Raw genomic sequence first — 94,418 nt, 5'->3', positions numbered from 1 at the left:
CGCCGATGATGGGGCTGAAGGTGCTGACGCGGGTGTCGATACCGGTGTTCGTGGCGCCGGTGAAGAAGCAGGCGCAGAGCCGGGTGGAGGGCATCGCGTTGAAGGAGTCGACGTTCCACTTCCGGGTACACAACCCGGGGACGGTGAACTTCTTCGTGAAGCAGGCGCGGGTGAGGGGGTTGGACGGGCAGGGCCGGAGGTTGGTGGAGGAGGTGCAGGCGGGTTGGTACGTACTGCCCGGGGGCTCGCAATCGTTCGCGGTGGTGGCACCCGCGGACGCGTGCGGAAGGATTCGGGCGGTGGAGGTGCAGCTGGAGACGGACCGGGGCGTGATGCTCCAGTCGGCGAAGGTGTCCGGAGCCGGCGCCTGCAAGGACATCGCCTCCCAGCCATGAACCTCGTGTCCTGCTCGAAGGGAAAGGCGAGCTGGCGGCTGGCGCTCGCGCTGTCCGTCCTGGGGGGCGCGGTGGACGCGTTGGCGGAAGCGCCGCCCGCGGGTTCGGAGTCACCCCCCCAGCCTCCTGCGCTCATCCCCATCGTGGTGTCGTTCGTCCTGAACGGCATGCCCCAGGGAGACGTCTTCCCGTTGGTGCGGGACACCGACGTGTTGATGCCGGCCTCCGACCTCGTGGAGTCCGGCATCGACCTGGCCCGCTTGTCGGCGCGGATGGAGACGATCGACGGGCAGACCTACGTCTCGCTCGAGTCGCTGCAGCCGATGGGCACGTTCCGGCTCGACGCGGACACCGCCACGCTGAGCTGCGAACTGCCCGCCACCGTCTTCGGTGAGACGCGCGTCGACCTGGGCGTGCATCCGCCGCCGGGGTACGTCGTGAAGGGGAGCCCGAGCGGCTTCCTCAACTACGCGGTCCACGCGCGCAACCTCGACTTCACGATGTTCGGCGAAGCGGGGGCGTCGGTGGGGCGCGGGCTGTTGACGACGCAGATGCGGTGGCATCCCGGCACCCAGCCGCTGCGGGGCTTGAGCCAGCTCACCGTCGACTTCCCGGAGCACATGGTGCGCGCCATCGCCGGCGAGTCCTCCGCGTTCGGGGGCGTGCTGGGCGGTGGCGCGGTGGTGGCCGGGGTGCACCTGCTCCGCTCGTTCGACCTCAATCCCTACTTCATCCAGAGCCCCGTGCGGGAGTTCGCGGGGGATGTCACCACGCCCTCCACGCTGGAGGTCTACGTCAACAACCAGTTGGTCAGACGCACGGACCTGCCTCCGGGGCCGTTCCGCCTGGAGAACCTCACCGTGCCCCGGGGCGAGGGGACGACGCGCTACGTGGTGCGTGACGCCTTCGGCCGGGTTCGCGAGGTGCAGGGCTCGTACTACCTGGGCGGCCAGTTGCTGGCGCCCGGCCTGCTCGACTACCGCGCGTCGCTGGGCGTCGAGCGGACGCATCTGGGGGCCCGCAGCTTCAGCTACGGGGACCCGATGCTCCTGGCCAGCGCCCGCATGGGGTGGAAGGCCTGGCTCACTCCAGGCGTCCGCCTGGAGGTCTCTCCCGCGCTCGTCAGCGCCGGCGCCTCGCAGCTCATGCAGCTTCCGCTCGGGGAGGTGGAGCTGTCCCAGGGCCTCAGCCGAGGAGAGAAGCGGGGCGGCGGAGCGCTGGGCGCCGTCTACGGCCTCCAGGGGCGTTGGGTGGGCGGCACGCTGTTCGGCCGGTGGATGAGCGCGCACTACGGCAACATCGGCCTCTACCCGCACGAGGACCGCCCGAGGCTCGAGACGGGCGGCTCGCTCTACGTCGCGGTGGGCAGCCGCGTCAGCCTGGGGGGACAGGTGGTCGTGTCCCGGTGGAGGGATCGCGAGCACAGCACCTGGTTGTCCGCGACGACCACCGCGCGCCTCAGCGACCGGGCGACGCTGTCGTTCACGGCCAACCACGGCCTGCTGTCCGACGGGAGCTCGTCGCTGGACGGCATGCTCTACCTGAACGCCGTGCTCGACGGGCGGACCATCGCCTCGGTGGGACACGCGCGCGGCAGCAACAAGCCCCTCACCAACGTCGACGTGGCGCGCGGTGTGCCGCTGGATGGGGGCTGGGGGTTCCAGGTCCAGGGCCAGGCGGGCGGGGCCGCGTACGCGCGGGGCCGCGTCGACTACGACACGGACATCGGTCGCTACGCGGGCGGCGCGGAGTGGCAGGACGGGCGGGTGGTGGGCGCGGCGGAGGTGGCGGGTGGACTGGTCGCCATCGGAGGGCGCGTGCACGCCACGCGCGTCGTCGACAACGGCTTCGCATTGGTTCGCGTGGACGGGGTGAAGGGCGTGGGGGTCCACCTCAACAACCACCTCGTCGGGCGCACGGACTCCCAGGGGGAATACGTGGTGACGCGACTCCAGGCCTACAACGCCAACCGGCTCTCCCTGTCGGATGGGGAGCTGCCGCTCGACGTGTACCTGCCGACCACGGAGCAACTGGTGACACCCTGGCTGCGGGGGGGCGTGGTGCTGGAGTTCCAGGCGGAGTCGGTGCGGGCGTTCCGCGGGCGGCTGGTGCTCACGAGCGCCGACCCGTCGCGTTCGCTCGCCTACGGGGAGCTCCACGTGTCGGAGAAGGGCCGCACCTGGACCTCGCCGCTGGGACATGGCGGAGAGTTCGAGCTGGTGGGGCTCAGTCCAGGACGCCACTCGGCGACGGTCATCTACCCCGGCGGACGATGCGCCGCGACGCTGGACGTCCCATCCCTGGAGGAAATGGTCATCGACCTCGGGGAGATGAGGTGCATGGATGAAGCTGCCCGCTAGTGGACGCGTCGTGGCGGCTCTCGCGGCGGGGATATGCGGGCTGCTCCCGGCGTCGGCCGGAGCGGCCTGCCAGATACGAGGGCTCGTCGGGCTCAACTTCGTCAACTACCTCAGCACCTCGGCGCTGCCGCTCGACACCCAGGGCAGCATCGCCTTCCGGTGCGACGCCCAGCTCACCCCCATGACCATCGACCTGAGCCCGGGCGGAGCCACCAGCGCCTTGTCGCGCCGGATGGTCGGGCCCTCCTCGGCGACGCTCAACTACAACCTCTACCTGGACGTCACGCGGCTCGTCATCTGGGGCAACGGGCTGTCCGGGACGTCGCACTACGGCCCCCTGATTCCCCTGCTGGGGTCCGACGTGACGCTGCCCGTCTATGGCCGCATCCCCGCCGGGCAGACCGTGCCCGCCGGCAGCTACTCGGACACCATCGTCGTGACGCTGACCTTCTAGGCGGCGCGCGACGTCGTGAGTCCCAGCCGACACCCGAGCGTGGGTTGCGCCCACGGTCCGTGCGGGCTCGCGGGCGCGCGAATTCGAGGCGGAGGGACGCAACGTCCAAGCCCGCGTCGCGATAAAGAGGGGTGACGGTGGGGGATCCTCCTCCGCGGCAATTTCCCAGCACGGCTTCATCCGTGAAGTAGACTGCGGTGGTCATGACGCGGCCTGTGTCCGCCTACGCCCCTCGAAGCGAACGCAAGCCGTTGTACGTGAAGGTGGTGACGCAGCCGGCGCTCCAGGGGTGCTGGGCCGTCAACATCAGCGAGACGGGCATCGGGTTGATCGCCACGCCGCTCGGCCCGCATGAGGGGCCGCGCGAGGGGGAGTCGCTGGAGCTCTCCTTCACGTTGCCGGGTTCGGGGGAGCACGTCCGGGCGCGAGGCGACGTGCGCTGGCGCCACGAGACGGCCGGCGCGGTGACGGCGCTCGGCGTCTTCTTCCAGTCCTTCGAGGGCTCGGACGCGGTGAAGGTGGCGCGCTTCCTGTCCACCGCGCGCGTCCAGGTGGTGGTGGCGTTCGCGGGGGACGAGGACGCGGCGCACGTCCGGGCCGCGCTCGAGGGGCAGGCCGCCCCGCGCTTCGCCGCCACCGAGGCGGAGGCGCACACCCTGCTGGCGAGCGGCGACGTGACGGTGCTGCTCGTATGCGGGGCGGACGCCGAGCGGGCGCTGGCGCTGGTGGAGGACCTGGCGTCGCGCAAGGACGTGGACCTGTCCGGCGCCGGGCCGCCGGGGGACCTGGCCACGCGCATCATCCATTGCGCGCCCGCGGAGCCGGAGCGGCTGGTGGCGCTGTTCAACACCGGCAGCCTCTTCCGGGCGCTGGGGGCCGCGCCTCCGCGCGAGGCGCTGCTGCAGGCGGTGCTGGCGGCGGGGCGGGAGCGCGGCGTGCGCACCGAGCAGTGGCGCATGACGTTGGAGCTGGAGCGCAACCTGCTCCGCGAGCGGGCCCTGTCCGAACAGATGCCGCTGGCGCCGGGAGGGCGGGGCGACGACGAGGTGGGGCTCCGCAGCGCCGCCATGCAGCGGGTGATGGAGATGGTGCGCCTGGTGGCGCCCCACCGCGTGGCCGTGCTGCTGCAAGGCGAGACGGGCACGGGCAAGGAGGTGCTCGCGCGCATCGTCCACCGGCTCAGCGGGCGCGGGGAGTCCCCGCTGGTGGTGCAGGACTGTGGCGCGCTCACGGAGACGCTCCTGGAGAGCGAGCTGTTCGGCCACGTGAAGGGGGCCTTCACCAACGCGGTGGCGGACCACCCCGGCCTGTTCGTGCTGGCCGACGGTGGCACCATCTTCCTGGACGAAATCGAGAACACGACGCCCAACCTGCAGGCGAAGCTCCTGCGCGTGCTGGAGACGGGGGACGTGCGTCCGGTGGGGGGCACCCAGGTCAAGCACGTGGACGTGCGCGTGGTGGCCGCCAGCAACAAGGACCTGGGCGAGGAGGTGCGGGCGGGGCGCTTCCGCGCGGACCTGTTCTACCGGCTCAACAGCTTCACCATCGACATCCCCCCCTTGCGCGAACGGCCCGAGGACGTGCCGGAGCTGGCGCGCTACTTCCTGCACCTGTTCAACCGCGCGCTGCGGCGGTCGGCCAGCGGCGTGTCCGCGGACGTGGAGGCGACGCTGTGCGCGTACGCCTGGCCCGGCAACGTGCGCGAGCTGCGCAACGTCATGGAGCGCGCGGTGCTGCTGTCGCGCCCGGGAGAGGTGGTGTCGCGGCGGCTCCTGCCCCCGGGGTTGGGGGCCGCGCCCTCGGCGCGCAACGAGCTGGCGGGAGACGGCTCGCTGCGCGCGCGCCTGGAGCGGGTGGAGCGCGAGCTCATCCGCGAGGCGCTGGAGCGTCACGGCGGCGTGCTGCGGCGCGCGGCCGTGGCGCTGGGCATGGACCCGGTGACGCTGGGCCGCAGGGCGCGGCGCCACGGGTTGTGGAAGGCGGAGGACTGAGGCCCGCCGCCCTCCTCACGCGCGCGGACCTCAGTGCGCGCGCACCCACTGGAGCACCGGCTGCCACACGCGCTGCCGGGCGTCGTTGGCGAGGAACAGGTCCGCGTGCCCGAAGTCGAGCGCGCGCTGCGCCTCCGGCCGGTCGCGCACGACGAGCGTCGTGGTGTCCGTGCTGCCCAGCAGGGAGAGCGAGTGCAGGCCGTACTCGCCCACGCCGCCGCCCGCGCCCACGTAGAGCACCGGCACCTTCACGGAGGCCAGGCGGTCGTCGAACGGCACGTCCGTGGCGCCGCACGCCCACTCCTCCGACTCCAGCACCTCGTTGAGGCTCTGGTAGGGCACCGCGCGCTGGGCGAACTCGAAGAGGTAGCCCTCGGTGGTGTGCGTGAGGGTGTCGGGCAGCCCCGTGGCGTCCAACTGGCCGCTCGCATGGTGGTAGCCGGGGGTGAGCGGGGGCAGCGGGGCGAAGAGCACGCTGGTGGCCGCCGCGGCGATGACGGCCGCCTTGCGGTTGGAGGGGTGGCCGGTGCCGGGGCCGAAGATGTCCTCCGCGAAGATGGGGGAGGGCTGCTGCGGCGCCGTCGCGGCGAGCGCGCCGATGAGCTGGAGGCCGACGCCCGGAGCGGGGCCGAGCACGCCGCCCTCGAAGGCCCCCGCGTCCCGCTTCAGCTTGAGCGCCGTGTAGCGCTCGCACGCCCACTGCTGCTGCTGCGCGTGGGCCGGCGAGAAGCGCACCGCCATGTCCATGGGGATGAAGCCGTCCACCTGGCGCAGCAGCCGGGGCAGGCGCGCCTCCGAGTTGAGGTACGCGAGCGCGACCACCACGCCCCGGCTCCACGCCATCAGTTGCATGGAACCGCCCAGGTTGCCCGACGCCAGCCGCAGCGCCCGCGCCAGCAGGAGGCCCGTCCCCACGTCCTGCGCGTGGGAGCCCAGGTTCCACTGGGCCATGAACTCGAAGAACGACGTCTGTGCGGGCACGCCCACCCAGCGCAGGTCGATGCCCCACACATCCACGCCCTCCTTGGCGAAGTAGGCCGCGATGGACTGGTCCTGCGGGACGAAGGCGGAGCCCACGCTGGACAGGAAGGCCGCGTCGAAGCCCCACGCGTCGCCGTGCACCATGAACACCGCGCGGTTGGCCCGCGCCGGCACCCACGGCGCCCGCTCCTTCACCACGCGGTGCACGGTGACGACGTCGTGCGTGTCGGGCCCCACCTGGAGCTTGAAGCGGTAATGCGCCACGTCACCGAAGAGCGGCTCGCGCGTCACGGCCTGCGCGGAGCCCTGGCCCGCAACGCCTTGCAACTCCGCGGCGCCACTCACCAGCGCGCGCGTCGCGGTGTCTTTCAATTCCTCTTCGGTGGAGATGCCGTCGGCGCTGGCGCAGCCGAGCGATAGGACTGCCAGGAACAAGGGGATGCCGAACCACTGACGCATGGAGATGGACCTCGGGTCGAAAAAGAAAGGGGACGGAGGACGCCTCACCGCCGGCCCGAGGGCCCTCCGTGGCGTGTCGCCCTTTGAGCAGAATTCGCGCCACCGAATAAATGACGGAAATTCGTGGAGTGCCTTCCAGCCCCGGACTTCACGCATGAAGTCCACTCTGAATCAAGCGTCTGACATGCCCTGCTGGGTGCGGTCCTCGCGCTGCCGCTTCAAGACTGAAGCAAATGCATCACGGGTGCGGCATCCGGCGTTCCATGCGGGCTCGCGAGAGGGGCGGTGGGGAGGGGACGGGTGGCGCGCCAAGGGGAGCGGTGGCTGGCCGACGTCGCGTGTGCCTCGCGGCGGACACCTCCCGTGAGGTCGCGGGCGCTGCTGAACAGATGGCGCGCCCCGGGCCTCCCGGAACCGGGGGCGCGGATCCAGAACGAGTGGAGACCCCCAGCCCTGGAGACGTCGTCATGGTGGAGCCCCGTTTCGAGCGGAACCTGGGAGTCATCGGTCCGGAGGTGATGGCGCGGCTGGGTACGATCCATGTGCTCGTCGCCGGAGTGGGGGGCGCGGGTGGCCAGTGCGCGGTGGACCTGGCGCGGCTGGGGGTGGGCTGCCTGACGTTGGCGGACTTCGACACCTACGAGCGTCACAACATGAACCGCCAGGTGGGCTGCTTCGAGAGCACCGTGGGGCGCTCCAAGGTGGAGGTCGTGGGGCGCATGTGCCTGGACATCCACCCGGCCCTGAGGCTGCGGCGCGTGTTGGAAGGGGTCACCGAGCAGAACGCGGCCGCGCTGCTGTCGGGGGACGGCGCGCTGCCGCCGGTCGACTTCGTGGTGGAGGTCATCGACATCGCGGGGGGCCGGGCCAAGCAGGTGCTCCACGGCGCGTGCCGCGAGCGCGGGGTGCCGGCGATGACGGGGTTGATGCTGGGCTTTGGCGCCGCGCTGCACGTCTTCCAACCGGACGCGCCGGGGTACGAGGACCTCTACCTGCAGCCGGACGGGCGCATCGACCTGCCGGCCATCATCCCGCACCTGGGCAGCTACATGCTCCCGGACTACATGGAGGCCTGCTACGCGGGGCGCGGTCATGCGCCCACGTGCGTGGTGGGCGCGACGACGGCCGCCGGGATGATGGTGAGTGAGCTCATGCGCGGGGTGATGCTCGGCCCCCGGGCCATGGTGTCGTGGCCGGAGTACCTCTACGTCGACTTCTTCGACCATTGCTACGTGCGCGCCTCCGCGTCCGCCACGGGCGCGCGCCAGGCCCCCCGCCCGCTCTCGCGGGCGCGGGGCTGAGGGCTCGCGGCTTCCGGGGGCGTGTTCACACCACGCCGCGCCGCCGGGCCTCCTCGATGAGCCGGGTGCCGTCCACGCCCAGGCACTCCGACAGCAGCGGAGCGACCTGGTCGGCGCGCTTGTGCACGCGCTGGAGCGCCTCGTCGTAGGAGCGCGTGACGATGTTGATGCCGGCGATGATGACGCGCTGGAGGTTGTACTGCAGGTCGTTGCCCTCGACGATGGCGTGGATCTGCGTGAACAGCGGGCGCGCGTCCGCCTGGAACGCGGAGAGGTTGTTGCGCTGCTCGGAGTTGGGCACCGCGGACCTGGGCGACAGGCTCGCCACCAACACCAGCGGCGGCCGGAGCCGGGCATGCGCGTCCCGCATCTGCTCGAACACCGCGCGGATGTCCGACAGGTTGGGGGGCGCCTCCCACCGGAGGAAGAAGACCCGGTCGATGAGGGCTGTCTTGTAGACAGGTGTCGTCATGGCTGCGTGTCGCTCCTTCGCAGGACCGGAGTCCCCGGGGCCGTTTCAACGCTCGCGCGCGAGCGCTGCCGGGCGGTCTGCCCGCGCAGAGTGGGGGCGTCGTCTCCGCGCGGAAGCCTCCTCTCGGGGCCGCCATCCGGGGGAGGACAGAGTCCGGCCCCGGAGCCGCGCCGAGTGTCCGCGCGCGGCGCCTGGACGCGGTGGCACCTGTCATGCGCCCGACGTGGCGCGGAGCCGACGCGGGTGGGCTGGGGACGGTGGGGCGGGAGGCAGGGGCGGCCGCTGCGGGCTCGACACCGGGCGGGAGGGCCCTGGTGGCGCCGGCGCGCGGCGGGCCCTTCGCGGGGGCGCGAGGGGCCTGCTCACGACGGGGTGGCGCCCCTCCCCGAAGGAAGGGGCGCCGGGTGCATCAGTTGCCGGAGATGGTGACCTCGTCGACCTTGGAGGCGGCGATCTCCGCCTCGGTGAAGGCGATGGGGCGCCACTGCTTGGCGGAGAACAGCTCCGTCTGGTCCGCGAAGTACGGCGAGCTCTTGTCGCTGGACTCGCTGTAGGTGAGCACCGCGCGGGCGTCCACGCCCGTGTCGGTGAAGCCCATGGCCATGATGAAGCTGCTGCCGTTGTTGATGACGTAGCCGGACGTCGTCAGGTTGGTGCGGGAGTTGACGAGCGTGCCACGCGTCGCGCTGAAGTCGGCGGCGGGCGTGGAGGACTTGAGCGTGCCCCAGGACACGACGTTCGCGGTGCCGTCCTGGCCCGCGCCGCCGTGGATGGGGATGCGCTTGCCGTCCACGCGCGTGGAGTACTGCGCGTCACCCAGCTTGACGTCGACGGCGAGCTTGGCCGAGGCCAGGCGGGTGACCGCGCCCGCGAGCCCCTGCAGCACCGGGTCGGCCCCGGTGGCCGGCGCGGGGACGAGCGTGTTGGGCGTGGCGATGGGATGCGCCTTGTCGAACGCCACCGCGAACAGCGGCGCGCCCTCGGAGATCTGGGCCAGGGAGAAGTGGCCGTTGAACTCGCGCCACAGCACCGCGCCCACGCTGTTCACGTCGTAGCGCTTGTCCCAGCCGGCGAGGACCGTGCACGCCTGCCGGATGTCCACCGGCGCGCCGTTGTAGGTCACCGTCGTGACGCCCTGGCAGCGCGCCACGACGGAGTCCACCAGCAGGTCCGCCGTCATGCCGCGGTTGCTGAGGATGGCGTCCTGCAGCTCGGCCACGGTGAACTTGTTGTCCGGACCGGAGGCGCCGTTCTGCTCGGTGAGCAGGGTGGCGTTCATGCGCGTGCGCGGCGTCTGGGGGACGTCCTCCAGGCCGTGCAGGGGCGAGAAGCCGGTGAGCGGCTGGGCGGGGTTGGCCAGCCAGTAGCTGTCGTTGGCGTTGAAGACGAAGTCGCGGCGCGCCAGCTTGGGGACGCCGCTGAAGGGGACGAGGCCCGGGCTGCGCGCGCCGGTCACCGTCTGCCACTCGTTCTCCGGGTTGCTGCCGTCGAGCAGCACCAGGCCCATGCCGTTCCACAGGGCGGTGGTGGCCGGGTCGAGCCCGCTGGAGGCCGCGCGCCAGGTGGCGATGGCCGTGGGCGTGAGGTTCGGGGTGGGCGTTGCGTCCGTGTACCAGACGTTGCCGGCGCGGTCGGCGGCCATGGTGTTCACCCAGGGGATGCCCTGGACGTTGGCGTAGACGTTCTGGAACTCCTCGAGGCTCTTGGCGCGGTTCATCCCCACGAACTGGGCGACCAGCTGGGTGTTCTCCAGGTTGGCGTCGCGGTAGGTGAGCACCGTCTGCTCGGTCCACTCGGCCGTGCCGGGGATGACGATGATGGGGCCGTAGTGGCTGCGGTAGAAGCGCTGGGTGACGTTGGTGACGGAGCCCTCGGGCAGGCGCACCAGGATGGTGATGTCCTCGGCCACCATGTCCCGCTCCTCGTTGCCGTACTTGTAGCGGGTGGGCTTGCCCGGCACGAGCTTCAGCCCGTAGAGCGTCATGCGCTGGCCGGAGGAGAACGTGTGCGTCCACGCCACGTGGTCGTTGAAGCCGATGAGCACCGCGGGCACGCCCAGCAGGCCCACGCCGTACACGTTGAGCTGGCCGGGGACCGTCAACTGGCTCTCCCACAGCTTGAGCTCACCCTCCCAGGGGAAGTGCGGGTTGGCCACCACCATGCCGTGGCCGGTCGCGGAGCGCTCCGCGCCAATGGCCCAGCCGTTGCTGCCCACGCTGCTGAGCTCCGGGCGCTCGACCTTGAAGCTGCCGGGAGCGGGGCGCAGCGCGGCGCCGCTGGTGAGGTTGGGGGGCGTGGCCGCGGCGATGGCGAGGATGAGCTGGTAGCTGCTGCCGGCCAGGCCCACGCTGATGTCGTACGCGAACAGGTCCACCGCGTCGATGGGCTTGACCCAGCGCGCGTTGGTGCAGGGCGCGGGGAGCTTGTCCGGCGGCGTCTCCGCGATGTAGCGGTTGAAGCCCGCCGCGTAGCCCTTGAACATCTCCTGGAGCTCTTCGGGCTGGTCCGGGAACGCCTTGGTCGCGTTCTCGTGGATGCCCAGCATGCGATAGCCGAAGTCGCTGCCCGCATAGGTGTTGCCGGGGCCGGCGCCGTGATAGCGCGCCCGCTCGCCACGCACCTTGATGATCTGGTCCGACAGGATGCAGACGTGGTCCTTGGCGAAGGCGTAGCCCTGGCCGTAGGACAGGCTGCCCATGTCCTTCGCGGTGATGTGCGGGATGCCGTGGGCGGTGCGCCGGATGGTGGCCTCGTACTTCGCGGGCCCCTCTGGTGGCGGCGTGACGCCCTCGTCATCATCGTCACTGCACGCGGTGGCGACGAGCAGGCTCAGGCCCGCGAGGACGGGCAGGTGCCAACGGGTGCGCCTGGACTTCCAGGACGCCCCCGCAGGGGATGAGACAGAGTGTTGGATGTGCATGGCGAGGCGAAGCGTAGGAACGTGCTGATTCGCGCGTCAAAAGGTTTCGCGGAAACGGGTGAATCCAGCGGCGCAAAGTCAGACGCGGCGCGGCATGAGCCATGGAATCGAGGGCAGGCGTGCAAGGGCCCATGTGCTAGGAGTGCGCGGATATGACGACCGAGCCGCCCCGCGCGCGCCGCCCGCGCCGCCACTTCTCGATGATTCGCACCTTCGTGCTCGCGGACTTCGTCACGCTGGGCAACGGGTTCGCGGGGGCGGGGGCCATCCTCGCCGCGATGCAGTACCTGGCCACGCAGCGCGAGCACTGGCTGTGGGTGGCTTTCGGGCTGATGCCGGTGGCCCTGGTGATGGACGTCATGGACGGGCGCATCGCGCGGTGGCGCTTCAAGAAGTCGCCGCTGGGGGCGGACCTGGACTCGCTGGCGGACGTCATCTCCTTCGGCATGGCGCCGGCGGCGCTGGCGTTCGCGGTGGGCATGCGCGGGTCGCTGGACGTGGCGGCGCTCCTGTACTTCGTGGCGTGTGGCATCAGCCGGCTGGCGCGCTTCAACGTCACGTCCGCGGAGCTGGCGGACGCGACGGGGAAGGTGAAGTACTTCGAGGGCACGCCCATCCCCACGAGCCTGGCGTTGGTGCTGGTGCTCTCCGTGGCGACGTGGAACGGGCGCATCGGCGAGCGGCTGTGGGGCGGAGTCTGGGAGGCGGGGCCCCTGACGCTGCATCCCCTGACGTTCTTGTACGTGCTCAGCGGCAGCGCGATGATCAGCAAGACATTGCGCATCCCGAAGATTTGAAAGCGGACAGACACACCCCTGTTGGGCCCTGGAGTCGCCCCCCTGGGTGGTTGCCCGCCCCGGGATGGGTGCCTAGTTTCGCCACCTGATCCGCTCCCTTGCCTCACCATGGGGTGCCGAGCGGACGTGGGCGATGGGCGTGGGGAAGGGGTGGAAGCCATGACGGGGCACCGGGGCTTTTGGGCCCTTGCGGTGTTGGGGTTGCTGGCCGGGTGTGCGGATCGCGAACGGTCGACGCTGGCGGATGGCCGGCTGACGGCGACCCCGGGTGGCATGGACTTCCAGAAGGTGGCCCTCTTCGACGCGCGCGAGACGGAGATCTCCCTGCGCAACGTGGGGCGCGCGCGCATCGACGTGAACGAGGTCTGGGTGGAGGGCCCGGAAGGGGCCTACCAGGCGGAGTTCACGCACGAGGGGCCGCACAGCCTGGTGCCCGGCGGAGCGTGTGGTTTGCGCGTGCGCTTCGCGCCGTCGAAGTCGGGCGGGCTGCCGGCGACGCTCGTGGTGCGCTCGGATACACGCATCGAGCCGCTGTTGAGGATTCCACTCTCCGGGCTGGGGGTGGAGGCGTGGGCGCGGTTGTCGCCTCGCGCGCTCGACTTCGGCCGCATCGAGGCGGACACGACCAAGACGCTGATGGTGGAGCTGGACAACCCCACGGAGCTGCCCGTGGAGGTGGCGCCCCGGCTGGTGGGCGCGGACCGCGACGAGTTCCAGGCGGCCCCCGTGGTGGTGGAGCCCGGGGCCAAGGCGCAACTGCCGGTGACGTTCAACCCGGTGCGGGTGGGGCGCAAGCAGGTGGCGCTCGCGGTGACGCCGTGCCGGGGCTGCGCGGACGTGGCCGTGCAACTGGCGGCGGAGTCGCTGGAGCAGGCGGTGGTGGCCGAGCCTCCGGTGCTCGACTTCAACGCGGTGCCGGTGGACCGCGAGGCCTTCCGCGTGTCGCGCATCCACAACATCAGCACGGAGCCGGCCACGGTGACGCGGCTGACGCTGGACGGGAAGGACGCGTCGTTCAGTCACGCGAACGCGGGCTTCCCGCTGGTGCTGCAGCCGGGCGAGGTGCGCGAGTTCGAGTTCCGCTACAGCCCGGGCCACATGGGGCCCGCGGAGGACATGGCGCGCTACCACGTGGAGAGCAAGCGCCACCCCACCACGGACGTGAAGCTGCGGGGCTTCGGCGGCGCCGCGGAGCTGTGCGTGTCGCCGGTGTCGCACGACTTCGGCAACCAGCCGCTGGGCTCGAAGACGCGCGTCGTCGTCAACGTGAAGAACTGCGGCTCCTCCAACGCGGGGGCGCTCACCCTGAACACGCTGGAGTGGCAGCCGGACCCCACCGGGGCGCCGCAGTTCAACCACCTCCCGCTGGCGCTGCCGCACACGCTCCAGCCGGGCCAGGAGGTCAACATCTCCGTCTTCTACGAGCCCACGCGCACCGGCCCCGCCACGGGCTCCTTGGTGCTGACGACCAACGCCTACTCGGCCGCCGTGGTGCCGCTCGACTTCCAGGGCGAGGCGCAGGAGCACGCGCCGTGCAACCTGGCCATCACCCCCGCGGCGGTGGACTTCGGCACGGTGCCCCCGCTGCGCGGCGCGGTGCTGGGCGTGAAGCTGGAGAACAAGGGCACCGACCTGTGCCCGGTGAAGAACATCCGCCTGCGCGACGACGCGGGCGGCGTGTTCGGCATGCCGGGTGGCGACCTGTTCGGCGTCATCATCTATCCGGGGGACTGGTTCAGCTTCCAGGTGTCCTTCGCGTCGCCGGGGGCGGGCGGCACGTTCACCGGCGCGCTGCAGGTGGAGCAGATGGATCCGCTCAACCCGGTGGTGCTGGTGCCGCTGTTCGCGCACTCGCAGGCCTCGTGCCTCGTGGCGTCTCCCTGGTTCGTGGACTGGGGCGTGGCCCGGCGCGACTGTCCGCCGGAGCCGCGCGAGGTGAACTACCTCAACGCGTGCCCCATCCCCGTGTCGGTCGACGACGTGTGGATTGGCGCGGGCACCACGGACGGGGAGTTCTCCGTGGGGGGCATCCCCGCGCCGCGGCCCTTCACGCTCCAGCCGGGGGATGCCTTCACGGTGGGGGTGGACTACTTCGCGCAGGCCTACGGCATGAACCTGTCGCCGCTGTTCGTGCGCTCCAGCGACCTGATGGAGCCGCTGCTGGTGCCGCTCATCGGGGAGTCGTCCAAGCGGGTGGAGAAGACGGACACCTTCGTCCAGCAGGACGTGAGCAAGGTGGACGTCCTCTTCGTGGTGGACAACACGGCGTCCATGGTGGAGGAGCACCCGCGCCTGGTGTCCGCCATCCCGGCCTTCGTGGACACGGCGCTGGCCAAGCAGGTGGACCTGCGGGTGGCGGTGACGACCACGGGCATCACCCCGGTCTCCAACGCGTGTCCGGGCGGCGCGCAGGGCGGCGAGGCCGGGCGCTTCTTCCCGGCGGACAACGCCCGCCCGCGCATCCTCACCCACGCCACGCCCAACCTGGCCGCGCAGCTCCAGCAGAACGTGCAGGTGGGGCAGTGCGCCCAGGTGGAGCAGGGCTTCGAGGCGATGCGCCGCGCGCTGTCGCCGCCGCTGGTCAACAACGCGGATGATCCGCGCACCCCGCTGCCGCGCGACGGCAACCTGGGCTTCCTGCGCGAGGAGGCCGCGCTCGTGGTGGTCTTCGTGGGCGACGAGGACGACCACTCGCCGGACGCGGTGGACACGTACGTGCAGTGGGCGCAGCAGCGCAAGGGGGCGAACCAGCCGCAGCGCGCGACGTTCTACGCCATCGCGCCCACCACCGCGGCGTGTGGCACGGCGGGCGGCACGGGCACGCGCTACGCGGAGGCCACGGCGAAGACGGGCGGCGAGGTGATGAACGTCTGCGCCGCCAACTACGGCCCGCTCCTGACGGCCGTGGCCACCAAGGCCTTCTCCACCCAGGACCGCTTCCCGCTCACGGACAAGCCGGAGCCGGGCAGCGTCACGGTGGCGGTGAACGGCGCGCCCACGACGACGGGCTGGCACTACGACGCGGCCACCAACAGCGTCATCTTCGACACCACCCCCGCGCCGGGCACGCGCATCGCCATCACCTACCGGCGCTCCTGCGACGCGAACTGAGGCAGGCGGGCGCGAGGTGTGAGCCAGTCGAAGGGCCGGACATCCGGCCTGCAACGGACATGTCGGCCCCGGGTGCTACAGGTCTGCTTCCGCCTGTGCGGATGACCAGAAAATTGGAGGGCTCCTCACGGTGTGTACCCTGAGGTCGTACCCGCTCGCGCCGAGGAGGCACCCGGTGATGTCCCGAGATTCCGATGCAACGACGATGACGAGCGCGGGGCGCCCCGCGGCGAGGGCACCGGGCCTGCGCGTCATCCAGGGTGAGGGCCGCCGCCAGGAAGAGCCGCTCGTCTCCCGGGATGCCGTCGCTCGCGCCCTGATGGAGGCCGGCGCGGACCTGCTGTTGCGCCGCATCACCCCGGCCCGAGCCCAGGAAATCGAGCGCAAGGTGGACCGGGTCCTGGACCTGTTCGACCGGGTGGACGCGGCGCCGGTGCTGATGCCGGTGCTCAAGCGGCACCTGGACGAGCTGGAGGCGCTGATGCGGCAGACGCGCGAGGTCCGCGCGGCCCGCCGGTAGCCCCGGGAGCCCGGTTTCCGGGTTCCGTTGTGCTTACAAGGGTTTGACCCCCCTGGCCAGTGGGCTTACGCTCGGGCCAGTCTCCACCAGGATTCGCGGAAGGCCACCGTCCGCGTGGGATTCCCGGTGGGGTGCCGGTCGGGTCGCCGTGTCCATTGAAACGTATGGCAGGTACCAGCTCCTGAAGCGGCTCGCCATGGGCGGGATGGCGCAGTTGTATCTCGCGCGCCAGCAGGGCCCGGAGGGCTTCGAGAAGCTGGTGGTGGTGAAGCGGATCCTCCCGCACCTCGCGGAGAACGACGACTTCGTCAAGATGTTCCTGGACGAGGCGCGCATCGCGGCGCGGCTCAACCACGCCAACGTGGTGCAGATCTTCGACCTGGGCGCGCAGGACGACTCGTTCTTCATCGCCATGGAGTACATCCACGGCGAGGACATGCGGCGGGTCTGGAAGCAGTCGGAGGCCATGGGCCAGCCGGTGCCGGTGCCGCTGGCGTGCCGGGTGCTCATCGAGTCGTGCGCGGGGCTGGACTACGCGCACAAGCGCACGGACCCGGTGTCGGGCCGGCCGCTGGGCATCGTCCACCGCGACGTGTCCCCCCAGAACATCCTCGTCACGTTCGAGGGTGGGGTGAAGGTGGTGGACTTCGGCATCGCCAAGGCGGCGGACCAGGCCACCGTGACGCGCTCGGGCGTGCTCAAGGGCAAGTACTCGTACATGTCCCCGGAGCAGGCGGCGGGGCAGCGGGTGGATTGCCGCTCGGACATCTTCGCGCTGGGCGTGGTGCTGTACGAGCTGCTCACGGGGACGCGGCTGTTCAAGCGTGGCAGCGACATCCAGACGCTGGCGGCGGTGGCGGAGTGCAAGGTGATTCCGCCGTCGCAGGCGAACCCTCGGGTTCCCGTGGACCTGGACCCCATCGTCCTCAAGGCGCTCGCGAAGGATCCGGCGGAGCGCTACCAGGAGGCGGTCCATCTCCAGTTGGCGCTGGAGGACTGGCTGAGCGCGAACCGGCTGCCGTCGTCGACGGCGCACGTGGCCGCGTACATGAAGGAGATCTACGCGGAGCGGCTGGCGTCGGAGTCGCGCTCCGGCGAGCTGCTCCTGGAGGACTCCGATTCGGCCTCGGCCCTGGGGTCGTTGCGGCATGAGCCGGCGTCGCGGCGCTCGGGCCTGCGTCCCTCCCTGTCGCGTGCCGCGGTGGCGCCGGAGGGCGAGACGGCGGCGCTGCGGCCGCGGGGCACGGGCAAGACGGGGCGCATGGAGGCGGTGGAGCCCGGCCCGCGCCAGTCCGGCATGCGTCGGGCGGTGGAGCCGCCAGCGGAGCCGCGGTCCTCGCGTTCGGGCCTGGGCGCCGTCTCGCCGCCCGCGCGGGGCGGGGAGGAGGAGGCGCCCACGCTCGACGGGCGCGCCGCGTCCCGGGCGACGCTGACCGACATCAAGGTCGCCTCGGAGACGCGGGCCGCCTCGCGCGTGACGCACTTCCCGCCCCGGGACTCGGACGGGGGCGGGGAGTCGCGCTCGATGACGCGGCAGGGGCCCGCCGTCCCGCATCAGGTGGAGGAGGACGCGCCCACGCTGGCGATGCCGGAGCTGGCGTCGCCGCCGCCCCGGTTGTCCCGCGCCGCGCTGCAGCTTCCGATGGGCGGGGACGACGGCATGGAGGAGGAGGACGTCCCCACGCTGTCCCTGGGGATGTCCCGCCCCGGCCGGAAGGCGAAGGCCGCGGCGGACGGTGCGCGTCCGGCGGAGCCTCCGCCGCAGTCTCCCCGGATGGTGGTGTGGATCACCGGCGCGTGCCTGGTGCTCGTGGTGTGCGTGCTGTTGTGGACCTGGCTGCGGCCGGGGGCCTCGACGTCCGCTTCGGTGCGGGTGGAGTCCGAGCCCTCCGGCGCCCGGGTGGTGTTCGACGGCCGCGAGCTGCCCGAGCGCACGCCGGTGACGCTGCCGTCGGTGGCCGAGGGGCGCTATCCGCTGGTGGTGTCGCGGGAGGGATACCAGGAGCTGCGCACGGAGGTGGAGGTGCGCGGGTCCGGCCCGGTGGCGTTGGGTGTCCTGCGGCTGGTGCCCAGTCCGCACCAGCAGGCCCCGGTGCCCGAGACGCGGGTCGAGCCGGCGACCGCGACCGAGCCCCCCGTCGAGAGCGCGCCGGTGGCGACCAGGGTCCGGCTGCGCGTCGAGGCGGAGCCCTCGCAGTCCATCGTCTACGTGGACGGGCGTCAGCAGGGCGCGGCGCCCGTGGTGTTGGAGGTGCCGCAGGGCGTGGCCATGGCCATCCGCGTGGAGGCCGCGCGGCACCAGCCGAGCGAGCGGACCGTGAAGGTGGGCGAGGGCCCCGAGCAGTTGGAGCGCTTCTCACTCCAGCAGGAGGCCCGGGTGGCGCCGCCCCCAGCGCCCCCGGTGGTCCGCGTGCCTCGGCCGGAGCCTCGCGTGGAGACGCGGACGGCGCGCGTGCGCTTCGCCGTGCAGCCCTGGGCGGAGGTGACGTGTGGGGGGAAGAAGCTGGGGGAGACGCCCTTCGAGGCGGTGGAGCTGCGGGTCGGGACGTATGACTGCAAGTTCTTCAATCCCGACCTCAAGAAGACGCTCAGTCGGCGTATCGAAGTGAAGCCCATCGACCTCAACGTGGTGAGCGTGAAGTTCGAATAGGCACCTCCGGGATGCTCCCTTGACGCTCGAAGCGGGTACGCAAGTCGGCAAGTACGTCGTCCGTCGCAAGCTCGCCGAGGGCGGGATGGCGGAGATCTACCTGTGCACCGCGCGCGGGCCGGAGGGCTTCGAGAAGGAGGTCGTCATCAAGCGGGTGCGAGCCTTCCTCGCGAGCGACCCGGACTTCGTCGGGATGTTCATCGCGGAGGCGCGGCTGGCCTCGCGGCTCAACCACGCCAACGTGGTGCAGATCTTCGACTTCGACAAGCACGAGGACACGTACTACCTGGCGATGGAGTACGTGCGCGGCTGCTCGCTGTGGGAGCTGCGACGGCGGAGCAAGGAGCTGATGGACCCGGTGCCGCCCATGCTGGTGGCCCACATCGGCGCGGAGGTGGCGCGGGGGCTGCACTACGCGCACCGCCTCAAGGTGAACGGTCAACCGCTGGACCTGGTGCACCGGGATGTCACACCCCACAACGTCCTGCTGTCCTACGACGGCGCGGTGAAGCTGACGGACTTCGGCATCGCCAAGGCGGGCAAGAAGCTCACGCAGCCTGGCGTGCTCAAGGGCAAGTTCGCGTACATGTCGCCGGAGCAGGCGCGCGGCGAGGCGGTGGACTCGCGCACGGATACCTTCGCGTTGGGCGTGGTGCTGTGGGAGATGCTCACGGGAGGCCGGCTCTTCGACGGTGATTCGGAGCTGGCGGTGCTGCGCGCGGTGCAGCACAGCGTGATTCCGCCGCCGGCCCGGCTCAACCCGGACGTGCCCCCCGAACTGGACGCCGCGGTGATGCGAGCGCTCGACCGGGCGCCGGAGGCCCGTTTCCAGACGGCGGGGGAGTTGGAGCGGGCGCTGGCCCAGAGCGTGCTGAAGCATGCGCGGTCGGTGGATGACACCGACCTGGGCGCGTACATGCGCCGCGTGTTCCCCTCCAGCATCACCCAGGCGCTCCCCACGGTGCAGGAGCGCACCCACGTCGTAGAGGGCGGGCCGGTGCCTGGCGCGGACGCGGTGCGCAGCCCCGTGGCGCGCGAGCCTACCGCGGTGATGTCCGCGGGGCGGGTCGGTGCCGCGCGGGCGCTGTCGCCCGACGAGGACTTCGACGCGTCCACCTTCGTGTTGCCCCGACGGGAGGAGGCGCCCATCGAGGTCTCCGTGCCGTTGCCACCCATGGCCACGCCGATGCTGCCGCTGCCCGCGGTGGCCTCGTCTCCGGTGCCTCGCCCGCTGCCGCCCGTGGCGGCCCCCATCGCCGCCGTTCGACCGAGCCGTCCGGAGGGCACTCCCTCCGTGGCGCCGTCCGCGCCCGAAGAGGTCGCCGTCCCGACCCGAACGCCCAGCCGCTCCCGGGGCGAGGCCGTTGCGTCCATCCCCGATGGGAGCGCGAACGCGGCGCGGCGTCCGAGTCGTCCCGATGCCATGGCCGTGCTCCCCGGCGCGGGTGCGGTGTCCGAGGACGTCGATGCGGCCACGGGCCTCGAGGGCGCTTCCGGGGCGGCAGAAGAGGGCGCTCCTGGTCGTGCCCGGAGCATGAGCCGTCCGGAGTTTCCACGGGTGGCTGAAGCGGATTCTGGGGCTGAGGGGCAGGGAGCGCCTGGTCGTGCCCGGAGCCCGAGCCGTCCAGAGCTGCCACGGGTGGCCGAAGGGGCTTCCGGGGCGGCAGGAGAGGGCGCTCCTGGTCGTGCCCGGAGCACGAGCCGTCCGGAGCTGCCACGGGTGGCCGAAGGGGCTTCCGGGGCGGCAGGAGAGGGCGCTCTTGGTCGTGCCCGGAGCACGAGCCGTCCGGAGCTGCCACGCGTGGTCGAGGGAGGAATCGTGGCTTCGGAGTCTTCGTCGCGGGAGGCCCTCGAGGTCCATGCGACGGAGCCGCTCTACCGGTTGCCCGCCGCGAGCGGCGAGGTGCCGACCATCACCGAACCGTCCCCCTCCGGTGCGCCCCAGCCCACGCCGTGGTGGCGCCGCTCCGCCATGGGGCTCGCCGTCGGCGTGGGGTTGGTCGTCGTTGTCGGCGCGGTGGCGCTGAGCCGCTTCGGTGGCGCAGCGGTCGATGGCGCGGAGCCGGAGGCGACCACGTCCCCCGCCAACGAAGCGCAGGTCGCTCGGGGACGCGCGCGGGACGAAGCGGGTCCTCCGACGCCTGTCCTCGGTGCACCCTCGGACGGGGCCACGAAGTCCACCGTGACGCCCCCCGGAGCGGTGCTCGTTCCACCCGGAGCGGTGTCGTCGGAGGTCGCCGCGGAGGTCGAGGGATTGAAGCGCGAGGCGGAGCTCGCTCCCGAGCCGCGACCCGTGGCGGAGGTCGCGGTGCGCACGTCGGCCCAAGCCGAGGCCCCCGTGACGACGGGGACGCTCATCATCCGAGCCACGCCCTACGCGACCGTCTTCCTCGATGGTCGTCGGCTCGGTGAGGTCTCCGGGCGCGCCACCTACAAGCTGTCTCCCGGCGAGCACAAGCTGCTCTTCCAGCACCCGTCGGGAGAGAAGCGCTTCGACGTCACCATCACCGCGGGCGGCACCGTCACCCGCGAGTTCCGTCCGGCCCGTCCTCGCTGACGGCGCGGCTGTCGTCCTCGATGGGATGACGCCCACCGCGCGGCGCACGGGTGGCGTCCCGCTCGCGCCCGTGGTTCCGCACATCCCCTGTCTCGATACACGCGACGCGACGAAGCCCCGTCCGCTGGCGCGCGTGTCGCCGACGGGTCCCCGCACTGCGCAGCCGTTCATGTCGTCCTCGCGGTGAGTCCGAGACCACCCGCGTCGACGCGCACGTCCTGGTGCGGCGCGACCCATCACCCCTGACGAAGCCCTGTTCGCACCGGAGTGCCTTCTCACGAGTCGTGAGCTGGCCAACAGCGCAACGGACCTGTAGCGGTCTGCCTTGACACCGAAGGGCCGATTCTGGCACTCAGTGTCCTCTTCTCAGTAGCTTATATTCAATGGAACCGATGGACCTGCTGGCTCCCGACGAAATCGCTCGGATTGAGCAAGAGAACGCGGGAGGTCTGCCCGCGAGCGCAATCCTGGAGATCTTCCGTCCGAGGGGCGTCCGGCTGTCGGAGGCCACGTTCCGCAAGTACGTCCAGGCGGGGCTGCTACCGCGGAGCCGTCGGGTGGGGCGGAAGGGCAAGCACCAGGGGAGCCTCGGGCTCTACCCGGTCGAGGCTGTGCGCCGTATCAATGTCATCAAGAAGATGATGGCGGAGGGCCACACCCTGGAGGACATCAAGCGGTCCTTCGTCTTCCACCGCAACCACATCGACCAGGTGGAGCGGGAGCTCGGTGGTCTATTGGATGGGCTGGCGGAGGAGCTGGGGGAGCGCGCGTTCGGGGGCGAGCACCGTCGGACGCTCGAAGCGGAGTTGGCAACCCTGCGGCAAAGAGCGCAGGATCTGGTCCGGGACGTGGCCCGGCTGGGCAGCGCTGTCACAGCTCGCGCAGACGAATCGATGAGTTCGCAATAAGATGCCGGCCCTGGAACTGGTGGACCCGGGTAGACTGGCCTCACGTGGAGGGGACATGTCGGAAGTGAAGCAAGTGGAGGAGGGCGGAGACCAGGCAGAGGACCTGGCGCAGGAGCGCCGACGGTCCAAGACGATGTCGCGCAAGGAGATGGCGCGCGACCTGCGTCGTCGCCGACTCACCGGGCAGGTGGACCCGGAAGAGGCGGACCTGCTCAAGCAGATGGACGATACGCGCCCGCGCACGCGCGCCGATTGTGTCAACGGCCCGCGCCCGTGCATGTTCGTCTCCTGCAAGCACAACCTGTATCTGGACGTGAATCCGGAGACGGGGTCCATCAAGCTCAACTTCCCGGACAAGGAGATCTGGGAGCTGGAGCACACCTGCGCCCTGGACGTGGCGGAGAAGGGCGGCATCACGCTCGAGGAGGTGGGGGAGATCATGAACCTCACCCGTGAGCGCATCCGCCAGGTGGAGACGCGCGGCCTCATGAAGCTGCGCGAGGCCACCGAGGCCGAGCCGCCTGCTTCGGCGCGTAAGCCCTGAGAATACCGGCGGGTTTCACCCGCCGACGCTGCCCGACGTGTTGCGTTGACACCCCTGGGGGTGGTTGCTACTACCGCCGCTCCCCGCACACCGAGGCGCACACGTGCTGGCACTCCTGAGCGTTTCCGACAAGCGAGGTCTGGTCCCCTTCGCCCAGGGGTTGGTCCGCCTGGGCTTCCGCCTGCTGTCGACGGGAGGGACGCTCGAGGCGCTCAAGGGCGCCGGCGTCCCCGCCACGCAGGTGTCCGAGCACACGCATAGCCCGGAGATACTCGGGGGCCGCGTGAAGACGCTCCACCCGCGCATCCACGGCGGCATCCTCGGCCGGCTGGAGCTCGAGGCGGACCGCGAGGAGATGAAGGCGCACGGCATCGAGCCCATCTCCCTGGTCGCGGTGAACCTCTACCCGTTCCGCCAGACGGTGGCGGCGGGCGCGGCGGAGGCGGACGTCGTCGAGCAGATCGACATCGGCGGGCCGGCGATGGTGCGCGCCTCCGCGAAGAACTTCCGCCACGTGGCCATCGTGGTGGACCCGGACGACTACGGGCCGGTGCTGGCGGAGCTGGAGCGCGACAAGGCGGTGGGCGAGCAGACGCGCCGCGCGCTGATGCGCAAGGCCTTCGCGCACACGGCGGCCTATGACGCGTCCATCTCCGCGTGGCTGTCCGCCCAGGCGGGCGAGCCCTTCCCCGGCGAGCTGTCGCTGTCGTTCCGCAAGGCGCAGGACCTGCGCTACGGCGAGAACCCCCACCAGCGCGGCGCCTTCTACCGGGAGCACTCGGCCCCGGCGGAGCCCACGGTGGGGTTCGCCAGGGTGCTCCAGGGCAAGGAGCTCTCGTACAACAACATCCTGGACCTGGACGCGGCGCTGGGGCTGGTGCTCGAGTTCCCGCAGAAGCCCGCGGCGGTCATCATCAAGCACAACACCCCGTGTGGCGTGGCGGTGGACGACGCGCTGGTGAAGGCGTACCGCACGGCCCGGGCGGTGGACGAGGTGTCCGCCTTCGGCGGCATCGTGGCCTTCAACCGCGAGGTGGACGAGGCCACCGCCCAGGCGATGGCGGAGACGTTCCTGGAGGCGGTCATCGCGCCGTCCTACGCCCCGGCCGCGCTCCAGGTGCTGGGGGCGAAGAAGAACCTGCGCCTGTTGGAGGCGGGCCCCGCCCTGGCCTCCCCGGACGCCCGGCCCCGGGCCCAGCTCGACGGGCGGAGCGTGTCCGGCGGCCTGCTCCTCATGGACCGGGACGCGGTGGAGCCGGAGCTGACGTGGAAGGTGGTCTCCAAGCGGGCCCCCACCCCGGAGGAGGAGCGGGCGCTGCGCTTCGCCTGGAGGGTTTGCAAGCACGTCAAGAGCAATGCCATCGTCTTCTCCTCGGGCACCCAGCTCCTGGCCCAGGGCGGCGGACAGACCAACCGGGTGGATTCGGTGCGCATCGCCATGCAGCGTGGCGGAGCGGCACTCAAGGGCAGCGCCGTGGCCTCGGACGCCTTCTTCCCCTTCCGGGACGGCCTGGACGAGGCGGCACGGGCCGGGGCGACCTGCGTCATCCAGCCCGGAGGCTCGGTGCGGGATCCCGAGGTCATCGCCGCGGCCGATGAACATGGGATGGCCATGGTGGTGACCGGAGTGCGACACTTCCGGCACTGACTCATGCGCATCGTCTGCCAGAAATGCGCGGCTGCCTACGCGATCGATGATCGACTGATCACGGCCAAAGGCGTTCGCGCGCAATGTCCTCGCTGCCGGAACCTCCAGCTCGTCCGGCGCGATCCCTCGGCCGTCCCTTCCGCGGACGTGCCGGCTCCCGCGTCGCGTCCCGCCGCCGCGGCTCCCTCGGCGCAGGCCGCGGCCCCTCCCGCTGCGTCCACGGACGACCTGCTCGGTGGGGACGGCAACAGCCAGGCACCGACGGAGGTGGCCCGTCCCGCGTTCGGCGGCGCGGCGGCTCCGGACGCGGACCTCTTCGCGGACTTCGGCGCGATGCCCGCTCCGAAGCCGGCGTCGTCGCCGCCGGTGGATCCGTTCGCGGACCTGGGCACTCCCGCGGCGTCGCCAGCGGGAAGCGACCCGCTGCTCGACTTCCTGGGGCCGGCGCCCGCGGCGCCTCCCGCGCCCGTGGCGCGTGTCTCCGCGGCGCCGGGCGCGGTGCCCGTCTCCGTCTCGCCTCCTCCGTCCGCACGTGCGCCCGCGGCTCCGGCGCCGGCGGCCAAGCCCGCGACGATGGGCTGTCGCAGTTGCGGCAAGCCGCTGGCGGACCCGTTCGACCAGGCGCTCGGGACGTGTGACGACTGTCGTCAGCGCGAGTCGTCCGGGGGCGCGCCCAAGGCGAAGGCCGTGGAGCCTCCGCCGGCGGCGGTGCCCGGTGGGGCGGTGGACTTCCTGCCGCCCCTGTCCTCTCCCGAGGATGGGGATGGCAGTGGCACCGTGGAGGTGATGCCTCGCGGGGTGATGGCGCCGCCGCTGGGCTCCGAGCCGCGCAGCAATCCACGGAGCGCGGCCGCGCCGGAGCTGGGGGCCGAGCCTCGCAGCGGGCAGCGCGCGGCGGCCGTCTCCGGTGTGTCGCGCAACTCGGGCATCCGCTCGGGCTCCGCGGCGAAGCAGGCGACGGGCTCGCGTCCGGGGCTGCGCTGGGGGCTCGTCGGGGGAATCGGCGCGCTGCTCGTGCTGGCGGGCGGCGGCTACCTCTTCTACTCGCGGCAGGAGGAGGCCCGGCGTCAGGCGCAGGCGCCCGTCGCGCCCGGCATCCCGGAGGCGGTGCAGGCGGTGCTGCCTCGCTGGAAGTTGAAGTACCTGGAGCTGGAGGGCACGGGAGCCGAGCGGCTCGCGGATGGCCAGGCCCAGCTCGCGCGAGACGAGCGCTTCGCGTACGCCGAGGCGGAGGAGTCCTTCCAGCAGGCGTTGTTGCTGGACCCGTCGAGCGACGCGGCCATCGCCGGCTACGTGCAGGCGGTGGCGCTGGGGCGCGGGGCCGGGCTGGACGACGCGACCTTCCAGGAGGCGCGCTCGCTCGTCGAGGCCTCCGAGTCCCGCGCGGGACGCACGCCGGCGCTGCTGCTCGCGCACGCGAACCTGCTGCTGACGCGCACGCGCCAGGAGGAGCCGCTGCGGGAGGCGAAGACGCTGGCGGAGGAGACGCTCGCGCACGCCCAGGCCGCCGACGCGCAGAAGGCGGAGGCGCATCTGGTGTTGGGGCGCGTGTACCTGTCCTCGTCGGGTGGTCTCGCGCGACAGCACTTCGACGCCGCGCAGAAGCTCGCGCCGGATTTCAAGCGCATCCAGTTCTACCGCGCGCTCGCGCACGAGTCGGCGGGAGAGTACCGGCTCGCGCTGGAGACGTTGCGCAAGCGGCTGGCGGAGGACCCGAAGGACTGGGACAGCCTCGCGGCCATCTCCCGCATCTACCAGGAGGTCGGTGAGGTCTCCGAGGCCCGCAAGCTGTACGAGGCCCGGGTGAAGGCGGACGCCACCGAGCTCAGGGCGCTGCTGCCGCTCGCGGCGCTGCGCTACCAGTCGGAGGGCAACGCCGCGGCGGGTGTGCGGGAGTTGCGCGCGCTGCTGAAGAACCGGGGGCGCTACGCCGACCGCGACGTGGCGGACGTGCTCGTGCATCTGGCGGCGGCCGAGCGCGCCACGGGCAACAGCGAGGCGGGGCTGAAGGCGGCGGAGGAGGCCCTGGGGTTGGTGAAGGACCTGGCCCCGGCGCGCCTGCAGGTCTTCCTCGTGGCGCTGGAGAAGAAGGACGCGGCGAAGGCGCGCGAGCACCTGTCGGGCCTGCAGGGGCGGATGGAGGACTCCGCGCTGGAGAAGGTGCTGGAGGGCCGGCTCCTGTTGTTGGAGCAGAAGCCCCTGGAGGCGGTGGAGCGCTTCCAGGCGGCGTCGCACCTGGACTCGCGGCGGCTCGACGCGCGGCTGCTGGAGGGTGTGGCGGCCATGGCGGCGAAGCGGCGCGAGGATGCGTTCCGCGTCCTGAACCAGGCGCTCAACGGCGACCCGCTCCGCCTGGAGCCCCGGCTCCTGGTGACGCGCTTCTGGATGCGGCCGGCGGAGACGGTGAAGGGGGTGGAGGGCATCATCCATCCGCCCGCCGAGCGCTCCGACGAGCCCAGCAAGCTCTTGTACGAGGGGCTGGTGCGCTTCCACCAGGGCGAGCTCGACACGGCGGACCGGCTCTTCCGCGACGTGCTGGAGGCGGACGCGAACAACGCGAGCGCGCTGTCGTACCGGTCGCTCATCGCGCTGCGCAGGGACAACGCCGCGGAGGCGCGCACGCTGGCGGCGCGGGCCATCGCGGTGGGCGGGCGACAGTTGCCCGTGGCGAACCTGGCCCAGGGCCTGGCGCTGGCGGAGGACGCTCGACAGGCGGAGCCGGCGAAGCGCTCCCTGCGCGACGCGCTGGGCCAGGCGCCGACGCTGCTGTCCGCGAAGGCGCGCCTGGCCGCACTCGAGGTTCCTCAGCGCCGTGACGAGGCGAGGGCGGAGCTGGTGAGCGTGGTGGGGTTGGACCCCGCCTACCTCACCGCCAAGCGGATGCTCTACCAGTTGGAACGGTGAGGTGGATGTGAAGGTCCTGCTGCTCGGTTCCGGAGGCCGTGAACACGCGCTGGCGTGGAAGCTGGCCCAGAGTCCTCGACTGACCCGGCTCTTGTGCGCGCCGGGCAACCCGGGGACGGCGAGGGTCGCCACCAACGTTCCGGTGCGAGCCGAGGTGCCCGACGAGGTCGTGGCGCTCGCGCGTCGCGAGGCGGTGGACCTCGTCGTCGTGGGGCCGGAGGCGCCGCTCGTGGCGGGCGTGGCGGACGCCCTGGCCGCCGCGGGCATCCCCTGTTTCGGGCCGGTGGCGGGCGCGGCGCTCATCGAGGGGAGCAAGGCGTTCGCCAAGGAGATCATGGCCGAGGCGGGCGTGCCCACCGCGGCCTTCCGCACCTTCACGGACGCGGCCGAGGCGGAGGCCTACGCGGTGGCGCAGGGCCGCATCGTGGTGAAGGCGGACGGGCTGGCCGCGGGCAAGGGCGTCATCGTCGCGCACGACGTGGAGGCCGCGCGCGAGGCGGTGCGCGCGGTGGCGGCGATGGGCCACTCCGGCCAGCGCATGGTGCTGGAGGAGGTGCTCGAGGGCGAGGAGGTCTCCGCGATGGCGCTGTGTGACGGCGAGCGCTACGCGATGCTGCCCCTGTCGCAGGACCACAAGCGGGTCGGGGACGGCGACACGGGGCCGAACACCGGCGGCATGGGTGCCTATGCTCCCGCGCCCTTCCTCGACGCGGCGCAGTTGGCCCAGGTGGGCGAGCAGGTCATCGCCCCCACGCTGGCCGTGCTGCGGCGGCGCGGGCTCGGCTTCCGGGGCGTGCTCTACGCGGGGCTGATGCTGACGCGCAGCGGGCCGAAGGTGCTGGAGTTCAACGCGCGCTTCGGGGACCCGGAGACGCAGGTGTTGATGATGCAGCTCGGTGAGGACCTGCTGCCGCTGGTGGACGCGTGCGCGCGGGGGCAACTGGAGGCGCGGACGCTGGCCGTGGCACCGGGCGCCTCGGTGGGCGTGGTGGTGGCGGCGGAGGGGTATCCCGAGGCGCCGCGCAAGGGGCAGCGCATCGACGGGCTGGACGCGGTGCCGGCGGACGCCACGGTGTTCCTGGCCGGCGTGGAGCAGCGCGCGGACGCGCTGGTGACGAGCGGCGGCCGGGTGCTCACGGTGTGCGCGCGGGGCGAGGACCTGGCGCGGGCGCGCGAGCGGGCCTACGCGGCGGTGGCGGCGGTGCGCTTCGACGGCATGCACTTCCGCCGTGACATCGGCGCGAAGGGACTGAAGGCCGCGTCGTGACGCGCATCTCACGCTACCTGCTCCGGGAGCTGCTGGTGCCGCTCGGTGTCTGGGTGGCGTTCATGTTCCTGCTGCTGTTCGTGATGCAGTTCCTGCGCGGCACGGACGTGCTCCTGGGGTCGTCCGTCACGGTGATGGACCTGGGGCGGTTGGTGGCCTACCTGACGCCGCACTTCCTCATGACGGCGCTGCCCGTCGCGTTCCTGCTGGCCATCCTGCTGGGCCTGGGACGGATGGGCGAGGACCGGGAGCTGACGGCGCTCCAGGCGCTGGGCATTGGGCCCATGCGGCTGCTGGCGGCGCCGCTCGGGGTCGCGCTGGCGATCAGCCTGTTCATGCTGTTGCTGACGTCCACCGCCCAGCCCTGGGGGCTGACGGGGGTGAAGCTGCTGGTGAGCGAGGTCATCCGCAAGAACGTGGTGGGCGACGTGAAGCCCGGCGTCTTCTACGAGGACCTCAGCAAGCTGACGCTCTACACGGAGCAGGTGTCGACGGCCGACGGCAAGTGGACGAACGTGCTCCTGCAGGACGAGCGCGAGCCCAGCTCGCCCATGCTCGTCCTGGCGCACCGCGGGCAGGTCGGCACGTCCAACAGTGGGGAGGTGCTGCGCTTCGCGCTGGAGAACGGCGAGGTCCACCGCTCGGGCCGCGAGTCCAAGGACTACAACGTCATCCACTTCGACGGCGCGGAGATCAGCGTGGGCGTGGGGGCCTCGATGAGCAAGCGGGGGCGCTTCACGTCCTCGAAGGAGGAGCTGACGCCCGGTGAGCTGCTGGAGGCCGCGCGCGAGGCCGAGGCGAAGGGCGAGAGCTCGCGCACCATCCTCATGGCGCTGCACAGCCGGCTCGGTGGCTCGCTGGCCCCCATCGCCTTCGCCTTGCTGGGGACGCCGCTCGCCATCGGCCGGCGTCAGGCGGGGCGGGCGTGGGGCTACCTGCTGACGCTGGGAGGCTACGTCTTCTACTACCTGCTGAGCCGCGCCTTCGAGCAGCTCGGCCAGCAGGGCAAGCTGCCGGTGGTGGTGGCGGGACAGCTCGCGAACGTCGTCTTCATGCTGGTGGGCGCGGTGGCCCTCTATCGGGTGAGCCGCTCGGGGACGGTCCGGTGAGGCTGACACTCTTCGGCTACGTGTTGCGCAACTACCTGGGCTTCATACTGGGCATCCTCGGCGGCCTGGTGCTCGTCTTCGTGGTGGTGGACTTCGTGGACCGCGCGAAGACGTACACGGGCGAGGGCTGGGCGCTGGATGCGGCCAAGCTGTATGGCTACAAGGCCCTCATGGCGGTGCAGCAACTGGGGCCGGCGGCGCTGCTGCTGGCGGCCGGGACGACGGTGTCCGCGCTGCGCAAGAAGGGCGAGGTGACGGCCATCCGGGCGCTGACCTTCGGGCCGTCCGCGCTCTACGCGCCGGTGCTGGCTTGTGGGTTGGTGGCCTGCACGGGCCTGGTGGCCTTCGATGAATACGTCGCCACCCACGCCGGGCGGCGCGTCGACGAAATCACCACGCAGCGCTTCAACCGCTGGGGGGACTACAACTTCTACTACTCCCCGAAGCAGCGGTTCCGCCGCGGGGACAGCATCTTCTTCCTCCGCTCCGGGAGCGCCCAGGACGGCTTCCAGGACGTCTCCATCTTCACGCTGTCGCGCGAGTTCAAGCTGGTGAAGCGGCTGGACGCCGCCGGGATGACGTCGCTGGGGGGCACCCGCTGGCGGCTCGAGGGCGTGGTGGAGCGCTCCTTCTCCGGGGAGGAGCACACCACGGTGCGCAACCTGGAGAGCGCCGAGTACGACCTGGGCATCGAGGCCTCCGCCTTCCGCATCCGTCCGGGGCGTCCGGAGCAGATGCGCGTGCCGGTGTTGCGCGAGCAGATCGTCGCGCGCCGGGACGTGGGGCTGGAGACGAAGCAGTACGAACTCGCGCTGCACAACCGCTTCGCGTATCCACTCGCGGCCCTGCCCGCGGCGCTGCTCGGGGTGGGGTTGGCGTTGCGCGCGAACCGGCGCGGCCACCTGACGGCCGCCATCGTCGAAGGGTTGCTCGTGGCGGTGGCCATGTGGGGCTTGATGATGGTGTGCCGGACCCTGGTGCTCACCGAGCGGCTGTCGCCCCTGGTGGCGGCCTGGACCCCCGTGGTCCTGCTCGTGGTGGCGGCGGCGGCGCTTTGGTTGAACCGAGAGGGCTATCTCCACGTTCCTCGCCGATTCCTCGCGGTGAGATAGCGTGTCACCCTCCATGGACCCTTCCTCCCGGCCCTCGCTGGAGCCGCGCCTCCGCCTCGCTGTCGCCGCCGTCCTGGTGATGTGGGCCGTGGGGTTGGTGCTCGCGGAGGTGGTGCTCCAGGTGGCCGCGGCGGCGGCGGTGCTCCTGGCGCTGGTGCTGGCGGCCCGCCGGCAGCTGAGGTTGGCGCCGGATGTCCGCGCCTACGTGTTCGCCAGCATGGCGCTGTGCGCATGGCAACTGGTGTCGCCCGCGCTGGCGCTCGCGACGGGCACCGCCAGTGGGTGGCCCCGCTCGGCGCGTTATGGGCAGGTGCTGGACTCGGTGGCGGGCGCGGCCGTGGCGTCCATCGGCTCGGTGGGCGTGCCGTGGATGGCGCTGGCCGGGACGGTGGCGGCGGGGTGGTTGTTCGCGGCGGCGCTGGGCATGTTCCAGAGCCGGGTGCGCTGGCCCTGGGAGCCACCGGCCTTCCTCAAGCTGAACCTGAGCCGGCTGCACGAGAACTTCGGCACGGAGGCGTCCCCGCGCTACGCGGCGGGCGGTATCTTCTTCCACCGCCTGCGTTTCGCGCACGGCGCCATCGCCGCGCTCGGTCCGGCGCTGGCCATCCTCGGTGGCTCCGAGGTCGCGCGGCGCCGCCTGCTGGCGGGCGCGGTGGTGCTGGGCATGTTGATGTCCATCTACAACGCCTACGCGAGGGCCGCCCTGGGCGCGGCGCTGCTCGTGAGCGTGGTGGCGCTGCTGCTGCTCGTCCACGGCACGCTGCGCAAGGTGGGCCTGGTCCTCATCGCGCTGCTGGTGGTGGTCGTCCTCTCCTCGTCCGCGTGGCGCGCCCGGATGGGGAAGGCGCTGGGCAACATCTACGGCGGCGAGCGAGAGCTGGCCATGTCCGTGGGCTGGAGCCTGGTGCGCGAGCACCCATGGGTGGGCGTGGGCTTCGGCAACCACAAGAGCGCCGCGCTGGCGAACCAGGCGCAGTCCGGCATCACCGAGCTGCTGGCCACCGACTCGCACAACCTGTGGCTCACCACATGGGCGGAGACGGGCCTGGTGGGGCTGGTGCTGCTGCTCGCGGTGCACGTGCTGTTGGGGTGGGCGCTCGTGCGGCGCCACCGGGCGGGCTCGCTCGCGGCGACGGGGGCCCTCCTGTCCTTCGTGGGCTTCCACATCCTCGCGCTGGTGCACTACCTGCCGTTCCACACGAGCGTCCACCTGTCGTTCGCGCTCATGTGGGGGCTGGGGCTGTGCGACGGCAGCGAGGTGCTGAGGGACAGGCCCGCGGGCCGCCCCGGCTGACGGGCCTCAGCGCGCGAGGTCCGCGCGGGACTCCAGCACGCGCCGGTACACGGCCACCGTCTTCCGGGCGCACTCGTCCCAGGTGAAGCGCGCGGCGCGCTCGCGGCCCAGCTCCGCCAGCTCGACGCGCAGGCCGTCGTCGCGCAGCACGCGCAGCGTGGCGTCGCACCAGGCCTGGGCGTCGTTGGGCGGGAGCTTCACCGCCGCGTTGCCCACCACCTCCGGCAGCGCGGTGGCGTCCGCCACCAGGACGGGGCAGCCCGTCGCCATCGCCTCCAGGGCGGGCAGGCCGAAGCCCTCGTAGCGGGAGGGCAGGAGCAGCGCCGCCGCCGAGCCGTAGAACAGCGGCATGTCCGCCTCGGGCAGCTCCTCGAGGTCGAGCACGTTCTCGTGCAACCCCAGCTCGTGCGCCACCGCGCCCTTGCCCGCGAGCAGGACGACGGGCACCGGCAGCTCCCCGGCGAAGCGTCCCAACAGGGCCAGGTTCTTGAACGCCTTCGCGTTGCCCACCGCCGCCACGTAGCGCTCCGGCAGCTCGTGGCGCGCCCGGAAGGCCCGGGCCTCCGCGGGCGTGGGGGGCTGGAAGCGGGCGTCCACGCCATTGGGAATCACCTGCAACCGGTAGGGCGACAGGCCGAGGTGCCGCGCCAGCTCCTCGCGCGAGAACTCGGACACCGTCACCAGCGCGGAGGCCCGCTTCGCGCGCGGCCCCACCACGACGCGGTAGTACAGCGACTGGGCCGGGGTGTACTGGTCCGCGAGCACGACGTGGTTGGCGTCGTGGAGCGTGGCCACGAGCCGGCCACTCCAGAAGAGGGGGAGGGCGAAGGAGGTGGCGTGGAAGACGTCGGGCGCGAGCTGGGTGAGGTCCAGGGCCAGGGCGGGTTGTTCGAACGGCGACAGGAACCCCGCCCGCGCGCGGTGGAGGGGGAGCCGGGGCGCGAGCCCTCCCAGGTCCCCAGGCAGGCCCTGGGGCGGCACCAGGGCGGAGAAGCGCAGGTCCGGCGCGAGCGCCGGCGCGCGCCGGGCCAGCTCCAGCGCGTAGCGGGCGATGCCGTGCAGGCGGCCGCGCACCATGCGCAGGTCGAGGAGGACGTGGGCCACGCTCCCCGCCTACCACACGCGCGAGCGTCGTGGGCAGCAGGTGGACGGGCGCCTGTTCACGGTTGTCTGCACAGGTCGGCCTTGGATGCTAGAAGCCGCCAGCGTGAAGGTTGCCCTGGTCCACGATTGGCTCGTCACCCACCGCGGCGGTGAGCGCGTCCTCGACGCGCTCTGCGAAGCCCTGCCCGACGCGGACATCTACACCCTCATCCACAAGCCCGGCAGCCAGTCGCCCGCCATCGAATCCCGGCGCATCTTCACCTCGTTCCTCCAACACGTCCCCGGCATCCACGCTCGCTACCGGCACTTCCTCCCCGCGATGCCGCGCGCCATCGAGTCGCTGCGCCTCCAGGGGGACTACGACCTGGTCCTCTCCTCCAGCCACTGCGTCGCGAAGGGGCTGCGCGCGCCGCCCGGCACGCCGCACCTGAGCTACGTGCACGCGCCCATGCGGTACATGTGGGACCTGTTCGACGACTACTTCGGACCGGGGCGCGCGCGGCTGCCGGTGCGCGCCGCCGCCCACGCGGTGCGACCGTGGCTCCAGCGGTGGGATCGCGCGTCGGCGCAACGGGTGGACCGCTTCGTCGTCAACAGCCACCACGTCGCCGCCAAGGTGGCGCGCTTCTGGGGCCGGGAGGCCGCGGTCGTCCACCCGCCGGTGGACCTGGAGCGCTTCGCCCGCGTGCCGCTGGAGGGCGGCGGTCGCGGCGGCTATTTCCTGTGGCTCGGCGCGTTCGCGCCCTACAAGCGGCTCGACATCGCGCTCGAGGCGTTCCGCGAGCTGGGCGCGCCCCTGTGGGTCGTGGGCACGGGCCAGGAGGCCGCGAAGCTCACGTCCGGCGCGCCCCCGCCGAACATCCGCTTCCTCGGCAACGTCCCGGACGACGCACTGCCGTCCCTCTACCGCGACGCTCGCGCCCTGATCTTCACGCCCGAGGAGGACTTCGGCATCACCCCGCTCGAGTCCCAGGCCACCGGCCGCCCCGTCATCGCCTACGGCCGCGGCGGCGCGCTGGAGACGGTGACCGCTGAGAGCGGAGTCTTCTTTCCAGAGCAGACGGCAAAGTCGCTCATGGAGGCGGTGCGGCGCTTCGAGACCTGGGAGGCCGGCTTCCAACCGAGGGCGGCGCGCGCGCAGGCGGAGCGCTTCTCGAGGGGCCACTTCCAGCGCGCGATGCTCGCGGAGGTGGAGGGCCTCCTCAGGGTGTCGAGGAAATCCCCAGCGTCCACGGCGCGGGTGTGACGCCGCTGTCATCCCCGTCTCCGTGATTCGTCGTCAGCGAGTGTCCACCCCTCGTCACTCGTTCGTGGATGAACCGGTAACTCTTCGGTTTCACAGAGTTTTCTGTGTTACGACGCCCGCGCGTCGAAGGGAGTCGGGCAAGAGGCGTGCTCGCGAAGGCGGGGTGCGAGTCTTGCAGTGGGGTGGCGCCCCGTTGACCAAGTCACAGGAGTCCAGGCGTGTTCAGTCGTCTCCAGCGCTTCTACACGTCCATCAAGGTTGTGGCGGACATGGTCATGCTCGCGATGGCCTTCGGGCTCGCGTACGTGACGCGTTTCTCCGGCATCGTGCCGGTGACGGAGGGCGTGCCCCCCTGGGAGGACACGCTCGTCTCGCTGCTGATGGTGCTGGTCATCTTCCCGGTGACGTTCAAGCAGGGGCGCTTGTACGAGACGAACCGGTCGCGCACGAACACCGGCGAGGTGTTCGAGGTCTTCAAGTCCACCATCACCGCCACGCTCATCCTGGTCGCGCTGACGTACTTCGTGCGTGAGCGCTACTCGCGCCTGACGCTGGGCATCTTCATCGTCTACTCGTTCGTGCTGGTGACGTGCAGCCGGCTGGCGTTCCGCTACGTGCTCAGCGAGGTGCGCCGCCGGGGGCACAACCTCAAGTCCATCCTGGTCATCGGGGCGGGGGAGCTGGGGCAGCGGGTCATCGAGACGGTGGAGGGACACCTCGAGCTGGGCTTCCGCGTGACGGGCGTCCTGTCGCTGCGGCGGGAGAAGGTCGGACAACATGTCCATGGCGTGCGCGTGGTGGGGCACGTGGACGACGTGGCCCGGGTGCTCGACGCGCAGCCGGTGGATCAGGTCATCCTCGCGCTGCCGCTGGAGGACCAGGCCCACGTCAAGCCGCTGATGGAGCAGTTGGCGCTGCGCACGGTGGACGTGAGGGTGGTGCCGGACCTGTACCAGTACATCACCCTGTACGGCGGGCTGGAGGAGTTCGGCGGCCTGCCCATCATCCGCCTCCAGGGCGACCCGATGGAGGGCTGGAGCCGCGTGGCCAAGCGGGCCTTCGACATCCTCTTCTCGCTCCTGGCCATCCTCGTCACGGCGCCGCTGATGGTGGCCACCTCCGTGGCGGTGCGGCTCACCAGCCGCGGGCCGCTGCTCTATCGCCAGGAGCGGATGGGGATGGATGGCAGCACCTTCCACATCCTCAAGTTCCGCACCATGCGCGTGGACGCGGAGCTGGACGGCGCGATGATGGCGCGGCGGGACGACCCCCGGCGCACGAGCATCGGCACGTTCCTGCGCAAGTACTCGCTGGACGAGCTGCCGCAGTTCTTCAACGTGCTGCGCGGGGACATGAGCCTGGTGGGCCCGCGCCCGGAGCGCCCGGTGTTCATCGAGGAGTTCAAGCGCCAGATTCCGCGCTACCACCTGCGGCACAAGGTGAAGGCGGGCATCACCGGCTGGGCGCAGATCAACGGCCTGCGCGGCCAGACGTGCATCGAGAAGCGCATCGAGTACGACCTGTACTACATCGAGAACTGGTCGCTGCTCATGGACCTGAAGATCCTCGTGCGCACCGCGCTGGGCGGCTTCCTGTCGAAGAACGCGTACTGAGGGCCCGGCGGTCTGGCGCGCCGGGCCGGGGACGCCGACCCGCGCGCTACTGGATGGTCCACGCCGCGTTGCCGGAGCACGCGGTGTTGCCGTAGCAGCCGATGCGCACCTGGACACTGCCGGAGGCCGGCGCGGAGTAGGTGATGCTGGAGCCTCGGCCGCTGCACGCGTCGTCGTTGAAGGCCACCTCGAGGCCCCCGCTGAAGAGCCGCACGTAGGTGTCGCCGGTGAAGCTCGCGCCGTCCACGCCGCACGTGCCCACGGTCAGCACCTGACCCGCGGAGAGCGTGAGCTCCCGGTTCGCCGTCGCCTGCTGGGCGAAGTTGGTGTTGACGACGCTGAAGGCGAACGTGCCGTGGGCGGGCGTCGGCGGCTGTTGGCCTCCGGTGAGCTGCCAGACGACGGTGCCGCCGCAGGTCGCGTTGGAGTAGCAGCCGGCACGGACCTCGTACTCGCCCGTGGAGGGCGCGGTGAACACGAGGCTGGAGCCCCGTCCACCACACGCGTCGTCGTTGCTCGCGACCGGGACACCCGCGGGGTTGACGAGGCGCAGGAAGGTGTCGCCCGTCACCTTCGCGCCGGTGAGGCCGCAGGTGCCCACGGCGAGCGACTGGCCCGCGCCGAGCACGAGCTTCTTGTTGGTGGTGTTCTGCTGGGCGCTGTTGGTGTTGGTGGCGTTGAAGACGAAGGCGTTGGGCGCCGGGTTGGGGGGCGGCTCGCCGCTGCCCGTGGGGTTGGGGCATCCGGCGGCGGGCAGGGCGCACGGGGGCAGGTTCGCGCCTAGGTGGCTGATGACGGATTGGATGGGGACGCCCCGGTTGGGGCAGTCCGCGCAGTGGTGGAGCGCCACCACCAGGTGGTCCGCGTAGGCGATGACGGGGGCTCCCGACGAGCCGCCCTGCGTGTCGGCGAAGTAGCCCACGTCGTTGGGGCCGCCGCTCTGGCAGGAGGGCTCGTTGAGGCTGAAGACCTCCGCGTAGCCGGAGGCATCCGCGCTGGCGGTGGAGCGCACGGCGATCTTCTTCCCGTAGCCGGCGGGGTGCTGCGGCACGTAGATGCGCTCGTCCACCACGGCGCCCGAGGCCCGAAGCTGGAGGTAGCCGAAGCTGGCGGTGGGGTTCACCGGGAGCTTCACGAGCGCGTAGTCCCGCGGCGCGTCGACCTGGACCAGCGTGGCGCCGGAGATGACGTGGCCGGGACAGCCCATCCAACTGGCGCAGCTCGCGGCACAGCCGGAGCCCTCGGCCATGAACTCGAAGTCGGTGTTGGCCGCGTCCTGGGCGGAGGCGATGCAGTGCTGGTTGGTGAGGACATGGCCCTGGCTGCCCACCAGCCAGCCGGTGCATGCGGTGGTGCCGTTGATGAGCAGGCGGGCCACCGAGCGGGCCCGCGCGTACAGGGCGGGCTGGGTGGCGCCGACGCACGGGGCCCAGTCGGTGTCGTCCGCCCCGCAGACCGCCTCGTTGGAGCCGACGGCCTGCGGCAGCTCCGCGTTGGAGTCGCCGCGCGCGAAGCGGTCGATGCTGTAGCCGTGCCGCCCGAGGTGGGCGGGGCTCGCGGACCGGTGCAGCTCGACGACGGCGGTGTCCCCGGGGATGTGCATGGCCCAGAACCCGTCACTGGCGCCCGGCGGGCTGGCGTCGTAGCGCCGCGAGCGGGTGCCATCCGGGGAGCGCACCACGACGAAGTCCCCGTCCTCCAGCTCCAGCCGCTCGAAGTGCGCGGCGATGTAGGACGCGCCCGGGTGGTGGAGGGTGTCCGTGTGGACCAGCCCCCCCTCCAGCGCCAGGGCGTGGGCATAGGGGGGGGCGGTCTCGAAGCGCTGGGGGACGTCCTCGCCCACCCGTCTGGCCCGCTGGGAGGCGGGGGATGGGGGAGCGTGGCAGACGGGCACGGCGGCCCTCGCGGCCGGTGCGCCGAGCGACAGCGCGACCATGAGACTCACGAGCTGGGAGGGGGACATCGATTCTCCTCGGAGGGGGACTGCGCAGCACTTGCTGCGCTCGTGTTTATAGGTCTCCGTCTCCGAGTCGCCCGGGGCGCTCCTGATGACTGAGTTACATCAAGCGGGGGATGTGTGCCCCGGTCTGCGTTCGGTCGGAGGAAAGGTTCGCGAGTCGCCGCGCAACGGGGCTCCGGGGGAGGGGGCAGGCGTCGCCGGATTTCACACCGAGCGCGGTTGGCCCTGCCCACCGGGGTGCGAGTCGAGAGCACCCCGGACGAAAAGAGGGGCTCGCGTCCGAGGCCGGTCCCGTCGACCGTGAAGCCGTCTACAATCGCGCCGGCATGGCCGAAAAGCTCGGAGCGATCCTGGTCCGCAAGGGCCTCATCACGCAGGCGCAGCTCGACGAAGCCCTCAAGGCTCAGCTCATCTACGGCGGGCGGCTGGGCTCCATCCTCGTCGAACTGGACATCCTCGACATCGACACCCTCGCCATGGTGCTGGGGGAGCAGACGCGCTTCCCGGTCGCCCAGGACGCGGACTTCGATGCGGTCACGGACGCGACGCTGACGTTGCTGCCGGCGGCCCTCGCGGAGAAGCACCTGGCCTTTCCGCTGGCCCAGGAGGGGCGGCGGCTGAAGGTGGCCATGGCGAGCCCCTTCGAAATCCAGCACACGGATGCGCTCGGGTTCATCACCGGCCTGCGGATCATCCCGCACATCACTCCCGAGCTCCGGCTGTTCCGCAACCAGGCCAAGCGCTACGGCATCCACCGCGACTCGCGCCTCGGGCAGATGGTCGCGGCGAAGCGCGCGCAGATGAAGAGCCTGGGGCCGGCGCAGGCCGCGCCCGCGGCGAGCGGTCGCTTCATGGACCCGGGGCTCGCGCCGCCTCCTGCGCCGGTTCGCCCCCAGCCTGGGGCGGAAGGGATGTTCGGCGGGTTGGCGCCGGGGCAGTTCCTGAGCGACGACGCGGAAGAGGCACCCGCCGAGGAGGCGCCGTGGTCGCCGGCCGCGCCTCCGGTCGTGGCGGAGTCTTCGGGGCCCCCGGTCCTCGCGCCTGCGAGCCCGCAGCGTCCCCTCGGGCCGCCGCAGCAGGTGGGGCGTGGCGCAGGCGTGGGGCGGCCCGACGCGCCGCCCAAACTCGCGGCGATGGCGCCTCCTCGCCTGGCGCCCGCCGCGATGGTTCCGCCTCCCCTGGAGGAGGTGGCTGAGGAGATCGAGCCCGAGGAGGAGATCGAAGCCACGGAGGAGATCGAGCCCACCGAGGAACTCGAGGTCATGGACGCCGAGGAGGTGGTGGAGGGCGTGGAGGAGGTTCCCGTGCCGGTGCCTCCGTTGCGCGCCGCTCCGAGCATGCCACCGCCGGAGCGTGTCGATGGCTCGGGGCCATCGCCCTCGCAGCCCCCTGGATTGGTGTCACGTCAACCGCAAGGGCAGTGGTCGCCGCATGCGCCTGCTCCGGCGGGACGGGGACCCGGAACGCCGCCCATGGGGGCTCCGAGGCCGCCAGGGACGGGCGAGGGCGTGCTGCCCCCGTCGGGAGCGATTCCTCCAGGCATGACGGGCGTGGGAGGGCGTCCCCCTGCGGGCTCCGGGGCTCCTGCTCCAGGCCTCGTGGCGAAGATGGGCGGGACGCCGCCTCAGGGCCCGGTGCCGCCGGGAATGGTGAGTGCCGCCGCTCCTCAGCCGCCGGGAATGGTGGGTGCCGCCGCTCCTCAACCGCCCGTGGTGGGGACTCCGTCGGGGGCACAGCCGCTGCCCGTGCCGCCTGCCGCGGCCATGCCTCCGAGCGGCATGCGTCCGTCGGGGCCGGGAATCGCGCCTGCTCCGGGTGGACTGCCGCCAGCGATGGGTGGGGCTCCAGCGCCCGTGGTGGCAGCGCAGCCGGCTGGTATCGGTTCCTCCGCAGGTGGGCCTCCAGGCGTAGTGGCGAGACCTCCTCCCATGACGCCGGTGCCTGCGGTGGGGCAGGGGCCGCGTGGCGCACCGATGCCGGTTGCTCCGGGGGCTCATCCGTCGATGTCGACGCCACCAGGGCTGCACGCCGCGAGCGGTGCTCCGCCTCAGGGGGCCTCGGGTGTGGCGCCTGTGGGGCCTTCTTCCGCACCGGTGCCCATGGGGATGCAGGGGGCGGGTGGTCTGGGGCTGAACGCTGGGAACGGCGCTCCGACACAGGTGTCATCGAGTGGCGTGCCAGGGCTGAATCCTCCCGCTCCGGGGAGTCAGGGGGCAGGCGGTGTTCCGCCACCGGGTGCTCCGGGGCTGCACGCCGCGAGCGTTGCTCCGTCACAGGCGTCATCGAGTGGCGTGCCAGGGATGAGCCCTCCCGCTCCGGTGCCCTCTGGGATTCACGGAGCAGGTGTTCCTCCTTTGGGGGCTCCGAGCGTGGAGGCGGCGCCTCCTGGCGCGGTGTCTCCGAATTCCGGTGGTCGAGCTGGCCCGGGTGGACCGATGGCGCCAGCGCCTTCCGGTGCACCGCAAGCGGGGATGTCTCCCGCCATGGTCACAGGGGGACCTGTCGCTCCGGGACACCCTGGTGTTGCCGCGCCTGGGCAGGGACCCGGGATGGTTCCTCCAGGGGGAATCGCGGGTGTCGGGCCGGCGGGAGCAATGTCTCCGGGCGGGCCGCCGCGCGCGGGGCCAGGGCCGCAGGGCCGTGTGCCTCCCGGAATGATGCCTCCGGGGGCACGACCTCCCTCCGCTACGGGGATTCCCTCCGTGGGTGGCCCACCCCCTCCAGGCATGCAGGGCGGGAGGCCGCCCTCCGCGACGGGCATTCCCGCCGTGCCCGGCCCTCAGGGGCCGATTCCTCCCGGCATGCACATGGCCCCAGGCATGGGGCGACCCCCGCCGGCTCCGGGACCTCACGGCCCGGTGCCACCCGGGATGACTGGCGCGAGGCCTCCTTCGGTCACGGGGCTCCCAGCCGTTCCTGGTCCTCAAGGCGTGATGCCGCCGGGTCCTGTCGTCGGGCGACCGCCACCTCCGATGGGGCCCCCGGGCGCGGTTCCTCGTCCTCCCATGGGAGCACCTCAGCCTCCCGGAATGACGCGTGCGATGCCCCCGGGGGGGCCTGTTGCGCCGCCTCCCGGCCACATGCCGCCCAGAGGGATGCCGCCGGTCCCAGGACCGATGCCAGGTGGCAACACGCCATCAGGAGGGCTGCCCGTTCCTCCGATGCGCGGTGCCCCAGTGGTGCCAGTCCCGGGGAGCCCGAGCGCACCAGTCGTCGAACCGGAGATGGTGCCGGTGTCGCCGTCGCTGGACGTCGACCTTCCGTCGATGCCTGAGCCCGTGGCTCTTTCTCTCGATACGGCGGTCGTCCCTGTCGAAGTGGCTGGAGCGCCTGTTCCACCTCCGACACGAGAGGTGGATTCGCCAGCCGAGGCGATTGAGCCAATCGAGGAGCTCGAGGTCGCGAGCACGGTTCCGGCGTCAATCGACGCGCAGCCCGCGCTCTCCGAACCCCCGGTGGTCGAAGACGCCCCGATCACGGTTGCTCCGATTTCGGAGCACCTGGAGCGGGCCTCCGAGAAGGGCCACGAGGAGGATGTGGCCCCTGCGGTGGAACGCGTCTCCGCGCCCGAGCGGAAGGATGAAACGTCGGAGCCCACCGCGCCGCTCGAGGTCGTGAGCGACGGCGCTGCGCCGCCGGAGGCGGAGCCTGTCGTCGCCGTGGCCGCCATTTCCCCGGTCGCGGGGCAGGAGGAAGAGAAGTTCGGGGATGCCGCCGTGGCGCGTGAAGACGCGGTCCCCGAGCAACCCCGGCTCGCTGTCGAGGAAGGAGCTGCTCCTCAGGTGGAGGCTGGAGACGCTCCGTCGGTTCTCGAGGCGACTCCGATTGGCGCCGCGAGCGAAGTGGCACAGGAAGCGGGAGCGGGGGCTCCTGTCGAGGTGGAGTCCGTTTCGGCCTCCGAGGCCAGCCCCTCGACCGTGGGCGAGACCGTCGCGGCGACCGGTCCGGCGGAGCCTGGATCGCTTCAGTCCAAGCCTCCGTTGTCCGCGGTCAGTGACTCTCCAGCGGTGGAGTCCTCCGCTACGCCTGTCACCGCCGCGGAACACAGCGATGTCGCGGTGGATGCAACCCCCGAGTCCGATGGCATCACAGCCCGGGTGGCGTCGCTCGCCGGGAGTGCCTCCTCCGAGGCTCCTTCGGATGATGGAATCTCCTCGCTCAGTTTCACGGCGGAGGCGGTCGCGCTGCCCACGCCGAAGCCCTCCGGCGAAGTGGGGGACTCCCGCGACAGCGATACCCGTGCGAGCGTGACGGAAGAGGCGTGGTCCATCGCGCGGGCTCCTGGGAGCGAGCAAGTCGAGGCCGCGCCATCCGAGGCCAAGGACGCAGCGGACTCGCGACCGTCTCCCTTGGACGACTCGAGCGAGGCGCTCACGATGGAGGCCGCGGGGACGTTCCTGGCCTCGCATGGTGAATCGGTGGCGAGCCTCGTGGGAAAGGCCGTCACCGACGAGCCCCAGCCCGTGACGGTCGACGCACCCGTGGCGCAGACGGAATCCGCCCAGACCCCGGACACAGCGGTCGATGCGAAGGCTTCCGCCGAGTCCGCGTCCGCGCCACGTGACGAAGCCGCGCCGAACCTGGATGACAGCGGCGCGTCCACGGAACGTCCGCCCGAACTCGCCGGAGCCACGGTCCCCCCCGTGCCTGCGGAGGCTCCGGCGTCTGGGGGCGAGTCCTCGCCACACCTGACGGTCGTCAGCGCGGAGTCGCCGTCGCCGGAGCGCTCCGAGTCCGCTGCTTCCAGCACGGATGCGCCGCTGTCCGTGACCGAGCTGTCGCCCGTGTCTGCTCCAGCGCCGGTGGTCCCCTCTCGGCGTGCGCCCATCGAACTGGATGAGCTGCCCCCGGCGGACGACGCGCCGATGCAACTGGCCTCGACGTGGGAGTTCGTGGGCTGGCAGGGGGCGGACACCAGTGGGCCCATCGGCCACTCGCCGGAGACGACGTGGGCGGATCGCACCGTCGACATCGACGGGCCCCTCGTGCGCGAAGCGCCCGCGGCGCCGACGACGGGCGACATGCCCCTGGCCTCGGCGTGGGACTTCATCCAGCAGCCGTGGCAGCCCCAGGCGGTGGAGACCTCGGAGGTCCTCACGTCGCTGCTGGCCGCGGCCACGGCCGCCACGAGTGCCGAGATGGGCAACCCCGCGGTGACGGTGGAGCACGTCTTGTCCGCGTTGGAGAACGTCGCGACGCAGGGCACGCTCGGCAAGGTGTTGATCGCCTACTGCGCGGGCCGTTTCCAGCGAGCCTTCCTCCTGGGCGAGAGCTTCGGCCTCGTGCGGGTGGGGCACGCCTGGGGACCGGGAAGTGACAGCCCGGCGGTCTCCGCCCTCAAGGTGGACCTCGAGGGGCCGTCGCTGCTCATGTCCTCGCTGGGCAGCCCGGGGCCCAGCCGCTTCGACGCGCCCGCTTGCGCCCAGGACGAGGCCATCTTCTCGTCGCTGGGCGGTCCGTCCTCGCGGCTCGTGGTCGTCCCCATCCGCGCGCGTGGGCGGCCCGTCGCCTTCGTCGTCGCGGACCCGGGCGTGGAGCCGATGGGGGAGACGGCGTTCGATGAGCTCACCCGCGTGGCGGTGAAGGCCGCCGAGACCTACGACCGGCTGCCCGCGTCTCGCGCGGACTGAGGCCGACGAGCAGTCTCAGGGGGCCTCGACGAGGCCTCCGCTACGACGAAGGGCCCCGGAACCATGTGGCTCCGGAGCCCTTGCTCACCGCGTCAGGTCGAGCGGGGACTCAGCTACAGCCGCTGGTGGCGCCGCAGTTGCCGCATTTGTAGCAGGCACCGCTGCGCACCATGATGGCGCCGCACGTGTGGCACGGCGGGGCATCCGCCTGGTTGAGCCACGTCGCGCGGGTGCTGGGCGAGGGCACGTGGACGGTCGTCGTCTGCGCGGGCAGGGCGGGCTTCGTGGCGGCCGGCTCGATCGGCGCCACCATGACGTCCTCCACCATCTCCTCGTTGGGGAGGAACTTCAGCTCCAGCCACCGGAAGATGTAGTCGGTGATCGACTTGGCGATGGGGATGGCCGGGTTGCCGGTGAAGCCGCTGGGCTCGAACCGCGTGTGGCTCAGCTTGTCGACCAGGACCTTGAGCGGCACGCCGTACTGGAGCGCGAGCGACACGCTGGTGGCGAAGCTGTCCATGAGGCCGCTCACCACCGAGCCCTCCTTCGCCATGACGATGAACAGCTCGCCGGGCGTGCCGTCCTCGTACATGCCCACCGTCAGGTAGCCCTCGTGGCCGCCGATGGAGAACTTGTGGGTGATGGAGCGCCGCTCGTCCGGGAGCCGCCGCCGCATGGCGCGGGGCTCCGGCTTCAGGGCCGGCGCCTCGGGCGCCTCGACCTTCGCGGCCCGGGTGTCCTTCACCGCCTCCTTCGACGTGTTCAGCGGCTGCGTGCGCTTGCACCCGTCACGGTAGACGGCGACGGCCTTGAGGCCACGCTTCCACGACTCCATGTAGGCCTTCTCGATGTCCTCCACGGTGGAGTCCGAGGGCATGTTCACCGTCTTGGAGATGGCGCCGGAGAGGAAGGGCTGCACCGCCTCCATCATCTGGATGTGCCCCATCCAGTGGATGCTGCGCGTGCCCCGCGCGGGCTTGAAGGCGCAGTCGAACACGGCCAGGTGCTCGGGCTTGAGGTACGGCGCGCCCTCGATGGTCTCCTGCTTGTCGAGCGCGGCGACGATGTCCTGCGCCTGCGACTGCGAGTAGCCCATCCGCTCCAGGGCGAAGGGGACCGTCTGGTTGACGATCTTCAACATGCCGCCGCCCACCAGCTTCTTGTACTTGATGAGCGCGATGTCCGGCTCGATGCCGGTGGTGTCGCAGTCCATCATGAAGCCGATGGTCCCGGTGGGGGCCAGCACGGTCACCTGGCTGTTGCGGAAGCCGTGCGCCTCTCCGAGCGCCAGCGCCTCGTCCCAGGCCGCCTTCTGCGCCGCGTGCAGCCGCGAGCCCACGCCGTCGGCGGGGACCTGGTAGGCGGCCTTGCGGTGCTTGCGGATGACGCCCAGCATCGGTTCCGTGTTCCGGGCGTAGCCGGCGAACGCGCCTTGCTTCTCCGCGATGCGCGCGCTCACCGCGTACGCCTCGCCGCACATCAGCGAGGTGATGGCCGCCGCGTAGTTGCGGCCCGCGTCGGAGTCGTAGGGCAGGCCCGACGCCATCAGCAGCGCGCCCAGGTTCGCGTAGCCCAGGCCGAGCGGCCGGTAGTCGTGGCTGTTCTTCTCGATGCGGTCGGTGGGGTAGCGCGAGAAGCCGACGATGATCTCCTGCGCCAGCAGCACGACGTCCACCGCGTGCTTGAACGCCGGCACGTCGAAGTCACCGTCGATGCTGCGGAAGTGCATCAGGTTCAGCGACGCCAGGTTGCAGGCCGAGTCGTCGAGGAACATGTACTCCGAGCACGGATTCGACGCGTTGATGCGCGCGGTGCCCGAACACGTGTGCCACGCGTTCACCGTCGTGTCGAACTGCATGCCCGGGTCGCCACACAGGTGCGCCGCCTCGGCGAGCTCCCGGAACAGCGCCCGCGCCTTGAAGGTCTCGACCGGCTGGCCATCCCGCACCGCGCGCGTCTGCCAGGAGTCATCCGCCGCCACGGCGCGCATGAAGTCGTCGGTGGCGCGCACCGAGTTGTTCGAGTTCTGGAAGAAGACGGACGAGTAGGCCTCGCCGTTGAAGGACGGGTCGTACCCGGCCTCGATGAGCGCCCAGGCCTTCTTCTCCTCGTTCGCCTTGCAGCGGATGAACTCGAGGACGTCCGGGTGGTCCGCGTTGAGGATGACCATCTTCGCCGCGCGCCGCGTCTTGCCGCCGCTCTTGATGACGCCCGCGAAGGCGTCGAAGCCCTTCATGAAGGAGACCGGACCGGAGGCGGTCCCTCCGCCCGCCAGCAGCTCCTTGCTGCCTCGGATGGAGGAGAGGTTGCTGCCCGTGCCGCTGCCGTACTTGAAGAGCATGCCCTCCGTGCGCGCCAGCGTGAGGATGGACTCCATGGAGTCGTCCACGCTGTTGATGAAGCACGCGGAGCACTGCGGCTTCTCCTCGACGCCGACGTTGAACCAGACAGGCGAGTTGAACGACGCCTTCTGCCGCAGCAGCAGGTGCGTCAGCTCCGCGTGGAACGCCTCCTTGTCCGCGTCCGTGGCGAAGTAGCCGCCCTCCGTGCCCCAGCGGGTGAGGGTGTCCACCACGCGCGCCACCAGCTTGCGCACGCTCGTCTCGCGCTCGGGCGTCCCCGGCGTGCCCCGGAAGTACTTCGACGCCACCACGTTCGTCGCCAGCATCGACCACGAGCGGGGGACCTCGATGTCCTTCTGCTCGAAGACCGCCTTGCCGTCCTCACCCGTGATGCTCGCGCTGCGGTACTCCCAGGCCAGCTCGTCCGCCGGGTCCACCCCGGGCGTCGTGAAGTACCGCTCCACGCTCAGCCCCGTCGAAGCCCCCTTCACCTTGCGCCCCGCCACACGGCGCTCCTTCCCGTTCACCATGGGCTTCGCGCTCAACTCCTTCTCCATGTCGCCACCCTCCGGGGTTCACTCTGGGTTGGAATGCAAAATTTTGCGAAACGCTAAGCACCCGAGATCCGGAGGATCGCTCGTGGCCCGTTCGACACACGAGAGACATTCCGAATCCTGGGAGCCCAGCGCTCGGTCGAGGGCCTGGAAGCCCGCACTGTTGTCGTGGAAGACGCCCGGCCAGCGACCGGGCGGGGTGGATCCATACGATCACCGTCACGGCTACGCAAGAACGTGATGACCCCACTAATAGTGTTGGGAGTTGTCGTACACACTATCAAATGGGGTGGCGCGCCCAGGCGTCCGGACGAGCGGAAGACGTAGCGGCCTGTAGCACCGTCAGCCGGGATCCGACGATCTAGAACCTGTCCGGCGCCATGGCAATCGGGGCGCTACTTCGACGGGTAACAGGTGGCGAGCCATGTATCGTCACTCCGATGCAAACGAGCGTGATCACTGGGGGACGTTTGCTGAAAGTCTTTGCACGGGAGTTGCGCCTGTCCAGGGGCGGGCGCTACAGGCCTGTTCGGCGGCACGCCTGGCCGTCGGGGTGGACACACGGGGCGTCGCGAGGCCCCCTGGGTCGTCGATTTCAGTCCCCGGCCGCGTTAGGAGGCGGAGCATGCCTCCTCCGTTCCAGCGTCATGTCTTCGTGTGCACCAACCGGCGTCCCGACGGCCACCCCAAGGGGTGCTGCGCCACCAAGGGGGCCGAGGAGGTCCGCGCCGCGTTCAAGGCGGAGCTGGACAAGCGGGGCGTGAAGGGGCGGATGCGGGCGAATGCCGCGGGGTGCCTCGACACCTGCGCCTTCGGCGTCTCCGTGGTCGTCTACCCGGAGGGCACCTGGTACGGCGGAGTGAAGGTGGAGGACGTCCCCGAAATCGTCGAGGAGCACCTGCTGCAGGGCCGCCCGGTGGAGCGGCTGCTGATGCCGTTCTCCCGCAAGGAGAAGGCGGAGGGCTGAGCGCCCCCTGTCGAGGCGCCCGGGCGGGACGGGCCCACCCGGGCGTCGTGTCGATGCTGGCCGGCCGGACGCGTGCTCCGCGTGGATGGCTAGCGCACGAACTCCCAGGCGTCCGTCCAGTGGCTGCCCGTGCCCGGGGCGTAGTACGGCGCGGAGCCCTTGCACCAGCCGGAGTAGGGGAAGGGCTTGCAGCGGTAGACGTGGCCGTCGGTGCCCTGCACGAGCGTGCCGGCGGTGTAGCTGGCCAGCCCGTCGGGGTACGCGTACTGCGGCGTCTCGCCGCCACCGCCGCCTCCGGTGGGCTTCTCGATGTCGAGCTGGAACGTGTCGCTGGCCTCGCGTGAGTAGACGCGGTTGGTGGTCGCGCTCTGCTCGGGCACGACGCCGCCGGTCGATTGCAGCACGCCCACCTGGACGCGGCTGGAGGCGGCGTTCACCCGCTGCGCGAGGCTGTACATCCACGTGGCCGCGGGGGTCTCGGCGCCGAGCGACAGCGGGTGGGTCTCCGCGTCACCCCCGCTGCTGTTGAACACGCGCAACGTCACCTTGCTCTGGGCGGGCAGATCCTCGCGCGCCTGCACCGCGCCCAGCTCCTTCCAGGAGGTGGCGGGGGGCGGCGTGTCGCTGAACTTCACGTCGTTGCAGGCGTAGAAGGCCTCCGGCGAATCGGAGCGCTGCCAGATGGTGTAGACGACGTGCGGTCCGGTGCGTCCCTGGGGGAAGGGGCAGGTGAAGCGGTAGCGGTTGTTCGTGGGCGCCGCGGGGGCGGTCAGGGTGCAGAAGGGCGCGTCCTCCAGGTCCGACCACTTCAGCGGCAGCGCGGGGTTGTAGCCCTCCTTCGTCACGTAGAGGTGGAAGTAGGCCGTGGCGTGCACGGCCGTGGCGTGGAAGACGAACTCGAAGCGGTTGTTGGCGTCCGGGGTGATGAGGGTGGAGGGCCAGTCCGTGCGCGCGAGGTCGAGGCCCTTGTGGCTCTCGTTGGCCGCGCTGCACAGCTTGCCGTCGGCGATGAGCTCGCGGTGGCGACCGTTGGCCGCGCCCTGGCGCACCCCGTTCCAGTCGTAGAGCGCCTGGGTCCCTCCCACCTGGATGGCGGCCTTGCATGCGGCGGACTTGGGCGTCTCCGGTCCTTCCTTGAAGCAGCTGTAGACGCGGCTGAGGGGGACCTCCATGGAGCCGTGTGCCTGGGCGAGGCCGGCGGACAACAACGACAACACGACGAGCGACGATGCGAGGGGCTTCTGGATTGCTGGGTGCATCCCTTCCTCCTGTGCGAGCAGATGGAGGCGGGGACGCGGCGGACCGGGTCATCGCGCGGCAAAGAAAAAGCGGCGACGCGTTCCCGGGAGGAGCGCGCCGCCGCCGTTCGAGACGGAGAGGCCCGTGGCCCGCCTAGCGGCGGCGGCCCATCAGCCGCAGGAGGGCGATGAACAGGTTGATGAAGTCGAGGTAGAGCCGCAGCGCGCCGACGATGCTCACGGTGGCGGCGCTGCTGTAGCCCGTGTTGGCGTGCATCTCGCGCAGCTTCTGGGTGTCGTACGCCGTCAGGCCGGAGAAGACGAGGACGGCCGCGCACGACTTGACGAAGGACAGCGCGTCACTGCGCACGAAGAGGTTGACGAAGCCCGCGAGGACGATGCCGAAGAGCCCCATGTAGAGGAACGTGCCCCAACTGCTCAGGTCCTTCTTGGTGAAGGTGCCATACAGGGCCATCGCGCCGTACACGCCCGCGGTGAGGAAGAACGCCTGCGCCATGCTGCCGAACGTGTAGATGAGGGCGAAGATGGAGAACGTCATCCCCGTCAGCGCCGAGTAGCCGATGAACAGCGCGCCGGCCGCCAGCCCCGACAGCCGCGGCGCCAGGAACGACAGCGCGAACACCGCGCCGAACTGCGCGAGGATGAGGGCCAGCGGCCAGCGGGCCACCAGGCGAAGGAGCGGCTCGTTGGCCAGCGTCACCAGCATCATCGCGCCGGTGACCAGCAGCCCTCCGAACATCCACCCGTGCACGCGCGACATGAACGCGCGCTGAGACTCCTGCACGAGCACGGAGTCGACCGAGCCCCGCTCGCTCGTCTGCCATCCCGAAGTTTCCCAGGCCATGAATCTTCTCGTCCTTTCACGCCAGGCCCAGGCCCGGCGGCGCACTGCTCGATGAGGTCGACGACCGGGACGTGCGCGAAGTCCCGGCCTGACCCACCCTACCTAAAGGGCCTTCCACGCCAGCAAAAGCTTCGAGGCCACTTCCGTGGTGATGAGCGGCAGCACCCCGCCGCCGCCCACGATATTCACGATTTCCGCCACCGAACCCCGGCACACCCCGCCCCAGGCGGGCTGCTTCGCCAACCCAACCGACGCGTAGGCCGAGTAATCCACGAAGAAGGAGGTGGGGACGACGGAGCCCGTCTGCTCGCACAGCAGGTGCTCCTCCGGCGGGGAGTCGACGATCTCCTGGACCACGAAGCCGCCCCCCGTCGGGTCCGCGGCGGCCCGTGCGCACAGCTCCGGCCAGGCCAGCAGTTCTCCATACGCGGCCTTCACGCGCTCGACGTAGGGCACCGTGCCCGCCGACCGGCCGAGGAACACCGCCTTGCCGCCATAGTCCCAGGCCCGCTTGAGCACGAAGCGGGCGGGCGTCGCCGCGACGCGCGCGACCAGGTCCTCCACCCGGTCCCCGTCCGGCCCCGTGGTGGGACCCGCGCGGAAGACACGCGTCCACGGCACGGAGGCGCGGATGGCCTCCAACTCCTCCGGCGTCAACCCGGCGGCCTCGGCGAGCGCGGGCTCCGCGAGCGCCTGCGACAGTCGCGCGAAGGTGGACTTCACCTCCACCTGCGAGGCGGGCGGGTTGAGGAACACGGCCTTCCGGCCCGGCACCGTTCCCAGGAAGTCCTCCACCCAGGGCGACGGGGCCTGCTCCAGCCGGCGCACGAAGAGGTGGCGGTAGACGAGGTCGTACTTCTTGCCGTGCGCCTCGAAGGCGTCGTCACCGGAGACCTCGTCCGGGTGGACGAGGTCCGCGTCCGCGCCGAACTCCCGGAAGCGCTCGCACAGCCAGCGAAGCTCGGAGATCTGCGCGTCGTTGCGGCGGCACAGCAGGGCCACCGTGTCCGGCATCTTCCCCGGGCGCTCGGCGGCGTAGCCGTCCAGGAGCGCGCGGTAGAGGGCCAGCGCGTTGCTGCCGTTGAGCGCCAGCAGCGAGGGCAGGGCCTTCTCCGGGTAGCGCACGTGGCGCGCCACCACCTCGATGAAGGTGCGGGCCGCGATGTCCGAGTAGCCCTGCATGGCCGGGATGGTCGCGTTGACCTCCAGGGCATAGGGCTTGCCGCCGGAGACGAAGTAGTCGACGCGTGTCGTGGCCAGCCGCTGGGAGTCCCGCCACGTGCGCTCGGCGAGCGCGCGCTCGAGCGGGGACAGGGCGCCCAGCAGCTCCGCGGCGTCCGGGCCGCCGAGGATGGCGCGCGCCATCTTCACCGTGGCGGAGGACAGGCGCGCGGACAGCTCCGCGCGGCGACGGATCTCCGCGGCGTCGAGAATCACCGGTGTCGCGGTGATGGGGATGGGGCGGGTGGCGCCGTCCAGCTGTGTCACCGCCAGGCCCCGCTTGTACGCGAGCTGCGACAGCTCTTGCGCGAAGTGGCGCGCCTGGTGCTTCAGCACGTCGATGAGCTCTTGCACGGAAATGTCTGTCCTTCACTGGCCCGGGCGTCGCCGGGGCGGGGGAACCTATGTCCGGACCGGGGCACCGGTCCATCGCGCACGTGCCGCGGGCCCGCTCCCGCCAGCCGTGTCGCGGCGTGTGTCTTTCCGTGTGGCTTGCACATGCCTTGCGTCTGGCTTACAAACACTGCTCCCTTTTTGCCTCCCTGAATCGTGAGCCGCCCCTCGCCCTCGCTGCCCCCGCGTCTCGTCCGGTCGCGCCTCCTGGCGCTGCCGCTCGTGCTCGTGTGCGCGATGGCCTACATAGGGAGTGTGCTGCACTTCGCCCTGGTCCAGCACGTGACGTGCCTGGAACACGGTGAGGTGGTCCACGTGGAGGGGAACGACGCACATGCGTCCGTCTCCGTGGCGGAGGAGCACTTCGACGACGTCCGGGTCGCCTCGCGGCGCCAGGACGCGCCGGCCGGCCACGGCGCGGAAGCCCACTGCGCCCATGCGTTGATCCGCCGTGAGGCCCCGCCTCCGGCGACGGGAACCCCTGGAATCACCGGGGTGTCGACCCGCTCCGAGCCGGCGCTGGCCGTGTTCCGCTTCCACGCGGAGCCCGTCGCCCGGCTGCACCTGGCCCCCAAGGCCTCTCCGCCTCGCGCCTGAGCCGTCGCACCGGGACGCCGTCCCGTCTCCGGACACCCGAATGTCCTGAGCGGGCCCTGGTTCGTGGCCGTCGTGTGATCTCGCTCCCTACACCCATGGGGCGCTGAGTCACTCGCCGCGCGACGCGTCGGGGGATGGCTCGTTTCCCCTGCGTGCACGCTCTCGCCCCCCGTGTCGCGCGCGTCCCGCGCGATTCCCGCCATGCCTCCGGCGTCCGTTCCGTCCTCGCCTCCACCGGTGGGGGCCGGTGCGGCGTGGGTGGCTGGCATTCCGCAGTCCATCCACGTGGAGCAATACACATGCACAAGAAGCTTCTGTCCGTCCTCCTGATGTCCACCGCGCTGCTCACCGCCGCCTGCGGCGATGACGACGCGACGCCCGAGGAGGGGGTCGACGTCGAGGGTTGCGAGCACCTGCGCGAGGGCCCGTCGGTCGCCGTGGCCGCCACCACCACGGGGACGCCCCCGGCGGTCGACGACAACCACCGCCGCTACGACATCACCCTGGTGAGCGGGGAGGCGGGTCACTCGGGCGCCGTGAGCTTCGCCGCGTCCGAGGCCACCGACTACGTCCTCTACCTGGGCGCGGATGTCCCCGTGCGCGTCACCGACGCGTCGGGCGCGGCGGTGGAGCTCGAGGAGAGCGCCAAGGGCTCCGCCTCGTGCACGGAGATCAAGGGTCGCCACGTCGTCCCGCTCACGGTCGGCACGTTCACCTTCACCTTCGGTCCCACCGCCTCGTCCTCCGTCTCGCTCGTCGTCGAAGAGGCGTCTCACGAGGGGCACGAGCACTAGCAGGCGCGGCCCGGGCCTGTGGGCCCGGGTCGTCCGCCCGGACATCCGACCCGGCCCCCGCGCCGGGTCTCCAGGAGATACGACATGGGAATCTTCCAGCAGTTCCTGAACGAGAAGCACATCAGCGAGGCCACGGTGCTGCGCCTGTCGCGGCAGCTCGAGGCCCGCGGCGACGAGGACCGGACCCTCACCCGCAAGCGCTCCTCCAAGCGGCGTGAGAAGGAGACGCAGGGCAAGAGCTACACGGAGCTGGGCTTGGGCAAGCCCCGGAGCGGCCGGGGCGTGAGCGCGCAGCAGTTGGGCGCCGCGCTCGCGGACCAGCCGCTGCCACGCCGCGTGCGCGGCAAGCTCGTGCGGGCCATCAACGCGGCGCTGGCCAGGCAGGGCGGCGGCACGGCGGACACCCAGGCCTTGTTCGGCGGCGTGGCGGTGCGCTCGGGGCCGGCGAAGAAGGCCGCGAGCTGAGGAAGGGGCGCCTTCGTGTCCGGTGACGCCACCCAGCCCCTGCTGCCCGCCGACGTCCTCCGCGAGGGAGACCGGCTGTTCGACGCCACGTTGTGGTGCCTCGGACAGGACGTGCTCTGTCCGGAGGGCAACCTGCTGCTGCGACGAGGCCTCGTCCGGCACGCACGTCCGGCGGGCGTGGAGGGGCAGAGCGCGTATTCGGTGGTGCTGCCGGGCGGAGGGCGCCTGTTCCTGTGGGGGTTCGGCGCGTTGTGCGAGTGCGGTGAGGCCGTCTTCGTCCCACGGGACGGCTTCTCCCCTCGTTGGTTGGAGTGCGCGCCCGCGGGGCCCGCCTACCGTGCCTGTGAGCTGGGCACGGGGCGGCCGCCCGCGACGGAGGTCGAGCGACGCGAGGTCCGCCGGAGGTTGGCGGAGCTGGCCGCGTGGCTCGCCGGGCACGAGGAGTGGGTGGCCCGGGAAGTGGGACCTGATTGGAGGCGCGCGTGCCTGGAGTCCCGGCGCCGCGCGCCCCTGGTCGCCGCGGAGGCGCTGGCCGAGGCCTGGAGCCGGCTCGGCTCGCGCATCCGCTCCATCGATTCTGGATTCAACGCCTGTGTCGCCCCGGGCTCCGGGGCCGTGGGAGGTCATCATGCTGGCACGATTGCTTCGCAACGATGAGTCATCCGTCTACGTCCAGGCTCCGTGGGAGGACCTGCCGGACCGCGCGCTCGCGCGGCCGCCGCTGCGCGAGGGGTTGGGCGCCTCACACCTGGCCGTGAGCACGCGGGTCCCCCTGGCCCAGGCGTTCTTCGACCAGGGGCTGCGCCTGTTGCACCTGGGCTGGGGCCCCGAGGCCCGCCGCGCCTTCGCGGAGGCGACGCGCCACGACCCCGACCTCGCGATGGCGTGGTGGGGCCTGGCGCTGACGCGGGGCCCGGGCGCGCGGTTCGCCACGGCGCGCGCCGAGGCGATACAACGCGCGCTCGCGTTGAGCGAGGGCCTGCCGGACCTCGAGCAGCGGTACATCGTCGCGGCCAGTCTGCTCGCGGAGAAGGGCCCGGCGAACGGGCGTCACGCGTTCGTGCGGGAGATGGAGTGCCTCATCGACCGCTGCCCGGATGACGCCGAGGCGCGGCTGCTGCTCGCGGGGTTCCTGCTGGAGGGCTACGAGGCGGACGGGCGCCCCTCCCAGGGACAGCCGTACGCGCAGGCCCTGCTGCGCGAGCTGCTGCGCACGCACCCCGACCACGCCGGGGTGCACATGGCCTGGGTGAACGCGATGTTGCCCAGCCCCCGGCCGGAGGCCGCGCGGGAGAGCGCGCTGCGGCTGCTGGTGCTCGCGCCCGAGGCGAGTCCCGCGATGCTCGCCGCGGGGCGCCTGCTGGCGCGCGTGGGGGATACGGCGGACGCGAACCGCGCGCTCGAGGCGGCGGTGGCGCTGGACGATGCGTACCTCGCCCGCGAGTCGCTGCCGGTGGACGTGGCCCCGTGCGCGGAGCACGCGATGCGCCTGCTCAGCCAGGGCTGCGCGGAGAGCGGCCGGTACAGCGACGCGCAGGCGTGGGCGCGCCGCTTGCGCCACCGCGTGGAGTCCGCGGGGGCCGAGCCCCAGGCCGTGCTGTTCGCCGCGTCCACGCTGGTGTCGACGCACCTGCGCTTCGGGTTCTGCCGCGCGGCGGCGGACGTGCCCATGGAGCTGGTGGGCGAGCCCACGCCCGCGGAGCTGGGCCTGCGGGATGGGCTCCGGCTGTACACGCGCGGCATCAGCGCACTGGACGCGGGACGGTTGAAGGACGTGGAGCGGGCCTGTGATTCGCTCGATGGGTTGCACCCGCGGCTGTCCGAGCACCGTCGAGGCGAAGGGCGCGCCCTGTGCCCTCGGGACGTGGCGCGCGTGGTGGAGGTGGCCGCCCAGGAGCTGCGAGGCGCGATGGAGGCGCGTCGTGGCGAGGCCGGACGCGCGGAGGCCACGTTGACTCGCGCCGGGCGCATGGAGCGGCGTCTGCGGCCCGCGGGTCCCGCGCCATTCTCCCGTCCGGCGCGGGAGACGCTCGCGCGCGTGCGCTTGCGCGACGAGCGCGAGGCCAAGGCGCTGGAGCTGGCGCGGGTGCTCGTGGAGGAGCGGCCCGGGTGTGGTCACTACCGGCTGTTGATGGCGGAGGCCCACGCCGCGCAGAAGGAGCATGCCTCGGCGGTGCGGGACTTCACGGCGTTCCTGGAGTGCTGGCGCGACGCGGATGCGCACCTGCCGGAGCTGCACCGCGCCCGTGTGTTCGTGGCGGGCCGGGGACGCATCCTCCGGCTGGTCCACAACGCGGACCTGCCGCCTCCCGCCGCGCCGGACTTCCGCCCCCTCGAGAAGGTGTCCTGCTGAGCCGTTTCGGGAGTCCCCTCCGCCCGCGGTGGCGTGGCGATGCCACCGCGGAGGGGGTGGTCGGTCGATGAACGCAAGCTCGATGGCGTCTCAGCGCCCCGAACGAATGGCCGTCGTCTTCCTCCCTCCGCCGAAACCGTCCGGTGTCGCCACGGTGGACGGAGGACTGTCACCCGCAGGATGCCGCGCGGCGAGGAGCGTCGCCTCCGCGCAGTGCCTCGGTCCCCGCGCTTGACGGGCTGGACGTGTTCGCGGGAGGAGGGGGCATGCCGACCTTCCGCCTCGCTCAGGACCAGTCCGCGCTGCTCGTCATCGACATCCAGGAGCGGTTGTGCGCCGTCATGGAGCGTGACGCGCTGGACCGCATGCTCTCCCGCACGAACGCGGCCATCGAGGGGGCGAGGGCGCTCGGGCTGCCCATCGTCGTCACCGAGCAGTACCCTCAGGGCCTGGGCCCCACGCACTCCCTGCTGCGCATGCGCATCAAGGACCTGAAGCCGGTGGAGAAGCTGGAGTTCAGCGCCGCCGTGCCGGACGTGCTGTCCCAACTCGGGGGGCGCAAGCAGGTGCTGATTGCCGGCATGGAGACGCACATCTGCGTCTTCCAGACGGTGCGCGACCTGGCGGAGCGGGGACTGTCTCCGGTGCTGCTCGCCGACGCGCTCCTGTCCCGCTCGGCCGAGGACCGCCGCGTGGGCCTGGACCTGTGTCGCGACGCGGGCGCCACGGTGGCCACCGTGGAAGCCGCGCTGTTCGACCTGCTCGGGCGCGCGGGCACGCCCGAGTTCAAGAAGGTCTCCGCGGCGGTCCGCTGACGCCTAGAACACGGGCGGCAGTCCGTTCGGAGGCGGGGGCTGAGGGATGCTCGAGGGCGGCGGAGCCACCTTGTGCGGGGACGTGGCCGGCAACGAGGGGGACAAGGCGCCCACGTACAACAGGCCGTGGCTGCCTTCGGCCGAGGGCGTTTCGAACCAGGTGATGTAGGGCGTCTGGCCGGGGAGGGCGGCGGCGCGTCCGAAGGGCGTCGCACCGATGACGCCACAGGTCAGTTGTCCGGCGCGATTCAGGTCGCAACCCCAGCGCGTCCCCTGGGCATAGCTGAGCTCCAGCACCACGAGGTCGCTCCCCTTCAGGTGATGGGCCATGGGCGTGAAGTCCCGGTCCCACTCGGTGCCGGTGGTGGTGCGGGTATGCGCGTTGCCTGCGAGGATGAGCTGCACCTCGTCGGGATGCGCCGACCGCCGCTTCTTCCAGACCTGGGCCAGTTGCTCGTCCCGTTCGCTGCCCCGGGCCAGGTTGGTGTCGTAGGCCACCAGTGACACGGGAAGCCCCGCGAGCCGCATGGCGCGCACGCGGTCGATGAGGTCGAGGATGGCGCGACTGCTGCGACCGTCCTGATAGGGGCGATGCCAGAAGCGCCCCTCCAGCAGCGCGTCCTGGTCCGTGGGCGCGCCCGGGCTGGCCAGGTAACGGTCCACCCGCTCCTGCTCGGATTGGGGAAGCGACAAGCCCAGCACCACGGGGAGGGACGTCTCGGCCAACTGGCACACGAGGTTCCCCACCACCTGGGGCGCTTCGTGGCTGCCCAGTTGCTCGCCGATGACCAGCGTCAGTCCCGTGCGCGCGAGCCGCTCCGCCCCGCGCACCGCGTCACCACAGGGCTTCGTGTCCGTGGCCGCCACGTCCTTCCAGCGGTCCAGGTAGAAGTCCGCCGGCCGCACGGCTTCTGGGGGACGTGCCTCTGGGGCGATGTTGCCGCTCACGACCTCGATGGAGGGGCCGGACTCCAGGCGCAGCGTCAGCTCCCGCTCCAGCTCCAGGTCGCGGGTGCCTCGCAGGTTCGCGCGCATCTCGCTCTGCGTCTCGCCACGGTTCCTGGCATAGGTCGCGGGGGTGAGGTCCGGCAGCGCCGCCGACTCGGCGCGTTCGCGGTACATCTTCCACCAGACGTTCTGTTTGCTGGCGTCGTTCCCCGCGGTGTCGAACGCCATGCGGAAGATGCGGACGACCGACTGGCGTGGCCCCACCGAGATGCCGGTCACCAGATAGCGCGTGAAGTGGTTGTTCCCGGTGCCGACGCCGATGGGGTACTGCCAGGTGGTGAGGAGCTGGGCGGGGTCCTCCGTCGGCTCGAACTGGTGGCCGTGGGATTCGAGCACCTCCCGGGTGACCTGAAGGGCCTCGGCGAGTGGCTTCTGGAACACATGTTCGAACTGGGGGCGCTCGTCCGCCGAGGCGGAGCGGCCCGAGTGGGCGCACGCCACGAGCGTCGCCGCCAACAGGGCCATCCCCCAGGTCACCGCTCCCCGTGGACACTGCACCTCTCCGCGGCGCATACCCCTGGCCCGCATGCGGGCCAGACGGTGGACGCGGGACTCGTCCGGAACGAGGAGACGCCTGGCTTCACCAGAGGGACCACGTGGTCGCGAGCGCATCGAGGCTCCATGGAGGGGGGACGTTTTTGAAACGTCCCGCACCAAGAGTGCATATCGCCCGGCCGAGGGTTCCTCTCAGCGCGCGCGCTGGATGAGTTGGATGAGGAAGCGAATCGCCATGCCCACGCCCACCAGCGCCGCCGCCAGCACCGTCTGCGACCCACCCACGGGGAAGTCGAAGAAGTAGGCGAACATGTAGCCGCCCACGCCGGAGATGATGCCCGCCAGGGTGGCGACGAGGAACGTCCACGGCAGCCGCAGGTCGAGCATCAGCGCGGCGATGGCCGACAGCGTCGAGAAGGCGAACACCGGCAACGCGCCCAGCGCCCGGGCGCACACGCCCACCATGACGCCGATGGACACCATCAGCACGCCGTCCAGCAGTCGCACGGGCAGGCCCTGCACCAGCGCACCGATGCGGTCGAAGCTGGCGAAGGTGATGCCCCGGTACCACCACAGATGGATGAGCATCACCACGACGCTGGCGATGGCCACCGTGCGGAGCTGCTCGGGGGTGACGAGCACGGCGGTGCCGAAGAGGATGCCCTGGATGTCGTGGGACTCCTGCGCGATGCGATCTCCGACGAGCACCGCCGCGCCGCCCGACAGCGCATAGGCCAGGCCGAGCAGGCTCTCCCGCGTGAGCCTCAACCGGCTGGGGTCCATCATCAGCAGCATCGTCGCGACCAGCGCGAGCGCCGTGGCGCCCACCACAGGCTCCACCTCGAAGCCCAGGTGGATGCCCGCATAGAAGGCCACCGCGACGCCCAGGCCCGCGGACTGGGCCACCGCGGCGCTGACGAACACCATGCGCCGCAGCACCACGTAGACGCTCAGGAAGCCGAGCACGCCACCGGCCAGCAGCGCGCACAGCAGCGGGTCCCGGAACAGCTCGAAGCCCGCGACGAACTGTTGCCACTGGGTTGGTTCAGCGAGCGTCGTTTCCACGATGAGGACCCTCGGGGGCGCGGTGGCAGTACTCGTCGCCGTATTGGCGGCGGAAGGCGGGATGACAGAACACGGTGCGCGCGTCGCCCACGACGAACGCGGAGGTCTCCCGGTCCACGAAGAGCAGCACGTCCGCGTGTTCGGCGGCGACCTCCAGGTCGTGGCACACCACCACCACGCCCAGGCCCCGCTGTCGCGCGAGCGAGCACAACCGCTGCATCGTCTCGCGCTCGGCCACCGCGTCCATCGCGGCGGTGGGCTCGTCGAGCAGCACCAGGTCCGCCTCGGTGGCGATGAGCCGGGCCAGGAGCGTGCGCTGCTTCTGGCCCTCGGACAACTCGCGGTACGGCCGAGCGGCGATGGCCTTCGCGCCCGCCGTCTCCAGCGCGCCCTCCACCGCGTCGCGATCCACCTTCTTCGCGAACGGCCACAGGAAGCTCCACCCCCGCAGCCGTCCCCAGGCCGTCAGCTCGCGGGCGCGCAGCGGCAGCAGCGAGTCGATGCCGGACGTCTGCGGCACATAGGCGCTGCGCATCTCCGGGTGGCTGCGGGTGATGCTGCCGGAGACCGGGGAGATCATCCCCAGCAGCGTCTTGAACCAGGTGCTCTTGCCGGAGCCGTTGCGGCCCACCACCGCGATGAACTGGCCGCGACGGATGACCATGTCGATGGGCGGCAACATGGCCTTGTCGTTGTACCCGATGACCAGCCCGGTGCAGGTGAGCAGCGGCTCGCCCAGGGTGAAGGTGGGCGGGACCTCGTGGGGGGCCTCTCCGCTCGAAACGGGCTCATCGGTTTTCACGTCGCACCTCCGCCTGGGGTGTCAGGTCCGCGAGCGCGTCGAGCACTCCCTTCCGTGCCGCCTCGTTGCGGCTGTCCCCCAGGTCCGCCACGCCGTCCGCGTCCACGACCACGGTGGACCAGTCCACCGCGTCGAAGATGGAGGAGGGGACGGGGAGCGACAGCGCCAGCTTGACGCGGGGCTCGTGCTCGCGGTCCGAGGGCACGTCCACCGCGCCCGTCACGGTGAACAACGCCTCCTCTTCGTGTCCTCCGCCGCCACCTGTCGACGTGAGGGACAGCCGGAAGGCCCGCGCGAGGATGCGGGCCGGGACGCGGGCGTCGCGGACCTGCCCCTCCAGCTTCACGGTGGTGACCTCCCAGACGCCGCGGGTGAGGGTGGTGCGGGGCAGCTCGCAGTCGGGCTCGCACTCCACGGCCACTGGCTCGGAGGAGACCAGGTCCAGCTCTCCGTCGACGTGCAGCGCGGCGACCAGCGACGCACCGGAGCCGCCGCCGCCATTCAGCTCCGCCTCGATGTCCGCGTAGTCCACGAGCGCGCCGTCGGAGCGGTGGCAGTGGCCGTTGTGGCACAGGCTGTAGCCCGGAGGCGGGTTGGCCGGGTCGAAGGTGGTGGGGCCGCTGGTGCCCGCGCCGCCGAGCAGCTCCACGTGGGACACGCCCAGCGCGGCGTTGTCCAGCCGCACCTGGAAGTCGGAGGAGAGGCGTTGGAACCCGTCGCCCGTCTGCCGGTCCTGGGTGGGGGCATAACGGGCCTGGACGGTGGGCTCCAGCACGGCGAAGCCCTCACCCGAGTCCAGCGCGCAACCGGACAGCAACATCAGGGGAAGCAGCAGTCGTGTCTTCATGACTCACCCCCCCTTGGAGCCGGCGAGGCCCTTCTCGAGCGCGCCGACCATTTCGTTGATGTGCTGGATGTACGTCTCACCCGCGCGGAAGTCCGTGCCCCCGTGCAGCGTGGCGAGCGGGGCCGGAATCATGTTGGCGAGCATCTTCGCCTCGCGGTCGTTGTAGTAGCTCTCGATGAGCACCATGCGCGCCTTGCGCTGCCGCGCGAGGACGAGCACGCCGGCGACATGGGACGGGTTGGGCGGGATGCCCGGCTTGGGCTCGAGGAAGGCGATGGGCTCGAAGCCCAGCCAGTCCGCCAGGTAGGCCGTCGTCTTGTGGAACGCGATGACGGGCGCGCCGCGCAGGCCCGTGAGCCGCTTCTCCCAGTCCTCGCGGGCCTTGTCGATCTCCGCCGTCAGCTTCGCGGCGTTGGCGCGGTAGTCCGCCGCGTGCTTCGCGTCGAGCTGGGCCAGTCGCTCCGCGATGCCCCGGGCCACGGCCGCGCCCTGGCGCGGGTCATAGAGGTAGTGTGGGTTGCCGCCCGGGTGGACGTCGCCCTCGCTGCGGTCCACCTTTCCAGGGGGAATCTCCAGGACGCGGACGAACTGCGACGCGTTGAGGTAGCCCGGGCTGCCCATCTGGATGCGCGGGTTGCGCGAGCCGGTGAGCAGGTTGGGCAGCCAGCCGATCTCCAGGTCCAACCCCACGCTGATGAGCAGGTCCGCGCGGTTGAGCGCGAGCGCGAGGCTGGGCTTGGCATCCACGCGGTGCGGGTCCTGGCTTCCCAGGGCCATGGACTGCACGTCGACGTACTCGCCGCCCACCGCCTTGGCGAGCGCGGCGAGGTCCGGGACGGTGGTGACGACATTGACGGCCGCGCGCGCGGGAGCGGCGGCGAGGAGGCAGAGGGCGGCGCACATCGCCGCGACGAAGTGGAGGTGACGCATGGGGAGGTTCTCCCGGGAAAGAGGTTCAGAACGCATGGGCGCCGTGGGCGCCCGTCACCAGCTCGAGCGCCAGGAAGACGGAGTAGTCCGCCTCGTCGCGCCAACCCGCCCGGTCCCGCGCGGCCTGCAGGCGCAGGCGCGAGAACTCGGTGGGCCAGTAGGTGAGGTTGGCGGAGACGCGGTTGCGGTTCTGGGTCCACTCGGGGTCGAGCGGATCCGTCACCACCTCGCCACCCTTGCCGTGCGCGGCGGTGCCCAGCTCGTAGCGCGCCGCGGTGGCCCAGCGCTGCGAGAAGCGCCACGCGAGCTGGGCGTAGCCGTTGTAGTCCGTCAGGACGTCGTCGGGCACCTGGCGCCGCCGGTAGAGGGCCTCCACCTGGAACGTCAGCAGCGTGTCGCTCGCCTCGGTGATGGGGCGGTAGCGCAGGTACAGGTCCGTGCCGTAGATGTCCGTACGGTTGCGGTAGCCGGTGGGGTTGGGCCCGGTGGCCGCGGACAGGCCCCACATCAGGGACAGGTCATCCGACAGGGGGAAGAACTGCTTCACCACGCCGGTGAGCTGGAGGTCCAGGGGCGACAGCACCCGGTCGCCCGACGCGCCCAGGAAGCTGCGCGCGGTGGCCTCGCCGGTCGCGTCCGTGGCGCTGCCCGTGACCTCCACGAACCACGGCAGCGGCGTGAGCCAGGACAGCTCCACGCCCAGCCCGCGGTTGCCTTCCGCGCCGAAGACGCGGCTGAACGCGAAGGGCTGATCCACGAAGTCCCACGAGTGCGGGTGCGTGGCGTTCATGCGCCCGAAGCGCGTGAGGAACTGGCCCGCGCGTACCTGGAGGCTGTGCGGCAGCGCGAGCGTGGTGCCGTAGGCCTCCTCGATTTCGACGCCGAACTGGCTGTAGACGATGTTCGCGTCGAAGCGGAAGTACGGGTCCACCACCGACCCGATGGACAACTCGAGCTGCTGGAGGTTGAAGCCGTTGCGCGTCGGGTCGTGCGCGCCGCCCTGGAGGGGCTCCTTGGAGGAGAAGCCCGCCGCGGCGATGTCGAGGATGAAGCTCAGGTCCAGGAAGTTGGTGCCGCTGCCCGCGCCGGGGATGGACAGCGGCAGCGCGCCACCGGGCTTCCCGTCCGGCGCGGCCGACGTGCTGGAGGGAACCCCCTGCTGGGTGTCTCCTCCGAACGCCTTCTGGATCTCCGCCATCTCCTCGGCCGTGAGGCCCGGAGGGACTTCGGAGGCGCCCGCATCCGCGCCCGCGTCGGGTGTATCGCTCCCGGCATGGGATGGAGGGGGCGGGGGGGATTCCTGGGCCACGGCGTTGGCCGCGGACAACAACGCTGCGATGGACACGGCGACGAGCGCGCCGTGAAGACGACGTGAGACGGATGACACCGGATGACTCCTCGAAACCGGACGCACGCGTGCGCGCACGTCCACTCCCAATGGCGAGACAGCACCTGCCGGACGCGACTTCAGGCGTGCGCGGGCGGTGAGGCCTTGGGAGCGGTGTCGAGGACGGAGAGGGGAGGGCGGACGCGGGGCGGCGCGGTCGCGGGGCGGCTCTCCACGAGCCACTCCACCGCCCAGGACACCGGGGCGCCGAACGCGAGCGGCTCCCGCGTGCTGGACGTCAGCAGCGGGCACTTCTCGTGGGTCGACTTCACCGGGTCCGTGCCCGAGGCGGGCAGGGCGGACACCTGCACGGTGCGCTTCGGAACCAGCCTCGCCTGGATGGAGCTGGTCCCTCGCGCCGTCTCCTCGAAGGTCTGGTGCTCCGGACAGAACCGGTGCGCGTGCGCGTCCCGCAGGTGGAGCAGGTCTCCCACCGGCTGCAATGCCCACAGCACGACCAGCAACGTCGCGGTGCTACGGACGAGGCTGTGGGCGCGCGAGGTCATTGTCGGCGGATGGGACCCGAGTGCTCTACTGACGGCACCCGGCGGAGTCAAGGCAGGCTATCACGGTGTGACACGACCGGGGGACGCATGCAATCCGCCCGGCATTCACCGGGATGTCCCCGGTCCTCGGAGCCGTTGGAGCCAGCGCGAATGGGACAAGGACAACCGGACGACGGTTTCATTCCGGTGGCTCGGCTCGATGCGTTGGACGCACGCGGCCGTGCCGTCGTGGACGTGGGCGGCACCCGGCTGGTGTTGATCCAGGTCGAGGGGCGACTCCACGCGTTGGAGGAGTCCTGTCCCCACCGGGGTGGCCCCTTGTCGGAGGGGGATCTGGACGGGCACCTGCTGTACTGCCCCCTGCATGCCTGGCCGTTCGATGTCCGCACGGGGCGCTGCCCCCTGCGCGAAGGGGTCCAGGTTCGCATCCATGACGTCCGTGTGCGTGGCGAGGAGATCCTCGTCGCGGCATCGGCTAGGGTCGCCGGCCGCTGAACCGTCTCTCCGTAGGAGCCCCTGCCCCGTGAGCCCCTCCAAGCCCCGCTCCCGTCGCGCCCCGCCGCCACCGCCGCCCGTCAGCGTGCCGGACCCCATCGCCATGACCCGGGCGGTGGAGGACTTCCTGCGCGCCGCCGGTCTCCCGTTGGACGACGAGAACCTGCGGGGCACGCCTCAACGCGTGATGGACGCGTGGTGCCGCGAGTTCCTCGACGGTTATGCCGTCACCCCGGAGGAAGCCCTCGGCGGGACGTTCACCTCGTCCTCCTCGTCCCGAGGCGAGTCCCGGGAGCTGGTGGTGGTGACGGACCTGCGCTTCCACTCGATGTGCCCGCACCACCTGCTGCCCGTGGCCGGCGTGGCGCACGTCGCCTATGTGCCGGGCAAGGGCATGGCGGGCTTCGGCCGGCTGTCCGCGCTGGTGGACGTCTTCGCGCACCGGCTCATCCTCCAGGAGGACCTGGCGCGCGAGGTGGCGAGCGCCCTGGCCCGCGTGCTGGGAAGCCCCGGCACCGCGTGCATCATCGAGGCGGAGCAGTCGTGTCTGCGCCTGCGCGGCGCCAGGCAGCACCAGGCCATCACCCACGCGGAGGCGTACGAGGGTGAGCTGCGCAAGGACGGGGCGCTGCGACGGGAGCTGTGGGCCCGCCTGGGGGCCCGGCGATGAGCACCACGCCCGGGCCCGCGCCCATCCGCGTGGAGCCCGAGCGCATCGAGCGGCTGTGGGCGCGGCTGGTGACGGTGCTCGCCCCGGACCAGTTGCGGCGCGACGCGGACACGCTCGCGAGCTACGCCCGGGACGAGTCCGACAGCGGCGTGTTCCCTCCCGACGTGGTGGTGTTCCCGCGCGACACGGCGCAGGTCTCCGCCGTCTTCAAGGCCTGTGTCGAGCAGGGCGTGCCCTTCACGCCCTGCGGGGCGCGCACGGGCAAGAGCGGCGGCTCGCTGCCCCTGCGCGGCGGGGTGGCGGTGAGCCTGGAGCGGATGAACCGCATCCGCTCCATCTCCGTGGAGGACCTGACGGCGGTGGTGGAGCCGGGCGTCATCACCGGCGACCTGATGCGGGCCGTGGAGGCCGTGGGCCTCTTCTATCCCCCGGACCCCAACTCCTGGGAGTCGTGCACGCTGGGCGGCAACGTGGCGGAGAACGCGGGCGGGCCCCGCGCGCTCAAATACGGCGTCACCCGTGATTACGTCATCGGCCTGGAGTGGGTGCTTCCGGACGGAGAGGTCGTTCGCGTGGGCCGGCGCACCATCAAGGGCGTGGCCGGCTACGACCTGGTGGGCTTGTTCGTGGGCTCGGAGGGGACGCTCGGCGTCGCGACGGAAATCACGCTCCAGCTCATCCCCCTGCCCAGGAAGGTGATGACGGCCCTGGTCGTGTTTCCGTCCGTGCTGGACGCCGCCCGGGGCGTGTCCGCCGTGCTGGCGGGAGGCATCCTCCCGCGCTGCCTGGAGCTCATCGACGACGTCGCCCTGCGCGCGGTGGACGGCCGGGGCTTCACGTTCCCGGCGGGCGCGGGCGCGGCCGTCATCGCCGAGGTGGACGGCGCCAGCGAGGACGGGCTCTGGGAGGAGCTGTCACGCCTCGGTGACATCTGCACACAGCAGGGCGCCACCCAGACGCTCGTCGCGCAGGACGACGCGCAGCGCGAGAAGTTGTGGGCCGTGCGACGGGTCATCTCCCCCGCGCTGCGCGCACTCAAGCCGCGCAAGGTGTCCGAGGACATCGTCGTCCCGCGTTCGAAAATTCCCGAAATCATCCAGCGGCTGAAGGCCATGGGCGCGGAGCTGGGGCTCACCGTGGCCACCTATGGTCATGCGGGCGATGGCAACCTGCACGCCAACATCCTCTACGAGGGCCCGCATCAGCGTCACCTGGTGGATGAAGCGCTCCGGCGCATGCTGGAGATGACCGTCGAGTTGGGCGGAACGATCACAGGCGAGCACGGTGTAGGCCTCGCGAAGCGGGAATATCTGGCGCTGGAGCAGCAGCAGCCGCTCATCGCGCTGCAGCGTCGGCTCAAGGACTTCTTCGACCCATCAGGGCTCCTCAATCCGGAGAAAATCTTCCCGCCGCTCGTGCGTTCTAAGTGAGTAGCCGTTGCGCGCTGGTCGACAGGTCCGTCGGGCTCGTCAACCTTGCAAGTCACTGGAAGGGCTGGCTTCGAGCCCGCCAGGACCCGAAGGTCGACAGACGAAACGGGGTTTGTCGATGGAATGCGAAACCCTTTCGCTCGTTGCGCGTCCTAGTAGCAGGTGGACGCGGGGTCGGCGGGGACAGCGCGTCCGGCATCGAACGGAGGACGGGAAATCATGGCCAACTCGACGAAGTTTGCGGCGGAGGGCCTGTCGCAATACCTGCGTCACCTGGGGGGGCACCAGCAACTGACGCGCGAGCAGGAATATGAGCTGGCTCGCCGCGCTCGCAAGGGCGACGAGTCCGCGCGACAGACGCTCGCCACCTCCAATCTGGCCTTCGTTGTCGCCGTGGCGAAGAAGTTCGCCAATCGCGGCGCGCGCCTGGATGACCTCATCCAGGAGGGCAACGTCGGCTTGATGAAGGCGATCGAGCATTTCGATCCGAAGAAGAACGTACGCTTCGCGACCTACGCGGTGTGGTGGATCCGCGCCTACATCACCCGCTACCTGAAGGACAATCGCAGCCAGGTGCGCGGGGGCGAGGCCGAGCGGGGGAGCATGGTGGACTTCTCCCTGGACGCCTCCATCGACGAGGAGGGGGAGACCACCTTCCTCGACCGCCTGGAGGACTCGGGGCCGTCCCCCCAGGACGTCTTCCTGTCCAACGAGCAGGACACGGAGATCCAGGAGGCGCTCACCAAGGTGCGCAAGCGCATTGGCGACCTGGGCTGGGACATCCTCACGGAGCGGCTCACGCAGGACAAGCCGCTGACCCTCGAGGAGCTGGGCCAGCGCTGGGGCGTGTCGCGCGAGCGCGTGCGCCAGGTGGAGCTCAAGACCAAGACGTTCCTCGAGCGCTACCTGTCGGCCTTCAACGAGAACGAGGAGCAGGCCGCCGCGGACGCGGCCTGAGGCCTCACGCGAGCCCTCCCCAGCCGGGGAGGGGTCATCCAGGGGCGGGACTGGCGGGGTCTTCCACCCTTGCCGGACCCGCCTTCGTTTTTTGGCGCCCAGGACTGCCCGGGTGGTTTGCGTGCGGCCGAGCGTGCGTGCTAAGCCCCTCGGCCATGCGCTTGATTTTGCTCGCCTTGTGCGCGCTCGTTGCCTTCCCGGCACGTGCCGCGGACCCCGAGGTGTTGGCCCGCTTGGAGGCTTTGCATGCCAGGCGCGCGGACGCGGCGGCGGTGAAGGAGCTGGAGGCGGCGCTCAAGCAGGCCCTGGCGGCGACGCCGGACGACTTCGAGCTGGTGTGGCGGCAGGCGCGACTGCTGCAGTGGCAGGCGGACGGGGCGGTGGGAAACGACAAGCTGAAGAAGGTCCTGGGCCGGCAGACCTGGGACGTGGCGGAGAAGGCCGTGAAGCTGGCCCCCGCCCGCGTGGAGGGGCACTACTTCGCGGCCACCGGCATCGGCGCATATTCCCAGGCAGTGGGGGTGATGAAGGCGTTGGGTGAGGGCCTGGAGGGCAAGTTCAACGAGCGCATCGACACCGCGCTGAAGATCGACCCGGACTTCTCGATGGGCGCCCCGCTGCTGGTGAAGGGCCGCTATTTCTACGAGCTGCCGTGGCCGAAGCGAGACCTCAAGAAGTCCGCGGAGTATTACGAGAAGGTCATCAAGAAGCACCCGCAGATGCTGCGCGCGCGATACTTCCTCGCCGAGACGCTCCTCAAGGACGACAAGGCCAAGCAGGCGCACGAGACCATCCAGGCGGTGAAGCAGGGCAGCGTCGCGTACGACCCGGCGGAGGGTCAGCGCGTTCAAGAGTGGGCGAAGAAGGTCGAAGCCGACATCGAGGAGGAGCTCAAGTGAGAGCAGAGAATCAGGTAGCACCTTCGGCTCCGGCGGCCGGAGCGCAGGAGGGAAACCTGGTCCAGTTGCTGATCCAGCGCGCGCAGAACGCCTCCAAGGCGGGTGTGACGCACAAGAAGGACGGCCGCTGGCAGGATGTGTCGTTCGGGCAGGTGCTGGATGACGTGAAGGCGCTGTCGGCGGGCCTCGTCGCCCAGGGCGTCAAGCCCGGGGACCGCGTGGCCCTGTTCGCCAACACGAGCCTCATGTGGATCGTGGCGGACCTGGCCATCACCGCCGCGCAGGCCATCACCGTCCCCATCTACTCGTCCAACACCCCGGACGAGTTCGCGTACATCATCAACCACTCGGAGGCGACGTTCGTCCTCGTCGACAACGACGAGAAGGACGCCAAGCAGGCCGGCCGCCTAACCCGCGTGCGCCAGAAGCTGGCGGACTGTCCCTCCATCCAGAAGCTCGTCCTCTTCGAGGGCGCGGTGGCCGGCGGGCAGGAGCTCACCCTGGCGGACGTGCTGTCCACGGGCCAGAAGGCCCACCAGGCCAACCCCGGCTCCTTCGACGAGCGCGTGGGCTCCGTGAAGTCCGAGGACACCAACTGCATCATCTACACCTCGGGCACCACGGGCCTGCCCAAGGGCGCCATCCTCACCCACGGCAACTGGACGTACCAGGCGCACGCGGTGCAGGCCATCGGGATGATGGAGCCGGCGGACTCCGTCATGCTGTTCCTGCCCCTGGCGCACGTGTTCGCGCAGGTGGTGAAGGCCGCGTGGCTCTCCATGGGCTTCCGGCTCATCATCGCGGAGTCGGTGGACAAGCTGCTGGCCAACCTGGTGGAGACGCGCCCCACGGTGCTGCCGTCCGTGCCGCGCGTCTTCGAGAAGGTCTACAACAACGTCGTGGCCAACGGCTCCTCGGCCCCGGGCCTCAAGGGCCGGATGTTCCGCTGGGCCTTCAAGCTCTTCGACGAGTACGTCGACGCCCAGATGCAGGGCCGCGAGTACAACACCCTGGCCTTCGCGCTGGCGCGCAAGCTGGTGTTCTCCAAGGTGCGCGGCACGCTCGACGAGAAGCTGGGCGGCAACATGCGCCTGTTCGTCTCCGGCGGCGCGCCCCTGTCCCGGAAGATCGGCTACTTCTTCGACCTGCTGGGCTTCAAGGTCGTGGAGGGCTACGGCCTGACGGAGACGGCCGCGCCCACCAACGCCAACCGGCCGAACAAGATCAAGATCGGCACCGTGGGCCCGACGATGCCGGGCACCGAGGCGAAGATCGCCGCGGACGGCGAGGTCCTTGTTCGTGGTCCCTGCGTCATGAAGGGCTACTACAAGAACGAAAAGGAAACCACTGAGGCCCTGGATAAGGACGGCTGGTACCACACCGGTGACATCGGTGAGATCGACGCCGACGGCTACCTGCGCATCACCGACCGCAAGAAGGACATCATCGTCACCGCGGGCGGCAAGAACGTGGCGCCGCAGAACATCGAGAACACCCTCAAGACGTTCCCCGTCATGAGCCAGGCCATGGTGTATGGCGACAAGCGCCCGTACCTGGTGGCGCTGATCACCGTGGCGGACGAGGCGGCCCGCAAGCTGCTCGCGGAGAAGGGCGCGCCGGTGGGCTCCTACGCGGACAACGCCAAGCGCCCGGAGATCCACGCGGCGGTGAAGGCCGTGCTGGACAAGGTGAACTCGGACCAGCCGCCGTACGCCACCATCAAGCGCTTCACCATCATGCCCGCCGACTTCACCCAGGAGACCGGCGAGCTGACGCCCACCCTCAAGGTGAAGCGCAAGGTGTGCAGCCAGAAGTACAAGGCGCAGATCGACGCCATGTACGACAACGCGGCGGTCCTGGACTAGCCGCGGTCGTCGACCCCCGGTGCCGGTGTGGGCGCCGGGGGTGCCCCCTCCCACCCGCGAGGCGCGAGGAAGGGCGGAGACAGGGCCTGGAACGCCAACGCCCGATCGACCCTGGGATGCCAGGGTGGATCGGGCGTCGTGCGTCAGAGGGCCCGCGAGGGGCCTTCAGGGACGCTTCAGGCGTGGCTGCTGGGCGTCTGGGACTTGACGTCCTTGTCGATGGTGCCACCGCTGGCGAGCGTGCCGCCGCCCTTCTTCTCGCCCGGGGTGCCCGCCTCGTCCTCGCCGGCGAAGCCGCGCTTGAAGTTGCGGATGGCGCTGCCCAGCGACGAACCGAGCTGCGGCAGACGCGTGGCTCCGAACAGGAGCAGCATCACAAACAGGATCAGCAGAAGTTCCATCGGCTTCAGCCCCAGCATCGCACGACTCCTTCGCGAAAAACGGGCGGAGCATAGCGGGGGGCGGGCCCGACCGCCAGCAAGAGCGGATCCCTCACGCCTGGAGGGCCGCTGGCGGGGCGAGCTCGTCGGCCTGCACGGTGGCCAGGGAGAGGAACAGCGCGCTGCCACCCGCATCCGTCTCCACGCCGACGCTGCCGCCATGCGCCTCCACCTCCTGGCGGGCGAGGAAGACGCGCAGCGGGTCCTCCAGCTTCTTCTCGCGGAAGGCGCGCTCCTCGCGGTGGAAGACAGCGGAGGCATCCTCGTCCGACAGGGGGACGCCGTCGCGGCGCACCTCCACCCGCACCCGGGCGCCCCCGGGATGGGCGCGCAGCCGGACGACCTCGCCGGGCTGCGCGCGTGTCAACTGGTAGAGGATGAAGGCCTCCAGCGCGTGCTGGATGCGCGCGCCATCCACCACGACCTCCGGCAGCGTGCCCAGCGGATCCACGTCCAGCACGAGCGAGACGTTGGCCGCCGTTGCCGCCGCCCGCTGCTTCTCCACGGCGGCGTCCAGGATGGGGAGGAGTGCCTGGCGGTCGCGCTCGCAGGCCAGCGAGCCCAGGTCGGCCCGGCTGGAGTCGAAGAAGTCCTGGGAGAAGGCGATGGAGCGGTCCGCGTTGCGGAGGATGGTCTCCAGCCCGCGCTGCACCTTGGGCTCCAGCGGGACGCGGCCGTTGAGCAGCAGCGCGGCGTAGGAGCGGACGTTGGCCAGCGAGCCGCGCAGGTCGTGGGAGGCCATGCCCAGGTAGCGCACCCGGCGGCGCGTCTCCTCGTCGCTCCAGGCCAGGGGGAACGTCCACCACAGCGCGTCCCCGTCCCCCAGCGCCTCCTCGCCGGCCAGCACCGCGCGGTCCTCCTTCTCCCAGACGCGCGGGTCTCCGTCCTGGCGATGGAACCCCGCCGATGCCAGCAGCGCCTCCAGTGAAGCGACACCAGGCGGCAGGGCGGACAGGCCCAGGTGCTCGAGGAGTGTCCGGCCCACCAGGCGGGGGGGCCCTTGCCGGGGGACCCGGACGAGGCCGGGCGACTCCACCGTGCTTCCTGCTCCCATCTCCCCCGGGCTCCTCACGTTTTCCACCTCCTGTCCAGCAGGTCACGGAAAGGGTGGGGAGGGACTGTCGGTTTTGCAACGTGGAACCCCGCCGCGCTCGGAGGTCGTACTTTCTTGCGCCGCATGGGGAGAGGATGGTGGAAGAATCCTGAGCGCCGCACCGAGGGAGACTGCCCTGACCCCGCACAACTCACAGCCTGCTGGTGCACCAGTCGTTCTCGTCGTCGACGACGACCCGGACATCTTGGAAGCACTCTCCGAGATCCTCGAGGCCGAAGGGTTCGAGATCCGCCGCGCGCGCAATGGCAAGGAGGCGCTGGAGCGTCTCGAGCCCGTCCCCCCGCACCTCATCCTGCTGGACCTGATGATGCCGGTGATGGACGGATGGGAGTTCGCCCAGAAGATGCGCCAGAAGCCGCCGGAGGTGGCGGGCATCCCCCTCATCGTCCTCAGCGCGGACCGCAACGTCGGCAGCAAGGCGGCGGACATCGGCGCGGTGGGGCATCTGGCCAAGCCGTTCGAGCTCAACGACCTGTTGGAGATGGTCCGTCGCTCACTGAACCCGCCCTCGGGCGTGGGGACCTCCACCACCGCTCCTTGAGACAGCGCGCGCATCGCGCTGCTTGACCTGCCAGGGGGGCGACATTACGGTCCCCCCACCGTCTTGATTCACCAATCAATGACCAGGGCAAGGAGCGAGTCATGAACGCGAAGGACATCATCGAGGGTCAGATCCCCGAGGTTCTCAAGGCGAAGCCGGAGCTGGCGAAGGACATCAACGCCATCATCCACTTCGACGTCTCCGGTGAGGGCGGCGGCAAGTGGACGCTCGACCTGACCAAGGCCGAGGGCTGGGTGACGTCGGGTCTCGAGGGTGCGTCGAAGATGACCATCTCGGTCAGCAACGACGACTTCGTGAAGATTCGCGAGAAGAAGCTGAACGCGCAGATGGCGGCCATGCAGGGCAAGCTGAAGTTCAAGCCCATGGACATGGGCCTGGCGATGAAGCTGGCCAAGCTGCTGGGCTAGTCCCGGAAGTCCCTGGAGCGGAAGAGGCCCGCCACCGTGGCGAGGTGCCTCTGGCTCCGGTTCTCGCGCGGCGCGTTCTCCGGTGTGGAGGGCGCGCCGCACGTCGTTCCAGCCACAGGAGTCCCCATGTCGACGCTTCCCCTCTCCGGTCTGCGGGTGCTGGACCTGTCGCGGCTGCTCCCCGGCCCCTACGCCACGTTGGTGCTGGCGGACCTGGGCGCCACGGTGGTGAAGGTGGAGGAGCCGGACGGGGGCGACTACGTGCGGCAGATGCCCCCCGAGCGCGACGGCGTGGGCGCACTGTTCTACGGGCTCAACCGCAACAAGCGCTCGTTGACGCTCAACCTCAAGAGCCCGGAGGGGCGCGACGCGCTCAAGCGGCTGGTTCGCGACTACGACGTCCTGGTGGAGAGCTTCCGGCCGGGTGTCATGGACAAGCTGGGGGTGGGCGAGGCCGTGCTGCGGGCGGAGAACCCCCGGCTCATCTACTGCGCCATCTCTGGCTACGGACAGACGGGGCCGGACCGGCTCAAGGCGGGGCATGACCTGAACTACGTCGCGCGCGCGGGGCTCGTGGGCTACGGCGGCGAGGCGGGCGGGCCTCCGTCGCTCCCCGGCGTACAGATGGGTGACATCGGCGGGGGAAGCCTCTTCGCGCTGGTGGGCATCCTGGCGGCGCTGTACGAGCGCGAGCGCACGGGGCTGGGGCGGCTGGTGGACGTGTCGATGACGGACGGCGCCACGGCGTTCCTGCACATGCACCTGGCGGCGCGGCTGTTCATGGGCGAGCAGGGCGGTGCGCTCCAGCGTGGGCGCGAGGCTCTCAACGGAGGCTATGCGTGCTACGGCCTGTACCGCACCGCGGATGATCGCTGGCTGGCGGTGGGCGCGTTGGAGCCCAAGTTCTTCTCTGGCGTGCTGGAGCGGCTGGGGCGCTTGGACCTCCTGGAGGACGCGTACGCGCCGGGCGACGCGGGGCTTCGTGTGAAGGCCGAGCTGACGCGCCTGTTCTCCGAGCACCCCATGGCCCACTGGAAGGAGCGCTTCGCGGGCTCGGACCTGTGCGTGGAGTCGGTGGCGGAGGGGGACGAGGTGCTCGACGACGCACAGTTGCGCGCGCGGGGCCTCTTCGCGGAGGCCGAGGACGCGCGGCTCGGTCGCAAGGTGACCCACCTGCTGACTCCGCTGCGCATGGGGCCCACGCCCGTGCGCGCGCCGCCCACGCTGGGCGAGCACTCCCGCGAGGTCCTCGCGGAGGCAGGCTTCACCGAGGAGGAGCTGAAGCGATTGGGGTTGTGAGCCCTCGCGCTGAGAGGGTGCGCACTCCCGGGGGGCCTCGCGGAGGTGGTCCTTTCCGAGCAGGCGCTGACGCGGCTTGGGCCTGTGGGCCTTCGTGACGCGCAGGAGCGCACGCCCGGGACGTCCTCGCGGAGGTGGTCCTTTCCGAGCAGACGCTGACGAGGCTTGGACCTGTGTGCCTTCGTGACGTGCAGGAGCGCACGCCCGGGATGTCCACATCGAGGCTACCTGTCCGAGGAGTCGCTGACGTGGTCGGGACTGTGTGTCCTCTCGACCTGCGGGGCGCGCACTCCCGAGACGTCTTCGCCGAAGACGCGCTGAATCGACCGGGGCCGTGAGCCCACGCCACGCGGGTTACCGGCGCGGCTCGCTCCAGGCGGCCTCGCCACGGGCCGCGTGGCAGGTGTCGCCGACGAGGTCGAGGGCGCGCTGGGGGGCTTCCTTGGCGATGGCCGATGGCGCGCCCAACGTTCCTGTCGCATCCATCCGCCGCATGGTGTTCGCCAGGTAGCGTCGGGCGCGCTCGATGACCTGTCGCTGGGCCGCTGAAGGGCGCCAGCCCGTGTCGTCGCGGTAGCGCCCGAGAGTCTCCAGCAGGTGTCCGTAGAACTTCAGCATCTGCAACAGCACCTGCTCGCGTTCGCCGGGGCCGGCCACGCCGAGCGCGCGCTCGTACTGCCGGGCTTCCGAGTCGAGCCGGTACAGCAGCACGTCCCGTTGTGCGTCGAGTCGTTCACGCCACGCGGTCCGCACCGCGCGGTGGCGCGCCCAGCCCGCCACGGCCTGGAAGTAATGGAGCCCTCCGCAGGGGTGCGCGTAGATGCCGAGCCCACGCTTGGGCACCTCGGGTCGTCCCGCCTTCATTCCGGTGGCCAGCTCCGTGTGCGCGGCTTCGAGCGCCACCAGCGCCGCCTCCATCACCGCGTCGACGTGGACCTGGATTCCCTGTCGCGAGCGGAACGTGTCCCCGGGACGGGACACCAGGGAGATCGCGTCCAGGGTCCACGCGCTGTCGGGGCTCACCACCTGCTCCGGCCGGAGGTCTCGCCGCAGGTCGTCCACCAGCTCCTGGAGCGTCACGGTGGCTCCCCAGCCTGCTTGGAAGCGGTGGGACAGCGGGAGCCCGGCGCGCAGCAACGTCTTGAGGAGCAGGGTGGGGTGGGGCTCGACGGGCACTCCTTCGGCCGTGGCCGCCTCGAAGAAGAGGTCCTCCGAGGCAGGCGTGGCGGCGTCGGATGCGCGGCGCAGGAAGTCGGAGACGATGACGTCACTCGCCGCGCGTCCGTCGCTCGCGCGGAAGCCCTGTCCATCCAGGGCCATGCCGTGCGCGAGCGTCCACGGGTTGCGCGCGTCGGCGGCCCAGGCACGGCAGCGGCCCGCCAACTCGTCCGCGAGCGGCGAGGTCGCCCCCGCGAAAGCGGTGGGGGTGTTCGTGAGCAGGAAGGAGAGGAGGCTGAACGCGCGGAGCGCGCGCCGGGCTGTAGGCCACAACGGCGCGCGCTCGCGCATGGTCAGCAGTCTGGCTCGGTCTTGGAAGAGAGCCGTTGGAGGACCCGCTCCAGCAGGCCGAAGAGGGCCTCCTGGTCCTCGTCGGTCAGCAGGGCGAGCATGCGACGCAGCCCCTGGTCCGTGCTGCGACGCAGGCGCTGGTAGAGTGAGGCACCCTCGCCGGTGAGCTGCGCGACGACGGCGCGCCGGTCCTCGGCGTCCCTCGCGCGCTCCACCAGCTTCATCGCCTCCAGTCGGTCCACCACGCCGGTGATGGTCTTCTTGGTGATGCCGATGCGCTGCGCCAGCACCCCCACGTGCGTGGGGCCATCATTGCCCAGCCACATCAACGCATGCAGCTGGGTGGGCGTGAGCTGGGTGCTCTCGCAGATGCCTCCCAGCGGATCCCTCAGCGAGCGATAACGCCCGAGCTTCACGATGAGCTCGTGCAGCCGCTCGGACGCGGGCGTGGAGGCCTCGACGTCGGAGCTCGGGGCTTCATCCACGAAGCCCGGCTCCTCCGTTGTCTCGAGGTCCTCCTCGCCCCCGCCGTCGGACGGCTGGACGCGGAGGGCCGGTCTGTTCGCCGGCACCCGCATCAGGCCGTCTCCACCCGCGCGGCGGCGGCCACCGCGGGCTTCTCGCCGTGCGGACCCACCGAGTGCGGCGCGCCATGGTCCGGAGCGTGGCCCGGGCCCTTGCGACGGAACTTCGCCGACAACTGCTCCATCAGCGAGTACACCACCGGCACCACGCCCAGCGTCAGCACGGTGGAGGTGATGAGGCCGCCGATGATGGTGATGGCCATGGGCGCGCGCGTCTCCGCGCCGTCGCCGCGGGCCACCGCCACCGGCACCATGCCGGCGATCATCGCGATGGTCGTCATGAGGATGGGGCGCAGACGGACCGGGGCGGCGCCGAGCAGCGCCTCGGTGGCCGTCTTGCCTTCCTCACGCAACTGGATGGTGAAGTCGACGAGGAGGATGCCGTTCTTCACCACCAGACCCATGAGCATGATGACGCCGATGAGGGCGAACATGGACATGGCCTGCCCCGTCAGCAGCAGCGCGCCGATGGCGCCGATGAAGGCGAAGGGCAGCGAGAGCATGATCGTGAACGGGTGGATGAGGCTCTCGAACTGCGCCGCGAGGATCATGTACACGAGGATGATGCCCAGCAGCAGCGCGGAGCCGAACGCGGCCACCGACTTGCCGAGCTCCTTCGCGTTACCCTCGAAGTCGTAGATGACGGTCGGGGGCGCGATCTCCTTCGCGGTGGCGGTCATGAACGTCATGGCCTCGCTGAGCTGGTAGCCGCTGGCCAGGTTGGCGAGCAGGGTGATCTGCCGCTTCTGGGCCTCGCGGTCGATCTGCACCGGGCCATCCGCCGGGGTGATCTTCGCCAGGTTGCGCAGCTCGACGAGCTGGCCGCTGGGGGCGCGCACCGTCAGCTTGCCCAGTGCCTCCGCCGAGGCCAGCGTGTCCGGAGGCAGGCGCAGCTTCACCTCGTAGGTGTCGCCGCCCTCGCGGTAGTCCATGAACTTGTCGCGGCCCAGGAAGGCGCGCAGCGTGGTGCCCAGGGACGCCGCCGGGACGCCGAGGCTGGCCGCGCGCTCGCGGTCGACCTCCACGTCGTACTGCGGCTTGCCCGAGCGGTACGTGGAGTCCACGTCCACCAGGCCCGGGTTCTTGGCCATGGCGGCCTTCATCTTGTTCGACGTCTCGATGAGCTGCTGCCAGTTGTCACCGCGCAGGTTGAACTGCACCGCCTGCGAGCGAGCGCCACCACCGGCCACGCCGGTGATGTCCTGGACCGTGACGGAGATGCCCGGAGGGGGCTTGATGGTCTGGCGCAGGTAGGACTTGAGCTCACCCTGGGTGAAGCTGCGCTCCTTCACGTTCACCAGGTTGATGAGCAGCTCGCCCTTGTGGACCTCCTCCTGCACGCCGCCACCGGCGGTGGCGAAGGTGGAGGAGATGCCGGGCAGCGCGCGCACCTGGGCGTCGAGCACGTCCAACTGGGCCTGCGTCTCCTGGATGGTCGAGCCGATGGGCAGCTCCACCGCCAGCTTGATGTTGCCGTTGTCCTGCTCCGGGATGAACGTGAACTTCAGGAACCGGGCCATCGCGAAGGTGGCGAAGAGCACGCCCACCGCGACGACCAGGGTCACCGCCCGCCGACGGAGGATGGCCGCCAGCAGGTTGCGGTAGCCGTTCTCCATGCCCACCAGGAAGCGCTCCACCACCGCGGAGATGCCCGTGGGCTGGCCGTGGTGACGCAGCATGCGCGAGGACAGCATCGGCGTGAGCGTCATGGACACGGCGTAGGAGATGAGCGTCGCCACCGCCACCGTGACACCGAACTGGTAGAAGAACTTGCCCATCATGCCGTCCATGAAGGCCACCGGGATGAACACCGCCACGATGGCCAGCGTCACCGCGAGCACCGCGACGGCGATCTGTCCGGCGCCGTCGAGCGCGGCCTGCATGGGGGACTTTCCCTCCTCCATGTGACGGACGATGTTCTCGATGACCACGATGGCGTCGTCGATGAGCAGACCGATGGAGAGCGTCAGCGCCAGCATCGTCACCAGGTTGAAGGTGAAGCCCAGCGCCGCCATGACGGCGAACGTTCCGACGACCGACACCGGCAGCGCGATGGCCGCCACCAGCGTCGAGCTGAAGTTGCGCAGGAACACGAGCACGATGACCACGGCGAGGATGCCGCCGAGCACCAGGTCGAACTGCACGGACGCGATGGACGAGCGGATGAACCGCGAGTTGTCCGACACCGTCTCCACGACGATGCCCTTGGGCAGCTGGCTGTTGATCTCCTCCAGCGACTCCTTGACCAGCGCGGCCACCTGCACGGTGTTGGAGCCGGACTGCTTCTTCACGATGAGCGCCACGGCGTTGCGGTCGCCGTTCTTCGCCGAGCCGCGCGCCTCCTCGGGGCCGTCCACCACGTCCGCGATGTCGCGTACGCGCACCGGAGCGCCGCCCGGGCTGCTGATGATGATGTTGCGGATCTCATCCACGCTCTTCGCCTCGGAGGTGAGGCGCAGCACGCGCTCGCGGCCGGAGTCCATCGTGCGGCCGCCCGGCATGTCCAGGCTCTGGGCCTTGACCGCCTGGCTCACGTCGCTGATGGCCAGCCCGAAGCCGCGCAGCCGGTCCGGATCCACCACGAGCTGGATCTCCCGCTCGCGACCACCCGTCACGTCGATGCTGCCCACGCCCTTCTGACGCTGCAGCGCCGGCTTGACGATGTCCTCCGCCGTGCGCGTCAGCTCCTCGATGGGCAGCGAGCCGGACAGCGACAGGTTGATGATGGGCTGGGCGCCGATGTCGAACTTCTCGACCACCGGCGTCTCGATCTCGTCCGGCAGCTTGCTCAGCGTCGCCTGGACGCGATCACGCACGTCCTGCGCCGCCACGTCCACCTTGGTGTCGAGCGTGAAGCGCACGACGATCTGCGACACGCTCTCCATGTTGATGGAGCGCAGCTGCTCCACGCCGTTGAGCGTGTTGAGCGCCTCCTCCAACGGGTCGCTGACGTTCTTCTCGATGGTCTCCGGGTCCGCGCCCGGGAGCACCGTCGTCACCGTGACGACGGGGAAGTCGACGTCCGGGAACTGGTCCACGCCGATGCGCGGGTATGCGTTGATGCCGAACACGACCACCGCCATCATCAACATGGCGGTGAAGATGGGTCGTGCGATGAATGTCTTGAGCGGGCTCATTCAGCTACTCCCAAAAGGGTAGGAAAGGACGGGCGTCACTGCACCACGCGGACGGCCGTCCCCTCCTTCACGTCCAGGGAGGAGTCGGCGAGCACGCGCTCGTCCGCGCTGAGGCCCTGGAGCACTCGCACGTAACCGGGGAGGATGCGCTCGACGCGCACGTCGCGCTTGCGCACGGTGCCGTCCTGCACGACCCACACGAAGCCCTCCTGGCCCCGGGCGGAGACGGCCTGGGTGGGCAGGAACAGGCCCTTGGTGGTGTCCTCGGCCTGGCTCACGGAGGAGAAGTCCAGGTCGACCAGCGCGCCGGGGCGCAGCACCGTCTTCTCGTCACCGGCCACGTCCGCGAGCACCTCCACCGTGCGGTTGGTGGTGTCCACGACGGAGCCCACCGTGGTGACGGTGGCCTCGAAGCGCACGCCGCTGGGGCTCAACGTGCCCTGCGTCTTCGCGCCCGGCTTGACCTTGTCCACCACGGACTCCGGCACCAGCGCGCGCACCTCCAGGCCGGTGACGTCCACCAGCGTGAAGACGGACGTGGGCGGCGTCATGGCCACCGTGTCGCCCAGGTTCTTCAGGCGCGCGGTGATGACCCCGTCGAAGGGCGCCAGGATGGCCATGTCGCGCAGGTTCTCCTCCGCCATCTTCACGGCGGCGGCGGCCTGCGCCGCCTGGGCGGCGGCCTGCTTCTGGCCGATCTCCGCCTGATCCAACCCGGCCGCGGCGATACCGCCGCCCTCGGCCACCTTCCGGGTGCGCTCGAGGTTGGAGGTGGCCAGTTGGAGCGCCGCGTCAGCGGCCGCCTTCACCGCCCGGGCCTGCTCCACCGCGATGGCCACGTTGGACGTGTCCAGCACCGCCAGCGTCTGGCCCTTCTTCACCCGGTCGCCGACCTTCACCAGCATCTTCGCGATGGTGCCGGTGGCCTGGGGGCTGAGCGTGGCCTCCTGCTTCGACCGGATCTGCCCCGTCACGCGCGTGACGCTCGCCTCCAGCTCCGTGGACGGGGTGATGGCCTTCACACCCACCGCGTTGGAGCCCTGCTGCGCCTCTGGAAGCGCGGGCTTGTTCGCACCCTTGCCGCACCCCGTCGTCACCACCGCCGCCAGCACCGCGGCCACCCACATGCGTCGAATCACGGTCGTCCTGCTCCTGCCGGCTCGCGGTCCCCGGACCCCTCCGGGCCGAACGCGCCAGCTGAACCTTTGAAAGTCTGCGCCCCGGAAACTACAGACCCTGAACTGTCTGTCAAGGAGATACTCCGTGGTACGGACTATCTCCCGCCGGGCCTTGTTAACGCCTGGCTGCTGGGCTGGCAGGACTTTTCACACGACCTGCCCTGCAGGGTAACCCAATTTGGCCCGCCGCGTCAGCGTCGCGGTGCGGGGCCTGCCCGAGAGCGCCCTGGATTTCGGCGGGTACTGATTCCAGAATCAATGCTGTTGTCGAGCAGCCAATAACACCTGGAGAGTCGAGAATGCCGAATCCCTTCACCGAGGAACACGAGGCCTTCCGCAAGACGGTGCGCGCCTTCGTGGACAAGGAGATGGCGCCGTACGGGCTCGAGTGGGACCGGGCGGGCATCTTCCCGAAGGAGCTGTTCAAGAAGTGCGGTGACCTGGGCTTCCTCGGCATCAGCCACGACCCGAAGTACGGCGGCAGCGGGCTGGACTACTGGTACGTGACGGCGTTCTGCGAGGAGATGAGCTACAGCCGCAACGCGGGCGTGAACATGGCGCTGCTGGTGCAGAGCCAGATGGCCACGCCCATCATCAACGAGATTGGAACGGACGAGCAGAAGCGCGAGTTCCTGGAGCCGGCGCTCAAGGGCGACAAGATTGCGGCGCTGGGGGTGAGCGAGCCGGGGTGTGGCTCGGACGTGGCGAGCATCAAGACGACGGCGCGCCGGGACGGGGACGACTACGTCATCAACGGCTCGAAGATGTGGATCACCAACGGCACGCGGGCGGACTTCATCACCCTGGCGGTGCGCACGGGGGAGGCGGGCTACGGCGGCATCTCGCTGGTGACGTTCCCCACGGACGTGAAGGGCTTCAGCGTCTCCAAGAAGCTGGACAAGGTGGGCAACCTGTCCTCGGACACGGCCATCCTCTTCTTCGAGGACTGCCGCATCCCCGCCCGCTACGTGCTGGGCGAGGAGAACGAGGGCTTCTACCACATCATGACCAACTTCCAGGGCGAGCGCCTGGTGGGCTCCATCACCACGGTCGCCGGCATGGAGCGGATGATGGAGGACGCCATCCAGTACGGCAACGAGCGCGAGGCGTTCGGCCGGCCGCTGATGAAGTTCCAGGTGTGGCGCCACAAGTTCGTGGAGCACCTGACGGCCATCGAGGCGGCCAAGCGGCTGACGTACCACGCGGTGGACCTCTACGACCGGAAGGAGAACCCGGTGAAGGAGATCTCCATGGCGAAGCTGTTCGCCGGCGACCTGGCCCAGCGCGTGGCCTACGACACGCAGCAGTTCTTCGGCGGCATGGGCTACATCGAGGAGACGCCCATCGCGCGCATGTGGCGCGACGTGCGCCTCATCACCATCGGCGGTGGCACCTCCGAGGTGATGAAGGAGATCATCTCCAAGCTCTACGGCTTCTGAGCACCCCGCGCCGGGGGCGCGATGACGCCCCTGGTGCGGTGAGCGTGGGGCCGGCGGCGGCGGGGCCTACTTCTTGCGGAACAGGGCCTCGGCGGCGCTGAGCATCGCGTCGCGGCTGGCCTTCTGGTGCAGGCCGCCTTCGCCCACCTGGAACAGCTCGCAGAAGTTGGCGCCGTCCTTGTCCGAGGGCACCTCGGCGAAGGGCTCCTTGCACTCCTTGGCCAGGGTGGCGTCGTAGTGCCGGCAGTTGCGGCACGAGCGGATGTCCTCCTCGCAGTGGGGACACCGGTCGCCGCGGCCCACCTGGTTGGCGATGATGTCGAGCGGGTGTCCGCAGTGCGCGCAGCCGGCCATGGCCACCTCCAGGGGAAGGCGCGGCCATTGTGCCAGCGGGTGCGGGGAGCGGCGAGTCCTAGCGCTGGAGGCTCGAGACGAGCGCGGGTGTCCGCTCTGCGGGAGAGGGCCCCGGCGACGGCGCCGACGCGCGCAGCTCGCCCATGGCGTCCAGCAACTGGTCGTCCAGCCGCTTGAGGAGGAAGAAGACGTACGCCCCCACCAGCGACAGGGCGGAGACCAGCACGCTCAGCATCATCCCGCGCTGCCAGAGGTGGGCGTGCTCGAGGACGCCCCGGCGCTCCGCGAACGTCTTGAGCTGCGCGTCCGCGGCCCGGCCATCCAGCCGCGTGGCGTAGTCCTCCGCCTGGGCCGTCCCGCGCTCCATCAGCCACTGCCCCCGGACCTGCAGGGCGTCCGCCCGGGTGTAGCAGTAGAGGGCAGCACCCGAGGACAGGAGGGTGATGCACAGCGCCACCGTCAAGCTCCGGGTAAACATCGGGACGTCCTCCGGGCACGCCATTGCGCGGGCCTGCACACACCCGCGACTGCTCCGGCTTCCCGAAGACAGTAGCGGATGGTAGGGACCCCCTCTGACATGGGCAAGCCCTACCGTCCTAAAGACCACTATTTCCAGAAAGCGAAGCAAGAGGGGCTCCGCGCGCGCTCGGCCTTCAAGGTCGACGAGCTGATCAAGCGCTTCCCCATGGTGAAGAAGGGCCACGTGGTGCTCGACCTGGGCGCGGCGCCCGGAGGGTTCCTGCAGATCCTCGCGGACGCGGTGGGAGGGGCCGGCCGGGTGATCGGCGTGGACATCGTCGCCATCCGCCCCTTCACCCAGCGGCACGTGCAGACGGCGGTGCTGGACGTACTCGCGGACGACTTCGACGCGAAGCTCTCCGCGCTGTACGACGGGCCGTTCGACGCGGTCATCTCCGACATGGCGCCCAAGACGAGCGGCATCAAGGCCACGGACGAGGCGCGCAGCCTGCGGCTGGCGGGCAAGGCGCTGGAGATCGCCACGGCGCGTGGCCGGCCCGGCTCGTCCTTCGTGGCCAAGGTGTTCATGGGCGGGGACTTCGAGGACTTCCGCAACCAGGTGCGCGCCCTCTTCGAAGAGGTGAAGGTGGTCCGCCCGGAGGCCACGCGCGGGGCGAGCATGGAGGTCTACCTCGTGGGTCTTCGCCGCAAGGCCCCCGTGTCCGCGCCGGCTCCCTGACGCCACGGGTCGCGCGGGAAGTGGAACGCCCGGGCGGCGGCCTGCGTCTAGAGTGCCGACCATGCTCGCCGCCCCTTGGATACGGACACCGTCCATCGCCCTGTCGTTGCTGCTGTGTCTCCTGAGCGCCGCCCCCGCCCTGGCGGCTGCCCCGCCGTCGTGGAAGGCCATCGACGCGCTGGTGGACGACCAGAAGGTGGAGGCCGCCGCGCAGGGCACGGAGGCCCGGCTCGAGGCCGCCCGGAACGGTCCGGACGAGGCCGAGTGGACGCGCGCGCTGGTGCGCACGGTGCAACTGCGCACCGCCCTGCACGGCTACGAGACGGCGGTGCGCTTCCTGCGCGAGCAGCCCTGGCCCAAGGGCACGCTGGCCCACGCCACGCTCGACCTCTACTACGCCAACGCGCTGGTGACGTACGCGCGGGCCTACGCCTGGGAGGTCCGCAAGCGCGAGCAGGTCGTGTCCTCCGGCCCGGTGGACCTCAAGGCGTGGACGTACGAGCAGATCATCACCGAGGCGCAGCGGGCCTTCGAGGCGCTGTGGAAGCAGCGCCAGGCGCTGGGGGCGGAGCCGGTGAAGGCGCTCGGCGAGTTCCTCGAGCCCAACACGTTCCCCGCCGGCATCCGCCCCACGTTGCGGGACGCCGTCTCCTACCTGCGCGTCGACCTGTTGCAGGACAGCAGCACCTGGCGTCCGGAGCACGCCAACGAGGTCTTCCGGCTCGACCTGGGTTCCCTGCTGGAGGGGACGCCCACGGTGGACCTGAGCGACCCCGCCATCCATCCGCTCCTGAAGGTGGCGGCGGTGATGGGGGACCTGGAGGCCTGGCACCGCTCGGCGGGGCGGCGCGAGGCGGCGCTGGAGGCGAGGCTGAAGCGCCATGAAGTGCTGCACCGGCACTTCACGGACGCGGACGACCGCACCCGGCTGCGCCAGCACCTCGCCGCGCACCTGAAGGGGTTCCAGGACGTGCCCTGGTGGGCGATGGGGCAGGGGCTCCTGGCGGAGCTGGAGCGCGAGGCCGGTCACCTGGTGCGCGCGCATCAGCTCGCGTCCGAGGGGCGGACCCGGTTCCCGGAGTCGGTGGGCGGCCGGCGGTGTCGCACCGTCCAGGCGCAGATCGAGGCGCCCGACTTCTCCCTGGCGGGCCTCACGATGGACGGCCCGGGCCAGCGCTCGCTCCAGGTGACCCACCGCAACGTGCCCACGCTCCACTTCCGCGCGTACGCGGTGGACGTGGAGGCGCGGCTCGAGAAGCTCAAGGGCTCGTCCGACTCGAGCGAGCTGCCCACGGATGGCGAGCTGCGGGGGTATCTGAAGAACCGCAAGCCCGTCGCGTCCTGGACCGCGCAGCTCCCCGCCACGCGGGACTTCGCGCAGCACCGTACCTTCGTGACGCCCCCGCTGAAGGAGTCCGGCACCTACGCCATCATCGCCTCGGCGGACGCGGGCTTCCGCGAGGCCTCCAACCGCGCACAGGGGGTCTTCCTCTCCATCGTCCCGTGGGTGGCGCTCCCCCAGGGTGGGCAGGGCGCGCCGCTGGAGGTGCGCGTCGTGAAGGGCGACACGGGCGCGCCGCTCTCGGAGACGTTGGTGCGGGTGTTCCTCGTCGACTACCGCACGGGGCTGCGCGAGGTGGCCCGCGCGACCACCAATCCCCAGGGCGAGGTGTCCTTCCCCCAGCTTTCGAGGACGGACTACCGGTACTACCGGCTGGTGGTGGGGAAGGGGCGCGAGGCGCGGATGCTGGACGCGGGCGCGAGCGTCTACGCGAGGGATCGCGACAGCGAACTGACGTCGTCGCTCGTGTTCACGGACCGCAGCGTCTACCGGCCGTTGCAGAAGCTGCAGTGGAAGGTGGTGGCCTTCCGGGGGCGGAGCGAGCAGGCGCGCTACCAGACGCGGCCGGACGAGCGCCTCGTGGTGACGCTGATGGACCCCAACTACCAGGAGGTCGCCCGGCGCGAGGTCCGCACCAACGCCTTCGGCACGGCGGCGGGGGAGTTCGCCATCCCCACCGGGCGCGTGCTCGGGCTGTGGCAGGTGCGTGTCGACTCCGGGGGCTCGGCCATGGTGCGCGTGGAGGAGTACAAGCGGCCCACCTTCGAGGTCTCGCTGAAGGACCCGGAGGCCCCGCTGCGGCTCAACCGGCCGGCCACGTTCAAGGGCGAGGCGCGCTACTACTTCGGCCTGCCCGTGGCCACGGGCACCGTGCGCTGGCGCGCGTTCCGCGAGCCGGTGTTCCCGTTCTGGTGGGGGTGGCGCTCCTCCTTCGTCCCCCAGCAACGGCAGCTCGTGGCCGCCGGCACGACCTCGCTGGCGGAGGACGGCTCCTTCCAGGTGAACTTCACGCCCGAGGCGGATGAGCGCGCCGCGCGCTCGGAGGACCTCACCTGGCGCTATCGCATCGAGGCGGACGCGACGGACGAGGGCGGAGAGACGCGCTCGGCGGAGCGTGCCTTCCGGCTGGGCTTCATCGCCGTGGAGGGCCGCGTCGACACGGACGAGAACTTCCTGCGCGAGGGGACCCCCGCCGAGGTGCGGTTCGTGCGCTCGTCGTTGGACGGCGCGCCGCTCCCCGGCGCCGGGCGCTGGCGGCTCGTCGCGCTCCAGCAGCCGAAGCGCCCCGTGCTGCCCGCAGACGAGCCGCTCGTGCAGCCACCGACGCGCAAGGACCCGGACGCGGTGAGCACGCCCACCCCGGGTGACGCGCAGCAGCCGCGCTGGGCGCAGGACTACGACTTCCAGGCGACGCTGGCCTCGTGGGCGGACGGCGCGGAGCGGGCGAAGGGAGAGGTCCGCCACGACGCCCAGGGGCTCGCGCGCGTGAAGCTGCCGGCGTTGGAGGCGGGCGCCTATCGCCTGCAATACGAGACGACGGACGCCTTCGGGAAGACGTTCACCGTGAAGCGCGAGCTGCTGGTGGCCGGGGCGCGCGCGCCGGTGGCGCTGCCCGCCGCGCTGGTGCAGGAGAAGCCGACGGTGCGCGTGGGCGACGTGGCGCGCTTCCTGGTGGCGTCCGGCTTCGAGGGACAGCCGCTGATGCTGGACCTGTACCAGGGGGAGAAGCGCGTGACGCGCATGCCCCTGGTCGCGGGGCAGACGCCCGCGGTGGTGGAGGTGCCCGTGACGCAGGCGCTGCGCGGCGGCTTCAGCGCGGTGCTGGTGGCGGTGCGTGACTGGCAGTTGCTCCGGTTCAACACGCAGGTGTCCGTGCCGTTCGACGACAAGGAGCTGAGCCTCGAGTTCTCCACGTTCCGCGACAAGCTTCGCCCAGGCGCGAAGGAGACCTGGCGGGTGAAGGTGACGGGGCCTCGCGGGGCGAAGGTGGAGGCGGGGGCCGCCGAGCTGCTCGCGTACATGTATGACCAATCGCTCGACCTGTTCATGAAGCACACGCCCCAGGACGTGGCGGCGCTGTACCCGGCGCGGGGGTCGACCACGCTCCTGCCGTCCTCGTTGTCCGTCGCGAACACGATGTGGCTCGTCTCCGACCGCTACGGTGAATCCCCGGGATGGGAGCCGCCCGCGGTGGACCGGCTCAAGTTCGAGGAGGGCTACGGACTGGGGGGCCCGGGGGCGCGCGGCGGGTTTGGTTCCGGTCCGATGATGGCGACGGGCCGGATGGAGAGGGCGCGCAGGTCGGCGGCGCCCGTGGCCGAGCCCAAGCCCGCGGACGCACCGCCACCGCCGCCACCGCCCGCTCCGGGCATGGTGATGCAGGAGTCGGTGGCGAAGCCCCTGGCGAAGGAGAAGTCCGCGAACGCGGCGCCCGAGGCAGGCGCGTCCCCCGAGGCCGTGTCGATGCGCTCCAACTTCGCGGAGACCGCCTTCTGGGTGCCGCAGTTGCTCACGGACGCGGATGGCTCCGCCACGCTGGAGTTCACCGTCCCCGATTCGGTGACGGCCTGGAACGTCTGGGTCCATGGCGTCACCCGCGACTTGAAGGGCGGCTCCGCGCAGCGCACGACCCAGAGCGTGAAGGAGTTGATGGTGCGGCCGTACGTGCCGCGCTTCCTGCGCGAGGGAGACCGCGCGGTGCTGGAGGTGGTGGTGAACAACGCGGCGGAGCGGTCCCAGCAGGGCACCCTCACGCTGGACATCGTGGATGTGGAGACGCGCAAGAGCCTGCTCGCCGACTTCGGGGTGAAGAACGCGTCGCAGACCTTCGACGTGGCCCCGGGCAAGGGTACCCACCTGCGCTTCCCGCTCACCACGCCCGCGCGCGTGGGGCAGGTGGCCTTCCGCGTGGAGGCCCGCGCCGGCAACCTGAGCGACGGCGAGCTGCGCCCGCTGCCCGTGCTGCCCGGCCGCATCCACCTGGCGCAGTCGCGCTTCGTCACGCTCAAGGGCAAGGACACCAAGACGATGCGCTTCGACGACCTGAAGCAGGGAGGTGACCCCACGCGCATCAACGAGCAGCTCGTCGTCACGGTGGATACACAGCTCTTCTACTCCGCGCTCCAGGCCCTGCCGTACCTGGTGGACTACCCCTACGAGTGCTCGGAGCAGACGCTCAACCGCTTCGTCTCGTCCGGCATCCTCACCAGCCTCTATGGTCGCTACCCGGCGGTGGCGAAGATGGCCAAGACGCTGAGCGAGCGCGACACCCGCCTCGAGACGTGGGACTCCGTCGACCCGAACCGGAAGATGGCGCTGGAGGAGACCCCGTGGCTGGAGATGGCCAAGGGGGGCCCGGCGGGCGAGGCCGGCCATGTGAAGGTGTTGGACCCGAAGGTGGCGAACGCCGAGCGCAACGCCGCGATGGCGAAGCTGCAGAAGGCGCAGACGGCCAGCGGCGGGTTCCCCTGGTGGCCGGGCGGCCCGCCCTCGCCGTACATGACGCTCTACATCCTCCACGGCCTGTCGCGCGCCCTCGAGTACGAGGTGCCGGTGCCGGAGGAGATGACGCGCAATGCCTGGGGCTATCTCGCGCGGCACTTCCGCGAGGAGTACGCCGGCAAGCTGATGAAGAAGGGCGAGGGCTGGGAGTTCATCACCTTCCTCAACCACGTGGCCTCCGCCTATCCGGGACCGGGCTACACGGGCGACGCGCTCACCGCCTCGGACCGGGAGCAGATGCTGGCCTTCAGCTTCAAGCACTGGAAGGAGCACTCCCCCATGCTCAAGGGCTACCTGGCGCTGACGCTCGCGCGCGCGGGCCGGAGCGCGGATGCCCGGCGCGTCTGGGACAGCGTGATGGACTCCGCGAAGACGAGCCCGGAGCTGGGGACGTACTGGGCGCCCGAGGACCGTAGCTGGCTCTGGTACAACGACACCACGGAGACGCACGCCTTCGCGCTGCGCACGCTGACCGAGCTGTCGCCCAAGGACACCCGACGCGAGGGCCTGGTGCAGTGGCTGCTCCTGGACAAGAAGCTCAACCACTGGAAGTCCACGCGCGCCACGGCGGAGGCCCTCTACGCGTTGGTGAAGTACCTGGAGGCGGAAGGGGCGCTGGGCGTGCGCGAGGACGCCCAGGTGACGGTGGGGCCGCGCGTCACGCGCATGGAGTTCGCCCCGGACGTGTACACCGGCAAGAAGAACCAGGTGGTGGTGCCGGGGCCCGAGCTCCAGCCGCAGACGATGAGCACGGTGGTGGTGGAGAAGACGACGCCGGGCTTCGCCTTCGCCTCCGCCACGTGGCACTTCTCCACGGAGACGCTGCCGGAGGAGGACCGGGGTGACTTCTTCTCCGTGTCACGCCGCTACTTCCTGCGCGCGCGCGAGGGCCAGCAGGTGGTGCTCCGCCCGCTCGTCGAGGGCGCGGCGCTCGTCCCCGGGGACGAAGTGGAGGTGCAACTGTCGCTGCGCTCGAAGCACGCGGCCGAGTACGTCCACTTGAGGGATCCCCGCGCGGCGGGCCTGGAGCCGGAGGGCGCGCAGTCCCGCCACAAGTGGGACTCCGGCATCGTCTGGTACGAGGAGACACGCGACGCGAACACCAACTTCTTCTTCGAGTGGCTGCCTGCGGGCGAATACACATTCAAGTATCGCTTGCGCGCGAACATGGCGGGCACCTTCCGCGTGGGCCCGGCCACCGTGCAATCCATGTATGCGCCGGAGTTCACCGCGTACTCGACGGGCGCCGTCCTTACCGTGGGAGCGTCGAAATAGCACGACCATGCCGCACGAATGTCCATCCAGGGTGGTTGAGATGGAATTGTTCGTGCGGCGTGGAATGTGATTCGACATACATACGGGTTTCCACTATTTCCGTGTATATTGATTTTGTCGCACTTTGCGTGGATAGTGTTCACCGAGAGAGATTCCTCTCTCTCGGGAAGAGAATCCGGCATCATCCCTTGCGCGACTCTCCTGGAGCTGGTGATTCCCAGAAGTAGGGGAGAGGCTCCGTTGACTCAGGCTGCTCATCATTGAGCGCACCGGGTGTCCAGAGCGACTCGACCTCCAAACCTCAAGCTGTCAATGGAGTCCAATCATGGATCGCCGTGGCATTGTGCTTGCTGTGTGTCTGGGGATGGGCCTTGCGGTAACCGGTTGTGGTCAGCCGACGCCTGCGTCGGAGAGCGAGAAGGAGTCGGTGGGTAGCGCGACGCAGGAGCTGATCCCCATCGAGGAGTGTCCGGTCGAGGCGCTCAACCAGGGCCTCTGCGGCGGTGGCGGCGGCGGTGGTGGTGGCGGCGGTGGTGGTGGCACGGGTGGTTCGGACACCGGTCCGGGCATGAACCTGGCGACCTACCAGTCCGTCGCGGGTCAGAACACCAGCCGCTGCGTGGGCGGCATCTCCTGGACGGAGTGCCAGGCGGAGCTGGACTACGCGCTGGGCCTGCAGCTCATCACCCAGGCCGCGTACAACTGGGGCGTCTCCACGGGCTACTACCCGGTGGTCGACCGCCACAACAACATCGGCGCGGTCTGCAAGTGTGGCTGCTTCGAGGCGACCACGCAGATCCTGACGCTGGACTCCAAGGGCTTCCGCGAGTGGCTGTCCGCGAAGTCCGTGCAGACGACGACGGAGCTCGTCGCGCTCGACGAGGAGTCCACGCTGACGGCGCCGGGCTTCGTGGGTCGCCCCATCGTCGCCGTGTCGCGCGGCGAGGAGTCGCCGGCCCTCTATGTGTTCCACCTGGACAACGGCCAGAACCTGGCCGTGACGCAGAACCACGGCATGCTGCTGAGCGACGGCCGCGTGGTGGAGGCCAAGACGGTCCGCTCGGGTGACGAGTTCGTGGGTCTCAAGGGTGAGATCGTCGTCATCGAGCGCGTGACGCGCGAGTTCACCAAGGAGGACGTGTTCAACTTCGAGGTCTCCTCCGAGGACAAGGCGGGGCACTTCCTGGCGGCGCAGGGCGTCATCGTGGGCGACCTGGCGTGGCAGAACCAGCTGGCCCGTGAGCTGGGCTCCATCGTCGTCCGTCGCTGAGCCCTAGCGCATCCGCGTCGAAGTGGTGGGGCGGTGCCGTCCGGGCCGCCCCGCCCTGGCGTTTCCCTGCTGGCGAGGCCGAGTCATGTCCAAGAAGGTTCAGTGGCGCGTGGCGCTGGTGGTGTTGGCTGCCCTCGTTCTGGGCGCGAGCGTCCTGTTGTCCTCGAGGCCCGACACGGGGGCCGCCGTCGCCTCGCCCGAGGACGGGCGCGCGACGCAGGAGTCGGTGGCGCTGGGCGTGTCGGCCCAGGGGCTCCCGAAGGAGGTCGCGGAGAAGCTGGAGGCCAAGGCGGAGGAGCTGGCCCGCCAGCGTCTGGCGGCGATGCCGACGGCGCCCGTGCCCCCGGAGCAGGTCGGTGGCTTCTCTCGCGAGCGCCTGGGCGCGCAGCTCGAGAACTACCGGGAGATGTTGTCCGTGCAGGGGCTGTACAACCAGAACGTGAAGCGCCGGAAGGTCGTGGAGAGCATCCTCGCGTCGCCCCAGGGCGCGGAGATCGCCGCCCGGGCCATCGCCGACGAGGCCTTCGCGCACGAGGCCTTCGGGGAGATGCAGGCGGAGGCGCGCTTCTTCTCCATCGAGGTGGTGAAGACCGCCGCGAAGCGCGGGGACGACCGCTACCTGCTCGGCTCCGTGGACACCATCGCCCGCGAGCTGACCGCGGTGGGTGGGATGGGTCAGGAGCTGAACAAGGGACGCACCACGGACCTGCGAGACCTGATGCATGCCTTCATCGACGTGAAGGGTGTGAAGTCATTGGCGGATGGAGACCCGGGCCTCGTCCGCTCGCTCGGGTATTCGTCCGCCATGCCAGAGAGCGTCAGACGCATCTATGATGAGGTGGTATTCCTTCGCCTCAAGGCCCAGTACGGCCGCGAGCGCGCCGCGCAGATGACCGCCTCACTCCTCGAGGGCTGAGCCAAGACATGTCATTCCTTTCATCGCGGTGGGGTGTCTGTGGACTCGTTCTGGCGGGGGTCGCGTGCGGGCCGGACCCCGCGCCGACGCCCGAGCCGGACGCGGGTTATCAATTGGACCCGGTGGTCGCCGAGCGCATCGAGGTCGTCCGGACGCGAGTCCTCGCAGACACCTGTTTCCGCCAATCCGACACATCAGGTTGTAATTGGGGGGACTTCCCGTTCGCGCCCGGGCAGTTCGCCATGACGCACAACACCGGGGAGGCCATCCTCGTCATCGACGAGTTCCCCACGCTGCCGCCGCGCGTCATCCGTTACAAGAACCGGGTCCGCAATTACTACCGCGTGGGTGCGGGGGGGAGCATCACCGCGGCGCCTCACGCCTGGCGCGCGCCCCGGGTGCTCTTCGAGGGGTTGAGTGAGTTCGCCTCACCGGACTTCGTGCCCGCCGAGTACCTGCGTCCGCTCGCCGAGCCGATGCGCGAGGTGTATGGCTTCTACGACATGGGCAACGTGGGGCACGGCAGCTACGTGTTGTCCCTGCTGGTGGAGGCCAACCCCCACCAGCCGCTGGTGCTGATGGACCAGTTGAGCTTCCACAAGTACGCGCAGGAGGACCTGTGCGACGCGTCGGGCTCCATCGACTCCATGGGGCGGATGTTCGAGAAGGCGCAGCGGGTGGCGAGCGAACTGCGGCGCGTCATGTCGGAGCACAACATCCGGTTCGTCAACCTGAGCAGCGGGGAGACGCTGGAGTCGTTGCGCGCCGAGTGGCGTGAGCACTGCGGTGGCGACCTGCCCGGCGACGACATCCTCCGGGCCAAGCTGAGCACCTACCAGCCCATCGCGGATGCCCTGTTCCACACGCCCGGGGTGTTCACCGCGCAGGCCTCCATCAACGCGTCCAACCCGCAGGACTACCCCTACGACTACCCGGCGGCGCAGTACCCGAACCGGATGCTCGTCGGCTACTTCACCGTGCTGGACTCGGGGCTGGACGCGTCCGGACGGGGTAACACGTCCGGGCTGTCCGGGTGGCCGGGCCGCGAGAACGTCGACATCTACCTGAACAGCGGCGTGCTCCCCAGCCGCCCGTTCCCCTACAACGCGACGCCGTTGCTCCAGGTGGACGGGTTCGGCGTGGACATCTACCCCATCTCCCGCACCACGACGTCGTGGATCGCCCCGCTGGCGCTCTCTCGCTTCATCCACGTGCGCTATGGCACCTTCGGGAGTTCGCCCATGTCGGACGACCTCATCAACCTCATCTGGCGTCGGATGTTGCCGCTGGGCTGTTCGACGCAGACGGGCAACACCTGCGCGTTCCAGGACCCGCTGCGCCACGGCCAGCAGGAGGCCGTGCGGTTGGGCTACCGGCCTCGCGAGTACGTGGAGCCCTGAGGCGGCGGGGCCACCGGGCGGCGAGGGGCAGGCGTCCTACTCGCCGCAGGTGGCCGCGTCGTCGGTGGGGTGCAGCGTGGCGATGCCGTAGGTGCCGTTGCGCGTGCCACACCAGATGCGCCAGTTCGTCCCGCCCAGGTCCTTGGCGGCGTAGACGCCGCCTTCCTTCTTCGCGCCGTCACGGGCGCAGCAGCGCGCGAAGGCCCGGGTGCCGATGGAGAGGAGGCCCACCGCGTCCGGGGACTCGGTGAAGCCGCCGACCTTCTTCTCGCCGCAGGACCACGGCGCGACGCCCTGGTAGCGGATGAGGTACTGGCCGCCGCGCTTCGCCGCGCCGCCGCTCACCGGACCGCCGTAGCAGACCTTCCCCTGCGCCTCGAGCTGGGCGTAGCGCGGCAGGAAGTGCAGCCCGCCGATGGGGCCCCGGTCCCAATCGTCTCCGCAGAAGACATGGGTGAAGGCGTTGCGCGGGCCGGTGCCCACCCACAGGCTGGTCAACCAGTCGATGTTCGCCTGGCGCGCGCCCGGCCGCCCCGCCGCGGACAGCGCCAGTTGGAGTCGCGGGTCGTTGACGTGCCGCGCGACGAAGCGCCGCACGTCGCCCGCGCTCACGCTCGTATCCGGGCGGGCGGGGCACAGGTCCAGCACCGCCCGGTCCATGTCGGACAGGGCAGGGGACTTCGCGAAGAGCGGCGCGCGAGAACACGTGGTCGCGCAGCCGGTGGCGGGCTTCCACGTCACGGTGATGGGACCGCGAGGCGCCTGGGCTGCCGGGGCCGCCACCTCCACCGTGGGCCCCAGGTCATCGTCGTCGGTCGGCGCGGGGGCGCCCGCGCCCGCTCCGGCGCGCCCCCCCGCCTGGGCGAGCCCGGTGTCCTGGGGCTTCTCCGCGCGCTGGGCCGCGAACTCGGCCCGGAGCCGCTCCCGGCCCTCGGCGCGCTGGGCCGCGTCCGCCCGGTCCGCGGCCACCAGCTGTTCCTCGCTGGGGCGCTCGGGCATGGCGGACTCGGGGGCGCCCTCGCAGAGCACCCAGCCCTCCGCCGTGGTGCCCCGCAGCTTGCACCACGCCCGGTCCGGTCCACCCTTCTTGAGCAGGGGATACGACGTGCCGGGCTCCACGGTGAACACCACCCGGGGCGACTCCGGTTGCTCCACCGCGTCCACGCGGACATCCGAGACGAAGGCGCCCGGGCCCGCGAGGGCGGGCAGGGCGCTCAACAGCACGGCGAGGCACAGGGCGGAAGGACGCATGGCGCGCGAGTCTATCCCAATCCCACCCCGTCCCCTCGGGGAGGCGGGGTGTCGAGTGGCTGTGGCGCCTGGGACGGCGGGCCGCCCCGGGACATTCACGCGAGCTTCGCGCGCGCCGCCCGCAGCCTGCCCACCTGGAGCAGGTACTCGCCGGCGCCCAGCTCCGCCTTGGGGTCCGTCGCCTTCTCGCCGTTGACGCGCACACCGCCCTGCGCCATCAGCTTGCGCGCCTCCGTCGCGGAGACCACGAGCTTCGCCTCCACCAGCACCTTGGTGAGGGGCAGCTTCTCCGCGCCGGCCAGGGCCACCTCGGACAGGGGCAGGTCCTCCAGGGACAGCTCCTTCTTCGCGAAGCGCTTCTCGAAGTCCTCCTCCGCCTTGCGCCCGGCCTCCGCGCCGTGGAAGCGCTCGGTCATCTCCCGCGCGAAGCCCAGCTTCGCGGCCTTGGGGTGGACCTCGCCGCTGGCCACCTTCGCCTGCAGCTCCGCCAGCTCCTTCAGCGTCTTCGCCGAGAGCAGCTGGTAGTAGCGCCACATCAGGTCGTCGGTGATGCTCATGAGCTTGCCGAACATGATGTCCGACGGCTCGCTGACGCCCACGTAGTTGTCCAGGCTCTTGGACATCTTCTCGCCGGAGATCTTCCCGTCGACGAGCTTCGCGTTGAGCCCCTCGAGGATGGGGCCGGTCATGATGACCTGCGGCGCCATGTTCTCCTCGCGCATGAGCTGCCGGCCCACCAGCAGGTTGAACAGCTGGTCCGTGGCGCCCAGCTCCACGTCCGACTTCAGGGCCACGGAGTCGTAGCCCTGCAGCAGCGGGTAGAGCATCTCGTGGATGGAGATGGAGACGTTGTCGCGGAAGCGCCGCTTGAAGTCGTCGCGCTCCAGCATGCGCTGCAGCGTGTAGCGCGAGGCCAGACGGATCATCCCCTCGGTGCCCAGCTTGTCGAGCCACTCCGAATTGAAGCGCACCGTC

General features: G+C 70.8%; 69 protein-coding genes and 2 pseudogenes (1 of these 71 cut by a window edge). 44 read left to right on the top strand and 27 right to left on the bottom strand.

Going from position 1 to position 94,418, the window contains the following annotated elements; genetic code table 11:
- From LZ198_RS21145 to LZ198_RS21130, 4 genes and pseudogenes are all read left to right on the top strand, one after another.
- Positions 1–395 (top strand): annotated as a pseudogene (locus LZ198_RS21145) (fimbrial biogenesis chaperone); the annotation flags it as partial.
- A complete protein-coding gene (locus tag LZ198_RS21140; RefSeq protein ID WP_253973825.1) occupies positions 392–2,755 on the top strand; it encodes a fimbria/pilus outer membrane usher protein in 2,364 nt (787 codons plus the stop codon). The pseudogene LZ198_RS21145 and the gene LZ198_RS21140, both read left to right, overlap by 4 nt.
- The gene (locus LZ198_RS21135) at positions 2,739–3,209 is read left to right on the top strand and encodes a Csu type fimbrial protein (protein ID WP_253973824.1); all 471 of its coding nucleotides are present in this window, start codon (positions 2,739–2,741) and stop codon (positions 3,207–3,209) included. The genes LZ198_RS21140 and LZ198_RS21135 overlap by 17 nt, the downstream gene beginning before the upstream one ends.
- A gap of 203 nt (positions 3,210–3,412) precedes the next feature.
- Positions 3,413–5,200 (top strand): sigma 54-interacting transcriptional regulator, encoded by a 1,788-nt coding sequence (locus LZ198_RS21130; protein WP_253973823.1) that lies wholly within the window; start codon positions 3,413–3,415, stop codon positions 5,198–5,200.
- A 30-nt stretch (positions 5,201–5,230) separates the two neighbouring features.
- On the opposite strand, the gene LZ198_RS21125 is transcribed toward LZ198_RS21130, so the two are convergent.
- A complete protein-coding gene (locus tag LZ198_RS21125; protein WP_253973822.1) occupies positions 5,231–6,640 on the bottom strand; it encodes a hypothetical protein in 1,410 nt (469 codons plus the stop codon).
- Positions 6,641–7,107: 467 nt separating this feature from the next.
- On the opposite strand from LZ198_RS21125, the gene LZ198_RS21120 reads away from it, so the two are divergent.
- Positions 7,108–7,941 carry a ThiF family adenylyltransferase gene (locus tag LZ198_RS21120; protein ID WP_253973821.1) on the top strand — a complete coding sequence of 278 codons (834 nt, stop codon included), beginning with the start codon at positions 7,108–7,110 and terminating at the stop codon, positions 7,939–7,941.
- Positions 7,942–7,966: 25 nt separating this feature from the next.
- On the opposite strand, the gene LZ198_RS21115 is transcribed toward LZ198_RS21120, so the two are convergent.
- Together LZ198_RS21115 and LZ198_RS21110 are read right to left on the bottom strand one after the other, a co-directional pair.
- Positions 7,967–8,413, bottom strand: coding sequence for a DofA protein (locus tag LZ198_RS21115; RefSeq protein WP_253973820.1), 447 nt, complete (start codon positions 8,411–8,413; stop codon positions 7,967–7,969).
- 409 nt (positions 8,414–8,822) lie between these two features.
- A complete protein-coding gene (locus LZ198_RS21110; RefSeq protein ID WP_253973819.1) occupies positions 8,823–11,333 on the bottom strand; it encodes an acylase in 2,511 nt (836 codons plus the stop codon).
- 152 nt (positions 11,334–11,485) lie between these two features.
- Here LZ198_RS21110 and pssA point away from each other — a divergent pair, with 152 nt between their 5' ends.
- From pssA to LZ198_RS21045, 13 genes are all read left to right on the top strand, one after another.
- Positions 11,486–12,130: a CDP-diacylglycerol--serine O-phosphatidyltransferase gene (pssA, locus tag LZ198_RS21105; RefSeq protein WP_253973818.1), complete on the top strand. Its 645-nt coding sequence runs from the start codon at positions 11,486–11,488 to the stop codon at positions 12,128–12,130.
- A 159-nt stretch (positions 12,131–12,289) separates the two neighbouring features.
- A complete protein-coding gene (locus LZ198_RS21100; RefSeq protein WP_253973817.1) occupies positions 12,290–15,241 on the top strand; it encodes a choice-of-anchor D domain-containing protein in 2,952 nt (983 codons plus the stop codon).
- A 178-nt stretch (positions 15,242–15,419) separates the two neighbouring features.
- Complete coding sequence (locus tag LZ198_RS21095) at positions 15,420–15,761, top strand: hypothetical protein (RefSeq protein ID WP_234063968.1); 342 nt, start codon at positions 15,420–15,422, stop codon at positions 15,759–15,761.
- Between the two features lie 148 nt (positions 15,762–15,909).
- On the top strand, positions 15,910–18,411 hold the full coding sequence (locus LZ198_RS21090) for a protein kinase domain-containing protein (RefSeq protein ID WP_253973816.1): 2,502 nt from the start codon (positions 15,910–15,912) through the stop codon (positions 18,409–18,411).
- A 19-nt stretch (positions 18,412–18,430) separates the two neighbouring features.
- Entirely contained in the window at positions 18,431–20,968 is a 2,538-nt protein-coding gene (locus tag LZ198_RS21085; RefSeq protein ID WP_253973815.1) for a serine/threonine-protein kinase, read from the top strand.
- Positions 20,969–21,351: 383 nt separating this feature from the next.
- Positions 21,352–21,876 carry a MerR family transcriptional regulator gene (locus LZ198_RS21080; RefSeq protein WP_253973814.1) on the top strand — a complete coding sequence of 175 codons (525 nt, stop codon included), beginning with the start codon at positions 21,352–21,354 and terminating at the stop codon, positions 21,874–21,876.
- Between the two features lie 55 nt (positions 21,877–21,931).
- A complete protein-coding gene (locus LZ198_RS21075) occupies positions 21,932–22,420 on the top strand; it encodes a sigma factor-like helix-turn-helix DNA-binding protein (RefSeq protein WP_234063972.1) in 489 nt (162 codons plus the stop codon).
- A gap of 103 nt (positions 22,421–22,523) precedes the next feature.
- A complete protein-coding gene (gene purH, locus LZ198_RS21070; protein ID WP_253973813.1) occupies positions 22,524–24,068 on the top strand; it encodes a bifunctional phosphoribosylaminoimidazolecarboxamide formyltransferase/IMP cyclohydrolase in 1,545 nt (514 codons plus the stop codon).
- A 3-nt stretch (positions 24,069–24,071) separates the two neighbouring features.
- Entirely contained in the window at positions 24,072–26,972 is a 2,901-nt protein-coding gene (locus LZ198_RS21065; protein WP_256559743.1) for a zinc-ribbon domain-containing protein, read from the top strand.
- 1 nt (position 26,973) lies between these two features.
- Positions 26,974–28,239 (top strand): phosphoribosylamine--glycine ligase, encoded by a 1,266-nt coding sequence (gene purD / locus LZ198_RS21060; RefSeq protein ID WP_253973811.1) that lies wholly within the window; start codon positions 26,974–26,976, stop codon positions 28,237–28,239.
- Complete coding sequence (locus tag LZ198_RS21055) at positions 28,236–29,348, top strand: LptF/LptG family permease (RefSeq protein ID WP_253973810.1); 1,113 nt, start codon at positions 28,236–28,238, stop codon at positions 29,346–29,348. Before purD ends, LZ198_RS21055 begins: the two co-directional genes overlap by 4 nt.
- Positions 29,345–30,460 (top strand): LptF/LptG family permease, encoded by a 1,116-nt coding sequence (locus LZ198_RS21050; RefSeq protein ID WP_253973809.1) that lies wholly within the window; start codon positions 29,345–29,347, stop codon positions 30,458–30,460. Before LZ198_RS21055 ends, LZ198_RS21050 begins: the two co-directional genes overlap by 4 nt.
- 13 nt (positions 30,461–30,473) lie before the next feature.
- Positions 30,474–31,754, top strand: coding sequence for an O-antigen ligase family protein (locus LZ198_RS21045; RefSeq protein WP_253973808.1), 1,281 nt, complete (start codon positions 30,474–30,476; stop codon positions 31,752–31,754).
- Between the two features lie 6 nt (positions 31,755–31,760).
- Here the strand turns inward: LZ198_RS21045 and LZ198_RS21040 are convergent, their stop codons facing one another.
- A complete protein-coding gene (locus tag LZ198_RS21040; RefSeq protein WP_256559779.1) occupies positions 31,761–32,831 on the bottom strand; it encodes a glycosyltransferase family 4 protein in 1,071 nt (356 codons plus the stop codon).
- A 130-nt stretch (positions 32,832–32,961) separates the two neighbouring features.
- Between LZ198_RS21040 and LZ198_RS21035 the strand changes: the two genes are divergently transcribed.
- Together LZ198_RS21035 and LZ198_RS21030 are read left to right on the top strand one after the other, a co-directional pair.
- Positions 32,962–34,104: a glycosyltransferase gene (locus LZ198_RS21035; protein WP_253973806.1), complete on the top strand. Its 1,143-nt coding sequence runs from the start codon at positions 32,962–32,964 to the stop codon at positions 34,102–34,104.
- A gap of 218 nt (positions 34,105–34,322) precedes the next feature.
- On the top strand, positions 34,323–35,717 hold the full coding sequence (locus LZ198_RS21030) for an undecaprenyl-phosphate glucose phosphotransferase (RefSeq protein WP_253973805.1): 1,395 nt from the start codon (positions 34,323–34,325) through the stop codon (positions 35,715–35,717).
- 46 nt (positions 35,718–35,763) lie between these two features.
- Here LZ198_RS21030 and LZ198_RS21025 read toward each other — a convergent pair whose 3' ends face one another.
- Positions 35,764–37,680, bottom strand: coding sequence for a trypsin-like serine peptidase (locus tag LZ198_RS21025; RefSeq protein WP_253973804.1), 1,917 nt, complete (start codon positions 37,678–37,680; stop codon positions 35,764–35,766).
- A 110-nt stretch (positions 37,681–37,790) separates the two neighbouring features.
- On the opposite strand from LZ198_RS21025, the pseudogene LZ198_RS43670 reads away from it, so the two are divergent.
- Positions 37,791–38,363, top strand: a pseudogene (locus LZ198_RS43670) (GspE/PulE/PilB domain-containing protein); the annotation flags it as partial.
- Between the two features lie 3,278 nt (positions 38,364–41,641).
- Here the strand turns inward: LZ198_RS43670 and LZ198_RS21015 are convergent.
- Positions 41,642–41,947 carry a hypothetical protein gene (locus tag LZ198_RS21015; RefSeq protein WP_253973833.1) on the bottom strand — a complete coding sequence of 102 codons (306 nt, stop codon included), beginning with the start codon at positions 41,945–41,947 and terminating at the stop codon, positions 41,642–41,644.
- A 79-nt stretch (positions 41,948–42,026) separates the two neighbouring features.
- On the opposite strand from LZ198_RS21015, the gene LZ198_RS21010 reads away from it, so the two are divergent.
- The gene (locus LZ198_RS21010; RefSeq protein ID WP_253973832.1) at positions 42,027–43,307 is read left to right on the top strand and encodes a general secretion pathway protein GspE; all 1,281 of its coding nucleotides are present in this window, start codon (positions 42,027–42,029) and stop codon (positions 43,305–43,307) included.
- Positions 43,308–43,416: 109 nt separating this feature from the next.
- On the opposite strand, the gene LZ198_RS21005 is transcribed toward LZ198_RS21010, so the two are convergent.
- Positions 43,417–46,206, bottom strand: a complete 2,790-nt coding sequence (locus tag LZ198_RS21005; RefSeq protein WP_253973803.1) for a vitamin B12-dependent ribonucleotide reductase — start codon at positions 46,204–46,206, stop codon at positions 43,417–43,419.
- Between the two features lie 622 nt (positions 46,207–46,828).
- Between LZ198_RS21005 and LZ198_RS21000 the strand changes: the two genes are divergently transcribed.
- Positions 46,829–47,170 carry a (2Fe-2S) ferredoxin domain-containing protein gene (locus LZ198_RS21000; RefSeq protein WP_253973802.1) on the top strand — a complete coding sequence of 114 codons (342 nt, stop codon included), beginning with the start codon at positions 46,829–46,831 and terminating at the stop codon, positions 47,168–47,170.
- Between the two features lie 89 nt (positions 47,171–47,259).
- Here the strand turns inward: LZ198_RS21000 and LZ198_RS20995 are convergent, their stop codons facing one another.
- The 3 genes from LZ198_RS20995 to LZ198_RS20985 form a co-directional block, all read right to left on the bottom strand.
- Positions 47,260–48,429, bottom strand: coding sequence for a lytic polysaccharide monooxygenase auxiliary activity family 9 protein (locus LZ198_RS20995; protein WP_253973801.1), 1,170 nt, complete (start codon positions 48,427–48,429; stop codon positions 47,260–47,262).
- A gap of 133 nt (positions 48,430–48,562) precedes the next feature.
- Positions 48,563–49,273, bottom strand: coding sequence for a Bax inhibitor-1/YccA family protein (locus LZ198_RS20990; RefSeq protein WP_253973800.1), 711 nt, complete (start codon positions 49,271–49,273; stop codon positions 48,563–48,565).
- Between the two features lie 102 nt (positions 49,274–49,375).
- Positions 49,376–50,848, bottom strand: a complete 1,473-nt coding sequence (locus LZ198_RS20985) for a hypothetical protein (protein ID WP_253973799.1) — start codon at positions 50,846–50,848, stop codon at positions 49,376–49,378.
- A gap of 195 nt (positions 50,849–51,043) precedes the next feature.
- On the opposite strand from LZ198_RS20985, the gene LZ198_RS20980 reads away from it, so the two are divergent.
- The 6 genes from LZ198_RS20980 to LZ198_RS20955 all read left to right on the top strand — a co-directional run bounded on the left by LZ198_RS20980 (position 51,044) and on the right by LZ198_RS20955 (position 55,911).
- Positions 51,044–51,484 carry a hypothetical protein gene (locus LZ198_RS20980; protein WP_253973798.1) on the top strand — a complete coding sequence of 147 codons (441 nt, stop codon included), beginning with the start codon at positions 51,044–51,046 and terminating at the stop codon, positions 51,482–51,484.
- A 299-nt stretch (positions 51,485–51,783) separates the two neighbouring features.
- A complete protein-coding gene (locus tag LZ198_RS20975; RefSeq protein WP_253973797.1) occupies positions 51,784–52,278 on the top strand; it encodes a hypothetical protein in 495 nt (164 codons plus the stop codon).
- 84 nt (positions 52,279–52,362) lie between these two features.
- Entirely contained in the window at positions 52,363–52,743 is a 381-nt protein-coding gene (locus LZ198_RS20970) for a hypothetical protein (protein WP_253973796.1), read from the top strand.
- A gap of 15 nt (positions 52,744–52,758) precedes the next feature.
- Positions 52,759–53,400 (top strand): hypothetical protein, encoded by a 642-nt coding sequence (locus tag LZ198_RS20965; RefSeq protein ID WP_253973795.1) that lies wholly within the window; start codon positions 52,759–52,761, stop codon positions 53,398–53,400.
- Positions 53,372–55,096 (top strand): tetratricopeptide repeat protein, encoded by a 1,725-nt coding sequence (locus LZ198_RS20960; protein WP_253973794.1) that lies wholly within the window; start codon positions 53,372–53,374, stop codon positions 55,094–55,096. Before LZ198_RS20965 ends, LZ198_RS20960 begins: the two co-directional genes overlap by 29 nt.
- 266 nt (positions 55,097–55,362) lie before the next feature.
- Complete coding sequence (locus tag LZ198_RS20955) at positions 55,363–55,911, top strand: isochorismatase family protein (RefSeq protein ID WP_253973793.1); 549 nt, start codon at positions 55,363–55,365, stop codon at positions 55,909–55,911.
- Between the two features lie 3 nt (positions 55,912–55,914).
- Here LZ198_RS20955 and LZ198_RS20950 read toward each other — a convergent pair whose 3' ends face one another.
- From LZ198_RS20950 to LZ198_RS20920, 7 genes are all read right to left on the bottom strand, one after another.
- Positions 55,915–57,384: a hypothetical protein gene (locus LZ198_RS20950; RefSeq protein ID WP_253973792.1), complete on the bottom strand. Its 1,470-nt coding sequence runs from the start codon at positions 57,382–57,384 to the stop codon at positions 55,915–55,917.
- A 222-nt stretch (positions 57,385–57,606) separates the two neighbouring features.
- The gene (locus tag LZ198_RS20945; RefSeq protein WP_253973791.1) at positions 57,607–58,479 is read right to left on the bottom strand and encodes a metal ABC transporter permease; all 873 of its coding nucleotides are present in this window, start codon (positions 58,477–58,479) and stop codon (positions 57,607–57,609) included.
- Positions 58,460–59,281 carry a metal ABC transporter ATP-binding protein gene (locus tag LZ198_RS20940; protein ID WP_253973790.1) on the bottom strand — a complete coding sequence of 274 codons (822 nt, stop codon included), beginning with the start codon at positions 59,279–59,281 and terminating at the stop codon, positions 58,460–58,462. The genes LZ198_RS20945 and LZ198_RS20940 overlap by 20 nt, the downstream gene beginning before the upstream one ends.
- Positions 59,268–60,128 (bottom strand): hypothetical protein, encoded by an 861-nt coding sequence (locus LZ198_RS20935; protein WP_253973789.1) that lies wholly within the window; start codon positions 60,126–60,128, stop codon positions 59,268–59,270. Before LZ198_RS20935 ends, LZ198_RS20940 begins: the two co-directional genes overlap by 14 nt.
- Before the next feature lie 3 nt (positions 60,129–60,131).
- Positions 60,132–61,058, bottom strand: coding sequence for a metal ABC transporter substrate-binding protein (locus LZ198_RS20930; protein ID WP_253973788.1), 927 nt, complete (start codon positions 61,056–61,058; stop codon positions 60,132–60,134).
- 25 nt (positions 61,059–61,083) lie between these two features.
- Complete coding sequence (locus LZ198_RS20925; protein WP_253973787.1) at positions 61,084–62,445, bottom strand: zinc-regulated TonB-dependent outer membrane receptor; 1,362 nt, start codon at positions 62,443–62,445, stop codon at positions 61,084–61,086.
- An 80-nt stretch (positions 62,446–62,525) separates the two neighbouring features.
- A complete protein-coding gene (locus LZ198_RS20920; protein ID WP_253973786.1) occupies positions 62,526–62,951 on the bottom strand; it encodes a hypothetical protein in 426 nt (141 codons plus the stop codon).
- A gap of 150 nt (positions 62,952–63,101) precedes the next feature.
- Between LZ198_RS20920 and LZ198_RS20915 the strand changes: the two genes are divergently transcribed.
- The 6 genes from LZ198_RS20915 (at position 63,102) to LZ198_RS20890 (ending at position 69,267) form a co-directional block, all read left to right on the top strand.
- A complete protein-coding gene (locus tag LZ198_RS20915; RefSeq protein WP_253973785.1) occupies positions 63,102–63,446 on the top strand; it encodes a Rieske (2Fe-2S) protein in 345 nt (114 codons plus the stop codon).
- A 103-nt stretch (positions 63,447–63,549) separates the two neighbouring features.
- Positions 63,550–64,116: a GTP cyclohydrolase I gene (gene folE / locus LZ198_RS20910; protein ID WP_256559770.1), complete on the top strand. Its 567-nt coding sequence runs from the start codon at positions 63,550–63,552 to the stop codon at positions 64,114–64,116.
- Positions 64,113–65,546 carry an FAD-binding oxidoreductase gene (locus LZ198_RS20905; protein ID WP_253973783.1) on the top strand — a complete coding sequence of 478 codons (1,434 nt, stop codon included), beginning with the start codon at positions 64,113–64,115 and terminating at the stop codon, positions 65,544–65,546. The genes folE and LZ198_RS20905 overlap by 4 nt, the downstream gene beginning before the upstream one ends.
- 219 nt (positions 65,547–65,765) lie before the next feature.
- Positions 65,766–66,503: a sigma-70 family RNA polymerase sigma factor gene (locus LZ198_RS20900; RefSeq protein ID WP_253973782.1), complete on the top strand. Its 738-nt coding sequence runs from the start codon at positions 65,766–65,768 to the stop codon at positions 66,501–66,503.
- A gap of 155 nt (positions 66,504–66,658) precedes the next feature.
- Positions 66,659–67,402, top strand: coding sequence for a tetratricopeptide repeat protein (locus tag LZ198_RS20895; protein WP_253973781.1), 744 nt, complete (start codon positions 66,659–66,661; stop codon positions 67,400–67,402).
- Positions 67,399–69,267, top strand: a complete 1,869-nt coding sequence (locus tag LZ198_RS20890) for an AMP-dependent synthetase/ligase (protein ID WP_253973780.1) — start codon at positions 67,399–67,401, stop codon at positions 69,265–69,267. The genes LZ198_RS20895 and LZ198_RS20890 overlap by 4 nt, the downstream gene beginning before the upstream one ends.
- A gap of 176 nt (positions 69,268–69,443) precedes the next feature.
- On the opposite strand, the gene tatA is transcribed toward LZ198_RS20890, so the two are convergent.
- On the bottom strand, positions 69,444–69,686 hold the full coding sequence (tatA, locus tag LZ198_RS20885; RefSeq protein ID WP_253973779.1) for a twin-arginine translocase TatA/TatE family subunit: 243 nt from the start codon (positions 69,684–69,686) through the stop codon (positions 69,444–69,446).
- 73 nt (positions 69,687–69,759) lie between these two features.
- The gene (locus tag LZ198_RS20880) at positions 69,760–70,761 is read right to left on the bottom strand and encodes a sensor histidine kinase (RefSeq protein ID WP_253973778.1); all 1,002 of its coding nucleotides are present in this window, start codon (positions 70,759–70,761) and stop codon (positions 69,760–69,762) included.
- A gap of 175 nt (positions 70,762–70,936) precedes the next feature.
- Between LZ198_RS20880 and LZ198_RS20875 the strand changes: the two genes are divergently transcribed.
- From LZ198_RS20875 to LZ198_RS20865, 3 genes are all read left to right on the top strand, one after another.
- Complete coding sequence (locus tag LZ198_RS20875; protein ID WP_256559767.1) at positions 70,937–71,362, top strand: response regulator; 426 nt, start codon at positions 70,937–70,939, stop codon at positions 71,360–71,362.
- A 101-nt stretch (positions 71,363–71,463) separates the two neighbouring features.
- Positions 71,464–71,790: an SCP2 sterol-binding domain-containing protein gene (locus LZ198_RS20870; protein ID WP_253973776.1), complete on the top strand. Its 327-nt coding sequence runs from the start codon at positions 71,464–71,466 to the stop codon at positions 71,788–71,790.
- A gap of 126 nt (positions 71,791–71,916) precedes the next feature.
- Positions 71,917–73,089, top strand: coding sequence for a CaiB/BaiF CoA transferase family protein (locus LZ198_RS20865; RefSeq protein WP_253973775.1), 1,173 nt, complete (start codon positions 71,917–71,919; stop codon positions 73,087–73,089).
- 354 nt (positions 73,090–73,443) lie between these two features.
- Here LZ198_RS20865 and LZ198_RS20860 read toward each other — a convergent pair whose 3' ends face one another.
- Genes LZ198_RS20860 through LZ198_RS20845 form a run of 4 tightly spaced genes read right to left on the bottom strand, consistent with a single transcriptional unit; the run spans position 73,444 to position 79,446 of the window.
- A complete protein-coding gene (locus tag LZ198_RS20860) occupies positions 73,444–74,598 on the bottom strand; it encodes a hypothetical protein (RefSeq protein WP_253973774.1) in 1,155 nt (384 codons plus the stop codon).
- A 2-nt stretch (positions 74,599–74,600) separates the two neighbouring features.
- Positions 74,601–75,176 (bottom strand): MarR family winged helix-turn-helix transcriptional regulator, encoded by a 576-nt coding sequence (locus tag LZ198_RS20855; RefSeq protein WP_253973773.1) that lies wholly within the window; start codon positions 75,174–75,176, stop codon positions 74,601–74,603.
- Complete coding sequence (locus LZ198_RS20850) at positions 75,176–78,319, bottom strand: efflux RND transporter permease subunit (RefSeq protein WP_253973772.1); 3,144 nt, start codon at positions 78,317–78,319, stop codon at positions 75,176–75,178. The genes LZ198_RS20855 and LZ198_RS20850 overlap by 1 nt, the downstream gene beginning before the upstream one ends.
- A 35-nt stretch (positions 78,320–78,354) precedes the next feature.
- A complete protein-coding gene (locus LZ198_RS20845; RefSeq protein ID WP_256559766.1) occupies positions 78,355–79,446 on the bottom strand; it encodes an efflux RND transporter periplasmic adaptor subunit in 1,092 nt (363 codons plus the stop codon).
- Positions 79,447–79,796: 350 nt separating this feature from the next.
- Here LZ198_RS20845 and LZ198_RS20840 point away from each other — a divergent pair, with 350 nt between their 5' ends.
- Positions 79,797–80,936, top strand: a complete 1,140-nt coding sequence (locus LZ198_RS20840; protein WP_253973770.1) for an acyl-CoA dehydrogenase family protein — start codon at positions 79,797–79,799, stop codon at positions 80,934–80,936.
- A gap of 66 nt (positions 80,937–81,002) precedes the next feature.
- On the opposite strand, the gene LZ198_RS20835 is transcribed toward LZ198_RS20840, so the two are convergent.
- A complete protein-coding gene (locus LZ198_RS20835; protein WP_253973769.1) occupies positions 81,003–81,290 on the bottom strand; it encodes a hypothetical protein in 288 nt (95 codons plus the stop codon).
- A 58-nt stretch (positions 81,291–81,348) separates the two neighbouring features.
- Complete coding sequence (locus LZ198_RS20830) at positions 81,349–81,768, bottom strand: hypothetical protein (RefSeq protein ID WP_253973768.1); 420 nt, start codon at positions 81,766–81,768, stop codon at positions 81,349–81,351.
- Positions 81,769–81,846: 78 nt separating this feature from the next.
- Here LZ198_RS20830 and LZ198_RS20825 point away from each other — a divergent pair, with 78 nt between their 5' ends.
- From LZ198_RS20825 to LZ198_RS20805, 5 genes are all read left to right on the top strand, one after another.
- Positions 81,847–82,488 carry an RlmE family RNA methyltransferase gene (locus LZ198_RS20825; protein WP_253973767.1) on the top strand — a complete coding sequence of 214 codons (642 nt, stop codon included), beginning with the start codon at positions 81,847–81,849 and terminating at the stop codon, positions 82,486–82,488.
- Positions 82,489–82,549: 61 nt separating this feature from the next.
- Positions 82,550–88,606: an alpha-2-macroglobulin family protein gene (locus tag LZ198_RS20820; RefSeq protein WP_253973766.1), complete on the top strand. Its 6,057-nt coding sequence runs from the start codon at positions 82,550–82,552 to the stop codon at positions 88,604–88,606.
- A gap of 427 nt (positions 88,607–89,033) precedes the next feature.
- Complete coding sequence (locus tag LZ198_RS20815; RefSeq protein ID WP_253973765.1) at positions 89,034–89,876, top strand: hypothetical protein; 843 nt, start codon at positions 89,034–89,036, stop codon at positions 89,874–89,876.
- Positions 89,877–89,961: 85 nt separating this feature from the next.
- On the top strand, positions 89,962–90,792 hold the full coding sequence (locus tag LZ198_RS20810) for a hypothetical protein (RefSeq protein ID WP_253973764.1): 831 nt from the start codon (positions 89,962–89,964) through the stop codon (positions 90,790–90,792).
- 8 nt (positions 90,793–90,800) lie between these two features.
- Positions 90,801–92,192: a hypothetical protein gene (locus LZ198_RS20805; RefSeq protein WP_253973763.1), complete on the top strand. Its 1,392-nt coding sequence runs from the start codon at positions 90,801–90,803 to the stop codon at positions 92,190–92,192.
- 36 nt (positions 92,193–92,228) lie between these two features.
- On the opposite strand, the gene LZ198_RS20800 is transcribed toward LZ198_RS20805, so the two are convergent.
- A complete protein-coding gene (locus tag LZ198_RS20800; RefSeq protein ID WP_253973762.1) occupies positions 92,229–93,443 on the bottom strand; it encodes an EndoU domain-containing protein in 1,215 nt (404 codons plus the stop codon).
- A gap of 95 nt (positions 93,444–93,538) precedes the next feature.
- On the bottom strand, positions 93,539–94,418 hold the 3' portion of the coding sequence (tyrS, locus tag LZ198_RS20795) for a tyrosine--tRNA ligase (RefSeq protein ID WP_253973761.1). 383 nt of this gene lie beyond the right edge of the window; 880 of the gene's 1,263 nt are visible here — the last part of the coding sequence; its start codon lies off the right edge, out of view — the gene reads right to left on this strand; the stop codon is at positions 93,539–93,541.

Source organism: Myxococcus dinghuensis (assembly GCF_024198235.1).
Taxonomy (GTDB): domain Bacteria; phylum Myxococcota; class Myxococcia; order Myxococcales; family Myxococcaceae; genus Myxococcus; species Myxococcus dinghuensis.
Note: the sequence above shows the minus strand (reverse complement) of the source record. Positions and strands in the feature narration are given on the sequence as shown.

Bases quoted from the DNA above. Each gene is read 5' to 3' on its own strand.
- LZ198_RS21140 (WP_253973825.1), top strand. From the start codon at position 392: ATGAACCTCGTGTCCTGCTCGAAGGGAAAGGCGAGCTGGCGGCTGGCG.
- LZ198_RS21135 (WP_253973824.1), top strand. From the start codon at position 2,739: ATGAAGCTGCCCGCTAGTGGACGCGTCGTGGCGGCTCTCGCGGCGGGG.
- LZ198_RS21130 (WP_253973823.1), top strand. From the start codon at position 3,413: ATGACGCGGCCTGTGTCCGCCTACGCCCCTCGAAGCGAACGCAAGCCG.
- LZ198_RS21125 (WP_253973822.1), bottom strand. From the start codon at position 6,640: ATGCGTCAGTGGTTCGGCATCCCCTTGTTCCTGGCAGTCCTATCGCTC.
- LZ198_RS21120 (WP_253973821.1), top strand. From the start codon at position 7,108: ATGGTGGAGCCCCGTTTCGAGCGGAACCTGGGAGTCATCGGTCCGGAG.
- LZ198_RS21115 (WP_253973820.1), bottom strand. From the start codon at position 8,413: ATGACGACACCTGTCTACAAGACAGCCCTCATCGACCGGGTCTTCTTC.
- LZ198_RS21110 (WP_253973819.1), bottom strand. From the start codon at position 11,333: ATGCACATCCAACACTCTGTCTCATCCCCTGCGGGGGCGTCCTGGAAG.
- pssA (WP_253973818.1), top strand. From the start codon at position 11,486: ATGACGACCGAGCCGCCCCGCGCGCGCCGCCCGCGCCGCCACTTCTCG.
- LZ198_RS21100 (WP_253973817.1), top strand. From the start codon at position 12,290: ATGACGGGGCACCGGGGCTTTTGGGCCCTTGCGGTGTTGGGGTTGCTG.
- LZ198_RS21095 (WP_234063968.1), top strand. From the start codon at position 15,420: ATGTCCCGAGATTCCGATGCAACGACGATGACGAGCGCGGGGCGCCCC.
- LZ198_RS21080 (WP_253973814.1), top strand. From the start codon at position 21,352: ATGGAACCGATGGACCTGCTGGCTCCCGACGAAATCGCTCGGATTGAG.
- LZ198_RS21075 (WP_234063972.1), top strand. From the start codon at position 21,932: ATGTCGGAAGTGAAGCAAGTGGAGGAGGGCGGAGACCAGGCAGAGGAC.
- LZ198_RS21065 (WP_256559743.1), top strand. From the start codon at position 24,072: ATGCGCATCGTCTGCCAGAAATGCGCGGCTGCCTACGCGATCGATGAT.
- LZ198_RS21045 (WP_253973808.1), top strand. From the start codon at position 30,474: ATGGACCCTTCCTCCCGGCCCTCGCTGGAGCCGCGCCTCCGCCTCGCT.
- LZ198_RS21040 (WP_256559779.1), bottom strand. From the start codon at position 32,831: ATGGTGCGCGGCCGCCTGCACGGCATCGCCCGCTACGCGCTGGAGCTG.
- LZ198_RS21025 (WP_253973804.1), bottom strand. From the start codon at position 37,680: ATGTCCCCCTCCCAGCTCGTGAGTCTCATGGTCGCGCTGTCGCTCGGC.
- LZ198_RS21015 (WP_253973833.1), bottom strand. From the start codon at position 41,947: ATGGACCACGCCTCTTCCGTCACGCTCGCACGGGTATCGCTGTCGCGG.
- LZ198_RS21005 (WP_253973803.1), bottom strand. From the start codon at position 46,206: ATGGAGAAGGAGTTGAGCGCGAAGCCCATGGTGAACGGGAAGGAGCGC.
- LZ198_RS21000 (WP_253973802.1), top strand. From the start codon at position 46,829: ATGCCTCCTCCGTTCCAGCGTCATGTCTTCGTGTGCACCAACCGGCGT.
- LZ198_RS20995 (WP_253973801.1), bottom strand. From the start codon at position 48,429: ATGCACCCAGCAATCCAGAAGCCCCTCGCATCGTCGCTCGTCGTGTTG.
- LZ198_RS20990 (WP_253973800.1), bottom strand. From the start codon at position 49,273: ATGGCCTGGGAAACTTCGGGATGGCAGACGAGCGAGCGGGGCTCGGTC.
- LZ198_RS20975 (WP_253973797.1), top strand. From the start codon at position 51,784: ATGCACAAGAAGCTTCTGTCCGTCCTCCTGATGTCCACCGCGCTGCTC.
- LZ198_RS20970 (WP_253973796.1), top strand. From the start codon at position 52,363: ATGGGAATCTTCCAGCAGTTCCTGAACGAGAAGCACATCAGCGAGGCC.
- LZ198_RS20960 (WP_253973794.1), top strand. From the start codon at position 53,372: ATGCTGGCACGATTGCTTCGCAACGATGAGTCATCCGTCTACGTCCAG.
- LZ198_RS20955 (WP_253973793.1), top strand. From the start codon at position 55,363: ATGCCGACCTTCCGCCTCGCTCAGGACCAGTCCGCGCTGCTCGTCATC.
- LZ198_RS20950 (WP_253973792.1), bottom strand. From the start codon at position 57,384: ATGGCCCTGTTGGCGGCGACGCTCGTGGCGTGCGCCCACTCGGGCCGC.
- LZ198_RS20935 (WP_253973789.1), bottom strand. From the start codon at position 60,128: ATGAAGACACGACTGCTGCTTCCCCTGATGTTGCTGTCCGGTTGCGCG.
- LZ198_RS20930 (WP_253973788.1), bottom strand. From the start codon at position 61,058: ATGCGTCACCTCCACTTCGTCGCGGCGATGTGCGCCGCCCTCTGCCTC.
- LZ198_RS20920 (WP_253973786.1), bottom strand. From the start codon at position 62,951: ATGACCTCGCGCGCCCACAGCCTCGTCCGTAGCACCGCGACGTTGCTG.
- LZ198_RS20915 (WP_253973785.1), top strand. From the start codon at position 63,102: ATGGGACAAGGACAACCGGACGACGGTTTCATTCCGGTGGCTCGGCTC.
- folE (WP_256559770.1), top strand. From the start codon at position 63,550: ATGACCCGGGCGGTGGAGGACTTCCTGCGCGCCGCCGGTCTCCCGTTG.
- LZ198_RS20905 (WP_253973783.1), top strand. From the start codon at position 64,113: ATGAGCACCACGCCCGGGCCCGCGCCCATCCGCGTGGAGCCCGAGCGC.
- LZ198_RS20900 (WP_253973782.1), top strand. From the start codon at position 65,766: ATGGCCAACTCGACGAAGTTTGCGGCGGAGGGCCTGTCGCAATACCTG.
- LZ198_RS20895 (WP_253973781.1), top strand. From the start codon at position 66,659: ATGCGCTTGATTTTGCTCGCCTTGTGCGCGCTCGTTGCCTTCCCGGCA.
- tatA (WP_253973779.1), bottom strand. From the start codon at position 69,686: ATGCTGGGGCTGAAGCCGATGGAACTTCTGCTGATCCTGTTTGTGATG.
- LZ198_RS20880 (WP_253973778.1), bottom strand. From the start codon at position 70,761: ATGGGAGCAGGAAGCACGGTGGAGTCGCCCGGCCTCGTCCGGGTCCCC.
- LZ198_RS20870 (WP_253973776.1), top strand. From the start codon at position 71,464: ATGAACGCGAAGGACATCATCGAGGGTCAGATCCCCGAGGTTCTCAAG.
- LZ198_RS20865 (WP_253973775.1), top strand. From the start codon at position 71,917: ATGTCGACGCTTCCCCTCTCCGGTCTGCGGGTGCTGGACCTGTCGCGG.
- LZ198_RS20860 (WP_253973774.1), bottom strand. From the start codon at position 74,598: ATGCGCGAGCGCGCGCCGTTGTGGCCTACAGCCCGGCGCGCGCTCCGC.
- LZ198_RS20855 (WP_253973773.1), bottom strand. From the start codon at position 75,176: ATGCGGGTGCCGGCGAACAGACCGGCCCTCCGCGTCCAGCCGTCCGAC.
- LZ198_RS20850 (WP_253973772.1), bottom strand. From the start codon at position 78,319: ATGAGCCCGCTCAAGACATTCATCGCACGACCCATCTTCACCGCCATG.
- LZ198_RS20845 (WP_256559766.1), bottom strand. From the start codon at position 79,446: ATGTGGGTGGCCGCGGTGCTGGCGGCGGTGGTGACGACGGGGTGCGGC.
- LZ198_RS20840 (WP_253973770.1), top strand. From the start codon at position 79,797: ATGCCGAATCCCTTCACCGAGGAACACGAGGCCTTCCGCAAGACGGTG.
- LZ198_RS20835 (WP_253973769.1), bottom strand. From the start codon at position 81,290: ATGGCCGGCTGCGCGCACTGCGGACACCCGCTCGACATCATCGCCAAC.
- LZ198_RS20830 (WP_253973768.1), bottom strand. From the start codon at position 81,768: ATGTTTACCCGGAGCTTGACGGTGGCGCTGTGCATCACCCTCCTGTCC.
- LZ198_RS20825 (WP_253973767.1), top strand. From the start codon at position 81,847: ATGGTAGGGACCCCCTCTGACATGGGCAAGCCCTACCGTCCTAAAGAC.
- LZ198_RS20820 (WP_253973766.1), top strand. From the start codon at position 82,550: ATGCTCGCCGCCCCTTGGATACGGACACCGTCCATCGCCCTGTCGTTG.
- LZ198_RS20810 (WP_253973764.1), top strand. From the start codon at position 89,962: ATGTCCAAGAAGGTTCAGTGGCGCGTGGCGCTGGTGGTGTTGGCTGCC.
- LZ198_RS20805 (WP_253973763.1), top strand. From the start codon at position 90,801: ATGTCATTCCTTTCATCGCGGTGGGGTGTCTGTGGACTCGTTCTGGCG.
- LZ198_RS20800 (WP_253973762.1), bottom strand. From the start codon at position 93,443: ATGCGTCCTTCCGCCCTGTGCCTCGCCGTGCTGTTGAGCGCCCTGCCC.